Source organism: Pseudomonas brassicacearum (assembly GCF_003732225.1).
GTDB lineage: Bacteria > Pseudomonadota > Gammaproteobacteria > Pseudomonadales > Pseudomonadaceae > Aquipseudomonas > Aquipseudomonas brassicacearum_E.
The window spans coordinates 1-115,343 of the sequence record NZ_MOBJ01000010.1; the positions used below are offsets into that span (position 1 = coordinate 1).

Annotated in this window: 100 protein-coding genes and 2 pseudogenes (1 of these 102 running past the window's edge); 57 read left to right on the forward strand and 45 right to left on the reverse strand. The window is 59.9% G+C overall.

Translation table 11 applies throughout. From position 1 onward, the window contains the following. The 15 genes from BK659_RS16620 to tssA (BK659_RS16690) all read right to left on the reverse strand — a co-directional run. On the reverse strand, positions 1–206 hold a 206-nt coding region (locus BK659_RS16620), incomplete at its 3' end, for a hypothetical protein (RefSeq protein ID WP_148050440.1). A gap of 96 nt (positions 207–302) precedes the next feature. Next, positions 303–581 carry a hypothetical protein gene (locus tag BK659_RS16625; RefSeq protein ID WP_123426111.1) on the reverse strand — a complete coding sequence of 93 codons (279 nt, stop codon included), beginning with the start codon at positions 579–581 and terminating at the stop codon, positions 303–305. Between the two features lies 1 nt (position 582). After that, on the reverse strand, positions 583–5,034 hold the full coding sequence (locus tag BK659_RS16630; RefSeq protein ID WP_123426112.1) for an RHS repeat-associated core domain-containing protein: 4,452 nt from the start codon (positions 5,032–5,034) through the stop codon (positions 583–585). 12 nt (positions 5,035–5,046) lie between these two features. Next, a complete protein-coding gene (locus tag BK659_RS16635) occupies positions 5,047–5,481 on the reverse strand; it encodes a DcrB-related protein (protein ID WP_123426113.1) in 435 nt (144 codons plus the stop codon). An 18-nt stretch (positions 5,482–5,499) separates the two neighbouring features. After that, on the reverse strand, positions 5,500–7,437 hold the full coding sequence (locus tag BK659_RS16640; RefSeq protein ID WP_123426114.1) for a type VI secretion system Vgr family protein: 1,938 nt from the start codon (positions 7,435–7,437) through the stop codon (positions 5,500–5,502). A 119-nt stretch (positions 7,438–7,556) separates the two neighbouring features. Beyond that, positions 7,557–10,235, reverse strand: coding sequence for a type VI secretion system ATPase TssH (tssH, locus tag BK659_RS16645; RefSeq protein ID WP_123426115.1), 2,679 nt, complete (start codon positions 10,233–10,235; stop codon positions 7,557–7,559). Then, positions 10,228–11,280 (reverse strand): type VI secretion system baseplate subunit TssG, encoded by a 1,053-nt coding sequence (tssG, locus tag BK659_RS16650; protein WP_123426116.1) that lies wholly within the window; start codon positions 11,278–11,280, stop codon positions 10,228–10,230. Before tssG (BK659_RS16650) ends, tssH (BK659_RS16645) begins: the two co-directional genes overlap by 8 nt. After that, positions 11,244–13,103 carry a type VI secretion system baseplate subunit TssF gene (gene tssF / locus BK659_RS16655; protein ID WP_123426117.1) on the reverse strand — a complete coding sequence of 620 codons (1,860 nt, stop codon included), beginning with the start codon at positions 13,101–13,103 and terminating at the stop codon, positions 11,244–11,246. The genes tssG (BK659_RS16650) and tssF (BK659_RS16655) overlap by 37 nt, the downstream gene beginning before the upstream one ends. After that, positions 13,100–13,612 carry a type VI secretion system baseplate subunit TssE gene (tssE, locus tag BK659_RS16660; RefSeq protein ID WP_123426118.1) on the reverse strand — a complete coding sequence of 171 codons (513 nt, stop codon included), beginning with the start codon at positions 13,610–13,612 and terminating at the stop codon, positions 13,100–13,102. Before tssE (BK659_RS16660) ends, tssF (BK659_RS16655) begins: the two co-directional genes overlap by 4 nt. Then, positions 13,606–14,055 (reverse strand): hypothetical protein, encoded by a 450-nt coding sequence (locus tag BK659_RS16665; protein WP_123426119.1) that lies wholly within the window; start codon positions 14,053–14,055, stop codon positions 13,606–13,608. The genes tssE (BK659_RS16660) and BK659_RS16665 overlap by 7 nt, the downstream gene beginning before the upstream one ends. Then, complete coding sequence (locus BK659_RS16670; protein ID WP_123426120.1) at positions 14,052–14,510, reverse strand: type VI secretion system amidase effector protein Tae4; 459 nt, start codon at positions 14,508–14,510, stop codon at positions 14,052–14,054. Before BK659_RS16670 ends, BK659_RS16665 begins: the two co-directional genes overlap by 4 nt. A gap of 82 nt (positions 14,511–14,592) precedes the next feature. Beyond that, positions 14,593–15,081 carry an Hcp family type VI secretion system effector gene (locus BK659_RS16675; protein WP_123426121.1) on the reverse strand — a complete coding sequence of 163 codons (489 nt, stop codon included), beginning with the start codon at positions 15,079–15,081 and terminating at the stop codon, positions 14,593–14,595. A gap of 122 nt (positions 15,082–15,203) precedes the next feature. Then, the gene (gene tssC / locus BK659_RS16680; RefSeq protein ID WP_123426122.1) at positions 15,204–16,697 is read right to left on the reverse strand and encodes a type VI secretion system contractile sheath large subunit; all 1,494 of its coding nucleotides are present in this window, start codon (positions 16,695–16,697) and stop codon (positions 15,204–15,206) included. A gap of 15 nt (positions 16,698–16,712) precedes the next feature. Further along, complete coding sequence (gene tssB / locus BK659_RS16685; protein WP_007894500.1) at positions 16,713–17,222, reverse strand: type VI secretion system contractile sheath small subunit; 510 nt, start codon at positions 17,220–17,222, stop codon at positions 16,713–16,715. An 80-nt stretch (positions 17,223–17,302) separates the two neighbouring features. Next, positions 17,303–18,346 (reverse strand): type VI secretion system protein TssA, encoded by a 1,044-nt coding sequence (gene tssA / locus BK659_RS16690; protein WP_123426123.1) that lies wholly within the window; start codon positions 18,344–18,346, stop codon positions 17,303–17,305. A 404-nt stretch (positions 18,347–18,750) separates the two neighbouring features. Between tssA (BK659_RS16690) and tagH (BK659_RS16695) the strand changes: the two genes are divergently transcribed. From tagH (BK659_RS16695) to tagQ, 12 genes are all read left to right on the forward strand, one after another. After that, positions 18,751–20,148, forward strand: coding sequence for a type VI secretion system-associated FHA domain protein TagH (gene tagH / locus BK659_RS16695; protein WP_123426124.1), 1,398 nt, complete (start codon positions 18,751–18,753; stop codon positions 20,146–20,148). A 75-nt stretch (positions 20,149–20,223) separates the two neighbouring features. Further along, a complete protein-coding gene (gene tssJ, locus BK659_RS16700) occupies positions 20,224–20,730 on the forward strand; it encodes a type VI secretion system lipoprotein TssJ (RefSeq protein WP_123426125.1) in 507 nt (168 codons plus the stop codon). Positions 20,731–20,745: 15 nt separating this feature from the next. Next, positions 20,746–22,080, forward strand: a complete 1,335-nt coding sequence (gene tssK, locus BK659_RS16705) for a type VI secretion system baseplate subunit TssK (RefSeq protein WP_123426126.1) — start codon at positions 20,746–20,748, stop codon at positions 22,078–22,080. Between the two features lie 6 nt (positions 22,081–22,086). Further along, positions 22,087–23,385 carry a DotU family type VI secretion system protein gene (locus BK659_RS16710; protein WP_123426127.1) on the forward strand — a complete coding sequence of 433 codons (1,299 nt, stop codon included), beginning with the start codon at positions 22,087–22,089 and terminating at the stop codon, positions 23,383–23,385. Next, complete coding sequence (gene tssM / locus BK659_RS16715; RefSeq protein ID WP_123426128.1) at positions 23,382–26,882, forward strand: type VI secretion system membrane subunit TssM; 3,501 nt, start codon at positions 23,382–23,384, stop codon at positions 26,880–26,882. Before BK659_RS16710 ends, tssM (BK659_RS16715) begins: the two co-directional genes overlap by 4 nt. After that, positions 26,879–27,529, forward strand: coding sequence for a type VI secretion system-associated protein TagF (gene tagF, locus BK659_RS16720; RefSeq protein WP_123426129.1), 651 nt, complete (start codon positions 26,879–26,881; stop codon positions 27,527–27,529). The genes tssM (BK659_RS16715) and tagF overlap by 4 nt, the downstream gene beginning before the upstream one ends. Next, positions 27,530–28,261: a PP2C family protein-serine/threonine phosphatase gene (locus tag BK659_RS16725; RefSeq protein WP_185015403.1), complete on the forward strand. Its 732-nt coding sequence runs from the start codon at positions 27,530–27,532 to the stop codon at positions 28,259–28,261. Continuing rightward, entirely contained in the window at positions 28,258–31,293 is a 3,036-nt protein-coding gene (locus tag BK659_RS16730) for a serine/threonine-protein kinase (RefSeq protein WP_123426130.1), read from the forward strand. The genes BK659_RS16725 and BK659_RS16730 overlap by 4 nt, the downstream gene beginning before the upstream one ends. After that, complete coding sequence (locus BK659_RS16735; RefSeq protein WP_123426131.1) at positions 31,293–32,009, forward strand: ABC transporter ATP-binding protein; 717 nt, start codon at positions 31,293–31,295, stop codon at positions 32,007–32,009. Before BK659_RS16730 ends, BK659_RS16735 begins: the two co-directional genes overlap by 1 nt. Next, positions 32,009–33,205, forward strand: coding sequence for an ABC transporter permease (locus BK659_RS16740; protein WP_123426132.1), 1,197 nt, complete (start codon positions 32,009–32,011; stop codon positions 33,203–33,205). Before BK659_RS16735 ends, BK659_RS16740 begins: the two co-directional genes overlap by 1 nt. Then, positions 33,198–34,925, forward strand: coding sequence for a formylglycine-generating enzyme family protein (locus BK659_RS16745; protein WP_123426133.1), 1,728 nt, complete (start codon positions 33,198–33,200; stop codon positions 34,923–34,925). Before BK659_RS16740 ends, BK659_RS16745 begins: the two co-directional genes overlap by 8 nt. An 86-nt stretch (positions 34,926–35,011) precedes the next feature. Then, positions 35,012–35,941 (forward strand): type VI secretion system-associated lipoprotein TagQ, encoded by a 930-nt coding sequence (tagQ, locus tag BK659_RS16750; protein ID WP_123426134.1) that lies wholly within the window; start codon positions 35,012–35,014, stop codon positions 35,939–35,941. A 398-nt stretch (positions 35,942–36,339) separates the two neighbouring features. Here tagQ and BK659_RS27775 read toward each other — a convergent pair whose 3' ends face one another. Continuing rightward, complete coding sequence (locus BK659_RS27775; RefSeq protein WP_123426135.1) at positions 36,340–36,519, reverse strand: hypothetical protein; 180 nt, start codon at positions 36,517–36,519, stop codon at positions 36,340–36,342. Between the two features lie 400 nt (positions 36,520–36,919). Here BK659_RS27775 and tssA (BK659_RS16760) point away from each other — a divergent pair, with 400 nt between their 5' ends. The 24 genes from tssA (BK659_RS16760) to BK659_RS16875 all read left to right on the forward strand — a co-directional run bounded on the left by tssA (BK659_RS16760) (position 36,920) and on the right by BK659_RS16875 (position 66,096). Next, positions 36,920–38,476, forward strand: coding sequence for a type VI secretion system protein TssA (gene tssA / locus BK659_RS16760; RefSeq protein ID WP_123426136.1), 1,557 nt, complete (start codon positions 36,920–36,922; stop codon positions 38,474–38,476). A 32-nt stretch (positions 38,477–38,508) separates the two neighbouring features. Then, positions 38,509–39,027, forward strand: a complete 519-nt coding sequence (gene tssB / locus BK659_RS16765) for a type VI secretion system contractile sheath small subunit (RefSeq protein WP_123426137.1) — start codon at positions 38,509–38,511, stop codon at positions 39,025–39,027. Positions 39,028–39,056: 29 nt separating this feature from the next. After that, on the forward strand, positions 39,057–40,532 hold the full coding sequence (tssC, locus tag BK659_RS16770; protein WP_123426138.1) for a type VI secretion system contractile sheath large subunit: 1,476 nt from the start codon (positions 39,057–39,059) through the stop codon (positions 40,530–40,532). Positions 40,533–40,545: 13 nt separating this feature from the next. Beyond that, entirely contained in the window at positions 40,546–40,953 is a 408-nt protein-coding gene (gene tssE / locus BK659_RS16775) for a type VI secretion system baseplate subunit TssE (RefSeq protein WP_123426139.1), read from the forward strand. A 10-nt stretch (positions 40,954–40,963) separates the two neighbouring features. Beyond that, positions 40,964–41,488 (forward strand): PAAR domain-containing protein, encoded by a 525-nt coding sequence (locus BK659_RS16780; RefSeq protein ID WP_123426140.1) that lies wholly within the window; start codon positions 40,964–40,966, stop codon positions 41,486–41,488. A 69-nt stretch (positions 41,489–41,557) separates the two neighbouring features. Further along, a complete protein-coding gene (locus BK659_RS16785; RefSeq protein ID WP_123426141.1) occupies positions 41,558–42,490 on the forward strand; it encodes a DUF6402 family protein in 933 nt (310 codons plus the stop codon). 2 nt (positions 42,491–42,492) lie between these two features. Next, positions 42,493–42,918 (forward strand): hypothetical protein, encoded by a 426-nt coding sequence (locus tag BK659_RS16790; protein ID WP_123426142.1) that lies wholly within the window; start codon positions 42,493–42,495, stop codon positions 42,916–42,918. Positions 42,919–42,921: 3 nt separating this feature from the next. Next, a complete protein-coding gene (locus BK659_RS16795; protein ID WP_123426143.1) occupies positions 42,922–43,356 on the forward strand; it encodes a hypothetical protein in 435 nt (144 codons plus the stop codon). Between the two features lie 46 nt (positions 43,357–43,402). Next, on the forward strand, positions 43,403–45,190 hold the full coding sequence (gene tssF, locus BK659_RS16800) for a type VI secretion system baseplate subunit TssF (protein WP_123426144.1): 1,788 nt from the start codon (positions 43,403–43,405) through the stop codon (positions 45,188–45,190). Beyond that, a complete protein-coding gene (gene tssG, locus BK659_RS16805; RefSeq protein ID WP_123426145.1) occupies positions 45,154–46,161 on the forward strand; it encodes a type VI secretion system baseplate subunit TssG in 1,008 nt (335 codons plus the stop codon). Before tssF (BK659_RS16800) ends, tssG (BK659_RS16805) begins: the two co-directional genes overlap by 37 nt. A gap of 13 nt (positions 46,162–46,174) precedes the next feature. Further along, positions 46,175–48,829 (forward strand): type VI secretion system ATPase TssH, encoded by a 2,655-nt coding sequence (gene tssH, locus BK659_RS16810; RefSeq protein ID WP_123426146.1) that lies wholly within the window; start codon positions 46,175–46,177, stop codon positions 48,827–48,829. Between the two features lie 10 nt (positions 48,830–48,839). Next, positions 48,840–50,357, forward strand: coding sequence for a sigma-54 interaction domain-containing protein (locus tag BK659_RS16815; RefSeq protein ID WP_123426147.1), 1,518 nt, complete (start codon positions 48,840–48,842; stop codon positions 50,355–50,357). A gap of 93 nt (positions 50,358–50,450) precedes the next feature. After that, positions 50,451–50,591, forward strand: a complete 141-nt coding sequence (locus BK659_RS16820) for a hypothetical protein (RefSeq protein WP_008030659.1) — start codon at positions 50,451–50,453, stop codon at positions 50,589–50,591. A 17-nt stretch (positions 50,592–50,608) separates the two neighbouring features. Next, a complete protein-coding gene (gene tagH, locus BK659_RS16825; RefSeq protein WP_123426148.1) occupies positions 50,609–51,808 on the forward strand; it encodes a type VI secretion system-associated FHA domain protein TagH in 1,200 nt (399 codons plus the stop codon). A 5-nt stretch (positions 51,809–51,813) separates the two neighbouring features. Further along, a complete protein-coding gene (gene tssJ, locus BK659_RS16830; protein WP_123426149.1) occupies positions 51,814–52,314 on the forward strand; it encodes a type VI secretion system lipoprotein TssJ in 501 nt (166 codons plus the stop codon). A 2-nt stretch (positions 52,315–52,316) separates the two neighbouring features. Next, entirely contained in the window at positions 52,317–53,648 is a 1,332-nt protein-coding gene (tssK, locus tag BK659_RS16835; protein WP_071552761.1) for a type VI secretion system baseplate subunit TssK, read from the forward strand. 5 nt (positions 53,649–53,653) lie between these two features. Next, positions 53,654–54,529 carry a type IVB secretion system protein IcmH/DotU gene (icmH, locus tag BK659_RS16840; protein WP_123426150.1) on the forward strand — a complete coding sequence of 292 codons (876 nt, stop codon included), beginning with the start codon at positions 53,654–53,656 and terminating at the stop codon, positions 54,527–54,529. 14 nt (positions 54,530–54,543) lie between these two features. Next, positions 54,544–58,077, forward strand: coding sequence for a type VI secretion system membrane subunit TssM (tssM, locus tag BK659_RS16845; RefSeq protein WP_123426151.1), 3,534 nt, complete (start codon positions 54,544–54,546; stop codon positions 58,075–58,077). After that, positions 58,077–58,805, forward strand: a complete 729-nt coding sequence (locus BK659_RS16850; RefSeq protein ID WP_123426152.1) for a PP2C family protein-serine/threonine phosphatase — start codon at positions 58,077–58,079, stop codon at positions 58,803–58,805. The genes tssM (BK659_RS16845) and BK659_RS16850 overlap by 1 nt, the downstream gene beginning before the upstream one ends. After that, entirely contained in the window at positions 58,802–59,809 is a 1,008-nt protein-coding gene (locus tag BK659_RS16855; RefSeq protein WP_123426153.1) for a serine/threonine-protein kinase, read from the forward strand. The genes BK659_RS16850 and BK659_RS16855 overlap by 4 nt, the downstream gene beginning before the upstream one ends. A 21-nt stretch (positions 59,810–59,830) precedes the next feature. After that, entirely contained in the window at positions 59,831–61,873 is a 2,043-nt protein-coding gene (locus BK659_RS16860) for a type VI secretion system Vgr family protein (protein WP_123426154.1), read from the forward strand. Positions 61,874–61,926: 53 nt separating this feature from the next. Next, positions 61,927–64,599 carry a VgrG-related protein gene (locus tag BK659_RS16865; RefSeq protein WP_259740275.1) on the forward strand — a complete coding sequence of 891 codons (2,673 nt, stop codon included), beginning with the start codon at positions 61,927–61,929 and terminating at the stop codon, positions 64,597–64,599. Further along, complete coding sequence (locus BK659_RS16870) at positions 64,583–65,413, forward strand: tetratricopeptide repeat protein (RefSeq protein WP_123426155.1); 831 nt, start codon at positions 64,583–64,585, stop codon at positions 65,411–65,413. Before BK659_RS16865 ends, BK659_RS16870 begins: the two co-directional genes overlap by 17 nt. 113 nt (positions 65,414–65,526) lie before the next feature. Then, positions 65,527–66,096, forward strand: a complete 570-nt coding sequence (locus BK659_RS16875; protein WP_123426156.1) for a lysozyme inhibitor LprI family protein — start codon at positions 65,527–65,529, stop codon at positions 66,094–66,096. A gap of 235 nt (positions 66,097–66,331) precedes the next feature. On the opposite strand, the gene BK659_RS16880 is transcribed toward BK659_RS16875, so the two are convergent. Continuing rightward, entirely contained in the window at positions 66,332–66,721 is a 390-nt protein-coding gene (locus BK659_RS16880) for a DUF6124 family protein (RefSeq protein WP_123426157.1), read from the reverse strand. Between the two features lie 539 nt (positions 66,722–67,260). On the opposite strand from BK659_RS16880, the gene BK659_RS16885 reads away from it, so the two are divergent. Beyond that, on the forward strand, positions 67,261–67,644 hold the full coding sequence (locus BK659_RS16885) for an SCP2 sterol-binding domain-containing protein (protein ID WP_071552775.1): 384 nt from the start codon (positions 67,261–67,263) through the stop codon (positions 67,642–67,644). A 45-nt stretch (positions 67,645–67,689) separates the two neighbouring features. Here the strand turns inward: BK659_RS16885 and BK659_RS16890 are convergent, their stop codons facing one another. After that, positions 67,690–68,454: a Fic/DOC family protein gene (locus tag BK659_RS16890; protein ID WP_123426158.1), complete on the reverse strand. Its 765-nt coding sequence runs from the start codon at positions 68,452–68,454 to the stop codon at positions 67,690–67,692. Continuing rightward, positions 68,451–68,708 (reverse strand): hypothetical protein, encoded by a 258-nt coding sequence (locus BK659_RS16895; RefSeq protein WP_123426159.1) that lies wholly within the window; start codon positions 68,706–68,708, stop codon positions 68,451–68,453. Before BK659_RS16895 ends, BK659_RS16890 begins: the two co-directional genes overlap by 4 nt. Positions 68,709–68,829: 121 nt before the next feature. Between BK659_RS16895 and BK659_RS16900 the strand changes: the two are divergent. After that, a pseudogene (locus BK659_RS16900) lies at positions 68,830–69,081 on the forward strand (helicase); the annotation flags it as partial. A gap of 206 nt (positions 69,082–69,287) precedes the next feature. Then, complete coding sequence (locus tag BK659_RS16905) at positions 69,288–70,553, forward strand: NHL repeat-containing protein (RefSeq protein ID WP_123426160.1); 1,266 nt, start codon at positions 69,288–69,290, stop codon at positions 70,551–70,553. Between the two features lie 126 nt (positions 70,554–70,679). Here BK659_RS16905 and BK659_RS16910 read toward each other — a convergent pair whose 3' ends face one another. The 6 genes from BK659_RS16910 to exbB all read right to left on the reverse strand — a co-directional run bounded on the left by BK659_RS16910 (position 70,680) and on the right by exbB (position 77,647). Further along, positions 70,680–72,080 carry an aminoacyl-tRNA deacylase and HDOD domain-containing protein gene (locus BK659_RS16910; RefSeq protein WP_123426161.1) on the reverse strand — a complete coding sequence of 467 codons (1,401 nt, stop codon included), beginning with the start codon at positions 72,078–72,080 and terminating at the stop codon, positions 70,680–70,682. 78 nt (positions 72,081–72,158) lie between these two features. Continuing rightward, positions 72,159–74,234, reverse strand: coding sequence for an ATP-dependent DNA helicase RecG (gene recG, locus BK659_RS16915; RefSeq protein ID WP_123426162.1), 2,076 nt, complete (start codon positions 74,232–74,234; stop codon positions 72,159–72,161). Between the two features lie 9 nt (positions 74,235–74,243). Beyond that, positions 74,244–75,167: a hydrogen peroxide-inducible genes activator gene (locus tag BK659_RS16920; RefSeq protein WP_123426163.1), complete on the reverse strand. Its 924-nt coding sequence runs from the start codon at positions 75,165–75,167 to the stop codon at positions 74,244–74,246. Positions 75,168–75,482: 315 nt separating this feature from the next. Next, positions 75,483–76,232, reverse strand: coding sequence for an energy transducer TonB family protein (locus tag BK659_RS16925; protein ID WP_123426164.1), 750 nt, complete (start codon positions 76,230–76,232; stop codon positions 75,483–75,485). Then, entirely contained in the window at positions 76,229–76,657 is a 429-nt protein-coding gene (exbD, locus tag BK659_RS16930; RefSeq protein WP_054594656.1) for a TonB system transport protein ExbD, read from the reverse strand. The genes BK659_RS16925 and exbD overlap by 4 nt, the downstream gene beginning before the upstream one ends. Positions 76,658–76,663: 6 nt before the next feature. Then, positions 76,664–77,647, reverse strand: a complete 984-nt coding sequence (exbB, locus tag BK659_RS16935; protein WP_123426326.1) for a tonB-system energizer ExbB — start codon at positions 77,645–77,647, stop codon at positions 76,664–76,666. A 191-nt stretch (positions 77,648–77,838) separates the two neighbouring features. Between exbB and BK659_RS16940 the strand changes: the two genes are divergently transcribed. After that, entirely contained in the window at positions 77,839–78,696 is an 858-nt protein-coding gene (locus BK659_RS16940) for an SDR family oxidoreductase (RefSeq protein ID WP_123426165.1), read from the forward strand. 140 nt (positions 78,697–78,836) lie between these two features. On the opposite strand, the gene BK659_RS16945 is transcribed toward BK659_RS16940, so the two are convergent. The 6 genes from BK659_RS16945 to BK659_RS16970 form a co-directional block, all read right to left on the reverse strand. After that, on the reverse strand, positions 78,837–79,577 hold the full coding sequence (locus BK659_RS16945) for a hypothetical protein (protein WP_123426166.1): 741 nt from the start codon (positions 79,575–79,577) through the stop codon (positions 78,837–78,839). A 55-nt stretch (positions 79,578–79,632) separates the two neighbouring features. Beyond that, positions 79,633–80,013: a RidA family protein gene (locus BK659_RS16950; protein WP_003229509.1), complete on the reverse strand. Its 381-nt coding sequence runs from the start codon at positions 80,011–80,013 to the stop codon at positions 79,633–79,635. Positions 80,014–80,052: 39 nt separating this feature from the next. Next, positions 80,053–82,158 (reverse strand): bifunctional GTP diphosphokinase/guanosine-3',5'-bis pyrophosphate 3'-pyrophosphohydrolase, encoded by a 2,106-nt coding sequence (gene spoT, locus BK659_RS16955; protein WP_123426167.1) that lies wholly within the window; start codon positions 82,156–82,158, stop codon positions 80,053–80,055. 57 nt (positions 82,159–82,215) lie between these two features. After that, positions 82,216–82,479, reverse strand: a complete 264-nt coding sequence (gene rpoZ / locus BK659_RS16960; RefSeq protein ID WP_003177259.1) for a DNA-directed RNA polymerase subunit omega — start codon at positions 82,477–82,479, stop codon at positions 82,216–82,218. Between the two features lie 167 nt (positions 82,480–82,646). Then, a complete protein-coding gene (gene gmk, locus BK659_RS16965) occupies positions 82,647–83,267 on the reverse strand; it encodes a guanylate kinase (protein WP_123426168.1) in 621 nt (206 codons plus the stop codon). Positions 83,268–83,279: 12 nt separating this feature from the next. After that, positions 83,280–84,143 (reverse strand): YicC/YloC family endoribonuclease, encoded by an 864-nt coding sequence (locus BK659_RS16970; RefSeq protein WP_123426169.1) that lies wholly within the window; start codon positions 84,141–84,143, stop codon positions 83,280–83,282. A gap of 270 nt (positions 84,144–84,413) precedes the next feature. Between BK659_RS16970 and rph the strand changes: the two genes are divergently transcribed. From rph to gltS, 3 genes are all read left to right on the forward strand, one after another. Continuing rightward, the gene (rph, locus tag BK659_RS16975; protein WP_123426170.1) at positions 84,414–85,136 is read left to right on the forward strand and encodes a ribonuclease PH; all 723 of its coding nucleotides are present in this window, start codon (positions 84,414–84,416) and stop codon (positions 85,134–85,136) included. A gap of 43 nt (positions 85,137–85,179) precedes the next feature. After that, positions 85,180–85,548: a DUF4870 domain-containing protein gene (locus BK659_RS16980; protein WP_123426171.1), complete on the forward strand. Its 369-nt coding sequence runs from the start codon at positions 85,180–85,182 to the stop codon at positions 85,546–85,548. Positions 85,549–86,000: 452 nt separating this feature from the next. Continuing rightward, positions 86,001–87,206 carry a sodium/glutamate symporter gene (gene gltS, locus BK659_RS16985; protein WP_123426172.1) on the forward strand — a complete coding sequence of 402 codons (1,206 nt, stop codon included), beginning with the start codon at positions 86,001–86,003 and terminating at the stop codon, positions 87,204–87,206. Positions 87,207–87,321: 115 nt separating this feature from the next. Here the strand turns inward: gltS and BK659_RS16990 are convergent, their stop codons facing one another. Then, the gene (locus tag BK659_RS16990) at positions 87,322–88,101 is read right to left on the reverse strand and encodes an exodeoxyribonuclease III (protein ID WP_003176915.1); all 780 of its coding nucleotides are present in this window, start codon (positions 88,099–88,101) and stop codon (positions 87,322–87,324) included. 82 nt (positions 88,102–88,183) lie between these two features. On the opposite strand from BK659_RS16990, the gene pyrE reads away from it, so the two are divergent. Further along, the gene (gene pyrE / locus BK659_RS16995) at positions 88,184–88,828 is read left to right on the forward strand and encodes an orotate phosphoribosyltransferase (protein ID WP_123426173.1); all 645 of its coding nucleotides are present in this window, start codon (positions 88,184–88,186) and stop codon (positions 88,826–88,828) included. 185 nt (positions 88,829–89,013) lie between these two features. Here pyrE and argB read toward each other — a convergent pair whose 3' ends face one another. From argB to coaBC, 4 genes and pseudogenes are all read right to left on the reverse strand, one after another. Then, positions 89,014–89,919: an acetylglutamate kinase gene (gene argB, locus BK659_RS17005; protein ID WP_123426174.1), complete on the reverse strand. Its 906-nt coding sequence runs from the start codon at positions 89,917–89,919 to the stop codon at positions 89,014–89,016. A gap of 39 nt (positions 89,920–89,958) precedes the next feature. Beyond that, positions 89,959–91,362: pseudogene (locus BK659_RS17010) on the reverse strand (phosphomannomutase/phosphoglucomutase); the annotation flags it as partial. A 288-nt stretch (positions 91,363–91,650) separates the two neighbouring features. Then, positions 91,651–92,106, reverse strand: a complete 456-nt coding sequence (gene dut / locus BK659_RS17025; protein WP_123426176.1) for a dUTP diphosphatase — start codon at positions 92,104–92,106, stop codon at positions 91,651–91,653. Positions 92,107–92,111: 5 nt separating this feature from the next. Next, positions 92,112–93,320, reverse strand: a complete 1,209-nt coding sequence (gene coaBC, locus BK659_RS17030; protein ID WP_123426177.1) for a bifunctional phosphopantothenoylcysteine decarboxylase/phosphopantothenate--cysteine ligase CoaBC — start codon at positions 93,318–93,320, stop codon at positions 92,112–92,114. 134 nt (positions 93,321–93,454) lie between these two features. On the opposite strand from coaBC, the gene radC reads away from it, so the two are divergent. After that, on the forward strand, positions 93,455–94,129 hold the full coding sequence (gene radC, locus BK659_RS17035) for a RadC family protein (protein WP_123426178.1): 675 nt from the start codon (positions 93,455–93,457) through the stop codon (positions 94,127–94,129). A gap of 135 nt (positions 94,130–94,264) precedes the next feature. Here radC and BK659_RS17040 read toward each other — a convergent pair whose 3' ends face one another. Next, positions 94,265–95,851: an ABC transporter substrate-binding protein gene (locus BK659_RS17040; RefSeq protein ID WP_123426179.1), complete on the reverse strand. Its 1,587-nt coding sequence runs from the start codon at positions 95,849–95,851 to the stop codon at positions 94,265–94,267. A gap of 446 nt (positions 95,852–96,297) precedes the next feature. Here BK659_RS17040 and rpmB point away from each other — a divergent pair, with 446 nt between their 5' ends. Further along, entirely contained in the window at positions 96,298–96,531 is a 234-nt protein-coding gene (rpmB, locus tag BK659_RS17045) for a 50S ribosomal protein L28 (RefSeq protein WP_007894701.1), read from the forward strand. An 11-nt stretch (positions 96,532–96,542) separates the two neighbouring features. Beyond that, the gene (gene rpmG, locus BK659_RS17050) at positions 96,543–96,698 is read left to right on the forward strand and encodes a 50S ribosomal protein L33 (RefSeq protein ID WP_007894709.1); all 156 of its coding nucleotides are present in this window, start codon (positions 96,543–96,545) and stop codon (positions 96,696–96,698) included. A 192-nt stretch (positions 96,699–96,890) separates the two neighbouring features. Here rpmG and BK659_RS17055 read toward each other — a convergent pair whose 3' ends face one another. Beyond that, entirely contained in the window at positions 96,891–97,103 is a 213-nt protein-coding gene (locus tag BK659_RS17055; RefSeq protein ID WP_123426180.1) for a hypothetical protein, read from the reverse strand. A gap of 197 nt (positions 97,104–97,300) precedes the next feature. Next, positions 97,301–97,663, reverse strand: a complete 363-nt coding sequence (locus tag BK659_RS17060) for a cupin domain-containing protein (protein WP_123426181.1) — start codon at positions 97,661–97,663, stop codon at positions 97,301–97,303. 235 nt (positions 97,664–97,898) lie between these two features. Between BK659_RS17060 and BK659_RS17065 the strand changes: the two genes are divergently transcribed. Beyond that, positions 97,899–99,392 carry an aldehyde dehydrogenase gene (locus BK659_RS17065; RefSeq protein ID WP_123426182.1) on the forward strand — a complete coding sequence of 498 codons (1,494 nt, stop codon included), beginning with the start codon at positions 97,899–97,901 and terminating at the stop codon, positions 99,390–99,392. A 220-nt stretch (positions 99,393–99,612) separates the two neighbouring features. Here BK659_RS17065 and BK659_RS17075 read toward each other — a convergent pair whose 3' ends face one another. Beyond that, positions 99,613–101,055 (reverse strand): aminotransferase-like domain-containing protein, encoded by a 1,443-nt coding sequence (locus BK659_RS17075; protein WP_123426183.1) that lies wholly within the window; start codon positions 101,053–101,055, stop codon positions 99,613–99,615. 178 nt (positions 101,056–101,233) lie between these two features. Between BK659_RS17075 and BK659_RS17080 the strand changes: the two genes are divergently transcribed. Continuing rightward, the gene (locus BK659_RS17080) at positions 101,234–101,479 is read left to right on the forward strand and encodes a DUF1127 domain-containing protein (protein WP_123426184.1); all 246 of its coding nucleotides are present in this window, start codon (positions 101,234–101,236) and stop codon (positions 101,477–101,479) included. A gap of 123 nt (positions 101,480–101,602) precedes the next feature. Here BK659_RS17080 and BK659_RS17085 read toward each other — a convergent pair whose 3' ends face one another. Next, entirely contained in the window at positions 101,603–102,916 is a 1,314-nt protein-coding gene (locus BK659_RS17085; RefSeq protein ID WP_123426185.1) for an NAD(P)/FAD-dependent oxidoreductase, read from the reverse strand. A gap of 149 nt (positions 102,917–103,065) precedes the next feature. Between BK659_RS17085 and BK659_RS17090 the strand changes: the two genes are divergently transcribed. Further along, positions 103,066–103,419 carry a YkgJ family cysteine cluster protein gene (locus tag BK659_RS17090; protein WP_007947437.1) on the forward strand — a complete coding sequence of 118 codons (354 nt, stop codon included), beginning with the start codon at positions 103,066–103,068 and terminating at the stop codon, positions 103,417–103,419. A 163-nt stretch (positions 103,420–103,582) separates the two neighbouring features. On the opposite strand, the gene BK659_RS17095 is transcribed toward BK659_RS17090, so the two are convergent. Further along, positions 103,583–104,071: an Lrp/AsnC ligand binding domain-containing protein gene (locus BK659_RS17095; protein WP_123426186.1), complete on the reverse strand. Its 489-nt coding sequence runs from the start codon at positions 104,069–104,071 to the stop codon at positions 103,583–103,585. Between the two features lie 156 nt (positions 104,072–104,227). Here BK659_RS17095 and dadA point away from each other — a divergent pair, with 156 nt between their 5' ends. From dadA to BK659_RS17125, 6 genes are all read left to right on the forward strand, one after another. Continuing rightward, positions 104,228–105,532, forward strand: a complete 1,305-nt coding sequence (gene dadA, locus BK659_RS17100; RefSeq protein WP_123426327.1) for a D-amino acid dehydrogenase — start codon at positions 104,228–104,230, stop codon at positions 105,530–105,532. After that, positions 105,504–105,857 carry a RidA family protein gene (locus tag BK659_RS17105; RefSeq protein WP_123426187.1) on the forward strand — a complete coding sequence of 118 codons (354 nt, stop codon included), beginning with the start codon at positions 105,504–105,506 and terminating at the stop codon, positions 105,855–105,857. The genes dadA and BK659_RS17105 overlap by 29 nt, the downstream gene beginning before the upstream one ends. A gap of 102 nt (positions 105,858–105,959) precedes the next feature. Beyond that, positions 105,960–107,033: an alanine racemase gene (gene alr, locus BK659_RS17110; RefSeq protein ID WP_123426188.1), complete on the forward strand. Its 1,074-nt coding sequence runs from the start codon at positions 105,960–105,962 to the stop codon at positions 107,031–107,033. Positions 107,034–107,161: 128 nt separating this feature from the next. Beyond that, positions 107,162–107,710, forward strand: a complete 549-nt coding sequence (locus BK659_RS17115; protein ID WP_019694258.1) for a cupin domain-containing protein — start codon at positions 107,162–107,164, stop codon at positions 107,708–107,710. A gap of 182 nt (positions 107,711–107,892) precedes the next feature. Further along, positions 107,893–108,309 (forward strand): c-type cytochrome, encoded by a 417-nt coding sequence (locus BK659_RS17120; RefSeq protein ID WP_019694257.1) that lies wholly within the window; start codon positions 107,893–107,895, stop codon positions 108,307–108,309. A 134-nt stretch (positions 108,310–108,443) separates the two neighbouring features. After that, positions 108,444–110,366 (forward strand): acetyl-CoA hydrolase/transferase C-terminal domain-containing protein, encoded by a 1,923-nt coding sequence (locus tag BK659_RS17125; protein ID WP_123426189.1) that lies wholly within the window; start codon positions 108,444–108,446, stop codon positions 110,364–110,366. Positions 110,367–110,495: 129 nt separating this feature from the next. On the opposite strand, the gene BK659_RS17130 is transcribed toward BK659_RS17125, so the two are convergent. Together BK659_RS17130 and rep are read right to left on the reverse strand one after the other, a co-directional pair. Then, positions 110,496–111,068, reverse strand: coding sequence for a xanthine phosphoribosyltransferase (locus BK659_RS17130; protein ID WP_123426190.1), 573 nt, complete (start codon positions 111,066–111,068; stop codon positions 110,496–110,498). Between the two features lie 73 nt (positions 111,069–111,141). Next, positions 111,142–113,151: a DNA helicase Rep gene (gene rep / locus BK659_RS17135; protein WP_123426191.1), complete on the reverse strand. Its 2,010-nt coding sequence runs from the start codon at positions 113,149–113,151 to the stop codon at positions 111,142–111,144. Positions 113,152–113,415: 264 nt separating this feature from the next. Between rep and BK659_RS17140 the strand changes: the two genes are divergently transcribed. After that, complete coding sequence (locus tag BK659_RS17140; protein WP_123426192.1) at positions 113,416–115,086, forward strand: putative bifunctional diguanylate cyclase/phosphodiesterase; 1,671 nt, start codon at positions 113,416–113,418, stop codon at positions 115,084–115,086. Between the two features lie 147 nt (positions 115,087–115,233). Here BK659_RS17140 and BK659_RS17145 read toward each other — a convergent pair whose 3' ends face one another. Continuing rightward, on the reverse strand, positions 115,234–115,343 hold the 3' end of the coding sequence (locus BK659_RS17145; RefSeq protein WP_123426328.1) for a NorM family multidrug efflux MATE transporter. Its footprint extends 1,288 nt past the window's final position; only the last 110 of its 1,398 coding nucleotides appear in the window; its start codon lies off the right edge, out of view — the gene reads right to left on this strand; it ends in the stop codon at positions 115,234–115,236.

A 115,343-nucleotide genomic window follows, 5' to 3' on the forward strand; every position in this document is an offset into this window, starting at 1 on the left:
ATCGTGCCCACCACCGCGCCGAGCAGAAAACAACCGAGGCCGCCGGTGGCGACAGTGATGCCCGTGGCCGCTACCACGGCAGCCGTCGCCAGCGCAGTAATCGCGATGTTGGCCGCCACCTCCAGCACACCGCCGAGGATGTCGGCCATCATCGAGGTATGGTCGAGTGCATCGCCCAGCCGGGCGGCCCAGAATGCGTCAGACATGCAGGGGGCTCATCCGACGTAAGCGTCTGACGGCTGCGTAATCGTTGCGCTTGTGGCGCAATTCGATGCCTTCCATTGCACCTTTCTCCGTGTAGGTTACGGCATACTCATCAGCGCCATTCTCAGGCGTTTGATCAGCTTCGGATTCTTGAGGCAATCGGCCGGCCGTTTGTTACCGAGGGCGGGCACTTTCTGTTCGATCCACCACAACCCTTCCTCAAGCCCTCTTTTACCGTTGAGGACGACCGCCATATCGAGGTTGCCATCCAAGGCTTTCGCCAGCGTGCGGGCATCGTCGTCGAGATAGACTTTGTTATACAAATCCACGAAATCCTGCCAATCGGCATCGCCGGTGTATTCGTCTTCCAGTCCCATTCTAAAAACCTGCAAATGATATTAAGTTACTACCGGTCGGGTTTCGCGCCGACGGCGCCAGGATTCCATCATAACCATTGGCTTTCGCCCAGGCGCCAATCTGATGGGTTTGGGTGTATTTATCGCCGGTAATGCTTTTAAGGGAGACGCCTAATTGTTTGCGCACATCGGCCCGGGTCAAATCCAGGACGTTGTTGAGCTGCACTTTTTTGCTGACCAGTACCCGTTTAGACAGAGCAACCCCCCAGTGATTGACCTCTCCTAGTGCGGTCTTGCGTGAATTCGCGCCATAGACCCCACCCAAGCCCTTGGCCGTATAACGGTGTCTGGATGCAACGTTCCACATGTGAGCCTGCCAGGTCGTGCTGATTCGTCCAGGCTCTTCGAAACGGTAAACCGTTCGGCTGACTTTTCGGCCGTTTGGCGGGCTCGAGCATTTCATCAGCCCCAGGGGATCGATCCAGCTCACCGGATTTGGCGCGTATTGGTAGAGGTTCAGCCCACCGGCCAGCCCGATGGGGTCCGGTGTGGTGAAACGCCCGATGTCCGGGTCGTAGAAGCGCAACGTGTTGTAGTGCAGCCCGGTTTCCCGATCCAGGTATTGGCCCTGGAATCGCAGGTTCTGCTCTTCGATGTAATACGGCTCGCGCAACTCTTCGGCCGTGGTGCCCCAGACCTGGTAACGGGCTTGCCAGAGCGTGTGACCGTCGCTTTCCGAGAGTTGCTCAGGCAGGCCATTGAGGTCGTTGTGGTAGTAACGGACTTTCTGTTGCTCACCCAGCCCGTCGACCCGCGCCAGTGGTTCATGGCCCTCGTCGGCATAAATGTAGAGGCTGGTCTGGTTATTTCGATGCTCCTGCAACAGTTGCAACGCATCCCAGGTAAAGCGGGTTCGGCTCAGCAGGGTCGAGTGGCGGTCATACTCGGCTTTTTCGATGCGCCGGCCCATAGGGTCGTAGGTCATCTTCACGACCGAACCGTTGTTGTTGCGAACTTCCACCAGACGCTGCTCGGCGTCATAACTGAAGCGCTGGATACCGCGTTGGGCACTGCGTTTTTCAACCATACGGCCGAAGCCGTCATAACGGTAACGTTTGTCCTGAAAGGTCAGCAGTCGGTTATGCAGCACCAGACCTGCGCCCGTCGATAAACCATCGAGCAGGTTGGCGGCGGGGTCATAGGCAAACGCTTCGCGCTGGCCCTGGACGTTGTCCTGGCTGGCGAGGATGCGACCTGTGGCGTCGTAGTGCAGCAGTTGGCGGTGCTGGGCGTCGGGCTGGCTGTCGAAACGTTCGACCAGTTGATCGCTGGCGTCATAGCCAAACTGGCTTTTCGTTGCCGGTGGCAGCAGCACGGACTGGCTCTGGTGCCGACGTTGTCGGGTACGCAGGCGGCCGCTGCGGTCGTATTCGCTACGGGTATTGAGGCGTCCCTGGGTTCGTAGCACTTCGCGGTGCAGGCGATCGCGTTCGAAGTCGCTGATGACCTGACCGTCGAGGTTGATCTGATGCAGATGACCACTGCCGTAATGCAGGCGGTTCAGCCATCGGCCATCAGGCAGCAGCGTCTGGGTCAGGTTGCCCAGTTCGTCATAGCGATGTTCCAGGCGTCCGGCCCAGCTCTGTTCGGCGATCAGTTGTCCAAGGGGGTCGTAACTGAAGCCCAGGTTCTGTTGCTCGCCCGTGTGGCTGGTGAAGGTGATGTCGGTGACTTGATCCAGCGCGTCATAGCAGTACTCGGTGCGACCATCCTCGGTGACCTTGGCCACCAATCGACCCACCGCATCGCGTTCCAGGTCATGGACGACAGGCGCTTGCGGCGAAAGGTCCAGGTCCGTGCTACCGGGAGCGGTGAGTGCCTCCACGCGAGTGACGTTGTCCAGCGGGTCGTAGGCATAGCGTTTGAGGCTGCCGTCCAGGCTATGTTGCGCAATCAGCCGGTCGCTGGAATCCCAGGCAAACTTATAGCGTTCGCCGTTCTCATTGGTCAGGGTTTGCAGGCGACCATAGACGTCGTAGTTCAACTCCACCCGGCGGCCGTGGGCGTCGGTGCGCAGACGCAGGTGACCACTCAATGTGTGCTCGAAGTGAGTGGTGTGCCCGGCGGGGTCGCAGTAGCCGATCAACTGGCCGCTCGCGTCACGCTGATAATGTTCAGTGCGCCCGTCCGGCAGTTGCTTGCTGAGCAACCGGCCCTGGTCGTCGTAGGTGAAACGTGTGCGTTCGCCCAGCGTATCGGTACTGGTGAGCAGCAGCCCACGCTCGCAGTAACTCAACCGCGTGGTGAAACCGGAACAGTCGGTGTGTTCGCTGAGTTGGCCGAGTGCCGTCCAGCGTAACGTTTTGCGCTTGCCGCTGGCGTCGATGATCTCCACGACCTGGCCGTGGGCATCATGGCGATAGCGGGTAACGTGGCCCAACGGGTCGGTTTCGCGGATGCAGTTGCCGTGCGAGTCATAGCGATACAACCAGGTATTTCCAGCCGCATCGGTTTCTGCCAGCGGCAAGGCCCAGTGTTCCAGCCACAGGGTCGATTCGCTGCGCCCGAGCGGGTCGCGAGTCTCGCTGAGGTTGCCCGCTTCGTCGTAGCTGAATTGATGCTGCCCGCCCGCAGGATCGGTAGCCCCAAGTAACTGGCTTTCGTCATTCCACCGGAATGTCCAGGTACGTCCCAGCGCGTCGGTGGTTTCGATGATCTGGTACTGAGCATCCCAGTGGCGCGTGCTGACCCGATTCAGACCATCGGTGATGCGTGTGGTCCCGGCTGCCAGATCATAGTCGAAGGTGTATTGGTCGCCCGCGTCGGTCCAGTGGCGGACCACGCGCCATTCAAGGTCTTCAACCAACGCCCATTCGTAGAAGCAACGCAGCCCGGTCGGCAACTGATGCTCGACCATACGGCGTCCGGCGTCATAGGCAAACTGACGTTTCACCTGCCCGTTGGACTGGCGCACCTCGATTAGATCACCCTGGATATCGTAGCCGTAGTGCATCAGCACTTCGCGGCGCTGGTCTGCATACAATCGCTCGATCCGGCTGACCCGTTGGCGCCAGCGCGCATCGTAGATCAGCTCAATGCTGACCAGATTGAAGGTATCTCGGAGCTGCAGCAGGCGCCCGTCGTCGTCATAGTCGAGGTGGATGCGATTGTCGTTGCGGTCTCCGAGCTGACTCAGGCGCAGTAGCGATACATTTCCCGGCGTCGGGTCGAACAGCCGGTACAACCCGTCCGTACTTTCAATCAACAACTGCCCATTGCGATGCCGCCGAACACTGAGCCCTTCACCGGCACTGAACACCGCGCCACCCAAGGGGATCGAACCCATGTCGATGCGCCGGCCCTGTTCATCGGTATAAACCAGCGTTTCCCCGCCCTCCGGGTGAGGCAGGATTTCCACGCACACCTCGTAGGACACGCTCCAGCCCGCGCCGAACAAGCTGTCGCGGCGTTCGTCACGGCTGTTGTAGAAGCGCTGCCAATCGATCGGCAAGATGCCGGGCAACACGAAGTCCAGCTCTTCATCGCCCCCCAGTACCTTGGCCCCGGTCGCGGCGTGCACCGGGTTCGACGAGCCCATGGCGGCGTTGGCCATGGCGCCCATCGCGCTGCTGACGGCCATCGACGTCGCGCCGCCGATCAGCATGCACGGCAGTTTGCTGAAGAACTTGCCTTTGCCGCCCTTGAGCATCAGTAACGCGGTGACCGCCAGCCCCACGCCTGGGGTCTTGCCGCTGCGGATCTCGCGCACCACCGCCGAACCGCCGCCGATGGTGACGTTGGGTGAGATCAGCCCGGAACCCACCACCTTGGCGTCGCAGGTGGTGCGGTCGCCGCTGCGCACGGCGGGCTGGCCGTTGATGGTGACTTTGTCCGAGCCCTCGGCCAGAAATTGCGGCGGCATCGGCGGATGCTTCATGCAGGTGACCAGGTCCAGCGGTTTGGGCACGGCGCCGGGCGCCGGGGTGGCGACGGTGGGGCGCCACATCTGGGAGAAGAAGCTCTCGGCCATGTCCAGATAGCTGGGCTCGGCTTGTGGCTCGGGCGTTTCCAGTTCGGTACCGGCCGGCGCGACATGGGACGGGATCGCCCCGGCGGCGCGGGCGGCGGGAATGCTGTTGATCAGGGTGTTGGTGGAACCGGTGAGAATCGTCGCCTGCACCGTGGGCGGAAACAGCGAATTGCTGAAGCTCTCGCACAGGTTGCTTAAACCCTTGTCGGCGCCGGTCTTGCTCATGGCGAGACCGACGATCGTGCCCACCACCGCGCCGAGCAGAAAACAACCGAGGCCGCCGGTGGCGACGGTGATGCCCGTGGCCGCCACCACGGCAGCCGTCGCCAGCGCAGTAATCGCGATGTTGGCCGCCACCTCCAGCACACCGCCGAGGATGTCGGCCATCATCGAGGTATGGTCGAGTGCATCGCCCAGCCGGGCGGCCCAGAGTGCGTCAGACATGCGGGGTGCTCATCAGGCCTGAACGTCGAACAACAGCGAACTCTTGATGGTCGCCCAATGCGCGGCTTCGGCATCGCCGAGTTTTTCCGCCTTCACGTAGCTCAGGGCGAGCATTTTTCGGGTGCCGGGCAACACCAGCGCCAATTGGTACTGGAAGACTTTGTCGTTGCCCTTGTTGAACTGGCTGCGCAACTCGATGCCTTCGACTTCCTGGTTGGCACCCAGGCGCACGGCGACGCCCGGTTGAAAACGCAAGTCTTGCACTTGTTTTTCCAGGCGTTTGAGCTGGTCGTCGAAGTTGCTTTGCAGGGTTTCGCCGTCGGCCAGCAAGCTGCGGCTGACGATCAGCGAAGTGCCCAGTTCGGCGAACTTGAGGATGTTGATCGTCGCGTCTTGCAGCTCGCCTGCCGGCAGTTGGAACTGGAATTCATTGATGCGATAAGTCATGGCGCCTAAATCTCGTGGTTAACCCTTGGGCTTGGGGAACGCGGCATTGATATTGGCGTCAATGCTGGCCTTGACGCCCTGGCCGTCAGGCGTGGCGCCAGGGCCGCCACCGTTGTTCAGGTGCAGTACGCCGCCGGTGTTGATCTCGGCATCACCGCTGGCATAGAAGCTGATTTGCACGCCGGTCAGATTGATCTGGCCGCTGGCATTGAGCTCCAGGATGCTTTCGCCGCACACCAGCCGCAGGTTCTCGCCAACTTCGATGACGTAGCTCTGGCTAATGCTGTCGGTCTTGCGCTGGCCCACCGACAGAATGTCTTCCTGCTTGACGATGCGCAGACGGTTGTTACCGATGGTCACCGTCTCGTTATGCCCGATGCTCTTGTTGCGATCGTGGCCCACCGAGTGGCTTTCATCGACCTCGACCACGATGTCCTGGTTGCGCTCGGCATGGATGTACAGCTGCTCGGCGCCTTTTTTGTCTTCCATGCGGATTTCGTTGAAATTGGCCGGTGAGCCGCCCTTGCTCGAACGGCTTTTCATGCCGCTTTGGGTGGCGTTTTCCGGCAAGTCGTAGGGCACGGTCTGTTCGGCGTTATAGACGCGGCCGGTGATGATCGGCCGGTCCGGGTCGCCTTCGAGGAAGCTGACGATGACTTCCTGACCGATCCGCGGGATCTGCATCGAGCCCCAGTTTTTACCGGCCCAGGACTGCGACACGCGAATCCAGCACGAGCTGTTTTCGTTGGACTGATCATGCCGGTCCCAGTAAAAGTGCACCTTCACCCGGCCGAACTGGTCGGTCCAGATTTCCTCGCCTTTGGGGCCTACCACCAACGCGGTCTGCGGGCCTTTGACGATTGGGCGGTGGGTGTTGGGCAGCGGGCGGTAGCTTTGTTGGGCGTCGATGCAGGTCAGGCTGCTTTCGAACTGTGCCGAAGGCGCGCCACCACCGGTTTCCCCACTTTCCTGGGAAATGTAATAGCGGGCGCCAACGATCAGGTATTCGCGGTTCTGGTCCTGGCGGCTGAAGCCGGTGAGGTTGAACAAATGGCCCGAGCCCAGGCCTCGGGCGTTGCCGGCCAGCTCGACCTGTTCGTGCAGGGTCTGCAAGGCTTCGATGCGGGTGCGGGCGTAATGTTCGCCGTCTTCGCTTTGCACATAAGTGCCGGGGTAGTCGTACAGCGGATAATCGCCGGCGGTGTGCGGACGGGGCATGGCCGAGCGCACGTCGATACGCGCGCTGGGGCGCTGGAAATCATAGTCGTTGAGTTCCAGCGAACCCGGCTGGACTTCCTGGGCCAAGTGCCAATCGTGGATGTGATCGCGTTCGCGCTGCTGCTCATTCTTGGGGTAGTAGGGCACCGATGCATAGCCGGGCGCACTGGTGTGAGCGCCGTAGGCATCGGCCAACACCAACACATGACGACCCTGTTCATGGCGGAAGAAGTAGTAGATCCCTTCCTGCTCCATCAGGCGGCTGACAAAATCGAAACTGGTTTCGCGATACTGCACGCAGTATTCCCACTCGCGATAGGGCCGGCTCAGGGCGTCTTCGAAATCGGAAAAGCCCAGGTCGCGAAACACCTGCTTGATGATCTGCGGGATGGTCAGGTTCTGGAAAATCCGGCAATCGGAGGTGCGGGTCAGCAGCCAAAGCCAAGGCCGCAGCGTGACCTGGTAGCTGGCGAACTGGCCCTGGTCGACATTCTGGCTGCAGCGGGCAACGATGCCATGGAAATGACGTTCGCCACCGCCGTCCAGTTGCAGGCTCAGGGACATGGGTTTGCCGAGCAACTGGTTGAGGTCGATGGCATTGTCCAGTGAGTGCAGCTGCAACTCATAGTTGAACAGCCGCCCCAGCTCTTCGCCGCCGCCCATGTCTTTGAGCAACAGCACCTCCGGCCCCAGGGGGCTGGTGATTTTTGCCAGGCGTGAGAGTTGCTTGAATAGCATCAGTTATCCCTTGTTACTGCTGGATTCCTTCCGTAGGAGCTGCCAAAGGCTGCGATCTTTTGACTTTAAAAGATCAAGAGATCGCCGCCTTCGGCAGCTCCTACAGAGGGGGTCGCCGCTTAGGCGGCGTCGCTGAAGTCGTAGTGCAATTCGTTGTCCCGGGCGCTGATCCGTACCCCTGCCAGCGTCTTGCCTTCGAGCATGCGGGTGAGGAACTCGCGGCTCATGTCCGGTAGCAGGCTGTTGGTCAGGATGGTGTCGATCATCCGCCCACCACTTTCAGTTTCGGTGCAACGGGAGACGATCAGGTTGATCACCTCATCGTCGTAATCGAACGCCACTTTGTGGGTGTTCTCCACGCGCTTCTTGATGCGGTTGAGTTGCAGGCGGGTAATGGCCTTGAGCATCTCGTCGCTGAGCGGGTAGTACGGAATGGTCACCAGGCGGCCCAGCAAGGCCGGCGGGAAAATCTCCAGCAGCGGCTGGCGCAGGGCCTTGGCGATTTCTTCGGGCTCGGGCACGTTTTGCGGGTCTTTGCAGACTCGGGCGATCAGCTCGGTGCCAGCGTTGGTGGTCAGCAGAATCAAGGTGTTCTTGAAGTCGATCACGCGACCTTCGCCGTCCTCCATCACGCCTTTGTCGAAGACCTGGAAGAAGATCTCATGCACGTCCGGGTGGGCTTTTTCCACCTCGTCCAGCAGCACTACGCTGTAGGGTTTGCGCCGCACGGCTTCGGTCAGTACGCCGCCTTCGCCATAACCGATGTAGCCCGGTGGCGCGCCCTTGAGCGTGGACACCGTGTGGGCTTCCTGGAATTCGCTCATGTTGATGGTGATGACGTTCTGCTCGCCGCCGTACATGGCTTCGGCCAGGGCCAGGGCGGTTTCGGTCTTGCCCACGCCGGAGGTGCCGGCGAGCATGAACACGCCAATCGGTTTGCTCGGGTTGTCGAGGCCGGCGCGGGAGGTCTGGATGCGCTTGGCGATCATCTGCAAGGCGTGGTCCTGGCCGATGATGCGTTTCTTCAAGTGCTGGTCGAGGTTGAGCACGGTTTCCAGTTCGTTACGGGCCATGCGGCCCACCGGAATGCCGGTCCAGTCGGCGACCACCGAGGCCACGGCCTGGTAATCCACAGTCGGCAGGATCAACGGGGTTTCGCCTTGCAGGGCGCTGAGACGCTGTTGCAGGTCCACCAGTTTTTCGCGCAAGGCGTGGCTGGTCTCGCTGCCATCCTCGCTGTCCACCACACCGACGCGCTCGCGCAGGGTGGCGCGGGTGGCGAGCAATTCGTCTACCAGGCTTTTCTCTTCGGCCCAGCGACTTTCCAGTTCGGCGAGGCGTTCGCGCTCGGCGGCCAGCAGGTTTTCGCTGTTGCTCTGGCGGGCGCCGATGACGATGCCGATGGCGTGCTCGCGGGCGATGATCTGCAGCTCGGTTTCCAGCGCCTCGATGCGGCGACGGCTGTCGTCCACTTCGGCCGGCACGGCATGCAGGCTGATGGCGACCCGGGCGCAGGCGGTGTCCAGCAGGCTCACGGATTTGTCCGGCAACTGGCGCGCCGGGATGTAGCGGTGAGACAGCTTGACCGACGCTTCCAGGGCTTCGTCGAGGATCTGCACCTGATGGTGTTTTTCCATCGTCGAGGCCACGCCGCGCATCATCAGCAATGCCTTGTCTTCCGACGGCTCGGCCACTTGCACCACCTGGAAACGACGGGTCAGGGCCGGGTCTTTTTCAATGTGCTTCTTGTACTCGGCCCACGTCGTGGCGGCCACGGTGCGCAACGTGCCCCGGGCCAGAGCAGGTTTCAGCAGATTGGCCGCATCCCCGGTACCAGCGGCGCCACCGGCACCGACCAGGGTGTGGGCTTCGTCGATGAACAGGATGATCGGCTTGGGCGAGGCCTGGACCTCTTCGATGACCTGGCGCAGGCGCTGTTCGAATTCACCTTTCATGCTCGCGCCGGCCTGCAACAGGCCGACATCAAGGCTGCGCAGTTCCACGTCTTTGAGCGCCGGCGGCACGTCACCGGCGACGATGCGCAGGGCAAAGCCTTCGACCACGGCGGTTTTACCGACGCCGGCTTCACCGGTCAGAATCGGGTTGTTCTGCCGACGACGCATGAGGATGTCCACCAATTGGCGGATCTCTTCGTCACGGCCGACGATCGGGTCAAGCTTGCCATTGCGGGCCTGCTCGGTGAGGTCGACGGTAAAACGCTTGAGCGCTTCCTGCTTGCCCATGGCGCTGGGGGCCATGGCGCCGCTGGCTTCACCGGGCACGCTGCCGGCGTTGAAACCATCGCTGGCGCTGAGCGCATTTTCCGGCGAGTCGCCGACGTATTCGTCAAAACGCTCGCTCAGGGCCTCGACCTTGATCTTGTCAAACTCTGCCGACAGCCCCAGTAACCCATGGCGCAGGCTCGGCGTCTTGAGGATGCCCAGCACCAGATAACCGGTACGCACCTGGCTTTCGCCGAACATCAGGCTGCCGTAGACCCAGCCACGCTCCACGGCTTCTTCCACATGGGAGGACAAGTCAGTGATCGAAGTCGAGCCCCGTGGCAAACGGTCCAGGGCTTCGGTCAGGTCCCGGGCCAGGCGCGCCGGTTCGATATTGAACTGGCGGATAATGCGGTGCAGGTCCGAGTCCTGCAATTGCAGCAACTGATGAAACCAGTGGGCCAGTTCCACATAAGGGTTGCCACGCAACTTGCAAAACACGGTGGCGGCTTCGATGGCTTTGTAGGCCACGCTGTTGAGTTTGCCGAACAACGCGGCGCGACTGATTTCACCCATGCTCTTGGCTCCTTGAGATCTGTGAGGTGTTGGCTTGCTCGGCGTAATGCCGGGCCAGTATTAAGTCCTTGGCATCTTTTGCGGGCTTGCCCACCCAGGTATTGAACCCCAGGCGGAAGCGGCCATTGAGTTGCAGCGCCGGCACTTCGGGCTGTTTCAGAACCAGGTTCAGATCCCAGTCCAGTTCATGGCCCAGGTATTCGGCCACCCAGGCCACCAGCTCATTGAAGGATGGGCTGCCCGGCAACATGCTCATGTAGTCATCCAGCTTGAGCGGCCCCAGGCGAATGCGGAATTTGTGCTGGCGATCCCAGACGCAGCGGCCCAGGCAAAAATCCACGCCCAATTGATGGGCGCTCACGCCCACGCGGCTGCGCTCCGGCAGCACCAGCCATTGGCCGACGTACTCTTCGATCTCCACCGGCAGGCCGAAGTACTCGCCGATAATTGCCTTCAAACCGTCGGGGTAACGGGTTTGTGCCGACAGATGACCGCTGTAATGCAGCTTTGCAGTGTCGGGTATCAGCCCTTGTTTGAGCAGGCTCGGCATGCCTCGACCGCTCAGTGCTGCCAGACGTGCCGACCAGTAGTCATCGTCCGGGCGATCATGGCTGACTGTCGGCCGGGCTTCGGCCCAGGCCCGGTAAAACAGGCTCAGCAGGCGATGGTGGAACACATCCAGAAAGCGTTTGCTGGTGCTGTCGGCGTTGTTGCGCTGGCGTTCACGCACATATTCGGTGAGGTGCAGCGGCAATGGGCCATTGGGGCCGCCGAGGCCGAAAAAGAACTGCTCCAGACGCGCCGGCGAACCGTCGATGCCCGGCTGTACCGAGGCCAGGGTCGCGGGGGCGAAGGTGCAATCGGCCTGTTGCCCAAGGCGCAAGGGGTCATCGGCCAGGCGCAACGAATGGCCCAGGCGCGGCAACTCAGGCGATTCGCACTCGATGCGCCGTAATGCCTGGAAGAAGTCGTATTCCCAGGGCTCCTGGTGCATCGCGTCCAGCGTACTCACAGGGTCGGACGGCGTCCGGGTTTGGCTTTCCATCGCATGATCTCGCCGCGTTCGGTGGTACGGATCACCGTCTCGGTAAAACTGTTGATCGACACGTAACGTGCCAGGAAGCGCTCGAACACTGCACCGAGCAAAAAGACGCCAGTGCCACGAAACGCGTTCTCATCGAATTCCAGGGTGATTTCCATACCGCGGCCGAACACGATCGGTCCCGGCATCGGCAAGCGTCGGGTGCAGGCTTTGCTGCTGACTTCGCGCAGGCCTTCGATCTGCAACTGCAAGGCTGCATCATTGTCGTCGCCATACAGGCGCAGCAGCTCGCGCAGGGCGGCGGCGCCCTGGCCTTGCTCGCTGAGGGACAAGTAGTTGAGCGAAAGCTGGCTGATCAACCGCCAGGCTTTGGCGTCGTGGGCATGGCTGGCGCGCGGGCGGCTCGGGCCCGCCACGCAGCGCACTGCTGCTACCGGTGCGCTGTCGGCCAGGGTGAAGTCGGTCTTGCTGTTGCCCACGCTCATGAACAGCGGCAGGTCGCGGTTGGTGCACAACGCCGTTACGCCCAATTGGCGCAGGTCGTGGCGATAGGGCGCCTGCTGGCTGTCCACCAGACTGACGAAGGTTTCGCTGCCGATGTAAGTCGAACGTGGGCCGTTGCGCCGTTGGCCGCTGGACAGCATGCGGGGTTCGCGCCGCACCGTGTAATACGCCTGATCACGGCCGTAGCGAGACGGATCGCGGACGGCATAGAACGGCAAAAAAGGCTGTTCCGACCCGGTGCCATGGCCGGTGAGGGCGGTCAGGGAATGAATCTCGAAATCCATCGGCCGGGTACGGTCGGCGATCACGTGATGTTCATTCACCCGTTCCGACAAGTGGATGCGATCCAGGCGCTTGGGAAACAAGTTGATTGCCGGGGTGCAGAACGGCAGGAACTGCGCGGCACCGACGCTGCCTTCCAGGCTCGGATCATGACGGTCGAACAGCACGATCAATTCCAGTTCCTGACCCTCGCAGCGTTTGACTGCCCGGCTCAACCCGGTGAAGTCGACAAACAGAAAGCGGCGGGGCAGGGCGAAGTACTCCTGCAACAGGCGATAGCCCTGGAAGGCTCGCGAGACCACGGGCAGCGCGGCGTCGGTATCGTCGAATCCCACGGAACGCAGTGCATCCTGCGGCAGGCGTTCTACCCAATCGCCGCCAGGCTGACGGGCGAAGACGGCGCAGGCGTTGCCCAGCAACTGTTCGTAGAGGCGAAAGGGTTGTTCGTCGGCGCCGTTGAGGTACAACGGCAGGTTGTCCAGGGCCAGACTGTTGAACGGCAGTTCGGCACCGGTGCGCAGGGTCAGGCGCAGGCCGGCCTTGGCCTTGGGGGCGCTGGCGGCCAGCCGCCCAAGCACGGCGGACGGGTTGCCGAAGTACTCGGCCTGGCTGACCTGCAATGGCCACAACGTCACCGCATGGGCGGTGCGGTACTCGCAGCAGGTTTGGCTTTCGCGCCCCAGGGCTGCGCGCAGGACTGTGTCCCGGGGCAGCGGGAAGCCGCTGCTCAGCGAGCCTTCATCGGGGTCGGCCTGCAAGTGCACCACGGTCATCGACGGTGTCGGCGCCAGGTAATGGGGGTACGCGATTTCCAGCAGGTTGTGGGTGAAGGTCGGGTATTCGGCATCGAGCTTGAGCTGTACCCGCGCCGTCAGGTAGGCGAACCCTTCCAGTAAGCGCTCGACGTACGGATCGGCGCAGTCCATGCCGGACAACGTCAGCCGACTGGCGATTTTCGGGTACTCCTGGGCGAACTCCGCCGCGCTTTCGCGCACGTGGTGCAGTTCCTGGTTGTACAGCTCCAGCAGGCGCGGGTTCATGAGTGTCTCCGCTGGTCGGCGTTGACCACCCGTACATGACCGGATTCCAGGTCCAGGTCGGTTTGCAGCATCAGGCGCAGCGGCACTGGCTGGGCCCAGAGATCGCCTTCGATCTCGAAACTCAGGGCGTTGTGGTTCATCTCGGCAGATGCCCGGGCCCGCACGCGCAGGGTATGGCGCAGAATGCGCGGTTCGAACGTGGCAATGGCCTGGTGGATCAGCGCTTCAAGCGCCGCGATGTCGACGTTCGACGCACTGTTGCCGGCCAGGGCCGGCAGCCCGAAGTTGACCACCGAAGTACCGGCCGGGGTGTGCAACGTCTCATCGGCGCCGAGCAATGAAGTGGTGTTGAGCAGCCACGCCAGATCACGCAGCACCGAGGCTTTGAGTTGGGTCAGGGACAGCACGCGCTTGTCGGCGCTTTCCTTGAGATTGCTCGGGTCGTCGTCGGTCAGCCGATCCAGCAGGGACGGTTGCAGACGATCGCGGGTGGCGATGTCGGTTACCAAGTGAAAAGGCCCGTGTAATTCTTCTGGTCACCTACGCCGCGCATGCAGCTGGCGTTGCGAGCGATTATCGAGGGTTCGAGTTGTCCATTGATCTGGCGTATGGCGCGGTACTCGGAGCGACATTCCGGACTGTTCTCAGCCACCGTCGACAAATGAATAACGATGACAATGGGCACCTTGCCGAAGGTCTCGACATGCGATTTGCCTTGTCTGTCGACAGTGAATTGGCAGGGCCATGGCATGTCGAGTGGCAATAGTGTCTGGTCTGGTTTGCGTAGCGCGCAGCGTTGTTGGTCATTCACCAACGTCAACTGTTGCCCGCCCATCGAGACGACTTGCTCCACCGCTGCGGATGGCGTTGCCGGCGAGGCTTGTTGCTCGGCACAGGCAGTTAGACTTGATAACAGGCAGCCAATAAATACCGCGCAATGAGCCTTGATCATAAGAGCTCCCAGAACCAGATAGCCCTTGATCGATAGGCAGGGTCGTCATACCGGCTGGCGGTAAGGCCACGGTTCCAAAGATCGATGTGGTCACCGGTGCGACCGTCTGAAGACTCTCCCAGCTGTTGGAAACAGTCCTTGAAGAAAATAAGGCCTTTTTTGTCCATCAACTTGCGACGCTCTTGCGCGTCTCCGCCGAGAATCGTCGGACGGCCCAGATGATGTTTCCACAGCCAATTTGCCAATGACTCAGCCCCTCGTGCATGTCCATGGGCGCACTTGGGTTCGGTGTAGGTGGATTTGTTGACTTTGATGGTCAGCTCTGTGTTGAGCGTCATGCTCATGCGGATAGCACACTGGTTTTCCCAAGGGCCATCACAGGGCTTTGCGTCAGGATACGTAACCAGGAGATCGGAATACGCTTTCCACAAATTGACAAACGAAGGCTTGGCCATGACTCAGACACCGGATGGGGAAGGATTGGATTCGAGCAAGCACCAAAATGCCCCCGACGCATAACGACGGGGGCACGTTCGATTACACCTTGACGTTCTGGCGGATGTTCCAGCCGAACTTGATCGGCCCGCCTTCCTTGGTGCCGTCGGCTTTTTGCGGCTGGTAGTCCACCAGCACCTTGGCGAAGTTCAAGGTGACGTTTTCAGTCAGGCGATCATCGCTGCCCGAGCCGCCGGTGCTCAGGGAACTGATCAGAACTTCTTCCAGGTTGATGATCATGTACTCGACCTGGCTTTCGCCACCGGCCTTGCGCACGGTCAGCTTGACCTTGTCGATGTGCTTGCCGCTGGCGCAATGCATCATCAGGTTGGGTGAGGCCTTGTCGACGAACTTGGTCAGCGACAGGTCCTGGACGTTCACCTTGCCGGCACCGCCGCCGCCCCCCAGGTGCATATTGCCCGACTGAGACATGCCCCAGCTCCAGTTCAAGACGTCGATTTCGTCCTTGTGGGCCTTGTCCATGGACTCGCCCTTGATGTCGCCGATCTTGATGAAAATATCAACAGCCATGTTTTCTCCCTGTGTGGTCTCTACCACATTGTGTTTTTGCTGATCGTTCCCACGCTCTGCGTGGTCACGCATCGGGCGGCATTCCCACGCAGAGCGTGGGAACGATCACATCAAGAGCGGTGTTACGCGCCTTTGGCCGAAGGCAGCTTCGATACCAGGCGCAGGGACACAGTCAGACCTTCGAGCTGATAGTGCGGGCGCAGGTAGAACCTGGAGTTGTAGTACCCCGGGTTGCCTTCCACCTCTTCGACAATCACTTCGGCCGCCGCCAATGGGTGCTGGGCCTTGGTGGTTTCGGTGGAGTGCGCTGGGTCACCGTCGACGTAGTTGAGGATCCAGTCCTGCAACCAGCGCTGCATTTCGTCCTTCTCTTTGAAGGAGCCGATCTTGTCGCGCACGATGCACTTCAAGTAATGGGCGAAACGGCAGGTGGCGAACAGGTAGGGCAGGCGCGCGGCCAGGTTGGCGTTGGCGGTAGCATCCGGGTCGTCGTACTCGGCCGGCTTTTGCAATGACTGGGCGCCGATGAACGCGGCGAAGTCGGTGTTTTTCTTGTGCAGCAGCGGCATGAAACCGTTCTTCGCCAGTTCCGCTTCACGGCGGTCCGAAATGGCGATTTCAGTCGGGCACTTCATGTCCACGCCACCGTCGTCGGTCGGGAAAGTGTGCGCCGGCAGGTTCTCCACTTCACCACCAGACTCCACGCCACGAATGCGCGAGCACCAGCCAAAGTGTTTGAACGAGCGGTTGATGTTCACCGCCATCGCGTAAGCGGCGTTGGCCCATGTGTACTTGGAGCTGTCGGCGCCGTCGGTGTTTTCTTCGAAGGCGAAGGCTTCCACCGGGTCGGTCTTGGCACCGTACGGCAGGCGTGCCAGGAAGCGCGGCATGGTCAGGCCGATGTAACGCGAGTCTTCCGATTCACGCAGCGAGCGCCAGCCGGCATATTCCGGGGTGGTGAAGATTTTGGTCAGATCGCGCGGGTTCGACAGTTCCTGCCACGAGCCCATGCCCATCACGGTCGGCGATGCGGCGGCAATGAATGGCGCGTGCATGGCGGCGCAGACTTTCGACAGTTCGCCCAGCAATTCGACATCCGGCGGCGACTGGTCGAAGTAGTAATCGCCCACCAGGCAGCCGTAAGGTTCGCCGCCGAACTGGCCGTACTCTTCTTCGTACATCTTTTTGAAGATCGGGCTCTGGTCCCATGCGGTGCCCTTGAATTTCTTCAGGGTCTTGTGCAGGTCGGTCTTGGAGATGTTGAGCACGCGGATCTTCAGCTGCTCGTCGCTCTCGGTGTTGTTGACCAGGTAGTGCAAGCCACGCCAGGCGCTTTCCAGTTGCTGGAACTCCGGGTGATGGATGACCTGGTTGACCTGGGCGGTGAGCTTGGCGTCGATGGCGGCGATGATCGACTCGATCGACTTGATGGCGTCGTTGGACACCAGGTCGGTCTGCGCCAGGGCCTGTTCGGCCAGGGTGCGTACAGCAGCCTCGACGGCTTCGCGAGCGCGGTCGGTCTTGGGTTTGAATTCTTGCAGCAGCAGGGAGGCGAACTCGCTGGCTTCTTCGGTGGTGCCCAGTGTCTGGGCGTCTGCACGTACTGGATCGGTCATGATCATTCGTCCTGATTAAGCCTGAGGCTCGGCGGGCTTGGGCGCACTGGCAAGTGCCTGGAGCAGCGCCGGATCCTTGATGGCCTTCATGATGATTTCTTCGGCACCGGTCTTGCCGTCCATGTAGGTCAGCAGGTTGGCCAATTGAGTGCGCGCTTCGAGCAGTTTGTTCAGCGAGTCAACCTTGCGTGCCACGGCGGCCGGGCTGAAGTCGTCCATGCTTTCAAAGGTGATGTCCAGGCTCAGGTTGCCTTCGCCGGTCAGCTCGTTGGGCACGTGGAACGCGACGCGTGGCTGCATGGCCTTGAGGCGGGAGTCGAAGTTGTCCACATCCACTTCAAGGAACTTGCGATCGGCCACAGGAGCCAGGGGCTCGGCCGGCTTGCCGGCGAGGTCAGCCATAACCCCCATTACGAAGGGCAACTGGACCTTTTTTTCGGCGCCGTAGAGCTCGACGTCGTACTCGATCTGCACTCGAGGCGCGCGGTTGCGCGCGATGAATTTCTGAGAACTTTGCTTCGCCACGTTGCTGCTCCTGGTCGCTCAAGCGACGGTGTTGGCGTCATCGGCGGTGCCGGTGACGTGACTGCGTGATCCGTACGCTTTTATTCGCTGTCTGGTCCGCGCAGGTTTTCAAATTGGCTCATGCCGTCGGGAATCAGATTGCGCACGATCGCCGCAAAGTCGGCGTGCACCAGATTCTTTGCCCGGTTCAACAGCACCGGCAGAGGGCTGGAGGGTTCATGACGGGTGTAATAGGCAAGAATCCGGTCCAGGCTGCGCAGCACGTCGTCGCGGTTATTGATTTCGCCGCTGCTGGTACCGCTGTTGGTGCCGCTGCTGCGCGGTGCGCTCGGTGCGGTGGTGTATTCAACCGGCGCGGCGCTGTCGTGGCTGATGGAGTCGGGCAGGGGGCTATCGCCTTTCTGCGGGGCGAACTGGCCGAGAATCTGCAGGGCCATTTTGAGCGGTTGCTTCAACGGGCCAAGGTCAACGCCCTGGGCGGACCCGACCTGTTCGCTGACGTGTTGCTCGATGGCCTCGGCGACGTTGCGGGCCTCGTGCAAGGCGGCGCGGGTAATTTCCAGCTGCTCGGGATCGCTGTCGAGGAACGCCCCGGCCAGCTGCTCGGCGCCGAGGTTTTCGTCAGGGAAGCTTTGCAGGCCGCTGGCGTTGGCGGCCGCGCGCAGGCTGACAGCGCCAAAGGTTCGCGAACGGGCCAGGATACTTTCGCGCAGTAGTCGAATGGTGGCATCGGACGCCAGGCCGGCGAGGGCGTTGATGCGCACGGTGGGATCGTTGTCGTCTTCGGCATCCAGTCGTGGATGCAGGACGGCCCAGTATTGCTTGAGCAATTCGCTGATCAGCGTCAGGACGCGGGCCAGGCCGGTGACACCCTCCAGGGCAAGGGAGCTTTGCAAAAGGAAATGGGTGATACGCAGGTCTTTGCTACGTTGCAACAAATCCAGGCTTTGCTGCTGGATGCTGCGCCACTCAGGCGGTTCGGCAGGCAATATCGAATCGCCCATGCTGCGCTCGGGCTGGCCTTGGGAATCGCGTTCCAAGCGCAAAAAGTCCGCGTCGTATTCCAGATCTTCGCCACAAGGTGAAGTCGCGGAAACGGCGGTAAGCAGCGAAAGCACTTCCACTGAATTTGATCTCCCTATCGCCCGCGACAGAGTCGGGCAGTTCACACGTTAGTTCCAAGTGGAACTTCGCATGTTTCCTTGTGCGTAATGGCCCTTTGGATTCTCTGTGATCTTAAAGTGCCATCATTGTTATTCAAGAAAGTTGTTCATTTTTGGTGTAGTACTTATGGCTTGTCAAGGTAAGCTATTTCTCCTGTGTGACAGATGTGAGGTGCTTAACAACCCTCACGACCAGTAGGTCCAGGAAGGTGCTGACGCAGGTTTTTGTCACGTAAACCGGTTAAGATCAGCAAACATGCTGGTAAAAAGCCGTTTTTGAGGTTGTTTGCAAGGTTTGTCGGCGAGTTCCGCGGGGATTGATCCCCTCATTCGCCGGCGCGCAAAGTGTGCAGCAAGGAGGCAAGATGCCGCTGTGTTTGACTATCACTAGTTATCACAAAATTACCCCTGGTCAATGCTCTGAAAAATCCATGGATCAGGGCGTGATGGCAATTGGCCGTAATTCTGATAATGACTGGGTATTGCCCGATCCAGAGCGCTTGGTCTCCGGAAAACATTGCATTATTCAATACAAAGATGGCCGGTATTATTTAACCGATAACAGCACTAATGGGGTGGAGTTAGTCAAGGCCGGCATTCGTCTGCGCAAGGGAAACAGCGAGCCGTTGCAAGATGGGGAAGTTATCCGCATCGGTGATTATGAAATCCAGGCGCGCATCGATTTCAATCTGCCTGTGACTGACAGCAACCCGTTTGCCGATTCGTCCAGCAGCTTCGATGCCTTGATGGGACGCCAGGGCGCCGGCGTGAAGACACCGACCCCGTTGCCCGTGACACCCCCTGCACATTTTCAGGGCGTGTCGGCCATGGACACGCTGCCGGACTTGTTCGACTTTCTGGCACCGAGCAGCATCCCGCCGGCCACCCAGCCCGACCATGTCCCGGTCGAGCAACACGACTTCCGTCCACCGACCCCGATCCCTAAGCCGACGCCCATGACAGAGCCTGCGCCGCTGGCGTCGGCCCCACTGATTCCGGACGATTGGGACCTGTTCAGCGACCAGCCTGCGCCGCTGGCGGTTGCCCCCTTGCCTGTTGCAGAAGTTGCGCCGCCACCCGTACCTCAAATCAGCGTGCCGATCGAGCCGGCCCCCCTGCGCGAACCGCCCGTGGCTATCGTTGAGCCCCCGGTCAGTCCGGTCAGCCATTCTCAACCCGACCTGTTGCAAGCCTTTCTGCGCGGCGCCGGGCTGGATCAAGTGCGCCTGGAAAAGGCCCAGGCCGAAGCGCAGATGGAAAGCATCGGCCGCAGTTATCGGCTGATGGTCGAGGGCCTGATCGATGTCTTGCGCGCCCGCAGCAGCCTCAAGGGCGAGTTCCGCATTCAGCAGACGATGATTCAGCCGGTGGAAAACAACCCGCTGAAATTCGCTCCCAACGTCGATGAAGCCTTGCTGTTGCTGTTGCGCCACACCAATCAGGCGTTCATGGCGCCGGACCTGGCGGTGCGCGACAGCTTCGATGACTTGCGCGCCCACCAATTGGCGGTGATGGCGGGTGTGGAAGCTGCGATCAAGCACCTATTGGCGCGTTTCGAGCCGGCACAACTGGAAGAGCGCATGGGCAAGCCCGGTGGCCTGTCGAGCATTTTCAATGGCTCACGACAGGCCCAGTACTGGCAGCAGTTCACCGAGCTCTACAGCAATATTTCCCGTGAGGCCCAGGAGGATTTCCAGGACCTGTTCGGTCGGGAGTTCAGCCGCGCCTACGAAGAACACAGTGCAAGACAAGGTCGCCGCTGAGCGCCGCTGTCACATAACGCGATTCATAGCAAAGAACGGAACAACGGATAGCTGAAACGTCATTGAGGACGCAGGATGATTCCCAGGTTTTTACTCGCAGTTGCCACCGCGCTTCTGCTGACCGCGTGTGCCAAGGAGGCCACCAAACCCCAACCCGAAGAGGCTGAGGCCGACACGGCCGCCGTCGAGTTGCACTTTCACGCCATCGCCGGGCTCAACCCCGGAGCCACTGGCCAGCCGGCCCCGGTCCGGGTGCGCATTTTCGAATTGAAAAATGCCGCCACCTTCGGTCGTTCCGATTATTTCGCACTGGCCGAACGAGCCCAGGCGACGCTCGGTGCGGATCTGATTGACCAGGACGAAGTGCTGATCCAGCCCGGCCAGCAGTTGAGCCTGCAGCGCGACCTCGATCCGGCCACTCGCCATATCGGCGTGCTGGTGGGGTATCGCGAACTGGATCAGGCGCAGTGGCGCACGGTGATGAATGTTCCGCCGCGCCAATACACCGAATACCAGATCAGCCTCGATGTGCGCGCCGTGCGCAGCGCCGTCGTTGTTCCCCCATCCAGCCCTGCCCAATAAGCAATCGGAGCCCCCATGTCCTGGAACAATCGCGTGGTCTGGTCGGAAGGTATGTTCATTGGAACGCAGCACTTCCAGCAGCATGACCGTTACCTGGAGAACCTCATCGACGCCCGGAGTCGCCCATTGTCGGCTGGGGCCTGGGGATTTTCTGAATTGCTGATCGACCAGGGCCTGCTGGCCCAGGGCAAACTGGCGATCATCTCGGCGCGGGGCCTGTTGCCAGACGGCACGCCATTCAACATTCCCCAGGATGACCTGGCGCCGAGCCCGCTGAATGTCGATGACAACCTGCGCGATGGTTTGGTGTACCTGGCCTTGCCGCTCAAGCGCGCCGGCGCGCGTGACACCGTTGACGAGGGCGAGGCCCTGGGCGCTGCGCGCTATGTGAGTCAGGTGCGCGAAGTGCGGGACGACAACGCGCCGTTCGAAAACCAGGCCCCGGTGGCCGTGGGATCGAGGGCGCTGCGATTATTGATCGCCCGGGACGGCATCAGCGACTACGCGGCGATCGGCCTGGTGCGAATCAAGGAGAAACGCGCCGACCGTGCCTTGGTGCTCGACGACACTTACATCCCGCCGCTGCTGGATGTGGTCGCCTCCACGCCCTTGGCCGCGTTTCGCAACGAGCTACTGGGCCTGCTTCATCAGCGCGGCGAAGCGCTCGCCGGGCGGGTGGTGGCGTCCGGTGCCGGCGGTGCCTCGGAGATTGCCGATTTCATGCTGCTGCAACTGGTCAACCGTGCCCAGCCGCTGATCCAGCACTTGAGCCACTTGAGCCCGTTGCATCCCGAGCGGTTCTACAGCGAGTTGGTGAGCCTGGCCGGGGAATTCTCGACCTTTACCGCTTCCGGGCGGCGACCGCAGGAATTCCCGCAGTACCAGCATGATGACCTCGCGCTGAGTTTTGCGCCGGTGATGCAAGCCCTGCGTGAGGCGCTGTCAATGCTGATCGACAGCAAGGCCACGCCGATTCCGATTGTCGAAAAAGCCTACGGTATTCATGTGGCCATGCTGGCTGACAAAACCCTGCTCGACAGTGCCAGTTTTATCCTGGTGGTGCGCGCCGATGTGCCTGCCGAGACCCTGCGCAGCCGCTTCGGCCAGCAGAGCAAAATCGGCTCGGTGGAGCACATTCGCGATATGGTCAACCTGCAATTGCCGGGCATCGGCCTGCTGCCAATGCCTGTGGCGCCACGGCAGATTCCGTATCACGCCGGTTCCACCTATTACGAACTCGACCGGGGCAGCGAGCATTGGCAACAACTGGCCAACTCCGGCGGTTTTGCGTTCCACATCGCGGGTCAGTTCCCGGGGCTGAACCTGGCTTTCTGGGCGATCCGAGGATAAACCGCGATGAATAACGACGATCGTACCCAGTTCATGCCGACACCCGGTGGCCGTGGCGCCGAACCGGCCCGCCCGGACCCTGGTCGCGCCCAGCCCGCGCCGCTTTCGATGCCGGCCGCGCCGGTGTTGACCGGCAAAGCCGAAGGTCTCAACCCCCTGGAGAGCGCCGCGGGTCCGCTGCTGGCTTTGCTGACCCGCTTGCGCAACACCATTGCCCACCCGGCACCGGCGAGCCTGCGGGCGCAATTACTGGCCTACCTGCGCCAGTTCGAGGAACGCGCCGAGGCCGCCGGTGTGGTGCGCAACGATGTGTTGCTGGCCCGCTACGCATTGTGCACCGCCCTGGATGAAGCGGTGTTGAGTACGCCGTGGGGCGGCACCGGCGACTGGGGCAAGCAGAGCCTGCTGATCACCGTGCATAACGAGGCCTGGGGCGGCGAGAAGGTGTTCCAGCTATTGGAACATTGCCTGCAAAGCCCCCGCGAACGTTTGTATCTGTTGGAGCTGTTGTACCTGTGCATGTGCCTGGGTTTCGAAGGGCGTTATCGGGTCATAAATGACGGTCGCAGCCAACTGGATGCCTTGCGTGAGCGCACCAGTGCGGTCATCCGCAGCGCCCGTGGCGAATACGAGCGTGAACTGTCGCCCCATTGGCGCGGCGTTACCGTGGCGCGCGACCGGCTGGCGCAATTCATGCCGCCATGGATCGCGGTGGCCATCGGTGTGGCGTTGCTGCTGGCCCTGTTGTTCGGCCTGCGCTTGAAACTGGCCGCCGATGCCGAGCCGGTGTTTAAAAACATCCATGCGCTGGGCGAAATCCCGGTGCAGGCCATCGACCGTCCGGTGGTGCAACCGAAACTGATCGAGCGTCCTCGCCTGGCAGGCTTCCTTGCCGATGAAATCAAGGCCGGGCGGGTCTCGGTGGAAGACGCCGTTGACCGTTCAGTGGTGACCATCCGTGGCGATGAACTGTTCGCCTCGGGCAGCGCCAGCATCATCGACAACTTTCAGCCATTGATGCTGCGCATCGCCGATGCCCTGCGCAAGGTCAAGGGCCAGGTCCGCGTGACCGGCCACAGCGACAATCGCCCGATTGCCACCCTCAGGTTTCCATCGAACTGGGCTTTGTCCGAGGCGCGGGCCACTTCGGTGCTGCAAATCCTTTCGGCCAAGACCGGCCAGCCCGAGCGCTTCAGCGCCGAAGGCCGCAGTGACACCGAGCCGTTGGCCTCGAACGCTACGACCGAGGGGCGCGCACGCAATCGTCGGGTCGAAATCACAGTGTTGGCGGAGGGAGTCGAGTGAAGGCGTTTTTCAGTTTTATCACCCGCTGGGTCATTCCGTTGCTGGGGCTGATCGCCCTGAGCCTGATCATCTGGTTTGTCGGGCCGCTGCTCGAATTCCTGGTGCCCGAAGGCCGGCGCTGGGCGCTGATCATTCTGCTGTTCGCGGTGTGGATCGCCTACCGGCTGTTTCGCATCATCCAGGCCCGCCGTCAGGCCGCCGAAGTCATGCGTAGCCTGGCGGCGCAAACCCCGCCGGACCCGACCAGCATCGCTACGGCCGAAGAGCTCGAAATCCTGCGTCAACGTATGGACGAAGCCCTGGCGCTATTGAAGAAAGCCAAGCTGGGCGGCGACGAGCGACGCAATCTCTACGAATTGCCGTGGTACGTGATCATCGGCCCGCCGGGTTCGGGCAAGACCACGGCGCTGGTCAACTCCGGTCTGCATTTTCCGTTGGCTGCGCAGTTGGGCGCAGGTGCGGTGCGCGGCGTCGGCGGTACGCGCAATTGTGATTGGTGGTTTACCGACCAGGCCGTGATGCTCGACACCGCAGGCCGCTACACCACTCAGGACAGCGACGCGACAGTCGACAAGGCCGCCTGGCTGGGCTTTCTGGGTCTGTTGAAAAAACAGCGGGCCCGTCGCCCGATCGATGGTGCATTTATCGCTATCAGCCTCTCCGACCTGTTGCTGGGCAGCGACGCCGAACGCGCCGCCCATGCCGCTGCGATACGCCTGCGCATTCAGGAGCTGTATACCCAATTGGGCGTGCGCTTCCCGATCTACCTGATGCTGACCAAACTCGATCTGGTGCCTGGGTTCATGGAGTATTTCGACACCCTGAGCAAAGAAGAGCGAGCCCAGGTCTGGGGCATGACCTTCGCTCTGGATGACGGCAAAAGCAATGACAGCCCGCTGGCCCATCTGCAAAGCGAATTCGCCGGTTTGGAGCAACGCTTGAACGATCGACTGGTGGAGCGTTTGCAGCAGGAACGCGACCCGGCGCGACGCGATCTGATCTACGGTTTTCCACAGCAGTTCGGCGCGTTGAAGGATTGCCTGCAAAGCTTCCTTGAGGGTGTGTTTAAACCCAACGCCTTTGAAGAGCGAGTGCTGTTGCGCGGGGTGTATTTCACCAGCGGCACTCAGGAAGGCAGTCCGATTGACCGGCTGATCGGCTCTATGGCCCAGAGCATGAACCTGGACCGCCAGCACCTGGCGCGCCAGACCGGCACCGGGCGCAGTTACTTCATCGAAAGACTCTTCACTGCCGTGGCCTTTGCCGAGCGAGGGCTGGTGGGGGTCAACCCGAAAGTCGAACGCCGACGCAAGTGGATCGCCCAGGGCGTGCTGGCCTCGACCGTGGCCTTGGTGCTGGTGGTCGGGACCTTGTGGTGGGTCAGCTACCGCGCTAATCAGGCGTATATCGCGCAAGTCGATCAGAAAGTCGTGCCCCTGGGCCAGGCCGTGCAGAACCTCAGCCCGGCACAGAGGGACGTGCTCGCAGTGTTGCCCTTGCTCAACGCAGTGAAGCACTTGGCCGATGATGCGCCGAACTGGGCCGAAGGCCTGGGTCTGTATCAGGGCTACATGCTTGAAGCCGAGTCCGGCAGTGTCTATCGAAAGCTGTTGATCGCGGTCTTCGCGCCGCGCTTGCTCACGCGTATCGAAGAGCAACTGCACGGCGGCGGCAATTCGGACTTCCTTTACGAAGGCTTGAAGGCCTACCTAATGCTCGCCGACAGCGAGCATTACGATGCTGACTTCATCAAGGCATGGATCGCCCTGGACTGGGACCGCAGCCTGCCGCGCGACTTGCCGGCCGAGCAGCGCGTAGCCCTCGGGGAACACTTGCAGGCGCTGTTCGAACGCCATCCACCCACCGCACGTCTCGACCCAAGCCTGATCGACGATTTGCGCCGGCAGTTGCAACAACTGCCGGTGGCCCAGCGTGTCTACGACCGGATCAAACGGCAGCAACTGCCGGACGGCATCCCGGACTTTCGTCTCAACGAAGCGGCCGGACGCGATGCGGCGCTGGTGTTCAGCCGCAAGAGCGGCAAGCCGTTGGGCGACCCCTTGAGCGGCTTCTTCACCGCCAAGGGTTATCGCCAAGGGTTTTTGCTCACCAGCCTGAACCAGACCGGCACCCTGGCTGAGGAGCAGTGGGTGCTCGGTCACGACCAGGCAGAACAGCAGAACGTCGCCAGCCTGGCCGCCGACGTGCGTCGCCTGTATTTCCAGGATTACCAGCGCCAGTGGGACGCCTTGCTGGCTGATATCGACTTCGTGCCGATTACCGGCGTGGCCCAGGCCGCCGATGTGCTGCGGGTGATTTCCGGGCCGACTTCACCGTTGAAAAAACTGCTGGTGGCGGTGGCGAAGGAAACCGACCTGCAACAGGAAGAACGCCTGCTGGCCGCCAAGGGCGCGCCGGTGGAGGGCGGGGTCGACAAGCTCAAGGAGCGCCTGGGCACCTTGCTCGGCCAGGAGCAGGCGACGCAAAACACACCTGAGGCCAGTGACGATCCAATCACCGCGCATTTTGCCGAACTCAACCGCATCGTCAGCAAGAACGAAGGCGAGCCGGCGGCCATCGATGGCCTGTTGGCCGACATGAACGCCCTGTATGTGCAGGTCAGCGCCATGGTCGGCGCCAGCGGCGACGCCTTGCTTGGCGAAGCCAAGAACCAGGCCGCAGCGGCCGCGACACGGGTCAGCCTCAACGCCGAGCGTCAACCGGCGTTGGTGCAGGGCCTGGTCAAGTCGGTGGTCAACTCCACCACCAATAGCATGATGGGCGGGGTACGCAATCAACTGAACGCGGCCTGGACCAGCGAAGTGGTGAACATCTATCGTCAGTCCCTGGCCGGGCGTTATCCGATGTCGCCAGGCAGTGCGCGAGACGCGACTCTCGACGACTTCGGCCAGTTCTTCGGCGTGGGCGGGGTGATGGACAACTACTTCCGCAAGTACCTGCAGCCGTATGTGGATACCTCGACCCAGGCCTGGCGCTGGCAACCGGGCGCCGCGCAGAAGCTCGGCATCGCCCCGGGCGTGCTGCAGACCTTCCAGCGGGCAGCGACCATCCGGGATGCATTTTTCCGTTCCGGCGGCACCCAGCCGATGGTGCGCTTCGAACTCAAACCAGTGGCGATGGACGCCAGCATCACCCAGTTTTTACTTGACCTCGATGGTCAGCAATTGAGCTACGACCACGGCCCGAGCCGTCCGACCGCCATGCAATGGCCCAACGCTGGCAGCATCGGCGTGGTGCGGATCTCGATCATGCCGCCCACGGCCAGTGGTCGATCCGGCATCACCCTGGACGGTCCCTGGGCCTGGTTCCGCCTGCTCGAGCAATCGGACCTGACCGCCGGCAACTCGCCGGATCGCTTCAACCTGCGGCTGCGGGTCGACGGCGCCAGCGCCTCTTACGAGCTGCGGGCCAACAGCGCCTTCAACCCGTTCAAGAGCCGTGTGCTCAGTGGTTTCAGCCTGCCGGAGCGGTTATGAGCACTCCGGGTTTCTATGGAAAGTTGGCCAGTCGCGGGGACTTTGTCAGCCGTGGCTTGCCGCAGAGTTTTATCGGCCCCTGGGATTCATGGCTTGCGGCGGGTTTGCTCGCCAGCCAAAGCCTCGGCGACCGTTGGCTGAATGCCTATCTGGTCAGTCCGTTGTGGCGTTTTATGGTCGCGCCCGGTGTGTGTGGGCCGCAGGCCGTCGTGGGGGTGGTGATGCCGAGTGTCGATCGGGTTGGCCGATATTTTCCGCTGACCGTCGCGGTGCTGCTGGAACACGACGCCGATCCGGCATCGGTGGTCGGCGGTTCGGATGCCTGGTTTGAACAGGTCGAGCAATTGATGTTGAGCACCTTGAGCGTGGAGGCGAGCTTCGAAGCCTTCGGTGCAGGGCTGGAGACGCTGGGTAGCCCGGCGTACCTGCGGCGCACCCCGAGCAGCCGTTTTGCCGGTCTGCACCGCTTTGATGTCACCGATCCGCAGGCGCGAATGACCGCCCTCGCCGAACAGGCCTGCGAAGGGGCCAGTGTGTGGTGGGGCCAGGGTTCGGAGCGCATCGCGCCCGGTTTATTGCGGTGCCAGGGCTTGCCGGCCGCCGCTGATTTTGCGCAATTTTTGCTCGGCCAAGAAGGTGTTGTGTAGATGTGTGCAAGCGTTGGAAAGATCTTCAAGTCTGCAAGCAAAAGTCATGTCGGCATGGTCCGCCAGGTTAACGAAGACGCTTGCCTGGACATGCCGCAAAAAGGCCTGTGGGTGGTCGCCGATGGCATGGGCGGGCACGCGGCGGGCGACTACGTCAGCAGTCTGATTGTCGACAGTCTGCGTAGCATTGCCGTGGGCCGTTCGCTGGATGAGTACGCCGCGGCGCTGAAAACCGATCTGCTGCGGGTCAACGCCGCCGTGCGTGAAGAAACTGCCAACCGCAGCGTGACCATGATGGGCAGCACGGTGGCGGTGCTGGCGGCTCGTGATTTGCGCGGGGTGTGCCTGTGGGCGGGCGACAGCCGCTTGTATCGCCTGCGTGACGGCCGGCTCAAACGCATCTCGCGAGACCACAGTTACGTCCAGGATCTGCAAGACAGCGGCTTGCTCAGTGAAGCCGAAGCCCGGGTACACCCGCGGTCCAATATTGTCACCCGCGCCATCGGGGTACAGGCACAGCTGGAGCTGGCGATGGTCGAGCTGCTGTTGAAGCCCGGCGACAGTTACCTGTTGTGCAGCGACGGGCTGAACAAGACCGTTGAAGATCATGAGATCCGCGAGGTGCTGAGCCACGACGAGCCTGGGGAAATCGCCAGCAGCCTGGTGTCTCTGGGCCTGATGCGCGGCGCTCCGGACAACATCACGATCATCGTCGTGAAGGTGCCTGCATGAACCTCACTGCGAACATGTTGATCCCTGGCTACGACATCGACGGTGAAATCGGCGAAGGCGCCATGGCCAGTGTTTACCTGGCGACCCAGCGCTCGCTGGAGCGCAAGGTGGCGTTGAAGGTCATGGCCGCCGCGCTGGCAGCCGACCCGAGTTTCTGCGAGCGTTTCCTGCGCGAAGGCAAGACTCTGGCGCGCCTGTCTCACCCGCATACGGTCACCATCCATGACATCGGCAATGTCGGTGAGCTGTATTACATGGCCATGGAGTACCTGCCCAACGGTACGCTCAAGGAGCGCATCGCCGCCGGCCTGACGCCGGAGCAGGGCCTGATCTACATCCGCCAGATCGCCTCGGCCCTGGGTTATGCCCATGGGCTGGGGCTGGTTCATCGCGATGTCAAACCGGCGAACATTCTGTTCCGCGCCGATGGCACGGCGGTGCTCTCGGACTTCGGCATCGCCAAGTCCCTGGACGACCGCACCCAATTCACCCAGGCCGGTTTCGCCGTCGGCACGCCCAGCTACATGAGCCCGGAACAGGCGCGCGGCCAGGACATTGACGGTCGGGCCGATCTGTATGCCCTGGGCGTGGTGCTCTACGAAATCCTTGTCGGCAAACTGCCGTATACCGGCAACGACGCGCTCTCCACGGCCCTGGCGCATTTGACCGAACCGTTGCCGGAGCTGCCGGTGCACCACGGCCGTTATCAAGAGGTGCTGCGCAAGCTGTTGGCCAAGGATCCGGCCGAGCGTTTCCCGAATGCAAAAGCGCTGTTGCAGGCGCTGGATAATCTGCCGCGCGAATCGGTTGAAGCGACAACGATCCGGCCGTTGCCAATTCCAGCGGGCAATGACCTGGCGGGACTGACGCCGGTGTCCATCAATATACCGACCAGCCCCGAGCAACAATCTCGATCCAGGCCTGTTGCGCCGGCTATGAAGCCGACGCCGCAATCCACGCTCCCGGAACAACGAAAGGGGCCGGTATTCGCACTCGCCGCCGTCGCGGTAGCCGTAGTACTGGCCTTGGGCGGCGTGGGTTATTGGTGGTTGTCTGGTGACGTTGAAGCGGATGCCAGGACGCCGGTTGTTTCAGTGCCACCGGTCAACACGACACCGGCAGTGGTTGCACCAGAGCCACCCGTAAAGACCCCTGTGGTGACACAAGTCGATGACGGTCAGCGTCCGCTTTTGATGGCCGGCAAAAAAACTTTGTTCCAGCGAGTGCTCAGCAAGCCGGGGGCCAAACTCGCCGGTGAACCGGGGGCCACACCTGGCAAGGCTTTGCCGGCGTTTTCCGTGCTTTACGTCTATCAGCGCAAAGAGGTTGCCGGCAGCCCGTGGCTGCGCGTTGGCACCGCCACCGACGGGCGCAGTGATGGCTGGTTGTCGGCCGAGCAAGTCAGCGACTGGAAGCAAAGCCTGGTGCTCAAATTCACCGAGCGTTCTGGCCGTGCGCCGGTGATGTTCCTGCGTCAGCCCGGTGAAGTAGAGCGGTTGCTGGCCGATCCGCAGGCTGCAAAAAACCTGTTGCTCAAGGCCCAGCAGAATCGCGAAGACAATCAGCAAGTGCTGGCCCTGGAACCGGCCGCCAGCGCGGTGCCGCAAAACCAGTTCTACCTGTTGCCGATCTTCGATTCGCGCGAGAGCTTCGATGAAAACGGCCAGCCGGTGCAGTTGCTGAACGTGGCGTCCATCGACCCCGGCAATGCACCGAAGACCACTGCCGGCAACACCCCGATCAGTGCCGCCAATGCCGACGCGTTTCGCACCGCCGTGGTGTTGGTCGTCGACACCACCGTGTCCATGCAGCCCTACATCGATCAGGTCCGCGACGTGGTACACCAACTGCAAACCCACATCGCCGAGCGCGGCGAGCTGGACAGTGTCAGCTTCGGCCTGGTGGGGTTTCGCAACAGCATCAAGAAAACCCCGGGCCTGGAATACGTCGCTAAAACCTTGATCACCCTGGAACAGGGTCGCGACCCACAGCGCTTCATGGACTTGGCGCGGCAGGTCAAGGCGACCACGGTCTCGAGCCATTCGTTCAACGAAGATGCGTTTGCCGGTGTGATGGAAGCGGTCGAGGGCATGGATTGGTCCGGTTATGGTGGGCGCTTGATTCTGTTGGTCACCGATGCTGGCGCCCTGCGCAAGAACGACCCGTATGCCTCCACACAAATGAACGAGGCCGAAGTACGTCAGGCTGCGCTAGGCAAGCAGATCAAAATCTACGCCTTGCACTTGCTCAGCGACGCTGGCAAGAAAACCCACGCCGGTGCGCAAAGCCAATATCGCACCCTGACGGCCGACGCCAACCCGCAGATCGGCGATCTGTACATTCCGGTACCGGGCGCCGATGTGCGCAAGTTGGGTGAGCGGGTGGACGAGATCGGTTCGGTGTTTGCCGACCTGGTGCATCAGGTGCGCAATAACACGCCGCAAACCGTGCCGCTGCTGAGCGCCGCGCCGAGCCTGACCGACAAATCGGCAGCCGTCGGCTACGCGATGCACATGGACTTCCTGGGGCGTAAAGCCGCCAGCCAGGCGCCACAACTGGTCAGCGCCTGGACCGCCGATCGTGACCTGACCAACCCGGCACTGCCGGCGTTCCAGGTGTGCGTGATGCTGACCAAGCTGCAGCTCAACGACTTGCAGCAATCGCTGAAACTGATCGTCGACGCCGCCCGCAAGACCCAGACCTCGCCGAAGAATTTCTTCCAGGAAATCGCCAGCGCCAGTGCCTACATGAGCCGCGACCCCTCAGCCTTGCGCAAGGGTGGCAACCTGGCCGACGGCGGGGTTCTGGGTGAGTACCTGGAAGGGCTGCCCTACCGCAGCAAGTCGTTGAACATGACCCAGGATTTGTGGCTTTCCCTGAGCGTGGCCGAGCAGGAGGACTTTATCGACGAACTGGACTCGAAAATCCGCCTCTACGAAACCTTCCATAACGACTTGGCCAACTGGGTGCGTTTCGGCGATGCCGAACCGGGTGATGCCTTGTACCGCGTTCCGTTGTCGACGCTGCCGTGATGCTGAACATGAGCGCGGTGCACAAAAGCCGGGGCGCCGGCAGCCAGCGCTACAGCCTGGTGATTCCACGGCTGCAACTGCGTGCCGGTGAACAACTGGCGGTGGTCGGTCCCAGTGGTTGCGGCAAAAGCACGTTGCTCGATTTGTTGGCGCTGGTGCTGGCTCCGGACCAGGCCGGGCAGTTTGATTTTGCGTCCGGCCAAACCACGACGGACATTGCCGGGCTGTGGCGCGCAGATGCGCAAAGCGCCTTGGCGGACCTGCGCAGCCGGCACTTGGGCTACGTGCTGCAAACCGGTGGCCTGCTGGATTTTCTGGACGTGCGCGGCAACATCGACCTGTCGCGCCAACTGCTCGGCTTGAAAGACGACGGCAGCGTGGATCGTCTGGCCGGGGCGTTGGATATCACTGATCAATTGGGCAAAAGACCGTGCGACTTGTCCGTTGGCCAACGGCAGCGGGTGAGTTGCGCCCGCGCCCTGGCACATGGGCCGCGCCTGTTGTTGGCCGATGAACCGACCGCTGCCCTCGATCCGCTCAACGCGGAACGTGTGATGCAGTTACTGGTGACCCAGGCTCGTGAACACAGCGTGTGCTGCGTCGTTGCCACCCACGACGAGGCACTGGCCCGCGCCAGCGGTTTGCAGGTGCGACGCATCAGTTGTCATCGCGACGTCGATGGCGGCGTCACCGCCACCCTTGGGGAGGCTTGCTGATGCGTGGCGCGCTGATGGCTTCCCTGGCTTGGCAGGATTACCGCAACAATGCGTGGCTGTCGGCCTGTTCGGTACTGGCGCTGGTGGCGGTGGTCGCGCCGCTGCTGGTGCTGTTCGGCTTGAAATTCGGCCTGGTCAGCAGTTTGACCGAGCGCCTGGAAAACGACCCGGCCACCCGGGAAATCATTCCCTTGGGTGGCGGCCGATTCAGTGCCGTGTTTATCGAACAGTTGAGCCGGCGCAGTGACGTGGCGTTCGCCTTGCCACGCACCCGGCAGATTGCCGCGACGGCGGATCTGACCGCTGACGTTTCGACGGTGACCGTCGAAATGATCCCCACCGCCGCCAACGATCCCTTGCTTGGCAGTCTGCCGATGCCTCAAGGGCTGGATCAGGTGCTGCTGAGCCAGACCGCCGCCGAAAAACTCGGGGTCAAGGCTGGTGATTGGCTGCAGGCCAGTTTCGGTCGGCAGGTGGCCGGGCGTGGCGAGGCGCAGCGCATTCGTGTCCAGGTGCTGCACGTGCTGCCGCTGGAAGCCTTCGCCCGGGAAGGGTTGTTCGCGCCATTGACGTTACTGGAAGCGGCTGAAGATTACCGGGACGGCCGCGCCGTGCCTGTGTTTGGTTGGCCAGGTGTTGCGGTGGGCGTGACGGAGCAGCGGGTGTATCCGGCGTTTCGCCTGTACGCCCGCAACCTCAATGATGTCGAGACGTTGCGCCAGTATTTCGCTGCGCAGAACCTGCTGGTTTCGACCCAGGCCCAGGCCATCGCCCAGGTGCAATCGCTGAGCCGCAACCTGTCGATCGTGTTCTGGATCATCGCCGGATTGGCCTTGGCGGGAGCGTTCGCGGCGATTTTTGCCGGGGCGCTGGCGGCGGTCGAGCGTAAGCGTCGAGAGTTGTCGGTGTTGCGTCTGCTGGGATTTTCCACGGCGGCGTTGCTGTTATTTGTGGTGATACAGGCACTGTACAGCGCCGGCTTTGCCGCCCTGTTGAGCGCCGGGCTGTATGGCCTGGCGCAATCGGGCCTGAACCATCTATTTGTGCAGATGCCGGGTGAGTACGCCAGCCATCTGCTGGCGCGTCACTACGCGTTGGCCCTGGCGGCAGTATTCGGCGTCAGCGCCGTGGCGGCGGTCTGTGGTGGCTGGCGAGTAGCGCGTATCCAGGCGTGTGAAGGAATCCGAGATGTATAAGTTACTGGGCGCCGCCATGGCGCTGAGTCTGGCCGGCATGGTCTGGGCTGATGAAGGCACCGACAAACTGGACAACCCCAAGCCGTTGCCCGATGACGTCAGCCTGCCGCTGCCGTGCGAAGGGCAGATGGTGTTCCGTTACGTCTACATCCTGGCCCAGGGCAGTCTGGACGATCGCGAGATCAGCCTCGGCTACCCGTTCAGCGAAGGCGAGGCCGGTTATCAGCAGTCGTTCATATCCGGCTATCGCCGGGACTTCATCAATGGCCAGTTCACCCTTAAAGATCTGCCCAAGGACTGGAGCAAAAGCATCACCCCATTGATGCCCAAGACCGACGCCAACACTCCGCTCAAACCGATGTTCTATTTCATCGGCAAATACGAAGTCACCGCTCGCCAATACGCGCAGGTCATGGCCCAGGCACAATCGTTGGCTAGCGGCGAGCCGGCGCCGGCCTGCGAAGCCCTGCAAGCCGAGCTTCCCCAAGGAATGGCCGGGCGTTTGCCCAAGGTGAAACTGTCGCGATTCGAGGCCGAACGCTTCTCGGCGGTGTACAGCGCCTGGCTGATGAAATACCACAAGGACCTGCTGCCGGTGAGCGGTCGCGGCACCTCGGCAGAAGAGGGCGGGCTGGGTTTTGTGCGCTTGCCAACCGAGGTCGAATGGGAATTCGCTGCCCGTGGCGGGCAAGCCGTCAGCCGTCAGGACCTGGAAGGGCGTCTGTTTCCCCGGCGTCTGGACGGCAGCGAAAGCGATGGGCCACTGGCGGACTGGGCGGTCTTCAATCAGGTTGCCGGAGGCACCGGCCAGGCTGCGCGGCTGATGCCGATCGGTACCAAACTGCCCAACCCCATCGGCTTGTTCGATGTGATCGGCAACGCCGCCGAGATGGTCCAGGAGTCCTTCCAGCTCGTGCATGCCGGACGCCGCCAGGGCACCTATGGCGGCTTCGTGGTCAAGGGCGGCAATTACCTGGAAGGCGAGGGCACCTTGTTCACCGGGATGCGTCGCGAGTATCCGCTGTTCGCCGCCGACGGCACCGAGCAAAACAACGAAACCACCGGCTTCCGGGTCGCGATTGGCGCGTTGTCGGCGCCCCGTTCGCGCTACAAGGAACTGTTTGCCCAATGGCAGAAAGAAGGCCGGCTGGCTTCGCTGACCGATGCCATCGACGACGCCCAGGACCCGACCAAACGCCTGGACAGCATCATTGCCGCCAGCGTCGATCCGCGTCTGCAAGCCGAGTTGGGGTTGGTCAACGAAGAGCTCAAGCGCAACGTCTCGCTCATCGCCCAACAGCGCGAAGAGGCGGCCGGCAACCTGATCCAGTCGGCGGCCCTGGTGGCCGAGACCATCAACAACTACAACATTCGCCTGACCAATCTGCACAAGAGTCGTCAGCAGGCCGTGGACGCCAAGGACGAGGCCAGCGCCAAGCTGTTCGCTATGGCTATCGACAACGGCCGCAGCGCGCTGGATGGCGCGGTGGCGATCTACATCGACAACCTGGCGACTGGCACGCGTTACACCGATGTCGTGATCCAGGCGCAGTTTCAACGCATCAAGGAAGAGTTGGAGCGCAAGCCGGTACTGGGCAAAAGCCTGGTGGCGCGCGCGACGTTATTCGTTCGCCATGTCGGTGATTATCGTCAGCAACGACGAGCCGACCCGGCGGCGATATTGAAGGAATTGCTCGCATCGAACGATCAGCGGTCTTGATCGTTTGTAGTACAGCGAGCTTTGGAAGGGACTCAGACGGCGGTGGGCTGTGCTGAGCGGGTCAAACCTTAAAAGAGAACATCACTATGCTTTCCTCTCGTAAACCTTTTGCCTCAGTTTCCAAGCGTCATTTGCTGCTGATTGCCGTCGGCTTCAGCACTGTACTGACTGGATGCGCCACGTCACCGACTTCCAAGGTTGCCTCGAGCACCAAGGTCGAGTACTACCCGAACTGCTACCAGCCGGTGCAGCACCTGCGCGCCACCGATTCGAACATGACCAAGTCGGTGGTTACCGGCGCGGCTGTCGGCGCTGTCGGCGGTGCACTGTTGGGCGCCCTGACCGATTCCGAGAACCGTGGCCGCAATGCCGCCATCGGTGCAGCGGGCGGTGCCCTGGCGGGCGGCGCGGTCGGTTACTACAACGAGCGCCAGAAGCAGATCGCCGATGACAACCAGCGCATCGCGTCCTACGCCTCCGACGTCAACAAAAGCGCCGCCGACATCGACCGCAGCACCGCGTACGCCAAGGCGTCCCAGCAGTGCTATCAGAGCGCGTTCACCAAACTGGTCGCTGACCGCAAAGCCAAAACCGTCAACGATATCGAGGGCCGCAAGCGCCTGGCAGAAATTGTTTCTGGCCTCAAAGAGTCCAACGACCTGATCGTCGCGGTGAACGGTAAAGCCAGCGAAGACCTGAACAACTACACCCAGGCCTACGAAAAAGACCTGCAGCAAGTCGGCGTGCAGCGCACCGACGTGGTCACCGTGGCGACCGCCGATACCACACCGGTCGTGACCCCGACCAAGGGCAAAAAAGCAGTGAAAGCGGCGAAAAAACCGGTGCTGCCAACCGTGCCGAAAGAAGCAGTCACCACCGAGAAAACCCTGCAGACCGCACAAGCCAAACAGGCCGAAAGCAAGCAAGTCGCCAGCGCAGGCGCCACTCAGGTCAACAGCATGTGCAAAAACCCTGACCTGGGCGACTGGGCACCGGTACCTTGCCCGAACGTTTGATTGAGTTTTTGTAGGGCTTTGATCATTCCCACGTGTTGCGTGGGAATGATCTGTACTTGGCGCCATGCGCCGCCATCTCCTGCGCTTGCAAGTGATTCAGCGCTCGTTTCCTCTGGCAACTGCACGTCATCTGCCATTCTGCTTCCATAACGTCGGCCAGGTTCCGCGGCGTATCGGCTGAACAAATGCTCCGCCTTGAAATCAGGGTATTCGCTATCCAGTTCAACCCCTGGATCGAATACAAAATGCTGATGGCTTCAATTCCTTCAAAGGCTCGCCCTTTAAAATCGTGTGAATAAACGGGATCAAAGTTCGAAACCTTGGCCGGCGAACATGTGCTTATCCTCAGCAAAAGGATTGGTGTCGGAAGGGGGGCTGACGCGTGGTCCGAAGTTTGATTATTTCAGTTTTTTTTGCGGCGGCGATGTGCGAAGGACTTTCGACATTTTTTGTTCAGGGGTGAGGTAATGAAGTTTTGGGCCGAGCCAAGTACACATCCGGGGATTGGTGACATATGAAGGTGCCATCATTTTGATGGCATTTTTAATATGCTTTTTTTCAGTCATCGCTTTGTTCATGGATGGCTGTAACTTTCAGAATACTCCTACATTTTTCATTTTCTATTTTTGTCATGCTGGCGTCAGCGTCAGGATATGAATTCCTCAGTGATGATAATCATGGTTGATTGACCGCTCTGGCTCAATGGTTTCGGGGGATTCTGGTCGAAGGTGGAAAGGTCAAGTCTGGTGTCAGGGAATCCCCTGTCGCATATAGGGTGATTGCCTACACGTTACGTGGAACACTTCGTCTTGTTGTTTAATTCGATGCTTGCTAGTGGCCATCATCGTGAGTAGGATGCGCACCACTTGAAAGAGCACGGTACTCAATTGGATGAGTCTTACGCGATGCTCTTGATACTGTCCAACGCCCCGAAACTCCGGAAGGCGTACAGACCGTAATACTATCTAAAGGCCAGGGATGTCCTACTCAAGCAAACTTTCTGCTCATTACCTTGAACTCGCCAAAAGCTCTGTTTCCAAAGAGAATTTTGCGGGCGAGGATGTTCGCTTTTCGAGCGAATATGAGGCATTGGAAAGCGAGTTGGGCAAAGCCCAATCCATGCATGAAAGCGGTCAGATCGACTGGCTGAAAATCCGCGAAAACAGTGAAGCGCTGCTGCGAACCCAATCCAAGGATTTGCGGGTCGGCGCCTGGCTGACCTGGGCGTTGTATCAGCGCGAATCCTTTCAGGGCCTGCTCGCCGGCCTCGGCCTGCTGCACCATCTGTGTGAAAACCACTGGGCCGAGATTCACCCGAACAAGGCCCGTACACGCTCCGCCGCCATCAGTTGGTTGGTGCCGCGTCTCGAGCAGGTGCTGAACGAAAACGTTGCGATCAAAGAGCAACTGCCGCTATTCCGCCGTTTGGTTGAGCACCTCGAAGGCCTCGATGCCGCCTGCACCGCGCACTTGGGCGACGACGCGCCGCTGCTGCTGCCGATCTCCCGCCGCCTGAAAAACATGGTCCAGCGCGCCGCCGACAACCAGCCGGAGCCCGGCGCTGTCGGCGCGGTGGTGGCTCAGGTCAAACAGGCCGCGACCCAGTTGTTCACCCCCGGCGCGCCGATCGACAACGAAAAAGAAGCCCACAAGGCCCTGCGCGCGCAGCAGGAAAATGCGCGTCCGCTGTGCGCCTGGTGGCTGAAACAGAAAGCCACCGACCTGCGTGCCCTGCGCCTGAATCGCACGCTGTTGTGGTTGCCGATCGACGCCGTCCCCGAACGCAACGCCGAGCAAATCACCGCGTTGCGTGGGCTGCCAGCCGACAAACTGAAAATCTACCAGGACCGTTTCGACCAGGGGCAATTCGCCGACTTGTTGGTGGAGCTTGAAGCCAGCCTGGCCAAGGCGCCGTTCTGGTTCGATGGCCAGCGGCTGGTCTGGGAATGTTTGCAGGGGTTGCACGCCGACCTGGCCATGCGCGAAGTGGAAATCCACTTCGCGTTGTTGATTCAGCGCCTGCCGGGCATCGTCGAATTGCGTTACCACGATGGCGCGCCGTTCGCTGATCCGGCCACTCGCGCCTGGATCAGCGCCAACGTGATGCCCCATCTGCAAACCGCCAGCGCGCCGCGCAAGGTCGAAGTCAGCAGCAGCCAACCGGCCTGGGAACTGGCGCTCGAAGAAGTCTTGCCGGTGCTGCGCAAGGACGGCCTCAAGGCCGCGGTGCAGATTCTCAAGCAAGGCCTGCAAGCTGCCCACGGTGGGCGCGTGCGGTTCTTCTGGCAGTTCAGCCTGGCGCGGCTGTGCTTCCTGGCCAAGAAATACGAACTGGCCAAGACCCAACTCGAAACCCTCGATTCAGAATTACAGAACTCAGGCTTGCACGCCTGGGAGCCTGATCTTGCGCTGGAAGTGCTGCACCTCCTGCATAGCTGCTGTGAGTTGTTGCCGCAGAACCACGCAGTGCGAGAACGCAAGGAAGAGATTTATCGCAGGCTGTGCCACCTCGATCTCGAAGTGGTACTCGAATAGGCCCCAGGGCCACAACCGCAAGGAGAAAAGCCATGGCCAAAGAAGGCTCGGTAGCCCCCAAGGAACGCATCAACGTCACCTTCAAACCCGCCACCGGCGGTGCTCAGGAAGAGATTGAACTGCCGCTGAAACTACTGGCAATCGGTGACTACACCCACCGCGCGGACGAGCGCAAAGTTGAAGATCGCAAGCCGATCAGCATCGACAAGATGACCTTCGACGAAGTCCTCGCCAAGCAAGAACTGCAGCTGACGCTGAGCGTGCCGAACCGTCTTCAGGAAGAGGGCGACACCGAAGAGCTGGCGGTGAAACTGCGCGTCAATTCGATGAAGGACTTCAACCCGGCCAGCCTGGTCGAGCAAGTGCCTGAGCTGAAAAAACTGATGGAACTGCGTGACGCACTGGTGGCCCTCAAAGGCCCGCTGGGTAACGCACCTGCCTTCCGCAAAGCCATCGAAGGCGTTCTCGCCGACGACGAATCGCGCGGTCGCGTACTGGGTGAGCTGGGCCTGAACGCCGCAGCCCAGGACGCCGCGCCCCAAGACGTCTGAGCCCCCATCAGCCAAGGAAGCCAACACATATGAGCACCAGTGCAGCGCAGCAGAAAAGTAACGAGAACGGCGAATACAGCATTCTCGACAGCATCATCGCCGAAACCCGTCTGACCCCGGACGACGAAGCCTACGACATCGCCAAGCGTGGCGTGTCGGCGTTCATCGAAGAACTGCTCAAGCCGCAGAATAGCGGTGAGCCGGTCAAGAAGGCCATGGTCGACCGCATGATCGCCGAGATCGATGCCAAGCTCAGCCGTCAGATGGACGAAATCCTCCACCACCCGGACTTCCAGTCGCTGGAATCGGCGTGGCGTGGTCTGCAGTTGCTGGTCGACCGCACCAACTTCCGCGAAAACATCAAGATCGAAATCCTCAACGTCTCCAAGCAAGACCTGCTGGACGACTTCGAAGATTCGCCGGAAGTGATGCAGGCTGGCCTGTACAAGCACATCTACACCGCTGAATACGGCCAGTTCGGTGGTCAGCCGGTAGGCGCGATCATCGCCAACTACTTCATGTCGCCAAGCTCGCCAGACGTGAAGCTGATGCAGTACGTGTCGAGCGTTGCGTGCATGTCCCACGCGCCGTTCATCGCGGCTGCCGGCCCGAAATTCTTCGGCCTGGAAAGCTTCACCGGCCTGCCGGACCTGAAGGATCTGAAAGATCACTTCGAAGGCCCGCAATTCGCCAAATGGCAGAGCTTCCGTCAGTCCGAAGACTCGCGTTACATCGGCCTGACCGTTCCGCGTTTCCTGCTGCGCAACCCGTACGATCCGGAAGAAAACCCGGTGAAATCGTTTGTGTACAAAGAAACCGTCGCCAACAGCCACGAGCACTACCTGTGGGGCAACACCGCCTACGCGTTCGGCACCAAGCTGACCGACAGCTTCGCCAAATTCCGCTGGTGCCCGAACATCATCGGCCCGCAAAGCGGTGGCGCGGTTGAAGACCTGCCGTTGCACCACTTCGAAAGCATGGGCGAAATCGAAACCAAGATTCCGACCGAAGTGCTGGTGTCCGACCGTCGCGAATACGAGCTGGCCGAGGAAGGCTTCATCTCCCTGACCATGCGCAAAGGCAGCGACAACGCCGCGTTCTTCTCCGCAAGCTCGGTGCAGAAGCCGAAGTTCTTCGGCATCAGCGCTGAAGGCAAGGCTGCAGAACTGAACTACAAGCTCGGCACCCAACTGCCGTACATGATGATCGTCAACCGCCTGGCTCACTACTTGAAAGTGCTGCAGCGCGAGCAACTCGGTTCGTGGAAAGAACGCACCGACCTCGAGCTGGAACTCAACAAGTGGATCCGCCAGTACGTCGCCGACCAGGAAAACCCGAGCGCCGAAGTCCGTGGCCGTCGTCCGCTGCGTGCTGCCCAGATCATCGTCAGCGATGTTGAAGGCGAGCCTGGCTGGTACCGCGTCAGCCTGAACGTGCGTCCGCACTTCAAGTACATGGGTGCCGATTTCACCCTGTCGCTGGTTGGCAAGCTGGACAAAGAGTAAGCGGAGCTAACTCATGACTGGATACGGCAGCCTTTTCGAACGCCTGGGTGGCGACGCGGATAAACGCGTCGGCTGGAGCCGCGAGGTCTCCGCCGTGGCGTCGGTGGCTGCCCATCTGGCCAAGATGCTCAGCACCCGTGCGGGCAGCGTGCAAACGCTGTCCGATTACGGGCTACCCGATCTCAACGACATGCGCCTGAGCCTGCATGACTCCCTGAGTCAGGCCCGCCTGGCCATCGAACGCTTCATCGAAGCCTACGAGCCACGCCTCACCAACGTGCGTGTCGTTTCCCTGCCGCGAGACAACGATCAACTCAGGCTGACCTTCAGCATCGAAGGCCTGCTGGAAGTTGAAGGTTTCAAGCGTCAGGTCAGTTTTGCCGCGCGCCTGGATGGCAGCGGTCAAGTCAAGGTCAACTAAGGAGACGACGATGTCCGGTAAACCTGCAGCCCGCGTCACCGACCCTACTGCTTGCCCGCTCCCCGGCCACGGCACCAACCCGATCGTCTCGGCTTCCGGCGACGTGTTCTTCGACGGCCTCGCGGCCGCCCGCCTGGACGATGTCTCGGCCTGTGGCAGCGCGATCTCCGGCGGGGTGGCGAGTACCGTTTTGATCAACGGCAAACCGGCGGCGACCGTGGACTCCGTAGGGACCCATGGCAATAAAGTTACTGCTGGGTCTTCGACGGTGATTATCGGGAACTCGCATACGCCGGCGCCGTTTATTCCGCCATTGCCGGTGGAGATTCAGTGGCCGTTTAACGAGCATTTTGTGATCAATTGTCATGACACCGGGAAGCCTTTGGCTGGCGTGGAGTACACGCTGAAAACCGCCTCAGGAAAGATCGTCAATGGCGTCACAGACAAGGATGGAAAGACTCAGCGCGTCTTCTCCGCTACAGCGGAAGCCATTGAGTTGGTGATTGAGCAACAAACGAAGGTCGCGATTGCGTAAGCACCGCATTGATGCCCAGGTAGTCGGCATGCCTAAGGGATGTCGGAATTATTTTCCAAGGATGTTGAGATGACGAACACTGCAGTGACTGCAAACATGACTCCGGCGAGTAACAAGGCTGGCCAGTGTGCGATTGCTAAGCGCAAATTCGGTATCTCAGACATCCCGGCGGCTATGGACAAGATGAAATGGCCGACATCTGCCGCACTGATGCGTCGATGGTTCAATGGCAACCCTTGGCCTACCCCGGACGGTGGCATGGATGAGGTTACCAAGAATCATGGTAAGGAAATTCCCCAAGAGTACGTCGACGACTCGATAGTCAAGATGAGCTGGCTGTTAACTTTTGAGCGCGTAAAAAAAGACTATGACTATTTAAAGTCAATGTGGAATAGCCCAAATGGGCAGAAGCAGATACGCGCAGCGGTACTTAAGAAGTTCAAAGATCAGCCCGATGGTAAGCATCCACTGGCATTTGGTAGTGCGCGCGAAGCTGAGGATTTTGGCTACAGTAATACTGTGTCGGTCACGATGGGGCAGTGGAGGATTGACGTACTCGACGATTTAAGAGGGGCGCTCGCTAACTTTAATTTAAGAGTTATATCAGAAGGTGACGTTGTTATTGTCTCAAAAAAAATTGAGTTTCAGGTTAAGAGGCTTGGTTTTTATGTTGAAGATAGCTATGACTTTGGAGATGGCTCTGACTTCATTAGTCAGCCGCTCGGCTTCTGGAACTTTGATGGTACCGTAATCCCACCTGAAGCCGTTGCGCGCAATATTAGTATCAATTCCAACCAAACAGCAATGATGGAAACGGGAGCGTTGAACCCAGCTGACGTGGCAGAGGTGTTCAAGGAGTTGGAGGGCGCTCGTTTCTATTTGATTCAAAATAGTGATTTTGTGGAGTATCGGCAATGCCATGGCAAGGGTGGAGACTTCCGGGTGCTGTCTGATATTAAGTACGAGACCATTGCGCCAACCACTATTGTGATATCGAGCTGATCATGCGTTTAAAAATGATTTGCTTTGCTATTTTTGTATTTTTACTTTCAGCTGGGATAGCTCCCTACATTTTCGTAGATGGGCTATCCCAGCGTTCACCTGACGTAGTCAAGATAAGTGCCACGCGCCAGTATGTCGTAGAGAGGGTTCCGCTTCGGCTGTTTCCCTTCGATGAAAATTTGGCGTTTCTGCGGGTGACCGATTTGAATGAGCCAAGAAAAATATACCGAAGCCCGTTGTTTGAAATTGAAGAAGCAGATATGAGAAAAACCTTCGATTCGGGCCGGATCGGAACATCTTTTCTCGAGTTTAGTATAGAAAGGAAGTCTTTTATTTTTCACTCTGAATACCTGAGGGAGTACTGGCTAAATCGCTTCGTCGCTAACGCTCCGTATAGTGTTGAACCGATTATTGAGAGTGGTAAATAAGTTATGTTTGTAAATGGTGATGCTTTTGCAAAGCACAAGAGTGCAATGTTTCGTGGCGCAATGGTGCTGGTTGTTCTGGTTGCTCTGCTAGTTGTTGTTGTTAATAAAATTTGCAACTTTCCAGCGAATGTTACAAGTATCGACACTTCCGGCCGCTACATTTTACAGAATGTACCGGTTGGTGGGATTTTGGGCTTGGGGGGGATGGCTTACCTTAGGGTTATTGATAGAGAGCGCCCAGAAAAAGCGTATCGGACGCCGCTCTATTCGACCCAGTTGCTGGATATGCGCTTATTTGAAGACGATAAGTCTGTCGGTGTCTATTGGTTGTACTTCAACAAAAAAGAAGAAACATTTGATATTGCTATGCCTCAGTGGGAGTGGCATTGGCTAAATATTTTTATCAGCAACACGCCATATGTACATCTGGAAAATTGATGAGCATTCGTGATGCATAGTGAATCCACAACCAGGCAGCTAACCCATGTCCTTTAACCACTACTACCAAAGCGAACTCACCGCACTTCGCCAGTTAGGTCGTCGATTCGCCGAGCGTAGCCCGGCATTAGCACCTTTCCTCGGCCAAGCCGGGCGTGACCCAGACGTGGAGCGGTTGCTGGAAGGCTTTGCGTTCCTCACCGGGCGCCTGCGGCAGAAGCTCGATGACGAGTTGCCGGAGCTCAGCCATTCGCTGATGCATTTGCTGTGGCCGAACTACATGCGGCCGTTGCCGGCGTTCAGCATTTTGCAGTTCGATCCGTTGAAGCGTTCCGGGCCGGCGTTGCAGGTCGAGCGTGATACGCCGATCGAGAGTGTGCCGATCGATGATGTGCGTTGCCGGTTTCGTACCTGCTACCCGACTGAAGTCCTGCCGCTGGACCTGACCGCGCTGACGTACTCGGTGAAGGGCGACGGTTCGCTGTTGAGCCTGCGCCTGGAGATGAGTTGCGACGGGCATATCGGCGAGCTGGACCTGAGTCGTCTGCGTCTGCACCTGGCCGGTGAGCGTTACATCAGCCAGATGCTTTACCTGAGCCTGTTGCGCAACCTGGAAGGTATCGAGCTGATTCCGCTGGACGCAGCCGGCAAGCCGCTCAATGGTGCCAACGGCACGCCGATGGCGTTCAAGATGCCTGGCGACCGCGTGCAGCCGGTGGGTTTTGCCGAAGAAGAAGCGTTGATCCCGTATCCGCTGAACACCTTCCGTGGCTATCGCTACTTGCAGGAATATTTCGCCTTCCAGGACAAGTTCCTGTTCGTCGATTTGAACGGTCTGGATCTGCTCAAGTCACTGCCCGAAGACACCCTCAAGCAGATGCGCGGTCTGGAGTTGCGCTTCGACATTCGCAAGAGCGGCATCCAGCGTCTGCGCCCGACCCTGGACAACGTGAAGCTCTACTGCACGCCCATCGTCAACCTGTTCAAGCACGACGCCTTGCCGATTCGCCTCGACGGTAAACAGGATGAATACCTGTTGCTGCCGGCCGAATACGACCTGGAAAACTGCGGGGTGTTTTCGGTTGAAGGCGTCACCGGCTGGAAGCCCGGTGGTCTGGGTTATCAGGAGTACGTGCCGTTCGAGTCCTTCGAGCACGACCCGAGTTTCGACGTACCGCAAAGCCGTCCGCATTACAGCATTCGCCAGCGCACTTCGTTGCTGCATGACGGCCTCGACACCTACCTGAGCTTCGGTATCCGCCACACCGAAGCCCATGAAACGCTGTCGATCGAGCTGATGTGCACCAACCAGAACCTGCCACGCCGGCTCAAGCTCGGCGACATCTGCATGGCCTGTGAAGAGACTCCTGAGTTCCTCAGTTTCCGCAACATCACCCCGGCCACGTCGAGCTTCGCTCCGCCGCTGAGCCGCGACTTCCTGTGGAAGCTGATCAGCAACATGTCGCTCAACTACCTGTCGCTGGCCAACGTCGACGCGCTCAAGGTGATTCTCGAAACCTACGACCTGCCGCGTTACTACGACCAGCACGCGGAGAAGGTCAGCAAACGCCTGCTGGGCGGGCTCAAGTCGATCAAGCACCAGCACGTCGACCGACTGCACCGCGGGTTGCCGCTGCGCGGGTTGCGCACCGAGCTGACCATCGACCCGGAAGGCTATATCGGTGAAGGCGACCTGTTCGTCTTCGCTTCGGTTCTTAACGAGTTTTTCGCGCTTTACGCCAGTCTCAATTCGTACCACGAGCTGCGGGTAAAAAGCACACAGGGAGAGGTGTACCAATGGACACCACGTATGGGCCTTCAGCCTCTGCTTTAAGCGGGCTGACCCGAGGAATACGCGAGTACTCGCTGTTTCAGGCCGTGCTGCTGGTCGTCGATCGGCTGCGCGATGCCCACCCGTACCTGAGCGAAGAGGACTTGTACGACCAGCTGGAATTCCAGGCCAACCCGAGCCTGGGTTTCCCTGGCAGCGACGTCGATCGCGTGGAGTTTTTCCACGAGCACGGGCAGCTGCGCGCGCGCCTGCGTTTCAACCTGATCGGCCTGGTCGGTTCCGGTTCGCCGCTGCCGGCGTTCTATGGTGAGCAAGCCCTGGGCGACAGCGAAGACGGCAACCCGACGCGCAACTTCCTTGACCTGTTCCACCATCGCCTGCAACGGCTGATGCTGCCGATCTGGCGCAAGTACCGCTACCGCGCCAGCTTCGAGAGCGGCGCCCTCGACCCGTTCTCCTCGCAGCTGTTTGCGCTGATCGGCCTGGGTGGCGAAGACATCCGCAAGGCCCAGGAACTGAACTGGAAACGCCTGCTGCCGTACCTCGGCCTGTTGAGCTTGCGGGCGCACTCGGCGGCGTTGATCGAAGCCGTGCTGCGTTACTACTTCAAACATGCCGAACTGACCATCGAGCAGTGCATCGAGCGTCGCGTTGAAATCCTCGACGAGCAGCGTAACCGCCTGGGCCGCGCCAACAGCGCGCTCGGTGAAGACCTGGTGCTGGGCGAGAGCGTGCGCGACCGCAGCGGCAAGTTCCGGATTCACATCCGCGAACTCGACTGGCAACGCTTCCACGAATTCCTGCCGATCGGTTTCGGCTACCAGCCGCTGTGCGCGCTGGTGCGGTTCACCCTGCGTGACCCGCTCGATTACGACATTCGCCTGGTCCTGCGCCAGGAAGAAATCCGCGAACTGCGCATCGGTGAGCAGAACGCCTGTCGCCTTGGGTGGACCAGTTGGCTGGGCCGCGAACACGCGGACGGCGTGGTGACCCTGGGTAGCAAAATTCATTAAGGATGGATGACCAATGATCAACGTAGACCTGCAACAACTTATCCAGGCGCTGGACGCCGAAACCCGTCGTGACCTGGAAAGTTCGGCCGAACGCTGTGTTGCCCGTGGCGGCAGCAAAATCCTCGTCGAAGACTTGCTGCTGGGCCTGCTGGAGCGCCCGCAAGGCTTGCTCGCACGCGCGTTGCAAGACGCCGAAGTCGACGCTGGTGAACTCAGCGCTGCGTTGCAATCGCGGGTCGAGCACAGCGCCTCGCGCAACCCGGTGTTCGCCCCGGAACTGGTGCAGTGGCTGCAAGATGCGTTGCTGGTGGCCAACCTCGAACTGGGTCAGAGCCAGGTCGAACAGGCCGCGTTGATCCTCGCGCTGCTGCGCAATCCGATGCGCTATGCCGGCAGCCGCTACCAGCCATTGCTGGCGAAATTGAACATTGATCGCCTGAAGGATTTTGCCCTGTCGCAGAAGGAACAACCGGCCACCGGCAAACCGGCCGTACCGGGCGAATCGCTGCTGCAACGTTTTACCCACAACCTGACCCAGCAAGCCCGCGACGGCAAACTCGACCCGGTGCTGTGCCGCGATGGCGCGATTCGGCAGATGGTCGACATCCTCGCGCGTCGCCGCAAAAACAACCCGATTGTGGTCGGTGAAGCCGGCGTCGGTAAAACCGCGATCGTCGAAGGCCTCGCCTCGCGCATCGCTGCCGGTGAAGTGCCGCAAGTGCTCAAGGGTGTTGAACTGCTGTCGCTGGACATGGGCCTGCTGCAAGCCGGCGCCAGCGTCAAAGGTGAGTTCGAACGACGCCTCAAAGGCGTGATCGACGAAGTCAAAGCCTCGCCGAAACCGATCATCCTGTTCATCGACGAAGCTCACACCCTGATCGGCGCGGGCGGCAATGCCGGTGGTTCGGACGCGGCCAACCTGCTCAAACCTGCCTTGGCTCGTGGCGAGTTGCGCACCATCGCTGCCACCACCTGGGCCGAGTACAAAAAATACTTCGAGAAAGACCCGGCCTTGGCCCGTCGCTTCCAGCCGGTGCAGTTGCACGAGCCGACCGTCAGCGAAGCGGTGACTATCCTCCGTGGCCTGGCTCAGGTTTATGAGAAGAGCCACGGCATCTACCTGCGCGATGACGCGGTGGTTGCGGCGGCGGAATTGTCGGCACGTTACCTGGCCGGTCGGCAGCTGCCGGACAAAGCCGTCGATGTACTCGACACCGCTTGCGCCCGTGTGCGCATTAGCCTCGCCGCCGCGCCGGAGAGCCTCGAGCGTCTGCGTGGTGAACTGGCCGAAGGTGGGCGTCAGCGTCAGGCCCTGCGCCGCGATGCCGAAGCCGGTTTGCTGATCGACCACGAAGCGCTCGACGCTCTGGAGGATCGCCTGGACGCCGCCGAAGACGAAATGGTCGCCCTGGAATCCCTCTGGACCGAGCAGAAGGAACTGGCCGAGCGCTTGCTGGAGCTGCGTCAGCAACTGGCAAAAGCTCGCGAAGCCGCTGCCGTCGAGCCGACCGTCACGGTTGAAGAAGACGCCGAAGGCACGGTGATCGAAACCCTTGAAGCGGCCGTGGACGAAGCGCAAAGCGTCGAAGCCCTGGAAGCCGCGCTGAACGAAACCCACCGCGCCCTGACCGATGCCCAGGTCAAAGAACGGCTGGTGAGTTTTGAAGTGTGCCCGCGTCTGGTGGCTGAAGTGATCAGCGCCTGGACCGGCGTGCCGTTGGCGCAACTGGCCCGTGAGCACAACGCCAAGGTCGCGAGCTTCGCCACCGACCTGCGCACCCGGATTCGCGGTCAGGAGCAAGCTGTGCACGCGCTGGATCGCTCGATGCGCGCCACCGCCGCCGGCCTGAACAAACCCGATGCGCCGGTGGGCGTGTTCCTGCTGGTCGGCCCGAGCGGTGTCGGCAAGACCGAAACCGCGCTGGCGCTGGCCGACTTGCTGTACGGCGGTGATCGTTTCATCACCACCATCAACATGTCCGAGTTCCAGGAGAAGCACACCGTCTCGCGGCTGATCGGCGCGCCGCCGGGCTACGTCGGTTACGGCGAAGGCGGCATGCTCACCGAAGCCGTGCGGCAGAAACCGTACTCGGTGGTACTGCTCGACGAAGTCGAAAAAGCCGACCCGGACGTGCTCAACCTGTTCTACCAAATCTTCGACAAAGGCGTGGCCAACGACGGGGAAGGGCGTGAAATCGACTTCCGCAACACGCTGATCCTGATGACCTCGAACCTGGGCAGCGAGCGCATCAGCGAACTCTGCGAGAACGGTGCGCGGCCGACCGCTGAAGTCCTCGAAGAAACCATCCGCCCGGTGCTCAGCAAACACTTCAAACCGGCGTTGCTGGCGCGTATGCGCGTGGTGCCGTACTACCCGGTCGGCGGCCCGGTGCTGCGCGAGCTGATCGAAATCAAACTGGGTCGCCTGGGCGAACGTTTGAACCGTCGTCAGCTGGAGTTCACTTACTGTCAGAACCTCGTCGATCACCTGGCCGAGCGTTGCACCCAAAGCGACAGCGGTGCGCGGCTGATCGACCACTTGCTCGACCTGCACGTGTTGCCGCTGGTGGCGGATCGTCTGCTCGATGCGATGGCTACCGGTGAAAGCCTCAAGCGCGTTCATGCAACGCTCGATGGCGACGCTAGCGTGACCTGCGAGTTCGCCTGAGGTGGGTGTGATGTTCACTCGAGTGCCGCAACCGCTCAAGTATGCCGAGGCCTTGCTGGCGCAGTTCGCCAGCTTGTCGCGCGCGGCTGACGGCGCGGCGCTGCTGGGTGATTTCGTGCGGGCGGTGGCCGAACTCAGTGGCTGTGAGCTGAGCCAGCTGTACCTGCTCGACGCCACCCACACCAGCCTCGGGCTGAACGCCGAGTGTTTGCAGGGCATCCTGCAACCACGGGAAACCGCGAGCCTGCCGGCCGACTACAACGGTGAGCAACTGCTGCAGTTTTCCCTGTGCCAGAACCGTGTGTTGAGCCTCACGGGGCTCAGTGGCAGTCTGCACGAAACCAGTTTCCTGCCGGCTCAGGCAGTGCCGTGGCAGTCGCTGCTCTGTATGCCGCTGGTCAGTCCGCAAAAAGCGGTGGTCGGCCTGCTGCTGTGCGCTAGCCGCGAACAGGTTGAATTGCAGGGATTCGCCGATTCGCTCGGGCAACTGGGGTCGTTCGTACTCGGGCAATTGCACCTGCTGCAACGCTTGCGTCGGCCGGTGGGCGATGTGTCGCCAATGCCCAGCAGCGTGCCCAGCGCCAGCGGTTACGGGTTGATCGGCAAGAGCTCGGCGATGCGCCAGACCTACCAGTTGATCAGCAAGGTACTGCACAGCCCGTACACCGTGTTGCTGCGCGGCGAAACCGGCACCGGCAAGGAAGTGGTGGCGCGGGCCATTCACGATTGCGGGCCGCGCCGTTCCCAGGCGTTCATCGTGCAGAACTGCGCGGCGTTCCCTGAAAACCTGCTGGAAAGTGAGCTGTTCGGCTACCGCAAAGGCGCCTTCACCGGCGCCGACCGTGACCGCGCCGGGCTGTTCGATGCGGCCAACGGCGGGACTTTGTTGCTGGACGAAATTGGCGACATGCCGTTGTCCCTGCAATCCAAGCTATTGCGAGTCTTGCAGGAAGGCGAGATTCGTCCGCTGGGCTCCAACGACACCCACAAAATCGACGTGCGCATCATCGCCGCGACTCACCGGGACCTGGCGGTACTGGTCAGCGAAGGCAAATTCCGCGAAGACCTGTATTACCGCCTCGCGCAGTTTCCGATTGAGCTGCCGGCCTTGCGCCAGCGTGAAGGCGACATCCTCGACCTGGCCCGACACTTTGCCGACAAGGCCTGCGCCTTCCTGCAACGCGATGCGGTGCGCTGGTCCGACGCGGCGCTCGATCACCTGTCGAGCTACGCCTTCCCCGGCAACGTTCGTGAGCTCAAAGGTCTGGTCGAACGCGCTGTGTTGCTCTGCGAAGGCGGCGAGTTGCTGGCCGAACATTTCTCGCTGCGCATCGACGTCGCGCCGCAGGAATGCAGCCTGAACCTGCGCGAACGTCTGGAGCAGGTCGAGCGCAGTCTGTTGCTTGATTGCCTGCGCAAAAACGACGGCAACCAAACCCTCGCCGCCCGCGAACTCGGCCTGCCACGGCGCACGCTGCTGTACCGCCTCGGGCGCCTGAACATCAATCTCGGCGATTTCGATGGATAGGCCCATGACGCGTCATCTCACCCATTTTGCTTCTGTCAGCGCCGCCCTCAAGGGTCGGCGCTTTGTGCATTGTTTAGCCCTGGAGACCCTCTGATGTCTGTTCGTCACTGGCAAGCCGTCCTGCTGACCCTCGTCGTTCTATGCGGCCTCGGCGGCTGTAGCGGCAATTACAAATTCAACGACAACACCTATCGCCCACTGGGTGATCCGCAGGCGGTCAATCGCGGCAAGTGACCGCAAGGAGCGACATCATGGAACTGGTTTTCGAAATGCTGAACACCAAGCAGTTCGTGCCCACGGATTTGTGCCAAAAGACCTTCAAGCAGGCTGGCGGCGTGATCGGGCGGGGCGAGGATTGCGACTGGATCATTCCGGACCGCAAGCGTCACCTGTCCAACCACCACGCGCTGATCAGCTACCGCGACGGCACGTTTTTCCTGACCGACACCAGCAGCAACGGTATCCAGGCCAGCGAAAGCGGCGCGCGTCTGCGCAAGGGTGAAGCACAGCGTATCGAACACGGCAGCGTCTACGTGCTGGGGGATTTCGAAATCCGTGCGCGGCTGGTGCGCGATCCGGCCACCTTCGATACCGAAGTCGGCCGCCCGCAAGCGGCCGGCAGCATCATTCCAGACGATGCGTTTCTCGACCTTGATCCGCTCATGGCGCTTGATCAGCAGGAACGGGTCTACTCGGAAATCGACGAACTGAGCGCCCTCAACGCACCGCGTCAGGAGCCACGCCAGCGTGCCGACTATGCGCGCATCGACATGGAAAGCCTGCTGGTGCCGGAACTGGTGGCCGCGCCTGCCGCGCCAGAACCTGCGCCGGCGCCGAAGGCGGTTGAGCGCCAAAGCGAAGGCTTCTGGGAGCATTTCGGCGATGCGCTGGGCGTCGACCTCAAAGGCCTCGATCACGACAGCCGTGAAGCCCTGGCGATCAACGCCGCGCGTTTGCTCAAGCAAAGCGTCGGCGGTTTGCAGCAGAGCCTGCGCACCCGTTCTGAGCTGAAAAACGAACTGCGTCTGGCGCAGACCACGGTGCAAGGCACTGGCAAAAACCCGCTGAAATTTGCCGTCGATGCCGGTGAAGCGCTGGGCATTCTGTTGCAGGGCGACAAACCCGGCCAGTTGCCGGCCGGGCAGGCGATTTCGCGGGCGTTCCGTGATTTGCAGGCGCACCAGGTGGCCTTGCTCACCGCCAGCCGTGCGGCAGTACGCGGCACCCTCGAACACTTCTCGCCACAGCAACTGACCCTGCGTTTCGAGCGCGACGGCAACAAGCCGCTGCTCGCCACCTCGGGCAGCCGCTGGAGAGCCTACGGCCGTTATCACCAGGCGCTGCGTCAGGACGATGACTGGAGCGAACGCCTGCTGGCGCGGGATTTCGCCCAGGCCTACGAAGAACAGATCCGCCTGATTTCCACCCTACACACCGACCACCAAGGATGATGCGCATGTCTCGCTGCAAGGCCGTAATAATCAAAATGCTGACAGCGCTCACCGCCCTGGTGTGGCTGGCCGGTTGCTCGTCGATTTCGCCGTATTCCACCGTTACCAAGCTCAACCTCAAGCTGACCGCCAGCGATCAGGTCAACCCGGACCTTAACGGCCGACCGTCGCCGATTGTCGTGCGGCTGATTGAGCTCAAACACCCGGTGGCCTTCGAAAACGCTGACTTCTTCAGCCTGTACGAGCGCGCCAAGGAATCCCTGTCGCCAGACCTGGTGGCCAGCGAAGAGCTGGAGTTGCGTCCGGGTGAAACCGTCGAGTTCAAGCTCAGCGTCGAAAGCGGCAGCCGTTACGTCGGTGTGCTCGCGGCGTATCGCGACCTGCGCGAAACCCAATGGCGCTACGTGGTTCAAGTCACACCAGCGGATCTGACCGTGGCCGAATTGACCCTCGATCAGACCGGCATCCATGACAAAAACCAAAAGCTCGCCAAGGCGGATGACTGAACATGAACGTGCATAAAGTCATTTGGCAGGAAGGCATGTTGCTGCGCCCGCAGCACTTCCAGCACAACGATCGCTACTACGACAACCAGATGAAAACCCGCACCCAGTTGCTGGGCAGTTACACCTGGGGGTTTCTGGGGCTCGAGATCGATTTGCAGTTTCTCAACATGGGCAAACTGGTGATCAGCCAGGCTTCGGGGATTCTCCCGGACGGCAGCCTGTTCGAACTCGGTGGCAACACCGAACCGCTGGCCCTCGACGTTCCGCCGAACACCGGCAACACACCGATCTACTTGGCTTTGCCGCTGGTCACCGGTAACCACATCGAGTCCCGTCGCCCGGAGCAATCCGACGTGCTGGCGCGTTACACCGCGTACGAAGCGGAAGTCGCCGACTCCAACGCCGGCGATGATTCCAGCAGCCAGGTCAGCTGCGCGCGCCCGGACTTCCGTTTGTTGCTCGGCGAGCAGCAGAGCGACCAGGCTTACGTGAAGCTGAAGATCTGCGAAGTCCTCGACACAACGCCCGACGGGGTGATCAGCCTCGACCCGGACTTCGTCCCGACGTTCATCCACGCTCACGCGTCCGGCTACCTGCTGTCGTGCCTCAAAGAAGTCATCAGCATGCTCGGCCACCGTGGCGACACCATTGCCGACCGAATTCGTTCCAACGGCAAGGTCGGTGGCGCGGAAGTCGGCGACTTCATGATGCTGCAACTGATCAATCGCACCGAACTGGTTCTGCGCCATTACCTGGGCCTGGAACAGGTTCACCCGGAAGAGTTGTACCGCACGCTGCTGTCGATGCTCGGCGATCTGTCGACCTTTGCCAGCGACAGCAAACGCCCGCGTCTGGACAGCCGCTATCAGCACAGCGACCAGGGCGCGAGCTTCCGCAAACTGATGGAAGCGATTCGTCAGGTGCTGTCGATGGTGCTCGAACAGCACGCCATCGAACTGGTGCTGCAAGCGCGTCAATACGGGATCACCGTGTCGCCGCTGCACGACCACAAACTGCTGGGCACGGCGTCGTTCGTGCTGGCGGCCAGCGCCAACTGCGACTCCGAAGAGCTGCGGCATCGCCTGCCGGCACACCTCAAGGTCGGCCCGGTGGAGCGCATCCGTCAGCTGGTCAACCTGCACCTGCCGGGCATCAAGGTCAAACCCTTGCCGGTTGCGCCGCGGCAGATTCCGTTCCACTCGAACAAAACCTACTTCATCCTCGAACTCAGTTCCGAAGACCTGGCACAACTGGAGCGCTCCGGCGGCTTCGCGTTCCACGTGTCCGGCGAATTTGCCGAGCTTGAACTGAAATTCTGGGCCATCAGGAACTGACCGATATGATCAAGGAAATGGAGCACAACCAGGATGACAAAACCGTCCTGCTCGATCGCCAGGGCCATGGCCCGGCACAGAGTCCGCTGACCGATTTCGCCGCACCGCCGCGTTTCGAGCAACTGGAAGAACGGATGATCTACGCCGCGCGCCTGCGTCCGGCGGAAGCGTTCAACATCAGCCTCAACTCGCTGGTGGCGGCGTCGTCCGACCTGCTGTCGGAAGTGGTGCGGCTCAAGCACAGCGACACCCGCGAAGACATGCACGCGCTCAACGAGCGGCTGACGGCTGCGCTGAAACTCTTCGAAGTCCGTGCGCTGCACAACGGCGCCGAGAGCAGCCAGGTGATGGCTGCGCGCTATGTGCTGTGCACCGTGGTCGACGAAGCGGTGGTCACCACCCCGTGGGGCAATGAAAGCGAGTGGTCGCAAATGAGCCTGCTCAGCAGCTTCCACAACGAGACTTTTGGCGGCGAGAAATTCTTCCAACTGCTCGATCGTCTGTCAAAGAACCCGGTCAAACACCTGCCGATGCTGGAACTGATGTACCTGTGCCTGTCGCTCGGTTTCGAGGGCAAGTACCGGGTGCAGGCGCGCGGCATGCTGGAACTCGACGGCATCCGCGATGCGCTGTATCGGCAGATTCGTCAGTTGCGTGGCGACGTGCCGCGTGAACTGTCGCCGCACTGGGAAGGCCTCAACGACAAGCGTCGCAGCCTGGTGCGCATCGTGCCGTGGTGGATGGTGGCGCTGTTTACGCTGGTGTGCCTGGTGGTGATGTATTCGGGTTTTGCCTGGGTGCTCGGCGAGCAGCGCGACACCGTTCTGCAACCTTATCAGCCGCTTGATCCAGCCGCGGTTCAGCAGCTGTCGAAGCCGTAAAACAGGGACGTGAGATGAAAAAGTTTTTCAAAAAAGTCGGCGCGTTCCTGCGCAAGACCTGGGTCTGGACCCTGCTGCTGGTGTTGTTCGTCGCGCTGCTGGTGTGGTTCGTCGGACCACTGCTGGCCGTCGATGATTACAAATTTTGGGAAGGCTCGACCTCGCGCCTGCTGACCATCAGCGTGCTGTTCCTGATCTGGGGCCTGACCATGGTCTTCGTCAGCTGGCGCGCCGGTGTGCGCAAAAAAGCCGTTGAAGAAACCGAAGACGGCCAGGACCGTATTCGCCGCGAAGAGCTGATCGACGAGGAACAAAAGGAGCTGCGTGCGCGTTTCAAAGACGCGCTGCGCACCTTGAAAACCTCCAGCCTCTATCGCGGCCGCAGCGAACGCTGGCGCAATGATCTGCCGTGGTACCTGCTGATCGGTCCACAGGGCAGCGGCAAAACCAGCCTGCTGGACTTCTCGGGCCTTGAGTTTCCGATCAACAAGATCGACCGCAAACTTACCCGCGACACCATCGGCACCCGCCATTGCGACTGGTACTTCGCCGATCACGGCGTACTGATCGATACCGCCGGACGTTACCTGACCCAGCCGGACGTGGATGTCGACGGCAGCGCCTGGACCACCTTGCTCGACCTGCTGCGCAAGCGTCGTCGCAACCGTCCGTTGAACGGCGTGCTGGTGACCATTCCCGTTGAATTGCTGCTGAGCGGCACCGAGCAAGACCTCGACACCCTGGCGCGTCAGGTGCGTGCGCGTCTGCAAGACGTGCATCAAAAACTCCACGTCGACCTGCCGATCTATCTGGTGCTGAGCAAGGCCGACCAGTTGCTGGGCTTCGACGAGTTCTTCGATCAGCTGACCCGCGAAGAAAGCGATCAGGTGCTCGGCACCAGCTTCCGCAAAGAGCAAAGCGGCACCGACGTGGCCGTGCTGCGCTCGGAGTTCGAAGAGCTGCTGCGTCGTCTCAACAGCCAGGTGATCATGCGCATGCACCAGGAGCGCGACACCCAGCGCCGTGGTCGCATCCTCGACTTCCCGCATCAACTGGGGCAGATCGGCGAGCGTCTGTGCCTGTTTGTCGACATGGCGTTCACCGGCAACCGCTACCAGCGCGTCAGCCAGTTGCGCGGTTTCTACCTGACCAGCGCGCCGCACCTGAAGCAACAGATGGACCAAAGCACCGCCGGCATCGGCGCCAGCCTGGGCATCAACAGCGGCGTATTGCCGACCTTGCGCAGTGGTCGCTCGCGGTTCATCCACCACTTGCTCAGCCGGGTGATTTTCCCCGAGGCCGATCTGGCCGGTCTGGACAAGCGCGAGCGCAGCCGCATCCATTGGGGCCAGCGTGCGTTGTACGTCGGCGCACTCGCAGCACTGGGTCTGTTTGGCTTGCTCTGGGCCACCGGTTTCTCGGCCAACTACGAACGCCTGGAACACCTGCGTTCGCTGGCGCAAACCTGGAGCCAGCAGCGCTCGGCACTGACCGCTCGCGATGACGCGATGGGCGTGCTCAAAACCCTCGACACCAGCTATGAAGCGACCAAGGTATTCCCGCCTAAAGGCGATGTGTCGATGTTCGAGCGCGGAGGTCTGTATCAGGGCAACGAGAGCAACCCGGTGGTCAAGGACGCGTATCAGCGTGAACTTGAAACCCAGCTGCTGCCACGCGTAGCGCAACTGCTCGAAGGGCAGATCCGCAACAACATGAAGGACCGCGATCGCCTGCTCAACAGCCTGCGCGCCTACCTGATGCTGAACATGAAGGACCGTCGCGATCCGGCGTGGCTGCAAGATTGGCTGGCGCAGGACTGGTCCGTCCGTTACGCCGGCAACACCGCAGTGCAGAACGGTCTGAACGGGCACTTCGAACGCCTGCTCAAGCAGCCGTTTATCTACCCGCTCAACGATGCGTTGGTTGCCCAGGCGCGTCAGGTTCTGCGCAGCGAATCGCTGGCCACCGTGGTCTACCGGATGCTCCGCGAGCAGGCTCGCAATCTGCCGGAATACCGCTTCAGCCAACACCTCGGTCCGCAGGGCGCGTTGTTCGTCGGCACCGATTACGCGATTCCGGGGTTCTACACCCAACAGGGTTATCAGCAGTACTTCTCGGTCCAGGGCTCGGCACTGGTCACCGATATCCTGCGTGACAACTGGGTGCTGGGCGAAGGCTCGGGCATGAGCGGCATGGACTTGCGCCGCCTGATGGTCGAACTGGAGCAACTGTACTTCCGCGACTACGCCAACTTCTGGAGCGAAGCGGTCGGTCAGGTGGCGTTGCAGCCGATCAACAGTGCCGGTGAAGGTGCTGAACAACTGGCCGGGCTGACGTCCGCCAACTCGCCGATCCTGCAGATGCTGGTGGAAGTGCGTGAGAACACGCGTTTCCCGGCCGCCGTCGACAACACTGAAGATGCGACGGACGCGGCGGAAAAACTGCTCGCCAAGAAGGGCGGCGCGTTGGGTAAGGTCGCCGCAGCCGCGGCTGGCAAGGCGGGCGATGCATTGGCCGCCAAAAACCTGCCAGACACCGCGAAGAAATCCCTGCAACGGCGCTTCGAACCGCTGCACCGTTTGCTCGATGACAACAACGGCCCGGCCGCCGACCTGACCCCGGCTCTGCAAGCGCTGAACGACCTGCAACTGCAACTGGCCAGCCTGGCACGCGCCAGTGCCCCGGATCAGGCGGCGTTTGAAATGGCCAAGACCCGCATGAGCGGCCAGCGCGATGCGTTGAGCAACTTGCGCAACGCTTCGGGCCGCCTGCCGCGTCCGGTCAGCGTGTGGTTCAACGTCCTGGCCGAAGACACCTGGCGTCTGGTGCTCAACGATTCCTACCAGTACCTCAACCAGCGCTACCAGAGCGAGCTGTACAGCTTCTATGGCAAGGCGATCAACAAGCGTTATCCGTTCAACGCCCACAGCACCAGCGACGTCGCCATCAGCGACTTCCGCGAGTTCTTCAAGGCGCAGGGCATCGCCGATCGCTTCTTCGAAAACTACATGCGGCCTTTCGTCAGCGGTGATCCGGGCAACTACCGCCTGCGCAGCATCGACGGTCACAGCTTGCCGATGTCCAAGGTCTACCTCGACCAAATGGCCGCGGCCCAAGTGATCCGCCAAAGCTTCTTTGCCGAAAACCCAGCCGAGCCGCAGGTGCAGTTCAAACTGGAGCCATACACCCTCGACCCGGCCGTCAGCCGTTCCGAGTTCCGCTTTGGTGACAAGACCATGGAATACCGCCATGGCCCGATCGTGCCGGTGGCCTTCAAATGGCCAACCGACGCGGAAGACGGCCGCACCAGTCTGGTCCTCGAAAAAATGGCCGGCCGCCCGATTGGCATCGAGAAAAACACCGGCCCATGGTCGTTGTTCCGTCTGTTCGATTTGATGCAGACCGAATACCTGACCGGTCGCGACGTGCTGGTGCTCAAGGCTGATGTGGGTGGCCTGCGCGCCAACTACCTGCTGATGAGCCAGCGCACGCCGAACCCGTTCGACATGGGCGTGTTGCGCACGTTCCGTATGCCGGTGCAGCTCTGATGCTGGTTGCCAGCCCCTGGCGTAGCGCGGCGCGTACCGATCCGGGCAAGGTTCGGGCGCGCAACGAAGATGCTTTCCTCGACAGCCCAGAGCATGGTCTGTGGGTGGTCGCGGACGGCATGGGCGGTCATCAGGGTGGCGACATCGCCAGCCAGTTGATCGTCGCCAGCCTGGCGGAATTGCCCGTCGAAGACAGCTTCGACGAGCGGCTCAAAGGCGTGCGCCAGTGCCTGCACTGGCTCAACCGCCGCTTGGGCCAGGAATTGACCGTCACCGCCGGGCGCCATGACAGCATCATGGGCAGCACGGTGGTGGCGTTGTTGGTGGACGGCAATCGCGCAGCCTGCATCTGGGCCGGCGACAGCCGTTGTTATCTGTGGCGTGGACAGCGCTTGTATCAGCTGTCCAAGGACCATTCGCTGATGCAGCAACTGATTGACGAACAACAGATGAGCATCGAGCAAGCCAAGGCTCATCCGGCCGCCAGTGCCTTGACCCGTGCGGTCGGGGCCAGCGAGCAATTGACCCTGGACGTGCTCGAACTCGAGGTCTATCCCGGTGATGCGTTCCTGCTGTGCAGCGACGGTTTGTATCAAGGCTTGAGCAGCGACGCGCTGGGCAACGCCTTGAGCCTGACCGCGCCGCACGTGGCGCTGGAGCGCTTGTTCGACGGCGCGTTGCGCGGGTCGGCGCGGGACAACCTGACTGCCGTGGTGATCCGCCAATGAGTGAACTCAAACCGGTGCTCGACGAGCTGCTGGTTGGCGACATCGATGCCGCCAACCTGACCTACTTTGCCTTCGCCAAACCCCATGCAGCGCCGCGTGCCGTGGCGCCGACCCGGGCCAGCGTTGGCGCGTTGCCGGACGTGCTGGCGGGGCGTTACCGCATCGAGCGTTTGCTCGGTGCCGGTGGCATGGGCGCGGTGTATCGCGCACGGGACCTGCTGCACGAACAGTTCGGTGACCCCGACCCGTATATAGCGCTGAAAATCCTCAGCGAAGAATTTGCCGAATCGCCGGACGCCAGTGCCTTGCTCTACAGCGAGTTCGCCCTGACCCGGCGCCTGCGCCACTCCAACGTGCTGCGTTTGCACACCTTTGAAGTGGACACCGAGTGCCAGCGCGCCTTTATCACCATGGAACTGATGCGCGGGCTGACCCTGGACAAACTGCTCTGCGAGCGGCCCTTGGGCCTGCAGTGGCGAGAATTGCGTGACATCGCGCTGCCGCTGCTCGACGCGTTGGCGTATGCCCACGGTCGCGGCGTGCTGCACGGTGATTTGAAACCGAGCAACGTGATGCTCAGCGAGGAGGGCGTGCGCTTGTTCGACTTCGGCCTCGGCCAGGCCGAGGAGGGCGTATTGCCCGGCCTGCCGCACTTGAGCCGCAGCCGTTTCAACGCCTGGACCCCGGGCTACGCCGCGCCGGAATTGCTGGAAGGCGCACCGCTGACCGCCAGCGCCGACCTCTTCGCCGTGGCCTGCGTGATCTATGAATTGGCGGGCGGTAAACACCCGTTCCGCCGCTTGCCGTCGACCGAGGCCCGCGACGGCGACCTCGAACGCGAGCTGCATGCACCGAGAAATCTACCGAAACACTGCTGGCCGGCGCTGCGAACGGCGCTGGCTTTCGATGCGGCGCAACGCACCGTGACTGCCGCACAACTGCGTGACGCCCTAGGCGCCACTTCCTCCTGGCTGCAACGCCGGCTGCATCGGCGCAACGGATGACTACCGAACAGGGAGCAAGCAATGTTCAACCCTTCTAACGAAACCCATTTCAGCCTGACCGTGGCTGACTTCCAGGGTGACCTGCAAGTGCTGTCGTTCACCGGCACCGAAGGCATCAGCCAGACCTTTCGTTTTGACTTGGAACTGGTCAGCGAAAACCCCGATCTGGACCTCGAGACGCTGCTGCACAAGCAGGCGTTTCTGGCGTTCGATCCCAAAGGCAGTGGCATTCACGGGCAGATCTACCGCGTTGCCCAAGGCGATGCCGGCAAGCGCCTGACCCGCTACAAAGTGTCGCTGGTGCCGCAACTCGAATACCTGCGCCACCGCACCAACCAGCGCATTTACCAGCAGATGTCGGCGCCGAAAATCATCGCGCTGATCCTCGAAGAACACGGCATCAAGGGCAACGCCTACAGCTTCCAGCTGAGCCAACCGTGCCCGGATCGCGACTACTGCGTGCAGTACGACGAAACCGACCTGCATTTCGTCCAGCGGCTGTGCGAGGAAGAGGGCATTCACTACCACTTTCAGCACGACGCCAAGGGCCACAAACTGGTGTTCGGCGACGACCAGACCGTGTTCCCGAAACTCGGCCAGCCCACCGCCTACGTGCAGGGCAGCGGCATGGTCGCCGACGAGCCGGTGATCAAAGGCTTCACCCTGCGCCTGGAAACCCGCACCAACCGCACCACGCGCCGCGACTACGATTTCGAGAAGCCGCGCCTGCAACTGGAGGCGGCCTACAAACCCGATGGCAAAAGCGACGAGCCGGACCTGGAAGACTACGACTATCCGGGCCGTTTCACCGAGCGCGCACGCGGCAAGTTCCTCAGCCAGCGGGCGCTGGAACGCCACCGCGCCGACTACCAGCAAGCCGAAGGCCATGGCGACCAGACCACCCTGGTTAGCGGCCACTTCCTGGAAATCTCCGATCACCCACGCACCGAGTGGAACGACCTCTGGCTGCTGACCGAAGTCATCCACGAAGGCAAGCAACCGCAAGTCCTCGAAGAGTCGGTGACCAGCGACACCACCGCCAACAAGGACGACTTCCACCAGGGCTACCGCAACCGCTTCCTCGCCACCCCGTGGGACGTGTTCTACCGCCCGGCGTTGCTGCACCCAAAACCCCGAGTGCTCGGCAGCCAGACCGCGCAAGTCACCGGCCCCAAAGGTGAAGAAATCCACTGCGACCAGTATGGCCGCGTAAAAGTGCAATTCCACTGGGACCGCGAAGGCCTGGCCGACGACAAAACCAGCTGCTGGCTGCGCGTCTCCAGCAGCTGGGCCGGCGACCGCTACGGCGCCATCGCCATCCCGCGCATCGGCATGGAAGTGCTCGTCACCTTCCTCGAAGGCGACCCCGACCAACCGCTGGTGACCGGCTGCCTGTACCACACCGAAAACCAGGTGCCGTACGCCTTGCCGGCGAACAAAACCCGCACCGTCTTCAAAACCCTCAGCTCCCCCGGCGGTGGCGGCTACAACGAACTGCGCATCGAAGACAAAAAAGGCGCCGAACAAATCTTCATCCACGCCCAGCGCGACTGGGATGAAAACATCGAACACGACCAGAAAATCCGCGTCGGCAACGAACGCCACGACACCGTCGAAAAGAACACCTACACCGAACTCAAAGCCGAAGAACACCGCACCACCATTGCCGACCGCAAAGTCGAAACGCGGATGGACGACCACCTGACCATCGGCCAGAACCAACACATCAAACTCGGCACCGCGCAGCTCACCAGCGTCGGAAGAGAAATCCACCTCAAGGCCGGCGACAAAATGGTCATCGAGGCAGACTCGGAACTGACCATCAAGGGCGGTGGGAGTTTTATCAAGCTGGATGCCGGTGGCGTGACGGTCGTTGGGCCTGTTGTGAAGATTAATGCTGGGGGCTCGGCGGGGAGTGGGACGGGGATTGGTATTAAGCCGCCGGTGCTGCCGGGGGCGGCGGATAAGGATAAGGCGGGGAGTTTGATGGATCAGGCGTTGGGGAATGCGCCTGAGGAACAGATCAAACGCAAACCGAAACGAATGCTCAATTTTTCCGGCTAACAGACACCGACGGCACTCCAAGCCACCAGGGATCAGGATTCAGGTAATTGGTAATGACTGAAACAACCAGCAAAGTAGAGAGATGGTCGTACCCCTTCAAAGTAGAGGGGGCAGAAGCGAAGGATCCGCAGCAGTATTACAAGGCATTGGCGAAAGCCAAGGATGGTTACTACCCATTGGGTTCCAACGGCCTTTGGCACGGTGGTGTTCACTTCGACGAGGCCACTGGTCTGGTGGTGGGGGACAAGGCTGAGGTCCGCTGCATTGCGGATGGCGAGGTGGTTGCCTATCGCATTGATGAGGTTTATCCAAAATCAGATTTCGGCTCGACGCACTCAGTCTTTTCAACAGGTTTCGTGTTGGTTAAACACCGTTTGGAGGTTCCCGTGCCTCCTGCGCCAGCACCTGCCCCTGGTGCGCAACCTGCGGCAGCGGCGCCTGGGCCAAGTCTGACCTTTTTTAGTCTGTATATGCATTTGCTGGATTGGGACAGTTATCGTTTAACCCCCGATTTAGGACGGCCCGCGTTCTGGAGTGGTGGTACATGTCAGGTCAAGGCATCAGCTAATGACAAAATTCTAGGACTGAGGGTTCGACAGGGGCCGAAGAATTCACCTGGTTACGGCAATGTGTTAACCGTATTGCCTCGCGGCACACTCGTAGAGACGGGTGAAGAGGATCACGGCTGGCTCAAGGTGGTGAGTGTCACTCCTGCTGATGCCAGTCTCCCCCCAGGAACTGGGTGGGTCTACAAAAGAGAAATGACGGCTGGTGCAACACCTAACAGCTACGTCATAGGCGTTGCAGCGAAAGACGAAATGACCCCGCCCCAAAAAGGCCTTGCCGTTCATGCAAGTGCTAACCGGACAAGCGCCACAACGGCCATTTTGCCGATTGGGACTCAAGTAAAAATCGGGAATGACGGGGCAAATGCTGAATACCAGAAACTGATAGAAATTGTCAGCGGTAGCTCTATTCCCGCTCTGACCGCTAGCAGCGGGATACTCGGTTACATCCGGAAGAGTTTGCTTGAAACGAAAGTTGAGCCAGCTGAGAAGAATACGGTTCATCTGTTGGAGCGACCATTTCCTATAAAAGCTGGCAGCCTGATTGGTCATGTAGGGAAATATCAGAATCACTCGGACTCCGCACCGAAGAATTTACTGCATTTGGAAGTGTTCAGTTGCGAAGACGTCAAGGCGTTTACTGAACAAAGCAAACCCAAGGCCATCAGTCTGCCTGACACTGGCAAAACGATGGTCAAAGTCCCCAAAAACACCATGCTGATAACCCATGTGCAAGGCATGAGCGCCACGAATCCCCCCAAGGTGTCCGACGCAGGCACGAAGACTGGTTATGATTTGTTTATTCCGGTGGGTGTATTGGAAGCTCTCCCGGCAGATAAAAAAATCAAGGTACCTGTTGTGATGGGTAGTTCTACGACCACCACACTTTGGTGGCGCTTGGACGGCTTGCTTGCCGACGAGCATGGCAACGGTATCAGCGGTTGGTTTTCAGAGCCGGATATCAAGCTGTCGCGCCACTCACCCTTTGAGTGGGAAGGCTTTACCTTCATCGAAGAAACCGTCAGTAATGTGGACCACTTAGCTGCATTTCTTCATGCGCAGGAAAGTCTGAATGAAGAGGAACGTGCTGCTTACCTGCCAAACGTCGGAAACGCTGACGATAGTCTTGCGAAGAAGCAGTTGTATAAAATTCTCGATAAAAATGGTGATAGCAAACTCAAGCCTGAAGAAATAACAGAGGCTCTCGGCAAGGCTTGGTTCTCTCAACCAATTTCTCAGATGGTTACGCGCTACGAGAGCGAGTGGCAATACAAGTCAGAAAAGTGGGATGCCCTAGATGAGTTGATGGGGCATAACGACTCGGATCCGCATAAGGGATGGGTTGAAGAGAAGGCACGGATTGAGCGTTTGAGTTGGTGGGATAAGCTGGTTGGGAAGCATGGAATTACAGGTGATGTAAATGTGCAGCACATTCATCCAGTAGGTCTCTTGGGTAATTTCTACATATCGCGTATAAGGCGAGACTTTGATCTGGGTGGGTTATCAAGTACTTATGAAACCGGTGGTCGAGGCTCAAGAACTATATCCGGCGGGGCGGGGGATGCCGGTGGCGTGTCCTACGGGTCTTACCAAATGACCAGCCAAGTAAAATTGGCTGACGGTACAATAATAAATGGAGGGACAGTAAAAAAATTCGTGAATTGGAGTGGTATGCCGTGGACAAGCGAATTCACCGGATTAACACCCGGTTCCAGCGCATTTTCTGATAAGTGGAGAGAGCTTGTTGACACTAAAGGTCAAGAGTTTATAGATATAGAGCATGAGTTCATAAAAGTAACGCACTTCGATGTCCAGATACAAAAAGTTATTACTGATTCGGGTATTGATCTGCGATACCACTCTCACACTATAAATGATGTGGTGTGGTCGACTGCGGTTCAACAGGGGCCGGGCGCCTCAATAATAGTAAATGCAATTAGTAATATTGGAATACCTCATGAGGAAACAAAACTCTACGATACCAAGTTGATCGATGCCATCTACAATGAGCGGGGTAGAAAAATTGTCGGCGGTGAAAAAAATGGTCAGCTGTATTATTTTTCGAAGAATTCGATTGCGGTACAAGAAGGTGTAGCTAGTAGGTTTGTTTCAGAAAAAGCCAAAGCACAGGAGCGTTTGACAAATGAAAGTGGTTACTAATTTTCTGGTATTGGCTTTTGCTCTACTTTTTGCCAGTTTTTCGATGGCACAAAATAATTTATCGCTATACATCTCTTCATTAGGGAGTGCAGCAATAACACAAACTGATGGAAAAATTTCCTTGCTCGTTCTGGCGGGTGGTAATGACCAAGGTGAGGCGACGGCAGGAAGTTGTGTAATTGGGGCGAATTTGACAAAGACAGAGGGTGGATTCAGTGGTGCACTCTCGCCTATTAGTACTGGAATTAATAGCTACAACGATGAGCAGGCACAAGGGAAAAAAGTTTCAATTGAGCAACGTATAGGGTCGATAGTCATTAGTGATGTGGACTACATCGGGATATGTAGTTTGGATACTGGCTTGATAAATATTTATAAAGAAGTTCATAGGGATGATGAGGGTTATAAGTCTTTGTACGCGGAGATGATTAATCTTGCTCACGAGGATTCGCTATTTTTGTATAAGAAAGGAATGAAGTCGGAGGCTGTGGCTGAACTGGCTCCTTATGCAGGTTACTATCAGAGTAATTGGCTGGCGGATAAAAATTTAGCAGGTGTGGTAATCCCAGCGTTAAACGACTATGCCTATTTTTTACAAGAAAATAATCAGGCGGCAGACTCTATACCTATTTTGAACGATATTGTCGGGGCTGCCCCGAAAAGAGCGGTGGCTTGGCTCAATCTCGCGGATTCTAATTGGGCTGTCGGTAAGCAAGAAGAGGCCAAGGCGCAATATAAAGTGTATGGAGATCTCATGGCGAAGAGCAATCAAAAGTCCAAAGTCCCCAAGAGGGCAATAGAGCGAATTAACTAACCACCAAAAGAAGGTGGAGTTGTTTGTAGAAATGTTAGGGGCCTGCCACGATTTTGGTTGAGGGGAAACGTGGTCTGCTCCTCGATTTCTGATAATTAAGAGAAGTCATCATATTGCGCCTGATCGTTCATAGCCTTATTGCCGGGTTGTTTGCTGTGTTAATAGCCAATAGCGCAGTAGCATCGAGTACGTGCAACCCTGACAGCTTGACCAACCCGGACATCATTACCTGCTCTCAGCAGGCGCTCGATCGGTTGGACCGTATGCTTAACGAACAATACAAGGTGCTGGTTGGCGAGTCTTCCAGCCCTCAGAAAACTGATTTGCTGTCGGTCCAGAGAAGTTGGCTGACCTTCAGGGATCAGTACTGTGAAGACGTTTATCAAAGCAGTTTTCCTGGGCAGGAGGCGCCCATCGACAGGATTGCCTGTTTGAAGCAACTCACCAGTGCGCGGGTCAATGAGCTGGTGTACCTGCGGAGCGGTTTTGTCGGGGATGGTTTTTACAAGGTTATCGCCGTGCTCGGGGCACAGAGTGGTCAGCCATTCCAGGTGCTGGCGGCCGGTGTAAATCCTCAGTGGGACGAGTACGCCAACAAACACTGCGCGATGACTCGAACCCTGTTGCGTGAAGACACGTCGCGGTGCCTCGCCAGAATGCAATTTCATCTGCCAATCAACTGATGGTCTGGCCTTGGGGAGCGATACCTATGAAGAGTGAACCCTAAGGGCGGGTTACGAATTTTTGAAGATAAACGTGGGCCGCTTCTTTCTGCTTCGTGCGGGAATGATATTCCGTCCCCACCGACGCCATCGCAGGCAAGCCTTGCTCCTACAATGGATTCGCGTCGACCACATCAACTGTGACCGACCCACAACCTGAAGAAGCAAGGCTTGCCCGCGATGGCGTTTTTAGTTGTTAACTCTTAACCCGATACTCCACCGGATTCGGTGGATCGAGGTTGTCCATGGCGCGGTCAATCAGCAGTTGTGCGCCTTCGGCCATACGGTAGATGGCGAGGGCGACGTTGCGGCGGGAGCCTTCGATTTCGAAGGCGAGGTCGCCAGCGATGGCTTTGATGGAGGCGATGTCTTCGGAGGCGTTGGCCAGGAGGCTGTCGGTGTCGACGTCTGGGGCGACGATGAAGAGTTGGCCTTTGCGGGCGTCGGCCAGGTGGATTTTGTGGCGTGGTGGGATCAGGTGGTGGTCGAGGGCGCGTTCGGCGGCTTCGTGGAGTTTTTTCGAATCGAGGGATTCGTAGGGGGAGGTGGTTGGGTCTTCTGGTGGATTTGGTGTTGGCTTGATCATTAGGTGTCTTCCGGTAATTGGAGCTGACACCGTTTCGCTTGCGCTTCGAAAGTGGTGGCAACTGTGCATAGGTGTGCAAGACCGGCCCGGAGATACCAGCAGACCCGAAGGTCTCCCATACACAGTCGCCATAACGATTCGCGAGCATAAGAAAATGCTCGGTCATTAGCCATAACCAATTGTGTTCCAGGGCGGACTTGCACGTCCGTGTCACCGTTTTTTGGTGACAGGGTGAGACTAGCCCTGACTCGCAGGCCGGGATAGTTACCGAACACCGCTACAACTTGAAGGAAATGTCCGAGGCCAATGGGGCGGGGATTGGGTCGGGACCGGGTTGTCTGGTTTTACGACCGCTTCGCGGCCGAACGCAGCCTTCGGCAGCTGCTACAGGGGGGAGGTTTTGGGGCTTTTGGAAGTGTGACTTGGTGGTCATCGTGCGTAAAAAGCGCTTCATCTTCTGCTAACGCTGCGCAACGGTGGCGTTCTGGTTTTAAGCGGCTACACTGCGCCAGCGTTCATTTTTCTTTTGGGGCTTGAGCATGAAATTTCGTTTTCTTCTGTGGATGATGGGCTTGCTGATGCGCAAGGCCAGTCGGACTAATCCGGCGTTTCAGCAGCAGTTGGGTGATAAAGAATTGGTGTTCCAGTTGCAGACGCTGGACGGCAAGGTGGCGCGGCACTTCGTGGTGAAGGATCAGCGCATTAGCAGCAAGGCCGGGGTGTATGCCGAGCCGGCGTTTGCGATTGCCTTTAAAGATGCGGCTTACGGCTTTGCCACGATGCAGGCGAAGAACAAGCAGTTGGCGTTCATGACCGGGATTCAGGACAAGTCGATTCAGATCAAGGGCAACCCGGCGCTGGTGATGTGGTTCCAGGGGCTGACCAAGTATTTGAAGCCGAGGAAGGCCAAGCCTAAGGCGTGAGGTCTTTCAGGTAGGCGGAGATTCTCCGCGAGCACGTTCGCCTCTTCAGTCATCCGATTCAGGAGGCTCCTGGGTGTCGAGTGGCTGTGCTCTGTATGTTTTGTAGATCTGCTGGACTTCCGGGTTGTCCAGGCTCGCGTAGGTGATGCCTTCCTTGTCCAGGCCATCGAGGCCCCTGATGCCACTGATGGTCGCTGGCCACTCGTCGCGACTGGATATGTCGACTATGAACGGTTTCAGGTAGTTATCGAGATGCCTCTCGCGAGGCTCTCGGATCTCGTCGCTGAGTGCCCGCAGGTAGTCGTCCTTGCTTGTCCTTGACCAGTCGATGGCGAACCTGGCCCGATAGGAGAGCTCCATGAAGACTAATAGAATCGTGCGCCCGTTGCCGTCCAGGAAGGGGTGTGCGAAAGCCAGCTGGCCCATGACCCCGCCAGGGTGGCCTCTGAAATGTTTTTTGTCTGCTGCCAGCTCAAGTGCATAGTCGACAGACATCTTGATGGAGTTCGGGTGCTCGAAGACGGTGCTTCTGGGGTCGTCGTGTGAGCCTTTGAAGACTGCCAGGTGAGGCACGAGCTCATTCCGGTCTTTTCCTGCCCAAGGATAGAAGCCGGAGAACAGGATTTTGTGAACGCTGAGTACTGTCTTGTAGTCGACGGGCTTCTTCTTGGCCAAATAGGCAAGTGCCTCTTCGATACTCAATTCGAACGAAAAATGCTCTGACTCTTTTACTTCAGTGGGATCCTTCAGCTGCAGCGAATTTTGAAGGTATCCAGCCGTTTCGAAATCGCCGAACGGATCAAAAGTCATGCGCTACGTTTCTGGGAACGCCTTTCCTGAAGGTAGCGTCCCTGGAGCGCCAGGGTCTCGGATTTGCTCAGAACGCCTTTTTTCTTGAGATTGACGAGCAACTGTTCAACGCCATCCAACTCGACGACGTCGCCAGCCAAACGGGTAATGGTCATGGCCATACGACTCATGCCGTCACGTTCAGCAGTGACCTTGTGATCTTTTGCAAGCTCGCGGACTTGACTTGCAACACTGACAGCGGCTGTTTGGGTCATCGGAAAGCCCTCTATTTGCCGTCAAATCATAGCAGGGCGCTTGTTTTTTGTCTTCGTGGGCGCATAGGCCGAGATCGATGGAAAGAGCCCTTCAAGTACCCTTCAAAGAGGTATTTTCCGTAGCCGAGAATTTCGGGTGAAAGATCCGCACATCACTAGCAAGGCTGGGGAGCATGCCGCCCCGGCGTTTGCGATTGCCTTTAAAGATGCGGCTTACGGTTTTGCCACGATGCAGGCGAAGAACAAGCAGTTGGCGTTCATGACCGGGATTCAGGACAAGTCGATTCAGATCAAGGGCAACCCGGCGCTGGTGATGTGGTTCCAGGTGTTGGCCAAGTATTTGAGGCCTAGGAAGGTCAAGCCTAAGACTTGAGGTCTTTCAGGTAGACCGGGGTGGATTCATCGCGAGCAGGCTCGCTCCCACAAAAGGCCCATACGGTGGCTCACTGCGTCAGTGATCAGGCTCGCGAAGACATTCTAACTGTCATTTCTGACAGGTTATGGCTGCTGTGCCTACGTGCTCAACTGTGGTCGAGATGCCCTACTGGACATCCTTTCAATCACTCAGGGAGCACAGTCATGAATCAGATGGCAGGAACGAAAGCAGCAGGCACTCTTGATCCGTCCTTTGGTAACGGTGGTGTTGTGGCAGCGCCGGGGGGGACGAAATCAATTGCCGTCCTACCGAATAACAAGCTAATCGTTCTTACAGGCGCCAGCCTCCGTGAGCCGCTTACGGTGGCACGATTAACTGAGGCGGGAGAGCTTGATCCATCGTTTGGGAACGGTGGTGTGGTTGAAATCCCTATTACTGGATATTCCATGCTGGCAAGTCACATTATTGCGCTGGAAAATGGCAATTACCTGATCTCGGGTTACGAATCTGGTACGGCTCCCACCAGAAAGTATGTATGTCGGCTATTGGAAAACGGTCAACTGGATGCCTCCTTTGGAGAGGCAGGTATGGCCACGATTCAAATTACGGATATTGCAGGTGTCGATATTGGAGAGGGCGCCAGGTTTATTAATAGCGGTGAAGAGGAAGTGGCTGGTAATGCGGTTTTTTTTAGCAGCGACCGGATAGTCGTCTCCGAGCAGAACGCCAAAATCTATTTGAGCGCTCATATTTATACCGAAAAAAGAGGCTTTGAAGGGATTGTGTTTCGTCTTAACGAAAATGGTTCTCGGGACACAAGCTTTAATGGCGGTTATGTATTGATTCCGACTCCAGATTTGGCTTCTAACATTTACCTCATATCTTTAACACTCCAAAGGGACGGTGTGCTGGTTGCTGGAGCGTTCGCGACTGCGGGTCCCCGCGGAAATGCTTTTCTGAGCCGCTATGACCAAAGTGGAAATCTCGATGTTTCGTTCGGTGAGCGGGGAATGGTGATCATCCCCAATGGCACCGATGGCCGAACGTCTAAGATTACCTCCGTGGTGGTAAGTGGTAATGGTCTGATTGTAGCGTCTGGTGAATCAGGCAAAGGTGGTGAAAAGGAAGGTTTGATAGCTGTTCTTAATCCTAATGGTGGTTTCAATCTTATCTTCAACAAAGGGCAACCCTTGTACGCCGCTTTCTTGCCCGATTTGGTTTTCTCGACGATTGTTTTGCAGCAGGACAGAAAGATCATAGTGACTGGATCGGGCGACGGGGGCTATCTGGTGGCCGCGCGTTATGAGCTTGACGGCTCTCTCGATCTGACGTTTGGAGGCGAAGGCTGGGTCGTCTTCCACCATAGTGGGACCCTGGCTGCTGTAAGCAGCGAGTTAACGCCAGATAACAAAGTTGTTGTTCTTGGGACGAGGACTTTTGAGAGGTATGCGGTGCGATACCTGGGATGATATTGAGGTGTGAAGTTGGGGTCAGTTAGACCGGGGTGGATTCATCGCGAGCAAGCCCGCTCCCACAGGGATCACCTAAACCCTGTGGGAGCGGGCTTGCTTCGGGCGGCGATCCGACGAATGCTTTTAGGCCTGGGTGAATTGCGAGGCGAGTTCGCGCAGCAGGACTTCGGCTTCGAGGACTTTGCTGACGACGTCTTCGGCTTTGTCGCGCGTCAGGCCGAGGCGGTCGAGCAGGGTGTCGGGGATTTCTTCGTCGGGGCCGGAGCCGATGCCGCGGCTGCGCAGCAGGCGCACGGCCAGGCAGACGAGGTTCGGGTATTCGGCGTAGTCGCGGTCGTAGCTTGGGTCGTGCTGGAAGCGCAGCGCGGTGGCCAGTTCGTCGGGCATGTCCCAGTAGCGCATCAGCCACGCGCCGATCTGTTCACGGCTAATGCCCAGCAGGTGTTGTTCGACAAAGCTGTGGCACAGGTGCGGGTTGACCTCCAGGTGGCGGCAGATCAGCGAGAAGTGCGGCGGGAAGACGTGGGCCAGCAGCAAGTAGCCGAAGTTGTGCAGCAGGCCGGCGAGGTAGGTCAGGCCGGCTTCCGGGCGCTGGGCGCGCGGCATGGCGCGGGTCAGGCCTTCGATGACGGCGGCGGTGTAGATCGATTGCTGCCAGTACGGCGTGGTGTGTTGCGGGTGGTCCTTGGGCAGGCTCAGGGTTTTGCCCAGGGCCAGGCCCAGCGCCAGGTTGATCACCAGATCGAAACCCAGCACGCGGACGATTGCGTCTTCCACTGAACGAATCTTGCCCGGCGAGGCGTAGTACGGCGACGCCGCCCAGCTCACCACTTGCGCGGCCAGCGCCGGGTCGGTTTCGACGACGCCGGTGATGTCGTCGATGGTGGCGTTGGGGTCGACCCGCAGCTTGATGATTTTTTGTGCAGTTTCAGCGAGCGGCGGAATCTCGATGGTCGCTTCCAGGCGTTGCTGGATACGCCGTGCCGTGAACGCTTGCACCGCTTGGGTGATTTCCTCGCGGTCATCGTCGGGGCGGTCGAGGTTCGGGCGGATGCTGCTCAGGGCTTCGCCGAAGTTCGCGGCGCTGGCCTTGGTCAGCATGCTCTTGAAGTCTTCGCTGGCGATTTCCAGCAGCACGCCCGTCTCACCCGAGTTGATCAGCAACTGCGGTTCGCGGAGCAGGCTTTCTTCGTACAGGCACGGCGAGCTGGTGAGCGCCGGCAGGCCGGGCAAAAAGCTCAGGTTGTGTTTGCCGAGCATGCGCTCCAGGCGTTCGGTCGGCACGGCGGTGAGCCGGCGGCCGGTGAGTTCTGCGAGGCGGTTGAGGTCCAGCAACTGGCTCTGCGGGAACAGCACCATGAGCGCGCCGACGGCGTCGTCGAGCAACACCGCTTGCACCTTGCGGGCGGGGTTGAGGCCCGGGCGATCGAGCACTTCGGCGTAGCTGATGCCCAGCTTGCCGAGCAGCATCCGGATAACAGACGGGGCGTGCGGGGCTTCGGGTGCGAGGGCAACTTCGGTCATGGTGTGTGTCCGTTTTCAAACAATTGCAGGAGTATAACCAGCTTGTTTAAAACCATCGCCCAGAAACTGAGACACTGCTCACACTTGGCCGTATTGCTGCCCATGTCGTAGCCAGCGGTCGAGCAACGGGCTGACGTGATGCGGCCAACGCTCCAGCAATGCCTGGGCCGCGTCGCGCACTGCCGGCAGCAGGTCGGCGTCGCGCATCAGGTCGGCGACCTTGAATTGCAGCAGGCCGGTTTGCCGGGTGCCGAGCATCTCGCCGGGGCCGCGCAGCTCGAGGTCTTTCTCGGCGATCACGAAGCCGTCGTTGGTCTCGCGCATGATGCCGAGGCGTTGACGACCGATCTGCGACAGCGGCGGATGGTAGAGCAGCACGCAGTGACTGGCGGCGCTGCCCCGGCCCACGCGACCGCGTAACTGGTGCAGTTGCGCCAGGCCGAGGCGTTCCGGGTTTTCGATGATCATCAGGCTGGCGTTGGGCACGTCGACGCCGACTTCGATCACCGTGGTCGCCACCAGCAACTGCAGCGCGCCAGCCTTGAATTGCGCCATGACTTCGGCTTTTTCCGCCGGTTTCATGCGGCCGTGGATCAAGCCGACCTTCAGCTCGCCAAGGGCGGCGGTGAGGTCTTCATAGGTGGTTTCGGCGGCCTGGCAGGTGAGCTCTTCCGACTCTTCGATCAGTGTGCACACCCAGTACGCCTGACGCCCTTCGGCGCAGGCGGCGCGCACTCGTTCGATGACTTCGACGCGGCGCGTGTCGGTGACCAGCACGGTGTTCACCGGGGTTCGGCCGGGCGGCAGCTCGTCGAGGATCGAGGTGTCGAGGTCGGCGTAGGCGCTCATGGCCAGGGTTCGTGGAATCGGCGTGGCGGTCATGATCAGTTGATGCGGGCACATCCGCCCGCCCACGCCTTTTTGCCGCAGCGCCAGCCGTTGCTGTACGCCGAAGCGGTGTTGTTCGTCGATGATCACCAGTGCGAGGTTCTTGAACTGCACTTCGTCCTGGAACAAGGCGTGAGTGCCGACCACCATCGGCGTGCCGCTGGCGATTTGTTCCAGTGCCGCGACACGGTTTTTGCCTTTGAGCTTGCCGGCCAGCCAGGCGACTTCCAGGCCCAGCGGTTCGAGCCAGCGCTTGAAGGTGATGAAGTGCTGTTCGGCGAGGATTTCGGTGGGCGCCATCAGCGCCACTTGATAACCGGCCTCCAGCGCCTGCAAGGCAGCGAGGGCGGCGACCACGGTTTTGCCGGCGCCGACGTCGCCCTGAATCAGCCGCAGCATGGGCTCGTGCTGGCTCATGTCGTAGGCGATTTCATTGCCGACCCGATGCTGCGCGCCGGTCGGCGGGAAGCCCAGGTTGGCCAGGTATTGGGCCGGCAGCCGGGTGGCTTTGGGCATGGCCGGCGCCCGCAGTGCGCGCATGCTTTCGCGCAGGCGTTGCTGCGACAGCTGATGGGTCAGCAGTTCTTCGAAGGCCAAACGGTGCTGCGCCCAGTGATGACCGAGGGCGAGTTCATCGACATCGGCATCGGCGGGCGGGTGATGCAAATAGCGGATCGCGTCGGCCAGCGGCGCCAGTTGGTAGTCCCGCGCCAGCTCTTGTGGCAGCCAGTCAGGCAGGCTGCTGGGGCCGAGCAGGGTCAGGGTTTGCATGCACAGTTGGCGCAGACGCTGTTGGGTCAGGCCTTCGGTGAGCGGGTAGACCGGCGTCAGGGTTTCATCCACCGGCGGCGGTTCGTCGCCGGTGATGGCGCGGTATTCCGGGTGGTAGATTTCCAGCCCCGACGCACCGGGCCGGGCTTCGCCGTAGCAGCGCACGCGGGTGCCGCGTTTCAGGCCTTCCTTTTGCGCGTTGCTGAAATGGTAGAAGCGCAGGCTGAGCCCGCCGGTGCCATCCTGCAGGCGCACGACCAGGCTGCGGCGTCGGCCCATGACCACGTCGGCGCCGCTGACGGTGCCTTCGATCACCGCATCCTGACCCGGCCGCAAGTGGCCGATCGGCACCACGCGGGTGCGATCCTGGTAGCGCAGCGGCAGGTGGAACAGCACGTCCTGAAGGTTTTCCAGGCCAACCTTGGCGAGTTTTTCGGCCATGGCTTCGCCGACACCCTTGAGTGCCGTGACCGACACTTGCGACAGCTCAGCCATTGCTAACGTTTAACCCGCAACCGCTGGCTGCTTGGCCACCGAGCACAGGCGGATCGAGTCAGCGAGGATTTCAATTGCTTTCGGCCGTGGGAAGCTGGCGCGCCAGGCGATGGCCACGGTGCGGAACGGCACCGGCGGTGCCAGAGGGCGCACTTCGAGCACACCGGGGGCGTAGTGGTGGCTGTCGACAGCCGAGAGCGGCAGGATCGAGATGCCCAGACCGGAGGCGACCATGTGCCGAATGGTTTCCAGGGAGCTGGATTCGACGGTGGTGTGCTTGGCGCCGTCGTTGCCCTTGGCGAGGGTCGGGCAGGCTTCGAGCACCTGGTCGCGGAAGCAGTGGCCTTCGCCGAGCAGCAGCAGGCTCTTGTCGTTGAGCAGGCTGGCGTCGATGGATTCTTTCTCGGTCCACGGGTGCTGGGCCGGCATCAGGACGTAGAACGGCTCGTCGTAGAGTTGCAGGGTCAGCACGTCGGCTTCGTTGAACGGCAGGGCGATGATGATCGCGTCCAGCTCGCCGTTGCGCAGTTTGTCGCGCAGCACGTGGGTGAAGTTTTCTTCGATGTACAACGGCATCTGCGGAGCGACCCGGTGCAGTTGTGGAATCAGGTGCGGGAACAGGTAAGGGCCGACGGTGTAGATCGCGCCGACTTTCAGCGGGGCGGTCAGCTGGTTTTTGCCGGCCTGGGCCAGTTCACGAATGCCTTGGGCCTGTTCGAGGACTTTCTGGGCCTGGGCGACGATGCCTTCGCCAACCGGGGTCAGGCGCACCGCGCTTTTGCTGCGCTCGAAAATCAGCACACCGAGTTCGTCTTCAAGCTTTTTCACGCCCACCGACAGGGTCGGCTGACTGACGTGGCAACGCTCGGCCGCGTGGCCGAAGTGCTGCTCTTGGGCGAGGGTAACGATGTAGCGTAATTCTGTGAGGGTCATAGCGGGCGTCCATGATGATGCGGCCAAGCATACCGGCTGCAATCGATAGACGCACGTTATCAGACTGGGGCAGGAGCGCGACACTGGGCAATGCATGTTTGGCGCTGGCAGATATGCAAAAGGCACCTTTCGGTGCCTTTTTTGAAGATCGCAGATATTTCTGCAAATGCTGGAGAACCTGTGGGAGCGAGCTTGCTCCGGGCGGCGTTCCGACGATTAGGCGATAACATTCAACATCTTCGCTGACTGTTACACCGCTATCGCGAGCAAGCTCGCTCCCACAGGGGAGTCTTCCACATTGGAATCTGTTGCGTCTTAGCGTCGGCGTTTTTCCAGGGAATAAACAAACGGCGCAACGATTTCGATCGAGCCGTTTTTCAGCATGTCGGCCGGTGGCTTGGGCAGTGGCTGGGCGCGGCGGATCATTTCCAGGGTGGCCCGGTCCAGATCGGCGTTGCCGGAACGACCGACCAGTTCGTACGACAGCACCTGACCTTGAGCATCGACCACGAAGCGCAGACGGTTCAAACCTTCCTTGCCACGCGATTGAGCGGCTGGCGGGTACTTTTTGTACTTCTGCAAGTGCGCCAACAGCGTGCCTTGCCAGCTTTCCTTGGCGGCAGTCTGCGCCAGCGACGGGCCGGGGGCAGGTTGCGCGGATTTCTCCGTCGGAGCGTTGGTCGGCGGTGTGTCGCTCGGTTTCTCCTCAGCCGGCTTTTCCTTCGGCGGCTCAGGCTTTTTTTCCACAGGCTTGGGCGGTTGAGGCTTGGGCTTGGGTTTGACCGGCTTGGGCACCGAGATCGTCGGTTTTGGCGCTTCCGCGAGTTTTGGTAATGGCAGCTCTTCCACCGGAGCCGTTGGCTGCGGCGGCGTGACGACCTTGGGCGGTGCCGGTGGCGGGGGGGCCGGAAGCGGCGCCAACTCGACCATCATCGCCATCGGCGGCAGCTCGACAGGCGGCGAGGACTTCCAGTTGAGCGCGAGCAGAATCGCGACCGCATGGACGCCCAGCACCACGGCCAGGCTACCGCCGTAACGCGTCAGCTTTTGGCGCGTCGTGATCATTTCTTGGCTGCCGTCTCAAGTCCGACCAGGCCGACTTTCAGGTAGCCGGCGGCCCGCAGGGCATCCATCACGTGCATCAGGTCGCCGTAGTCCACGCCTTTGTCGGCCTGGAAGAAGATGGTCGTGTCCTTCTTGCCGTGGGTTCGCGCATCGAGGGTTGCGCCAAGGGTTTCGGCGTTGACTTCGTCTTCGCCCAGGTACAGGCGTTGGTCGGCCTTGACGCTGAGGAACACCGGTTTCTCTGGCCGCGGCGCCGGTTTGGCGGTCGAGGCGGGGAGGTCAACCTTGATGTCCACGGTGGCCAGCGGGGCGGCCACCATGAAGATGATCAGCAGCACCAGCATCACGTCGATGAACGGCGTGACGTTGATTTCGTGGTTCTCGGCGAGATCGTCGTCCGCGCCTTCCTTTAAATGCAAGCCCATGGCGGATTACCCTACTTTGACCATGTGCGGTTGCGAGGCGGTGCGCTCGGCCGGCTGGTGATCGAGGTCGCGGCTGACCAGCAGCAGGACTTCTGCCGAAGCATCGGAAACCTGGGCTTTGTAACCGGCGATGGAGCGTGCGAAGACGTTGTAGATCACGACCGCAGGAATCGCGGCCACCAGGCCCAGTGCGGTGGCCAGCAGGGCTTCGGCGATGCCGGGAGCAACGACGGCGAGGTTGGTGGTCTGGGTTTTGGCGATGCCGATGAAGCTGTTCATGATGCCCCAGACGGTGCCGAACAGGCCGACGAACGGTGCAGTGGAGCCGATGGTGGCCAGCACGCCGGTGCCGCTGCTCATGTTGCGACCACAGGCTGCCACCAGACGCTCAAGACGGAAGCTGACGCGTTCCTTGATGCCTTCCTTTTCGCGGCTGTTGGCCGACAGGCGCATTTCTTCCAGGGCATCGTGGACCAGCAGGTTGGCGAGGGTGCCTTCCTTGGCCGCGCTGGCGCTGGCTTCTTTAAGGGTGGTGGCTTTTTTCAGGTGGGCGATTTCGCCGCGCAGACGACGTTTGGCACCCAGCAACTCAAGGCCCTTGGCGATCCAGATAGTCCAGGTGATGATCGAGGCAATAGCCAGGCCGATCATCACGATTTTCACGATGATGTCGGCGTTCTGGTACATGCCCCACGGCGACAGGTCATGGGCCATGCCCAAAGTGTTGTCGGCTTCGAGGACTTCAGGTGCGTCAGCGGCAGCGTCTTCGGCGGCGACGGGCGTCACGGCCGGGGCAGCGTGGTCGGCGTTTGCATGAGCGGCTGGCGCGGAGGCTGCTGTTACAGCCGGTGCGGTGGCGGTAGTCGGCTCATCGGCGAATGCGGTGGTCGGGGCCAGCAGCAGGCTGAACAACAGCGCGGCGACCGCGCTCAGGGCGCGAGTTGGACGAGCAAGCGTGGTTGGCGAAGCGGAGAGAGGATTACGTGTCATGCTGGCCGGACCTGAGAGAAAAAAAGAGGGTTTGATGTCCTTCCAGGCCTCGTAGGCCGAGAACAAAAGTGGCTGGCATTATTGCAAGTAATTCTTGTTAACAAAAGTAATAGAGTCTCTTTTTTTCTTTGATTGCTAGCCGCACATCCAATTCCGGGGCTAGCCTGTACCTTTCTGATGGGAGAATTTTGATGTCCGCGCCTTCTGTTTTGATCGCCGGTTGTGGTGATGTCGGCGGCCGTCTGGCCGTCCAATTGCTGGCTTCGGGGTGGGAGGTTCATGGCTTGCGGCGTGACATCTCGCGCCTGCCCGAGGGCGTTATTGGCGTTGCCGGCGACTTGTTCAATGAAGACTGCCCGGCAACCTGGCCCGTCGGTGCGGTGGATTACCTGGTGTATTGCGCGACCGCCACCGATCACGATGAAGCCGGCTACCGCGCCGCTTATGTCCAGGGCTTGCAGCATGTGCTGGGTTGGCTGAACGACTACGGTCAGGCGCCCAAGCACCTGCTGTTCGTTTCCAGCAGTAGCGTTTATGGGCAGCAGGATGGTGAATGGGTCGATGAAACTTCGCCGACTCAAGCAGACGGCTATTCCGGGCGAGTGATGCTGGAAGCTGAGCAGGTCGCTTTAAACAGCGGCATTCCTGCCAGTCTGGTGCGCTTGACCGGGATTTACGGTCCGGGTCGTGAGCGGTTACTGACGCAGGTGCGCGGGGGGTATCGCGTGGCCATCGACCCGCCTCTGTATGCCAATCGTATTCATGCCGACGACGCCGCAGGCTTGCTGGCCTTCTTGCTCAAGGCGGATCACCAGGGTGCCGTACTGGATGACTGCTATATCGGCGTCGACGACGCGCCCGCGCCGTTGGCAGAGGTGGTGGGCTGGTTGCGCGAGTACCTTGGGGTGACCGAATGGGCCGACAACGCCAGCGTGCGCCGCACCGGCAGCAAGCGTTGCAGCAATGCCCGCGCCAGGGCGCTGGGCTGGACACCGCGCTATCCGAGCTTTCGCGAAGGGTATGCAGCGATTCTTGAAGGCCGCAGCTGAATTTCAAGCGCCACAAAACAACTGTGGGAGCGAGCTTGCTCGCGATTAGGCCATAACATTCAACATTAATGTTGACTGTTACACCGCCATCGCGAGCAAGCTCGCTCCCACATTGGTTCTTTGGTGACTCTAAGGCTGGATCACTGTTTTTCCAGTGTCCATTGGCGATTGCCAGGGGCGAACGAAGGCACTTCGTCCGCCTGGGATCCGTTGACCGCCTGGAAGATCTCCATCTGTTTACCGTTGCGGGTAAAGATCCACGGGTTGCCCTGGCCGCTCTGTTGCAGCCAGACGGTGTCGTGGCCGCCGCTCATCGAGGCGCAGTCGCCCGCCAGGCACAGCGCGTAACGGTCGGCGCCGGGCAGTCCCTGAACGGCACCATCGGCCTGGAATTGAACGGTGCTGCCTTCGCCTGGACCGTTGACGATCTTCCAGCTGCCGCCCAGATAGGCTGAATACAGCGCGCGCTCGAAGCTGGCGCCCAGTGGCGCGCCTTCAGGAGCGGCATCTATGGCGCGGTCAAACAGTTGCCCTGGCTCGTTGTCGTTGGCCACTTGCTGCAGTTGTTTGCCGTCGCGCTTCAATACGGTGGCAGGGCTGCCATAAATTTCGACGTTCCAGGCGCCGGACTGCTCGCCCAGTACCTTGCCTTCGATTTTCTCGAAGCCATTGCTGTAGCGCGCCTGGCCAGCCTTGGTGTTGACGTCCCACTCCAGGTTCGGGCCATAGGCTTGCAGTGCTTCACGCAACGGGCCGCCCTTGGACGCCGCATCGATTGCTGACTGGTTGATCCAGGTGCCACTGATGTCACGGTCGGCAGGGTTGCTGGCACAGCCACCGAGAAACACCGCGAGCAACGAGAGAGCTAGCGCTTTGCGCATGAGGAGATCCTTACAGAACGAAGTCGGCGCAGCCTTGGAGGCCGCGCCGTGCGTATTACTCGATGACCAGAATGGCATCCATTTCAACCTGCGAACCCTTTGGCAGGGCCGCCACGCCGATGGCGGCGCGCGCCGGGTAAGGCTGGTCGAAGTACTTGCCCATGATCTCGTTGACCTTGGCGAAGTGGCTCAGGTCGGTGAGGAAGATGTTCAGTTTGACGATGTCCTTGAACGAACCGCCAGCGGCTTCAGCCACGGCTTTGAGGTTCTCGAACACCTGGACGGTCTGGGCTTCGAAGCCTTCGACCAGTTCCATGGTTTTTGGGTCAAGCGGGATCTGACCGGACATGTAGACGGTGTTGCCAGCCTTGATCGCCTGGGAGTAAGTACCGATGGCGGCCGGGGCCTTGTCGCTGGTGATTACAGTCTTTGTCATGAATGACTCCTTGTAATGTGGCGGGGCTATATGGACGAGCTATGCGCGCATGCGGGTGATGCGAATCACCCCGGTCAAGGCGCGCAGTTTCTTGATCACGCGGGCCAGGTGTACACGGTCGTGCACGCTGACCACCAGTTGGACCACGCTGATACGACCGTCGCGTTCGTCCATGCTGATTTTTTCGATGTTGCCGTCGGCGGCGTTGACGCTGCTGGCCAGCAAGGCAATCAGGCCGCGCTGGTGTTCCAGCTCGACGCGCAGTTCGACATTGAATTCGCCGGTGACATCCTTGGCCCACGAGAGCTGGATGCATTTTTCCGGGTTGTGCCGGATTTCGCTGATGTTGCGGCAGTTGTCCAGGTGCACGACCATGCCTTTGCCGGCGGACAGGTGGCCGACAATCGGGTCGCCCGGGATCGGCGTGCAACACTTGGCGTAACTGAGCACCAGGCCTTCGGTCCCGCGAATCGCCAGCGGACCTTCCGGGCTTGGCAGCTGTTCGCCTTCACCGAGTAGACGACGAGCGACGACATAAGCCATGCGATTGCCCAGGCCGATGTCTTCGAGCAGGTCTTCGATCAGTTCGAGGCGGTATTCGTTGAGCATCACCTTGATGCGCTCGGCCGGGACTTTTTCCAGCGAGCTGTCAAAACCGTTCAGCACCTTGTTCAGCAGGCGTTCGCCCAGGCTGATGGACTCGGAGCGGCGTTGCAATTTCAGCGCGTGACGAATGTGCGTGCGGGCCTTGCCGGTGACTACGAAGTTGAGCCAGGCCGGGTTCGGCCGTGCGCCCGGAGCGCTGACGATCTCGACCGTCGAGCCGCTTTGCAGCGGTTCGGACAGCGGCGCCAGGCGACGGTTGATCCGGCAGGCGATGCAGCTGTTGCCGACGTCGGTGTGTACCGCGTAAGCGAAGTCGACCGCCGTGGAGCCTTTTGGCAGCTCCATGATCCGGCCTTTGGGCGTGAACACGTAGACCTCGTCCGGGAACAGGTCGATCTTCACGCTTTCAATGAATTCCAGCGAGTTGCCGGCACGTTGCTGCATTTCCAGCACGCCTTTGACCCACTGGCGGGCGCGGGCGTGAGTGCCTTTTGGCTGCTCGTCGCCGCTGGATTTGTACAGCCAATGGGCGGCGATGCCGTTGTTGGCCATCTCTTCCATTTCACGGGTGCGGATCTGGATTTCGATCGGTACGCCGTGCATGCCGAAGAGCGTGGTGTGCAGCGACTGATAGCCGTTGGCCTTGGGAATTGCGATGTAATCCTTGAAGCGCCCCGGCAACGGTTTGTACAAATTATGCACAGCCCCCAACACGCGGTAGCAGGTATCGACCTTGTCGACGATGATCCGGAACGCGTAGACGTCCATGATCTCGTTGAAAGCCCGACGCTTGCCGCGCATTTTCGTGTAGATGCCGTAGAGGTGTTTCTGGCGACCGCTGACCTCGCCCTGAATGCCATCGATGGCCAGGCAGTGGCTGAGGGATTCTTCGATCTTGTTGACGATTTCCTTGCGGTTGCCCCGGGCGCGTTTGACCGCCTGGTAGATCCGCGCGGAACGCATCGGGTGCATGGCCTTGAAGCCCAGGTCTTCGAATTCTACGCGGATGGCGTGCATGCCCAGCCGGTTGGCGATGGGCGCATAGATTTCCAGGGTTTCCTTGGCGATCCGTCGGCGTTTTTCACCGGACAGGACTTCCAGCGTGCGCATGTTGTGCAGGCGGTCGGCCAGTTTGACCAGGATCACGCGAATATCGCGCGCCATGGCCATGGCCATTTTCTGGAAGTTTTCGGCTTGGGCTTCGGCTTTGGTCTCGAAGTTCATCTGGGTCAGTTTGCTGACCCCGTCGACCAGTTCGGCCACGGTTTCGCCAAACTGCGCAGAGAGCGCTTCCTTGGCAATGCCGGTGTCTTCGATCACGTCATGCAGCATCGCGGCCATCAGGCTCTGATGGTCCATGTGCATGTCGGCAAGAATGTTCGCGACCGCTAACGGGTGCGTGACGTACGCCTCGCCGCTGCGACGGCGTTGGCCGTCGTGTGCTTGTTCGGCGTAGAAGTACGCTCGGCGGACCAGGTTGACCTGGTCAGTGCCGAGGTAGGTCGATAAGCGATCGGCGAGGGCGTCTATGCTCGGCATGATGACTCCTGCCGATGGCTGTGACCCCGCGCCGTGCTACGTCGACCAGGCATGGACTTAGACGGCCTCGTTGGACTCGTCCTCGAACGCTGCGAACAGCGGTTCGTCTTCGACGATTTCAGCATTGGCGATGAACTCGTAGCTCATCAGGCCTTCAGCGATTTCACGCAGGGCTACAACGGTAGGCTTGTCGTTTTCCCACTGTACCAGCGGCTCTTTGCCACCGGTGGCCAGTTGACGGGCACGCTTGGTAGAGAGCATGACCAGCTCAAAGCGGTTTTCCACGTGTTCTAGGCAGTCTTCAACGGTTACGCGGGCCATGGTATTCCTCGGAGCGAATGCAAAATGCGCGCTGCCCGGTTGGGCGAGCGGACTCAACAGTTTAAAAAATCACCAGCGATTAGGGAAGCGCTGATTTTTTAACCAAGCCCTTCAACGCGCTGCAAGTACCAATGTAAAGCCCTTGCAGCGGTTTTGGGAAGAGCTGTTTAGCCGAGCAATTCGGCCAAAAGTTTTCCGTGAAGCTGCTGCTGACGCTTCTGGTGCAGCTGATTGGCACGGAAAATCGCCTTCAAATCGTGCAGCGCATGGGCGAAATCGTCGTTGATGATCAGGTAGTCGTAGTCGACGTAATGGCTCATCTCGCTGACGGCTTCACGCATACGACCTTCAATGATCTCGTCGCTGTCCTGGCCGCGATTGGTCAGGCGCTGGTGCAAGGCCTGCAGGGACGGCGGCAGAATGAAGATCGAGCGGGCCTTGGGCATCAGTTGACGCACTTGCTCGGCACCCTGCCAGTCGATTTCCAGAATCAGGTCGTGGCCTTCGTCCAGGGTTTGCTGCAGGTGGCTTTGCGAGGTGCCGTAGAGATTGCCGAACACTTCGGCGCGCTCGAGGAAATCCCCGTGCTCGATCATCTTCACGAACTCGCTGCGTTCGACGAAGTGATAGTTCACACCGTTCACTTCACCGGGGCGCATGGCACGGGTGGTGTGGGAGACCGAGACGCGGATCTTTTGATCAGCGTCGGTCAGAGCCTTGACCAGGCTGCTCTTGCCCGCGCCCGAAGGGGCGGAAATGATGTACAGGGTGCCGGTGCTGTGGGTCATGTCGGGGTAGCCTTACTCAATGTTCTGCACTTGTTCGCGCATCTGCTCGATCAACACTTTGAGGTTGACCGCAGCCTGGGTGCTGCGCGGGTCGAAGGCTTTGGAGCCCAGTGTATTGGCTTCGCGGTTGAGCTCCTGCATCAGGAAGTCGAGGCGCCGACCGGCAGCGCCGCCGGACTTGAGCACGCGGCGAACTTCAATGATGTGGGTGCTCAGGCGGTCCAGTTCTTCGGCGACGTCGCTCTTTTGCGCGAGGATGACCATTTCCTGTTCCAGGCGCTGCGGGTCGAGCTCGGCCTTCATGTCGGCGAAGCGATCGAGCACCTTCTGGCGCTGGGTGGCGAGCATCTGCGGAACCAGTTCGCGCAGGGTCACCACGTCTTCTTCAATCGACGTCAGGCGTTCGTTGATCAACCGGGCCAGCTCCGCACCTTCGCGCTCGCGGCCAGCCTTGAGCTCTTTGAGGCCTTCATTGAACAGTGCCAGCGCTTCGGCGTTGAGCGCTTGCGGGTCGCTCGCGTCGGCGACCAGCACGCCAGGCCAGGCCAGCACTTCCAGCGGGTTGAGGGCTGCCGGGTTCTTGATCAGGCTGGCGACGGTTTCAGCGGCAGCGACCAGTTGCGCGGCGCGTTCACGATCGACTTGCAGCGGTTTGCCGGTGGTTTCTTCGGTGAAGCGCAGGGTGCATTCGAGCTTGCCACGCGAAAGGCCCTGACGCAGCGCTTCGCGCACATTGCCTTCGAGGTCGCGAAAGGACTCTGGCAGGCGCAGGTGCGGTTCCAGGTAGCGGCTGTTGACCGAACGCAGCTCCCAGCTCAGGGTGCCCTGGCTGCCGGCTTTTTCGACGCGGGCGAAGGCGGTCATGCTGTGCACCATGGAGGTACCTCGCGATTCAAGCCGGCGCCGAACCCTGCGGGCTCAACGGACCTGATTAGATGAATTAAAGCCCACAGGCTGCAAAGGCGCAGGATTGTAGCGCAGTGCGGCGGATGCTCCCAAATGGCGCGTGTGACAAAGCGCAGCAGGCCGTCGCAGAGCGCGGTTCAGAGCCCTCGCTCGTCGCCCGGGTTTTTTAGAAGTGCCCAGGCGCGTCCGGTCGCCCTATAATGCTCGGCAGATTTCCGTCCTCCGTACAGGTGTTCCTCTATGAAACGTCCAAGTGGTCGCGCTGCCGATCAGCTCCGCTCGATCCGCATCACCCGCAACTACACCAAACACGCCGAGGGATCTGTACTGGTCGAGTTCGGTGATACCAAGGTGATTTGCACTGTCAGCGTCGAAAACGGTGTGCCGCGCTTCCTCAAAGGTCAGGGCCAAGGCTGGCTGACCGCTGAATATGGCATGTTGCCGCGCGCCACTGGCGAGCGTAACCAGCGTGAAGCGAGCCGTGGCAAGCAAGGCGGCCGTACGCTGGAGATCCAGCGTCTGATCGGTCGTTCCCTGCGCGCTGCGCTGGACATGTCCAAGCTGGGCGACATCACCCTGTACGTCGACTGCGACGTGATTCAAGCCGACGGCGGTACGCGTACTGCCTCGATCACCGGTGCCATGGTTGCGCTGGTCGATGCCTTGAAAGTGATCAAGAAGCGCGGCGGCCTGAAAGGCGGTGACCCGCTCAAGCAAATGATTGCCGCCGTTTCGGTGGGCATGTACCAGGGCGAGCCAGTGCTGGATCTGGACTACCTGGAAGACTCGGCTGCCGAGACCGACCTGAACGTAGTGATGACCAGCACCGGTGGTTTCATCGAGGTTCAGGGCACCGCTGAAGGCGCGCCGTTCCAGCCTGAAGAGCTGAACGCGATGCTGGAGCTGGCGAAAAAAGGCATGAACGAAATTTTCGACCTGCAAAAAGCGGCGTTGGCTGACTGATTGTTCTGAAGTCCAGGTTCCGATGTTCAGCAAGGAGAGCGTCATGAGTGATGAGCAACTACCGCAGCCAGTGCCTAGCCGTGAGGTTCGTCAGTGGGCCATGTTCTGCCATCTCTCGGCCTTGCTGGGGATCTGGGTGCCGTTCGGTTCGTTGATCGGGCCGCTGATCCTCTGGCAACTGAAGCGCGAGATGGATCCGTTCATCGATGACCAGGGCAAGGAGGCGCTGAACTTTCAGATCAGCGTGGCCATTGCTACGGCGATCTGCCTGTTGCTGATGGTGGTGGTGATCGGCTTCTTCCTGTTTGGCCTGGTGGCCATCGGCGCGTTGGTGCTGACGATCATCGCCGGGGTAAAAGCCAATGAAGGGCAGCTGTATCGCTACCCGTTCACCTGGCGGTTGATCAAATAACGGTCAACGCTGCTCCCACATTGGAAAATCAGCGTGCACAAAAACCGACAGCAATCAGGCTATGTGAATACGCAGTTCGCCGCAATTTAAAGTAAATGCCCCAACTTGTCGGGGCATTTGTTTTTTTGAAATCACATAAATGTTTTCAGTCGTGTACAACGGTCGCCATCTACGGAATTCAGGCGCTACAGGTATATGTTATGCACGTATACGTATCGTTCTTACACTTTTAGTCACAACTGCAAGCCTTCAACACTGCCTATGTGCTTGGCAATGAGACTTCGCGGTTGATAAGGTTACCCCAAGTAATATTCATCAAGAAATATTTCGATATATTCAGACCATTGACGGTCCTTGAATCTAAAAAAACAAGTGTTGAGACGATCAACCTGTTCAAGAGGCGTGTCCAGGTAAAAAGTTCGCCCCTGAATATATATCCAAGAATAATCTCAATGGTTCAGCTCGATTTTTATGGAACACTTGTAGCCGCCTCTTTAGTGCTTTTGCTGGGGCGCGGACTTGTCACACGTGTCGGTTTTTTACGTGCCTACAATATCCCTGAGCCTGTAGCAGGTGGCCTGGTGGTTGCCCTGGTTCTCTTGGCCTTGCGGGGCCTGGATATTGAAGTCAGATTCGATACCTCACTGCAGACTCCCTTGATGTTGGCGTTTTTTGCCACCATTGGCTTGAGTGCAGATTTCGCCAGCCTGAAGAAAGGCGGACGCGTAGTGGGGATTTTTCTGCTGGCGGTCACCGGGCTTTTGGTGGTCCAAAATGCCATGGGCATCGGGCTCGCAAAAGCGTTGGGGCTCGATCCTTTGATGGGCCTGCTGACAGGCTCAATTACCTTGGCGGGCGGTCACGGTACAGGCGCCGCTTGGGGAACGATGTTCAGTGAGAAATTCGGTCTGGCTTCCGCTTCTGAGCTTGCGATGGCCTCTGCGACATTTGGCTTGGTGTTGGGCGGCTTGATTGGTGGTCCGGTCGCTCGCCTGCTCATCAAGCGTGTCCAGGTACCCGGCTTCGAGCAAGAAATGCCGCGGCTGCCAAAGGGTTTTGAGCAGCCGAACAAAGAACGCTCGATCACGCCATTTTCGTTTATCGAGACACTCGCTCTGATCGCGGTTAGCTTACTGGCAGGCTCTCTCCTGAATGGCCTGCTCCGCGAAACCGCATTTGAGTTGCCAACGTTCGTTTGCGTCTTGTTCGTGGGTGTGGTTTTACGGAACGGGCTTTCAGCGCTTGGTTTGTATCAGGTGTTCGAGCGTGAAGTCTCGGTGCTGGGGAATGTCAGCTTGTCGCTGTTTCTGGCGATCGCTCTGATGTCGCTCAAACTGTGGGATCTGGCTTCACTGGCTTTGCCGTTCTTCATCATCCTGGCTGCGCAAACGTTGGTCATGGCGCTGTTTGCGATTTTCGTGACGTTTAGACTAATGGGTAGTAACTACGATGCGGCAGTACTGGCGGCAGGGCACTGCGGTTTTGGACTGGGTGCCACGCCAACGGCTATCGCTAACATGCAAGCGGTGACACAGCGCTACGGACCTTCGCAGATAGCGTTCCTGGTGGTGCCGATGGTGGGGGCTTTTTTCATCGACATCATCAATGTCATCGTGATCAAGTTGTACCTTGCGCTGCCGTTTTTCGCCGCGGCTTGAAGTTCAGGCGCGCTTTGGGAGCGGTTTTCGCCCTGGACATAGCGCATAAGGAAAATGCCCGTATCTTGCGATATGGGCATTTTTTTTACCGACCAGTTTTTTGTCAGCGAAAAACTTAAATGGTCAGCGTCCAGTCGTAGTCCACGATCAGCGGCGCGTGTTGCGAGAACCGTGGTTGACGTGGCAAACGTGCGCTGCGAACGAAACGACGCAGGCCTGGAGTCAGCAACTGGTAGTCGAAACGCCAGCCCAGGTTGAGCATCTCAGCCTGTTCGTTGTCTGGCCACCAGCTGTACTGATCGCCTTCGCGGCTGACTTCACGCAGGGCATCGACATAACCCATGTTGCCGACAATCTCGTCCATCCAGGCACGCTCTGGCGCCAGGAAGCCCGGGGATTGCTGGCTGTCGCGCCAGTTTTTGATATCCAGCTTCTGTTGCGCCACGTACAGCGAGCCACAATAAATGTACTCGCGACGTTTGCGCCGCTGTTTATCCAGATAACGGGCGAAATCGTCCATTAGCTTGAACTTCTGGTTCAAGTCTTCATCGCCGTTCTGCCCCGAAGGGAGCAGCAAGGTCGCGATGCTGACCTTGTCGAAATCGGCTTGCAGGTAGCGCCCGTAGCGGTCGGCTGTCTCGAAGCCGAGACCACTGATGACAGCCTTCGGTTGCAACCGCGAATACAAAGCCACACCACCTTGGGCGGGGACTTCGGCATCGCAGGCATAAAGGAAGTAGCCATCCAGTTGGAAGGCTGGATCGTCCAGTTCAAAGGCGGAGGCGCGGGTGTCCTGCAGGCAGATGACGTCGGCATTCTGTGCTTGCAGCCAACTGAGCAAACCACGCTCGACTGCAGCCTGAATACCATTGACGTTCACACTGATGATCCGCATAAATGGCCCCAAAAATCGCGTGCGTGTATGATACACGGCGTCTACCTAATTAGCTAAATCCGTGGTATTTGGGGTTTTTTTCATGCAAGCGTATCAGCGCGACTTCATTCGTTTTGCCATCGATCGCGGCGTTTTGCGCTTCGGTGAGTTCACCCTGAAGTCCGGGCGTACCAGTCCTTACTTCTTCAATGCCGGCCTTTTCAACTCAGGTTCTGCACTGGCGCAGCTGGGTCGTTTCTACGCGGCAGCCATCGTCGAGAGCGGCATTGCGTTCGACGTGCTCTTCGGCCCTGCGTACAAAGGCATTCCTTTGGCGGCGACCACTGCGGTGGCGCTGGCTGAGCACCATAACCGCGATCTGCCATGGTGCTTCAACCGCAAGGAAGCCAAGGCTCACGGCGAAGGCGGCAGCCTGGTCGGTGCGCCGCTGACTGGCGAAGTGCTGATCATCGACGACGTGATCACCGCCGGTACCGCGATCCGTGAAGTGATGCAGATCATCGCTTCCCAGGACGGCGCCAAGGCAGCCGGCGTGCTGATCGCCCTGAATCGCCAGGAACGCGGCAACGGTGAGCTGTCGGCGATCCAGGAAGTGGAGCGTGACTTCGGTATCCCGGTGGTCAGCATCGTTTCGCTGAATCAGGTGCTGGAATTCCTCGCCGACGATCCGCAGCTCAAGCAACACCTGCCGGCGGTAGAAGCCTACCGCGCCCAGTTCGGCGTTTGATGGTTTTGTAAAAACTGTGGGAGCGAGCTTGCTCGCGATGAGGCCATGACATCCAACATCTGTGTTGACTGTCAGGCCGCCATCGCGAGCAAGCTCGCTCCCACAAGGGTGGCTCCGCTTCGGAGCGTCGTATAAAAAAAGACCCCGCTCAGTCAAGCTGAGCGGGGTCTTTTTATGTGTGTTGCTTACGGACGCTTGCGATTACTGATCAAGGTACCCACACCAGTGTCGGTGAAGATTTCCAGCAGAATCGCGTTCGGCACCCGGCCATCGATGATCAGCGAGCTTCCCACGCCGCCTTGCACCGCTTCCAGCGCGCAACGGATCTTCGGCAGCATGCCGCCGTAGATGGTGCCGTCGGCGATCAGTTCGTCGACCTGCTGGGTGCTCAGACCAGTGAGAACCTTGCCTGTTTTGTCCATCAGGCCGGCAATATTGGTCAGCAGCATCAGCTTTTCGGCTTTCAGGGCTTCAGCGACTTTGCCGGCCACCAGATCGGCGTTGATGTTGTAGGACTCGCCGTTGGCACCGACACCGATGGGCGCGATCACCGGGATGAAGTCGCCTTTGACCAGCAGGTTCAGCAGGTCGGTGTTGATGCCAACCACTTCGCCCACCTGGCCGATGTCGATGATTTCCGGTTGGGTCATCTCTGGCGTCTGGCGGGTCACGGTGAGTTTTTTCGCACGAATCAGCTCGGCGTCTTTGCCGGTCAGGCCGATGGCGCTGCCGCCATGGCGGTTGATCAGGTTGACGATGTCCTTGTTCACCTGGCCGCCGAGAACCATCTCCACCACGTCCATGGTCTGGGCGTCAGTGACGCGCATGCCGTCGATGAAGTGGCTCTCGATCGACAGGCGCTTGAGCAGGTCGCCGATTTGCGGGCCGCCGCCGTGAACCACCACCGGGTTGATGCCGACGGCCTTCATCAGCACGATGTCGCGGGCGAAGCCGGTTTTCAGCTCCTCGCTTTCCATCGCGTTGCCGCCGTATTTGATCACCAGCGTCTTGCCGACATAGCGGCGAATGTAAGGCAGCGCTTCGGACAGGACCTTGGCGGTGTTGGCGGCGGCTTCGCGTTCGAGGGTCATTCGGGGCTCCGGCACTTCAATAAAAGGCGTTTCAAAAAATCAAAATGGTAGTTGGAGATCAGGTGCAACACGTTTCAGCTGGGCGTGGAATACGTCCTTGATGCGCTGCAGTTCGGCGTCGTTATCGGCCTCGAAACGCAGGACCAGCACCGGTGTGGTGTTGGACGCGCGAACCAGGCCCCAGCCTTTGGCGTAGTCGACTCGCACACCGTCGATGGTGGTCAATTCGGCACCGATGCCCCAGCGGGCATCGTGCAGTGCATCAATGATGCTGAATTTGCTCTCTTCGGTCACATGGATATTGATCTCTGGCGTAGAAATATCGTTCGGGAAGGTCTCGAACAGCTCCTGCGCGGAGGATTTTTCCTTGCTGAGGATCTCCAGCAGCCGTGCGGCGCTGTAAATGCCGTCGTCGAAACCGAACCAGCGCTCCTTGAAGAAGATGTGCCCGCTCATTTCGCCTGCGAGCAGGGCGCCGGTTTGCTTCATCTTCTTTTTGATCAACGAATGACCGGTTTTCCACATCAGTGGGCGACCACCGTATTCCTTGATCAGCGGCGTCAGGCGGCGGGTGCATTTGACGTCGAAGATGATCTCCGCGTCCGGGTTGCGCGCTACCACGTCTTTGGCGAACAGCATCAGCAGGCGGTCCGGGAAGACGATATCGCCGGTATTGGTCACCACACCCACGCGGTCACCGTCACCGTCGAAGGCCAGGCCCAGGTCGGCGTTGGTTTCCTTGACCTTGGCGATCAGGTCCACCAGGTTCTCGGGTTTGCCCGGATCCGGGTGGTGGTTCGGGAAGTTGCCATCGACTTCGCAGAACAGCGGGATGACTTCGCAGTTCAGGGCTTCGATCAGCTGAGGTGCGATAACACCCGCGGCGCCGTTACCGCAATCGACTACGACTTTCAGGCGCCGGGCGAGTTTGATGTCCTGGACGATTTCGGTAGTGTAGCGGTCGAGGATTTCGACCTTGGTGATGCTGCCCTTGCCGCTGCTCAGGTTGTTGGTTTTCAGGCGGTCATGCAGGGCCTGGATCTGTTCGTTGGCCAGAGTGTCGCCAGCGATGACGATTTTGAAGCCGTTGTAGTTCGACGGGTTGTGGCTGCCGGTGAGCATCACACCGGACTTGCCGGCCAGCACGTTGGCCGCATAGTAGAGCGCCGGGGTTGGCACCAGTCCGACATCGCTGACGTGGCAGCCGCTGTCGTGCAGGCCCTGAATCAGTTGCTCGACCAGCTCCGGGCCGGATAAACGACCGTCACGGCCAACGGAGATGTTCGGTTCGTCCTGGGCCAGGGTCTGGGAGCCGATGGCGCGACCGATCCAGTAAGCGGTTTCAGCCGTCAGGGTTTCCGGGACGACGCCACGAATGTCGTAGGCGCGAAAGATGCTGTCGGGGAACGTGGGTGCGACTCGGGCTGCGTTGCTCATCACTGGGGCTGCTCCAACTCAAAGGTTGCTGGACGGGCCGGCGAACGGGTCGTCGGCGGGCTCAAACTGAAGGGTATGACGGCGTTTTTGGCAGAGAGTTCGTGGTGCGTAAAGGCCATGCCACCGAAGTCAGCAAGTAACTAGCCAGCCAATGCCTTGATTCCCGAAGCTAAAACTGTCGCTGAAATTGGCTCAATTTCCCTGTAGGAGCTGCCGAAGGCTGCGATCTTTTGATCTTGAAAACGAGAATCAAAAGATCGCAGCCTTCGGCAGCTCCTACAGGCCTTCAGCGGATCAATGGCTGCCCGAATGACCGAAACCACCGGTGCCGCGTTGGGTTTCGTCGAACTCTGCGACGAGTTCGAAGTGCGCCTGGACCACCGGCACCAGCACCAATTGGGCAAGACGTTCGCCGACCACGATGTTGAAGTCGGTCTGGCCGCGGTTCCAGCAGGAGACCATCAGCGGCCCCTGATAATCGGAGTCGATCAGGCCGACCAGGTTGCCTAGCACGATACCGTGCTTATGGCCCAGGCCCGAACGCGGCAGGATCAGCGCGGCGAGGCCCGGATCGCCGATGTACACCGACAGACCGGTGGGGATCAGCAGGGTTTCACCCGGCTTGATGACGGTGTCCTGTTCCAGCATCGCCCGCAGGTCGAGGCCGGCGGAGCCTGGCGTGGCGTACTGCGGCAGCGGGAATTCGCGGCCAATGCGTGGGTCGAGGATCTTGGCTTGTAAAGCGTGCATGCGAGTTAAACCTGGTTCAGACGTTCGGCGATAAAAGTGATCAGCTGACGGGCGATTTTGCCCTTGCTGGTCTGGGCGAAGAGCGTTGCGTGCAACTCACGGTCGATCACGCTGCAAGCGTTTTCCTCGCTGTTGAAGCCAATGCTCGGGTTGGCGACGTCGTTGGCGACGATCAGGTCGAGGTTTTTGTCTTTCAGTTTGCGTGCAGCGTAGTCGAGCAGGTGTTCGGTTTCGGCGGCGAAACCGACACTGAACGGACGGTCGGGGCGAGTGGCAATGGTCGCCAGAATGTCTGGGTTACGGACCATTTGCAGCAACAAGCCGTCGCCGTTCGTAGGGTCTTTCTTGAGTTTTTGTGGGGCGACGACTTCCGGGCGATAGTCCGCGACCGCAGCAGAAGCGATGAACAGGTCGCAAGGGATCGCGGCTTCGCAGGCGGCGAGCATGTCGCGGGCACTGACTACGTCGATCCGGGTGACGCGATCCGGGGTCGGCAGGTGCACGGGGCCGGTGATCAAAGTCACCCGGGCGCCGGCTTCGACCGCGGCTTCGGCCAGGGCAAAGCCCATTTTCCCGGAGCTGTGGTTGGTGATGTAGCGCACCGGGTCGATGTTTTCCTGGGTCGGACCGGCCGTGATCAGCACGTGCTTGCCAGTCAGCGCCTGGCGCTGGAAGCAATCGGCGGTGCACTGCGCCAGATCGTTGGCTTCGAGCATGCGGCCCATGCCGACGTCGCCGCAGGCCTGGCTGCCGGATGCCGGGCCGAAGACCTTGAAGCCACGGCTTTCGAGCAGTTGGGTGTTGGCCTGGGTGGCCGGGTCGCGCCACATGGCCTGGTTCATTGCCGGGGCCAGCGCGACGGTTGCGTCGGTGGCCAGCACCAGGGTGGTCAGCAGGTCGTTGGCGATGCCTTGGGCCAGGCGCGCGATCAGGTCGGCGGTGGCTGGGGCGATCAGCACCAGATCAGCCCACTTGGCCAGTTCGATGTGGCCCATCGCGGCTTCGGCCGCCGGGTCCAGCAGGTCCAGGTGAACCGGGTGCCCGGAGAGTGCCTGCATGGTCAGCGGGGTGATGAACTCGCTGCCGCCGCGGGTCATGACCACGCGCACTTCGGCGCCCTGGTCGATGAGTCGGCGAACCAGCTCGGCGCTCTTGTAGGCGGCAATGCCACCGCCGACGCCGAGAACGATGCGTTTCCGATACAGCCGCTGCATAGGCCTGCCTTTCAATTCATTGATGACTACGTGGCGAAACCCCCTCCCCAGGGATAAATCGCCCGCAAAAAAGATGAACTACGATATCACAGCGACCGCTACGGAACAGCGGCGCCCACACACATGGAGGTGCTATGAGCATTCGCGATTGGCCGGCGGCGGAGCGCCCGCGGGAGAAGTTACTGGAGCAGGGTTCGGCGAGTCTTTCGGATGCCGAATTGCTGGCCATCTTTCTGCGCACCGGGGTGACCGGCAAAAGCGCGGTAGATCTGGCGCGACACCTGTTGCATCAATTCGGCAGCCTGCGCACGTTGCTGGAGGCGGACCAGCAGACATTCGCCAGTCAGCTTGGGCTGGGGCCGGCGAAGTTCGCCCAGTTGCAAGCCGTGCTGGAGATGGCGCGGCGGCATCTGGCGGAACGCTTGCGTCGCGATTCGGTGCTCAAAAGCCCGATCGAAGTGCGCAATTACCTGAAGGCGATGTTGCGCCATGAGCCGCATGAGGTGTTCGGCTGTCTGTTTCTGGACTCCCGGCATCGGGTGCTGGCGTTCGAGATACTGTTTCGCGGCTCGATCGACAGCGCTAGCGTCTACCCGCGTCAGGTGGTCAAGCGTGCCCTGGCGCACAACGCCGCGGCGCTGATCCTCTGCCACAACCATCCGTCAGGGAGTACCGAGCCGAGTCAGGCGGATCGAGCGCTGACCAAGCGCCTGCAAGAGGCGCTGGATTTGATCGATGTGCGGGTACTCGACCATTTCATCGTCGGCGACGGCGATCCGCTATCGATGGCCGAGTACGGGTGGATGTGAGCGGGGTAGCGGCGCCAGGTAAATCCATGTGGGAGCGAGCTTGCTCGCGATAGCGGTTTGACATTCAACAATGATGTTGGCTGAAAGTCCGTCATCGCGAGCAAGCTCGCTCCCACAGGTTTTGCGGTGACGCTATTACTTGAAACTGACTTTGGAATAGTCCTGGCGGCCGAATGGGCTGACCTGGTAGCCCTGAACTTCCTTGCGCGTCAGTGCGTAGGCGGTCGGGTGCGCCAGTGGTAGCCACAGTGCCTGTTGCTGGATCTGCGCCTGGGCCTGTTCGTAGAGCTTGCTGCGCACGCCTTGTTCGGTGGTGGTCTTGCCGGCGCTGATGACCTTGTCCAGGCCCTGGTCGCAGTAGCGGGCGAAGTTGGTCCCGGACTTGACTGCCGCGCAGGAGAACTGCGGCGTGAGGAAGTTATCGGGGTCGCCGTTGTCGCCGGCCCAGCCCATGAACAGCAGATCGTGTTCGCCGGCCTTGGCGCGGCGGATCAGCTCGCCCCATTCAATCACGCGGATTTCCGCCTGAATCCCGACTTCAGCCAGGTCAGCCTGCAGCAGCTGGGCGCCAAGGCTTGGGTTTGGATTGAGCAGGCTGCCGGAAGGGCGGGTCCAGATTGTGGTTTTAAAGCCTTCCTTGAGCCCGACCTTGGCCAGCAGTGCGCGAGCCTTGGCGGTGTCTTTTGGATAGCCTGGCAGGTCCTTGGCGTAGCTCCAGGTGGTGGGCGGGTACGGACCGTTGGCGGCTTGCGCGGTGTCTTCGAAAACGGCCTTGAGGTAGCTGGCCTTGTCGAAGGCGAGGTTGATCGCCTGGCGCACTTCGGGTTTATCCAGCGGCGGATGCTGACTGTTGATGGCCACGAACGCGGTCATGAACGCCGGTGTGCTCTCGATCTTCAGGGTCGGTTCCTGGGCGGCGGCCTGCACGTCCAGTGGTTTGGGCGACAGGGCGATCTGGCACTCGTTGCGCCGTAGTTTTTGCAAGCGCACGTTGGCGTCCGGAGTGATGGCGAACACCAGGCTGTCCACCGCCGGTTTGCCGGCAAAATAATCGCGGTTGGCCTTGTAGCGAATCGACGCATCTTTCTGGAAGCGCCCGAAGATGAACGGGCCGCTGCCGATTGGCTGGCTGTTGAGCTTCTCGGGTGTGCCGGCCTTGAGCAACTGGTCGGCATACTCCGCCGAGTAGATCGAGGCAAAACCCATGGTCAGGGTGGCAAGGAAGGTCGAGTCGGGGTGGTCCAGGGTGAAACGCACGGTCAGCGGATCCAGCGCATCGATCTTCTTGATCAGCGCGGGCAACTGCATCGATTGAGCGTGCGGGAAGCCGCTTTGGGCAACCTGGTGCCACGGGTGGGCCGGGTCGAGCATACGGTCGAAGCTGAACTTCACGTCTTCTGCACTCAGGTCGCGAGTGGGGCTGAAGTACTCGGTGTGGTGAAATTTTACCTGCGGGTGCAGTTTGAAGACGTAAGTCAGGCCGTCGGTCGAGACTTCCCAGCTGTCGGCCAGGCTGGCGACCACTTTGCCACTGGCGGTGTCGAAGTCCACCAGGCGGTTCATCAGCACGTCGGCCGAAGCGTTGGTGGTGGTCAGCGAGTTGTATTGAACGACATCGAACCCTTCCGGGCTGGCCTCGGTGCAGACGCTTAAAGCGGCAGCCTGGGCCAATGGGCTCAGCAAAAGTGGGGCGAGCAACAACGGTAGGGCAGCGAGGCGCATGTGTGGATTCCTGTGCAGATCGAAGGCCCATCTGCGAGTGCAGTCTGGAAAAGGCCTACCCTAGTGGGCTCTTTTACAAATGACTATCCCCTTTTTCATTTTAAGGGGACTATGTGCGATTGTTTTCGGTGAGTGCTGCCCGAGGAAACCCTGGATTGGCCTGTTGGCCGATTCTCTGCGACGAGCGGTCGCCATCGACGACAGCCTTTGTCCAAGGCGCTCGGAGCCAGAAAATCAGGGGTTTTGTTAATTCAATGCACACCGATTGTTGTTGCTCTCTAGTCTTTCTGGTATAAAGCAGCGCTCTTTTCTAGGGGCCCGGTTCCTTCGTTTGTAGGTGTAGCCGGTAAGACCCCTAAAGAAACGCGGCGCCTGGCGCCAAATGACTGAGAGATTAAGCGGCCAACCCATGCCGGGTTGGGCATGTGGTTTTAGAGGGCTGAGGCATGTCGAGAGTCTGTCAAGTTACCGGTAAGGGTCCGGTGACTGGGAATAACATTTCCCACGCAAACAACAAAACCCGTCGTCGTTTCCTGCCGAACCTGCAGCATCACCGCTTCTGGGTTGAAGAAGAGAAACGTTTCGTGCGTCTGCGCGTATCTGCCAAAGGCATGCGTATCATCGACAAGCGTGGCATCACTGTCGTGCTGGCCGAAATCCGCAAAGCTGGCAAGATCTAAGGGAGCTAATCATGCGTGAATTGATTCGTTTGATTTCGAGCGCCGGTACTGGTCACTTCTACACTACCGACAAGAACAAGCGCACTACTCCGGACAAAATCGAGATCAAGAAATTTGATCCGGTTGTTCGCAAGCACGTGATCTACAAAGAAGGCAAAATCAAGTAATTGATTTTTCCCTCTTGAGAAAAAGGCCCGTATCGCAAGATACGGGCCTTTTTTGTTGTGCCTGCCGGGCGGGCCGACTTGTCGGTTTGCAATGCAAAACGCCCGATGCAGGGCATCGGGCGTTTCGCGTTGCTAAGTGCGTTGAGCTGCATCAGCCTGTTTCAAGGCCATGCGCTCCTGTCATGGGATCAATCAGTTCCCCATGGCCGCGCTGGTGATGATTTCATTTTCAACCAGCAGATTGATGCGTTGAGGGTCGTAGTCCTTGGTCATGATGAAGCCGATACCAATCGGTCGCACGTGCAGGCCGGTTTTATCGGCCAATTCTGCGCGCAGAGCCTCGGAGTATTGTTTGCCTACGTACTCGTTTGCGGTTTCCAGGTGTTGATCCAGTTCGTGAGTCATTTGTAGCTTCCTTGCGATAAGTTTTTGATTGAGCCTGTTTGCTCTCGCCTTCCTTCATGGAGGGAGTGGAAAAATTCTGGAGGAACTTCAGTTATTTAGCATCCTCTGGAGTGTGTCCCGATATTTGCCCATATTGAGTGGCGCAATAAAAAGCCCGTCTCGCTGGACGGGCTCAAAGTGTGCTCAAGAGGCCGTTTTCAGGGCTGTTGCTCAAACGCCACGTAGATCTTGCGGCACGGTTCCAGCACTTCCCAGGTTCCTCTGAAACCTGCCGGGATTACAAAACGATCTCCCGCTCGGAGTGTCTTCGCGTTTCCGTTTCCGTCACGCAGAACGGAAACACCCTGCACGATTTCGCAGTATTCGTGTTCGGTGAAGTTCACCATCCATTGCCCGACTTCACCTTCCCACACGCCGGCGTTCAGCTGGCCGCACGGGCTGTTGTAGTGGTTGTAGACGGTTTGCTCGGGGTCGCCTTTGAGGATCTTTGTAGCGTCCGGGCGGTAGCGCTCGGCGGGTGTGGTGGCCTGGCTGAAGTCGACGATGTCCTGGATGCTCATTCTTGTAATCCCCCGTGATTGCGGCGCGAGTGGCTGAAAAGCAAAGTCTATGTTTATTAAAATGAACATCGCAAGGCCGTTTACCGGTCTTATGTCAAATATATTGAAACATGAGGGGTCGCTGGTTTAGGGTGGCAGTTGCCTTGGGCCGATTTGAAGGCTGGCCGGGCAGAATTCCTGTAGGTGCCTGCGTAGCTCGCGTGGCGCTCGTATTCAATAAGAGGAGGACACTCGTATGACCACCCTGACTCGTACTGACTGGGAACAACGCGCCCGCGATCTGAAAATCGAAGGCCGTGCCTACATCAATGGCGAATACACCGATGCCGTCTCCGGCGCGACCTTTGAATGCATCAGCCCTGTCGATGGCCGTCTGCTGGGCGAGATTGCCAGCTGTGACGCCGCCGACGCCCAGCGCGCCGTAGAAAACGCCCGCAGCACCTTCAGCTCGGGCGTCTGGTCGCGTCTGGCACCGGCCAAGCGCAAGGCCACCATGATTCGTTTCGCCGGCCTGCTCAAGCAGCACGCCGAAGAGCTGGCGCTGCTTGAAACCCTGGACATGGGCAAGCCGATCAGCGACTCCCTGTACATCGACGTTCCGGGCGCGGCGCAAGCGCTGAGCTGGAGCGGTGAAGCCATCGACAAGATCTACGACGAAGTGGCCGCTACCCCGCACGACCAACTGGGTCTGGTGACCCGTGAGCCAGTGGGTGTGGTTGGCGCTATCGTGCCGTGGAACTTCCCGCTGATGATGGCGTGCTGGAAGCTCGGCCCGGCGCTCTCCACCGGTAACTCGGTGATCCTCAAGCCGTCTGAAAAATCCCCGCTGACCGCCATCCGCATCGCGGCACTGGCCGTTGAAGCCGGTATCCCGAAAGGCGTGCTGAACGTGCTGCCAGGCTACGGTCACACCGTTGGCAAGGCGCTGGCCCTGCACATGGATGTCGACACGCTGGTGTTCACCGGCTCGACCAAAATCGCCAAGCAACTGATGATTTATTCCGGCGAATCGAACATGAAACGTGTCTGGCTCGAAGCCGGCGGCAAGAGCCCGAACATCGTGTTTGCCGATGCGCCGGACCTGCAAGCGGCGGCCGAATCGGCTGCCAGTGCCATCGCGTTCAACCAGGGCGAAGTGTGTACCGCAGGTTCCCGTCTGCTGGTCGAGCGCTCGATCAAGGACACGTTCCTGCCGCTGGTGATCGAAGCCCTGAAAGCCTGGAAGCCGGGCAATCCGCTGGATCCGGCCACCAACGTCGGGGCGCTGGTCGACACGCAGCAGATGAACACCGTGCTGTCCTACATCGAATCCGGTCACACCGATGGCGCCAAACTGGTGGCTGGCGGTAAGCGCATCCTCCAGGAAACCGGTGGCACCTACGTTGAACCGACGATTTTCGACGGCGTGAGCAACGCGATGAAGATCGCCCAGGAAGAGATTTTTGGCCCGGTACTGTCGGTTATCACCTTCGACAGCGTCGAGGAAGCGATTCAGATCGCCAACGATACGCCATATGGCCTGGCCGCTGCAGTCTGGACCTCGGATATCTCCAAGGGCCACCTGACCGCCAAGGCCTTGCGCGCCGGTAGCGTGTGGGTCAATCAGTACGATGGCGGCGATATGACCGCACCGTTTGGTGGTTTCAAACAGTCGGGCAACGGTCGCGACAAGTCGCTGCACGCGTTCGACAAGTACACCGAGCTGAAGGCGACCTGGATCAAGCTGTAAATTGTTACGGGCCCCGGTCGCATCTGGGGCTCAAGACAACGTAGAACCCTTGTGGGAGCGAGCTTGCTCGCGATAGCGGTATGACAGTCGACGTTAATGTTGAATGTTGGTCCGTCATCGCGAGCAAGCTCGCTCCCACAGTGCTTTGTGCTGTGCCTGAAAAATAATTATCCACAGAAGCGTGGAAATGCGTTGGGCGACTTGTTTCGCCGTGTTGGCGTCATTTGTCCCATTCAGCACTGTCGTTGTGCTCGGCCAGCAGCTTGATCGCCGCCGCGCCAACCTTGCGTACAGCCTCTTCAATCTGCGGTGTCGGTTTGGCCGAGTAGTTCATGCGCAGGCAATTGCGGTATTTGCCCGAGGCGGAAAAAATGCTGCCGACGGCAATCTGTACGCCGTGGTCGTTCAGCGCACGATTCAGTTTCAAGGTATCGAAACCTTCCGGCAGTTCGACCCAAAGCATGAAGCTGCCTTGCGGGCGGCTGGCGCGGGTGCCGGCGGGAAAGTAGCGGCTGACCCAGTCGAGCATCAGGTCGCGATTACGCTGGTATTGCGTGCGCATCCGCCGCAAATGTGGCTCGAAGTGACCGCCTTTGAGAAAATCGGCGATGGCGATTTGTGGTTGCGGCGCCGTGGAGCCGGTGCTGATGTATTTCATGTGCAACACCCGCTCCAGATACCGTCCCGGCGCGACCCAGCCGATGCGCAGCCCCGGCGCCAGGGTTTTCGAAAACGAGCTGCAGAGCAGGACGCGACCGTCTTCGTCGAAGGATTTGATCGTGCGGGGGCGCGGGTAGGTGTAGGCCAGTTCGCCATACACATCGTCTTCGATGATTGCCACGTCGAAGCGCTGTGCCAGGGTCAGCAGCGCCCGTTTGCGCGCCTCCGGCATGATGTAGCCCAGTGGATTGTTGCAGTTGGGGGTCAACTGTATGGCTTTGATCGGCCACTGTTCCAGGGCCAGTTCCAGCGCATCGAGGCTGATCCCGGTAATCGGGTCGGTGGGAATCTCCAGGGCTTTCATTCCCAGCCCTTTGAGGGTCTGCATGGCGCCGTGAAAGCTCGGTGAGTCGACGGCAACGATGTCGCCCGGTTCGCAGATCGCGCGAATGCTGGTGGACAGCGCTTCGTGGCAACCGGTGGTGATCACCAGGTCGTTGGCGCTCAGCTGACAGCCGGAATCGAGCATCAATCGGGCAATTTGTTCGCGCAGCTCGAGGACGCCGTAGATGTTGTCGTAATACAGGCCGCGCAAGTCCTGCTGCCGGCTGATCCGCGCCAGCCCGCGCAGCAGAGGCTTCATGGTCGGTGTGGTGACGTCTGGCATACCGCGACCGAGTTGCACGACGTCTTTACGCGGGACGGCGCGAATCAGTTCCAGCACCTGATCCCACTGAGAAATATCCACTGGACGCTGGGCCGGGCGGCCAACGACCGGCAACTCCGGTAACTCGCGCCCGACCGGAACGAAGTAACCGGATTTAGGTTTCGGCATCGCCAGCCCGCTGTCTTCCAGCACCCGATAAGCCTGCTGCACCGTGCTCAGACTGACCCCATGCTCGACGCTTAATGCCCGCACCGACGGCAGTCGGTCACCGGGTCGGTAGAAGCCCTGCTCGATGCGTGTGCCGAGCAATTCGGCGAGGTTGACGTAAAGGGTCATGGTGCAGCCTCGGTGAGGAGATTCAGGTAACCAGTACAGATTGAGAAAAAATACAGGATTCAGTCGGTAAAACGGAAAATCTGTATGGGAGTAATACAGCTCTGTTGGATCTGTAACGGTTTCGCTCGCCCGCGCATCATGGAATCTCTGGCTACCCAAGTAAACAGGAGCAATCAAAATGAACGGCTTGAGCGATGTGCGGCTGACGTTACACAGTCAGGAACTGGTGGCAGGGCAGGAGAAGGGCATGCGCGCGGCAAAAAACCGCAATGCCCCGTCCGGTCTCGGTCGCTGGGGTCTGCTCTGGCATCGTCTGCACACGCGCAAGGCCTTGCTTGAGCTGTCGCCTGAGCAGTTGCGCGATGTGGGCTTGAGTCGCGAACAGGCGCGGGAGGAGGGGCTCAAACCCTTCTGGCGGTTGTAACCCGCAATGCGGTCCCCCGTAGGAGCTGCCGCAGGCTGCGATCTTTTGATCTGGGCTGCGTGGTGCTGCGAAAAAGATCGCAGCCTGCGGCAGCTCCTACGGGGGGCGGATTCGGATTAGGGTTCAGACCAGCTCTTTCATTCGATGCCACAACATCCCCAACGCCAACAACGGCGAACGCAGGTACTTCCCGCCGGGGAAGGTAATGTGCGGCACCTTGGCGAACAGGTCGAAACCGCCGCTTTGCTGACCGCTGATGGCTTCGGCCAGCAGTTTGCCGGCCAAGTGAGTGGCGTTCACCCCATGACCGGAATAGGCCTGGGCGTAATACACATTCGGCTGGTCCTTGAGTCGGCCAATCTGCGGCAGGCGGTTGGCGCCGATGCCAATCATCCCGCCCCATTGATAGTCGATCCTCACCCCGGCCAGTTGCGGGAAGACGTTGAGCATCTTCGGTCGCATATACGCGGCGATGTCCGACGGATCACGGCCGGAATAGTGACAGGCACCGCCGAACAGCAAGCGCCGATCCGCCGAGAGCCGGTAGTAGTCCAGCGCCACTCGCTGATCGCAGACCGCCATGTTCTGCGGCAGCAATGCGTGGGCCTGTGCTTCGCTCAAGGGTTCGGTGGCGATGATGTAACTGCCGGCGGGCAATACTTTGCCGCCGAGCTCGGGGTTCAGGTTGTTGAGGTAGGCGTTGCAGCCCAGCACCAGGGTCTTGGCGCGAACCGAGCCTTGCGCGGTGTGGACCTTGACCTCACTGCCATAGTCGATGCGGATCACCGCCGATTGTTCGAACAGCTTCACGCCCAGTTGCTGCGCTGCCGCTGCTTCGCCCAAGGCCAGGTTCAGCGGGTGCAGGTGCCCGGAACCCATGTCGATCAAACCACCAACGTAGCGGTCGGAGCCGACCACGCTGTGCATTTCATTGGCTTGCAGTAACCGGGTTTCGTAGCGATAGCCGAGGCTGCGCAGTTCGGCCGCGTCTTCGGCAAAACCGTCGAGGTCGCGAGGTTTGTTGGCCAGGTCGCAGTAACCCCAGGTCAGGTCGCAGGCGATCTGAAAACGCTCGATCCGTTGCCGGACGATTTCCACCGCTTCCAGCCCCATCAGCTTCATCTGCCGGACGCCGTCCGCACCGATTACATTGGCGAACTGATCGAGGCCATGACCGACCCCGCGAATCAGTTGCCCGCCATTGCGTCCACTGGCACCCCAGCCAATCTTGTGCGCTTCGAGCAGCACCACACGGAGCCCGCGTTCGGCCAGTTCGATGGCGGTGTTCAGCCCCGAGAACCCGCCACCCACTATGCACACGTCCGCCAGCAGTTCGCCTTTGAGCACCGGATGATCGGGCTGCGGCAGGCTGCTGGCGGCGTAGTAAGACGCGGCGTGCAGATGGCTCGGGACAGGTTGCTGAACACGGGGGTGCATGTGCGTCATCCTGATCTCGTGTGTTGAGTAAATTTTACGGAGCATAAGCCGGACCTTTCGGCCTGGGCAACACTGGTCGGCTGGTGCTGTCTGGAGCGAGGCTTTTAGGGCAAAATCCCATTCCGTTCACTATCCCGGTACGCGCTTCGATGAGCTGCAACAGCCAGAAAATCCGCACTCTTCGACAGCAAATCCCGTCATTCGAGTGTGTGCCCGGCTGCCATGACTGCTGTGGTCCGGTGACCACTTCGCCAGAAGAAATGTCCCGCCTGCCGCGCAAGACCAGGGCTGAGCAGGACGCCGCAATGGATGAACTGAACTGTGTGCACCTGGGGCCCAATGGCTGCACCGTGTATGACGAGCGGCCGTTGATCTGTCGGCTGTTCGGCACCACGAAGACCTTGCCATGCCCCAACGGCCGCGGCCCGGTGGAGTTGATCCATCCACGGGTCGAAAAGCAGATTCATGAATACATGGCCAGCACCCGGCAAGTCCTGGTTTAGAGGTTCCGTTGCTTCAGGTAGACCGAGTCGCTTCAATCGCGAGCAAGCTCGCTCCCACAGTAGATTTTCAGTGGGCACAGTTTTGTGTACGGCAGGACCCCATGTGGGAGCGAGCTTGCTCGCGATGGCGCCCGCTCAGGCAACCATTTCCTCAGAGCTGACTTCAATCCGGAATCGGCAGGCTCAGGCTCTCTTTCACTTCTTCCATCACGATATAGCTCTTGGACTCACGCACGTGGGGCAGCTTGAGCAGGATGTCGCCCAGCAGTTTGCGGTACGAGGCCATCTCGGAAATCCGCGCCTTCACCAGGTAGTCGAAATCCCCTGACACCAGGTGGCATTCCAGTACGTGCGGCAGTTTCAACACGGCGCGCCGGAATTCTTCAAAGGTATCGCCAGACTTGTAGTCGAGGCTGATTTCGACGAACACCAGCAGGCTACCCCTGAGGTGCTGCGGGTTGAGGCGGGCGTTGTAGCCCATGATGATTCCTTCGCGCTCCAGGCGTCGCACCCGCTCAGTACAGGGCGTGGTCGACAACCCGACTTTCTCCCCAAGCTCGGTGAACGAAATCCGCCCGTCTGCTTGCAGAATGCGCAGGATATTACGGTCGATCTTGTCCAGCTCGCGTTTGGTCTGAGTATTGGTCCGCATAGGGGATGCGCCTCCGTAAAAAGCCATTTCGCCGAGAATTGTCGCCAAATATAGGCGCTTATATAGTGAAAAGCACTGGCAATTGTTTTTTACACTGCCCACATCTGTGTTCTGAACAACAAACGTCAGCGGTAAGCCGCGATGAGGGATATGAAAATGCGCGTTCTGGTCTTGGGTAGCGGCGTCATTGGTACCGCCAGTGCCTATTATCTGGCTCGGGCCGGCTTTGAAGTAACGGTCGTCGACCGTCAACCGGCTGCTGCCATGGAAACCAGTTTCGCCAACGCCGGGCAAGTCTCGCCGGGCTATGCCTCGCCGTGGGCCGCGCCGGGCGTGCCGCTCAAAGCCATCAAATGGCTGCTGCAGCGCCACGCACCGCTGGCGATCAAGGCCACCGCTGATATCGACCAATACCTGTGGATGGCGCAGATGCTGCGCAACTGCACCGCCAGCCGTTATGCGGTGAACAAAGAGCGCATGGTCCGCCTGTCCGAGTACAGCCGTGACTGCCTCGATGAACTGCGTGCTGAAACCGGCATTGCCTATGAAGGCCGCAGCCTGGGGACTACTCAACTGTTCCGAACTCAGGCGCAGCTGGATGGCGCGGCAAAAGACATCGCCGTCCTGCAAGAGTCCGGCGTGCCCTTTGAACTGCTCGACCGCGCCGGCATTGCCCGCGTCGAACCAGCGCTGGCCAGTGTTACCGATATCCTCGCCGGCGCCCTGCGCCTGCCGAACGACCAGACTGGCGACTGCCAGATCTTCACCACGCGCCTGGCCGAAATGGCCGTGAAACTGGGCGTGGAATTCCGCTTTGGCCAGGACATTCAGCGCCTCGACTACGCCGGTGACCGGATCAACGGCGTGTGGATCGACGGCAAGCTGGAAACCGCTGACCGTTACGTATTGGCGCTCGGCAGCTACTCGCCGCAGTTGCTCAAGCCGCTGGGCATCAAGGCCCCGGTGTATCCGCTCAAGGGCTACTCGCTGACCGTGCCGATCACCAATCCGGCGATGGCCCCGACGTCGACTATTCTCGATGAAACCTACAAGGTTGCGATTACCCGTTTCGACAACCGCATTCGTGTCGGCGGCATGGCTGAGATCGCCGGTTTTGACCTGTCGCTGAACCCGCGTCGGCGCGAAACGCTGGAGATGATCGTCAACGATCTTTATCCTCAGGGCGGCGACCTGGCCCAGGCGAGTTTCTGGACCGGTCTGCGTCCGACCACGCCGGACGGCACGCCGATTGTCGGCGCCACACCGTTCAAGAACCTGTTCCTGAACACCGGTCACGGCACACTCGGCTGGACGATGGCGTGCGGCTCCGGTCGCTTGCTGGCTGACCTGATGGCGAAGAAAGCGCCGCAGATCAGTGCCGAAGGCCTCGATATTTCCCGTTATGACAAGACCAATCAGGAGTCCGCAAAAAATGTCAATCCAGCGCCAGCTCACCAATGAGCGCATGAGCCAGATCGTTGTCCACAACGGTACCGTGTATCTGGCAGGGCAAGTCGGCGACGATATGAGTGCCGGGATTGAACAGCAGACCCGTGAAACCCTCGCCAACATCGAGCGCTTGCTGGATCTGGCCGGTACCGACAAAACCAGGTTGCTGTCGGTGACGATTTACCTGAAAGACATTGATGCCCATTTCGAGGGTATGAACAGTGTCTGGGACACTTGGCTGCCAAAGAACGTCGCGCCAGCCCGTGCGACGGTTGAAGCCAAACTGTGCGAACCGGAAATCCTGGTTGAGCTGTCGGTAGTGGCTGCTCTGCCGTAGGGTCTGTTTAAGCAAAGATCCCTCTCCCGGCGCTACTGGCGGTTCACGCCACTGGTCAGCGCCGGTTTTTTCTTCCCCATGACCGCCTAGAAGTCTGCCGCCATGCGTCCTGCCCGTGCCCTGATCGATCTTCAAGCCCTGCGTCATAACTACCAACTGGCCCGAGAAGTCTCGGGGGCTCGCGCCCTCGCGGTGATCAAGGCCGATGCCTATGGTCATGGCGCGGTGCGTTGTGCCCAGGCCCTGGAGGCTGAGGCGGACGGTTTTGCCGTAGCCTGCATCGAAGAAGCTTTGGAGCTGCGCGCCGCCGGCATTCGTGCGCCGGTCCTGCTACTCGAAGGCTTTTTCGAAGCCGATGAGCTATCGCTGATCGTTGAGCATGACTTCTGGTGCGTGGTGCATTCGCTGTGGCAGCTCGAAGCCATCGAGAAAGCCGCGTTGAGCAAGCCAATCACGGTCTGGCTCAAGCTTGATTCGGGCATGCACCGGGTCGGCCTGCATCCAGCAGATTATCAGGCGGCCTACCAACGTCTGCTGGCCAGCGGCAAAGTTTCGAAGATCGTGCTGATGAGCCACTTTGCGCGTGCCGATGAGCTGCATAGCAGTAGCGCGGCGGAGCAGGTTGCGGTGTTTGAAGCGGCGCGTCAGGGCTTGTCGGCACAGGTCAGCTTGCGTAACTCGCCAGCGGTGCTGGGCTGGCCGCAGGTGCCGAGCGATTGGGTGCGCCCGGGCATCATGCTCTATGGTGCGACACCTTTTGAAGAAGCCAACGCTGTGGCCGCGCGCTTGCAACCGGTGATGACCCTGGAATCGAAAGTCATCAGCGTGCGCGAATTGCCGGCCGGTGAGCCGGTAGGCTACGGTGCCAAGTTCATCACCCAAAAGCCGATGCGCATCGGCGTGGTCGCTATGGGCTATGCCGACGGTTATCCGCGTCAGGCACCTACCGGCACACCGGTGTTGGTGGCCGGGCAGCGCAGCCAGCTGCTGGGACGAGTGTCGATGGACATGCTCTGTATCGATTTGACCGACGTACCGCAGGCCGGCCTCGGTTCTACCGTCGAATTGTGGGGTAAAAACATCCTGGCCAGCGACGTAGCCATGGCTGCCGGGACCATTCCCTACCAGATATTCTGCAACCTGCGTCGCGTGCCACGGCTCTATTCCGGGAGCTGAGGCTGGCGGTCGATACCAGAAGTCAGCTTTGCTGAACGGGATTCAGACCCAAGTGTTGTAAATACTGAACGCTGTCGCCATGATAACGCTCACTATCCACACAATCTGAATCCTGGGAGGCTAATGCATTGGACGTCGGTGAACGACTGCAATCGATCCGTAAACTGAAAGGTCTATCCCAGCGAGAGCTCGCCAAGCGGGCAGGCGTTACCAATAGCACCATTTCGATGATCGAGAAAAACAGCGTCAGCCCCTCGATCAGTTCGCTGAGGAAGGTACTTGGCGGCATCCCCATGTCCATGGTCGAGTTCTTTTCCGAAGAAATTCTCCAGGAAAAACCGACGCAGATCGTCTACAAAGCCAACGAGCTGATCGATATCTCCGATGGTGCCGTGACCATGAAACTGGTCGGCAAGGCGCATCCGAGCCGTGCTATCGCGTTCCTCAACGAGATCTACCCGCCTGGCGCCGATACCGGTGAAGAGATGCTCACCCATGAGGGCGAGGAAACCGGGATTCTGCTCGAAGGTCGGCTGGAACTGGTGGTCGGGCTTGAAACATTCGTGCTCGAGGCCGGTGACAGCTACTATTTCGAAAGCACCAAACCGCACCGTTTCCGAAATCCGTTCGATGCGCCAGCGCGACTAATCAGCGCAGCAACACCGGCGAATTTCTAAGAAAAGCGGCGTCCGGCAAGGTTTTGCGAGTCGCCCAAGCTGCATTTCGCCACGACTTAATACCCCTTGGACTTTAGGGTTGTTTCAGTGTGGCGGGCTAACCGCTATACTTGCGCCCGCCTGCGAAACCGTGGCCGTGGGCGTGACTAGCCACCATTGAGGGTGTACGCGTGAACCTAATTATGAAAATGCTGGCCGCACCAGCAACCGTATTGGCCCTTTGGGCAGTCAGCGCTCAAGCGTCGACCACTGACGACATCGCCAAGCGCCTTGAGCCCGTCGGCCAGGTCTGTGTACAAGGTCAAGAGTGCAAGGGGATGGAAGTCGCCGCTTCGGTAGGCGGCGGTGCAGCGAAAACCCCCGATGAAATCATTGCCAAACATTGCAATGCTTGCCATGGCACTGGTCTGCTGGGCGCACCGAAAATCGGTGATGCTGCAGACTGGAAAAAACGCGCCGACAAAGAAGGCGGCACTGCTGCTGGCCTGGCGAAAGTAGCGTTGACAGGTCTCAACGCGATGCCGCCAAAAGGCACGTGCAGCGACTGCGAAGTGAAAGACCTTGAAGGCGCCATCCAGAAGATGTCCGGCCTGAAATAAGCCCCCTCTTCAGCGAAAAAGCCGCTTGTTAGCGGCTTTTTTGTGCCTGAGATTTGAGCGCAAGACTGGTCATGACGATCAGGACGCGGCAAGCTCGGACCCACCTCAATTCATGGACAGGTCGGGAGGGTCTGATGGTGCAGTCGGTATCAATCGAACAGGCAGTCGATGACGTGCTCGCACGTTTGCCTGCGCATATTCACCTCGGCCTGCCGCTGGGGCTGGGCAAACCCAACCGTTTCGTCAACGCGCTCTATCAGCGCATTGCCCAACTGCCCGAGCGGCAGTTGACGGTGTACACCGCGTTGAGTCTTGGACGTCCGGAATTGGGCGACGGTTTGCAGCGGCGCTTTCTGGAACCCTTCATCGAGCGAGTGTTTGGCGACTATCCCGAGCTGGATTTTCTCGCTGACCTGCACCGTGACAGCCTCCCGCCGAACATTCGCATCGAACAGTTCTTCATGCAGCCTGGCAGCTTGCTGCACAGCGCCTCGGCGCAGCAGGACTACGTCAGCAGCAACTACAGCCACGCCGCCCGCGACATCAACGCCGCCGGGTTGAACCTGGTGGCGCAATTGGTGGCCCATGACCTGCAGCAGCCTGATCGGCTGAGCCTGAGCTGCAACCCGGACATCACCCTCGACCTGTTGCCGATGATCGCCAAGCGTCGCGCTGCCGGAGAAACCATTCTGCTGCTCGGCCAGGTTCACCGGGATCTGCCGTACATGCCGGGAGACTCGGAAGTCGAGCGCGAGGCGTTCGATCTGCTGATCGACGAGGAGGAGGGCAGCACGCTGTTTTCCACACCGAACATGCCGGTGGGCGTTCAGGATCACTTCATCGGCCTGCACGCCAGTACTCTGGTGCGGGACGGCGGAACCCTGCAAATCGGCATCGGTGCCATGGGCGACGCACTGACCGCCGCGCTTTTGGCCCGGCAGGCGGATAACGACGGTTATCGTGCACTGCTGACGGACCTTGATGCGCATTACTGGACGCCACTGATCAGCCGTGAAGGCGGCGTGGAGCCCTTCGCCAAGGGGCTTTATGGTTGCAGCGAGATGTTCGTCAACGGTCTGCTGGCGTTGTCCGACGCCGGAATCGTGCGGCGTAAGGTTTATCCGAGCGTCGCCCTGCAACAGCAAGCCAATGCCGGCACTCTGGATGAGTCGGCTCAGGTAGGCGGCATCTCGATACACGGCGGATTTTTCCTCGGACCGCGCAGCTTTTATCAGCGGTTGCGGGATTTACCCCACAGCAAGCTCGCAGAATTCGACATGACCGCCATCAGCTACATCAACGAGCTGTACGGTCATGAAGAACTCAAACGCTTGCAGCGTCTGGATGCACGTTTCATCAACAGCGCCTTCACCATGACCTTGCTCGGCGCTGGCGTGGCGGATCAGCTGGAGGACGGGCGGGTGCTCAGCGGTGTCGGCGGGCAATACAACTTCGTCGTCCAGGGCCACGCGCTGGAAGGTGCACGCTCGATTCTGATCCTGCGCAGCTGGCGTGAGTCGGGCGGTGAAGTGAGCTCGAACATGGTCTGGGCGTATGGCCACTGCACGATTCCACGGCACTTGCGCGACATTGTGATCACCGAATATGGCATTGCCGATTTGCGCGGCAAGACCGACGCGAAGGTGATCGAAGCGCTGCTCAACATCAGCGATTCACGCTTCCAGCCAGGCTTGATCGACCTGGCGCAGAAGGCCGGCAAGCTGCCGAAGGATTTTCGCCTCGATCCGCGTTTCACCGACAACAGCCCACAGCGCTTGCAGGCGATTGCCGCACGGCACCCTCGATTGTTTCCGGAGTATCCGTTGGGCAGTGATTTCAGCAGCGAAGAGCGGGATTTGCTGCGGGCGCTGAACTGGCTCAAGAGCAAGTTCAAACTCACCGAGATTCTGGAGCTGGGCAAAGCCGCACTGGATGCGCCGGAGCCGTCGGAGTATCCGGCTCACCTGGAGCGAATGCAGCTGACGAAGCCGGAAGGCTTGAAGGAGGATGTGTATCAGCGGTTGTTGCTGGCAGGCCTGAAGGCCACCGCGCAGTAACAGTTCACACATAACAACTGTGGGAGCGAGCCTGCTCGCGATGACGGCAGTCCATTCAACATCAACGTTGACTGACCCACCGCTATCGCGAGCAGGCTCGCTCCCACAAGGGATAGGCGGTGTGGCGGGTTACTCGATAAAGGTCACGACGCCGCCGGCCAGGGATTTTACCCGGGCCAGGGATTCGACGCGGTAGCCTTGCGAGTCCAGTTCGGCGCGGCCGCCCTGGAACGACTTCTCGATCACGATACCCAGACCTGCCACGGTGGCGCCGGCCTGTTTGATGATCGAGATCAGTGCCTGCGACGCCTTACCGTTGGCCAGGAAGTCGTCGATGATCAGCACGCGGTCGCTGCTGGTCAGGTGACGTGGGGAAATGGCCACAGTGCTTTCGGTCTGCTTGGTGAACGAGTACACCGTCGCCGACAGCAGGTTCTCGGTCAGGGTCAGTGACTGGTGCTTGCGGGCGAAGATCACCGGCACACCCAGGTTCAGACCGGTCATGATCGCCGGCGCAATGCCCGATGCTTCGATGGTGACGATCTTGGTGACGCCCGAGTCCTTGAACAGCGTGGCGAATTCGTCGCCGATCAGCTTCATCAATTGCGGGTCGATCTGGTGGTTCAGAAAGGCGTCGACTTTCAGGACCTGGTCGGAAAGCACGATGCCTTCTTCGCGAATTTTCTTGTGCAGTGCTTCCATGAAGCTTTCCTCTTTTGGCGCCTTGTGCGCCCCTAAGCTCTGTTAAAAGTATTCGGTTAAAAAATAATCGATTCTAGCGCTTTAACATCGCGCGGATATCCGCCAATGCGGTGTTGCCACGCACGGCTTTGACTTCGGTCGGAGTGTCGTCGTTGCCTTCCCAGGCCAGGTCGTCCGGCGGTAACTCATCGAGGAAACGGCTCGGCGAGCAGTCGATGATTTCGCCATATTGTTTGCGCTTGGCAGCAAAGGTGAAGGCCAGGGTCTGACGTGCGCGGGTAATCCCGACGTAGGCCAATCGGCGTTCTTCTTCGATGGTGTCGGCTTCGATACTGGAGCGGTGCGGGAGGATTTCTTCCTCCATGCCCATGATGAACACGTAGGGGAATTCCAGTCCCTTGGAGGCGTGCAAGGTCATCATCTGCACGCCTTCGGCGCCGTCTTCCTCTTCCTGCTGACGTTCGAGCATGTCGCGCAAGACCAGCTTGCCGATCGCGTCTTCGACGGTCATTTCGCCGTCTTCGTCTTTTTCCAGAGTGTTTTTCAGCGCCTCGATCAGGAACCAGACGTTACCCATGCGGTAGTCGGCGGCCTTGTCGCTGGAGCTGTTGGTGCGCAGCCAGTTTTCGTAGTCGATGTCCATGACCATGCTGCGCAGGGCAGAGATCGGGTCTTCGCCGGCGCACTGCTCACGCACGCGGTCCATGAAACGCTTGAAACGCGCCAGACGATCGGTGAAGCGGTTGTCCAGGTGTTCGCCCAGGCCGATTTCATCGGTGGCGGCATACATCGAGATCTTGCGTTCGGTCGCGTAGTTGCCGAGCTTCTCCAGCGTGGTCGAACCGATTTCCCGGCGTGGGACGTTGATCACCCGCAGGAAGGCGTTGTCGTCATCCGGGTTCACGATCAGGCGGAAGTAGGCCATCAGGTCTTTGACTTCCTGGCGTCCGAAAAAGCTGTTGCCACCGGAAAGGCGATAAGGAACCTGGTGATGTTGCAGCTTCAGCTCAATCAGCTTGGCCTGGTAGTTACCGCGATAGAGGATTGCGAAATCGCTGTACGGGCGGTCGGTGCGCAGGTGCAGGCTGAGGATTTCCACGGCCACGCGCTCGGCTTCGGCGTCTTCGTTGCGGCAGCGGATCACGCGGATCTCGTCGCCGTGGCCCATCTCGCTCCACAGCTGTTTTTCAAACTCGTGGGGGTTGTTCGAGATCAGCACGTTGGCGCAGCGCAGGATGCGGCTGGTGGAGCGGTAGTTTTGCTCCAGCATCACCACTTTCAAGGACGGGTAGTCGTCCTTGAGCAGCATCAGGTTTTCCGGACGCGCGCCGCGCCAGGCGTAGATCGACTGGTCGTCGTCGCCGACCACGGTGAACTGGTTGCGCGTGCCGATCAGCAATTTCACCAGCAGGTACTGGCTGGCGTTGGTGTCCTGGTATTCGTCCACCAACAGGTAGCGGACTTTGTTCTGCCACTTTTCGAGGATGTCGGCGTGTTCCTGGAACAGTTTCACCGGTAGCAGGATCAGGTCGTCGAAGTCCACCGCGTTGAACGCCTTGAGCGTGCGCTGATAGTGGGTGTAGACGATGGCGGCGGTCTGTTCCTTGGGGTTGCGCGCGTTTTCCAGGGCTTCGGGCGGCAGGATCAGGTCGTTCTTCCACGCGCCGATCATGTTCTTGATTTCGTCGACGCCGTCGTCGCCCGAGTATTCCTTTTGCATGATGTCGGTCATCAGGGCTTTGACGTCGGCCTCGTCGAAAATCGAGAAACCGGGTTTGTAGCCCAACCGCACATGCTCCTTGCGGATGATGTTCAGCCCAAGGTTGTGGAACGTGCACACCGTCAGGCCGCGCCCTTCGCCACCCTTGAGCAAGGTGCCGACCCGTTCCTTCATCTCGCGCGCGGCCTTGTTGGTAAAGGTCATGGCGACGATGTACTGCGCGCGAATGCCGCAGCTCTGGATCAGGTGGGCGATCTTGCGGGTGATTACACTGGTCTTGCCGGAGCCAGCACCGGCGAGCACCAAAAGAGGGCCGCCGACGTAGCTCACGGCTTCTTGCTGCCGGGGATTGAGTCGGGACATGACGGAAAAGGGAGTCGTTTGCGAAAAGGGCGGGCATTTTAACAGGATGCACAGATTCTGCCCCTCTCTCCGACTTGTGACGTACCACGCTATCTAAATTTGCCGGTTTTGTTACTTTCCCGCAGGATGCGCGCTGAATTGGCGACTAATGTTCAATTCACAGCGGTACAAAAGAGTGTTTGATAATCAATATCATTGGCCGTTGTTTATCTGCGCGTCATAATGCCCGCCGCCAACATCTTTTGCAGAGTCTAGGGAGCTAGCTTGTCTACGCCTGTCGAACCCTTGCGTTTGCTGCTACTGGCCAAAGAGCCAGCGTGGGCAGCGTTGTTACGCGAGTGTCTGGCTCCTATGGGGAGCTCGGCTGTGCTGATCAGTGCACCGACCTGGGAGTCGGTGAGCAGTCTATTTGCTGACAATCGCAGTGCGGTCCTGTTGACCATTCCAGCGCTTCAACCGGAGCCGGGCCGTTGCAGCCTGCCGACGGTACTGTTGCTCGAACATGAACCGTCCACCCCACCGGACGGTGTCAGCGACTGGCTGGTTCGCGATGCACTGGATGTGGATACATTGCGCCGCTGCCTGCGCCATGTGCGCGAGCGCGGCGTGCTCGAAAACACCTTGCAGCGTCTCGCCGAGCAGGACCCGCTGACCGGCATTGCCAATCGCCAGGGGTTTCAGACCCTGCTGGCGGCGCGTCTGGCGGAGAACGACGGCCGTGGCCTGGCGCTCGGGCACCTCGACCTCGACAACTTCCGACACGCCAACGACGCCCTCGGCCACCAGGCCGGTGACCGGTTGATCCTGCAAGTGGTCTCGCGGCTCAAGAGCCAGCTTGAGGCCGGCGATCAACTGGCGCGTCTGGGCAGCGACGAGTTCGCCTTACTCATCGACACCCGCCGCGCACCACAACGCGCCGAGTGGATGGCCGAGCGCATTACCGAAGTCATGGCCGAGCCCTACTGGGTCGACGGCGAAAGCCTGTTGATCGGTTGCAGCCTGGGCATTGCCCACGCCCGCGCACAGGCTGGCGCCGACCCGCTGATGTGGCACGCACACATCGCCATGCAGCAAGCCAAAAGCACTCAGGGCTGCACCTTTCACATTTTCAATGAACGCATCAACCGCAATGCGCGCAGCCTCGCCGATCTTGAAAGCGAACTGCGCCGGGCCTTGCGTCGCGATGAGCTGGAACTGCATTACCAGCCGCGACTGAACCTGGACGATGGGCAGATTGTCGGCCTCGAAGCGCTGGTGCGCTGGCGCCATGGCGAGCGCGGGTTGTTGCCGCCGAGCGAGTTCGTGCCGCTGGCCGAGCAGAGCGGTTTGATCGTGCCGTTGGGGTACTGGGTAATTTCCCGCGCCTTGCGTGACATGCAGGCGTTACGCGAGCGCGGTCTGCCACCATTACACATGGCCGTGAACCTGTCGTTCCGGCAGTTTCAGGACAGTCAGCTACTGTCGACCTTGAGTCGGCTGATTGCCGAGCGTGGCGTCGAAGCGCAGTGGCTGGAATTCGAACTGACGGAAACCGCAGTGATGCGCCGCAGCGATCTGGTCAAACAGACCATGGACGCTTTGGGGCGTCTGGGTGTGCGTTTCTCCCTGGACGACTTCGGTACCGGTTTTTCATCGTTCGTGCACCTCAACAGCCTGCCGATTGCCTTGCTGAAGATCGACAAGAGCTTCGTCGGTGGGATGGAGATGCGGGAGGAAAACCGCAAGCTGGTCCACGCAATGATCAACCTGGCCCACAACCTCAACCTGGAAGTGGTCGCCGAGGGCGTTGAAACCCCTGAACAGCTTGAGCTGCTGCGCGGCTTTGGTTGTGATCAGGTGCAGGGTTACCTGATCAGCAAGCCGTTACCGTTGGCGGAGTTGGTCGAGTACCTGACGTTTGGTTCCAGCCAACAGGCGCTGGAAGTCGTGGTTTAACCCTTTCTACTGACATAGCTAACCCATGTGGGAGCAGCCGGTCGACGCTCGATTGCTCGCGATAGCGGTATGACAGTCACTGCATAGGTGTCTGATCTATCGTCATCGCGAGCAATCGAGCGTCGACCGGCTGCTCCCACAGGGATCTCATTCTGTCTGGGGAATCTCGAAGCTCGGCTGTGAAGCAGGCTCACGCCGGATCATCCGCTTCATCTTCCATTCGAACGCCAGCGTCAGACTCACGGCCGAGCAGGCCA

Excerpts from the sequence above, each read along its gene's own strand:
- BK659_RS16790 (WP_123426142.1), top strand. The coding sequence starts at position 42,493 with ATGCGTTTAAAAATGATTTGCTTTGCTATTTTTGTATTTTTACTTTCA.
- tssC (WP_123426122.1), bottom strand. The coding sequence starts at position 16,697 with ATGACCGATCCAGTACGTGCAGACGCCCAGACACTGGGCACCACCGAA.
- recG (WP_123426162.1), bottom strand. The coding sequence starts at position 74,234 with ATGGCTGAGCTGTCGCAAGTGTCGGTCACGGCACTCAAGGGTGTCGGC.
- BK659_RS16785 (WP_123426141.1), top strand. The coding sequence starts at position 41,558 with ATGACGAACACTGCAGTGACTGCAAACATGACTCCGGCGAGTAACAAG.
- BK659_RS16625 (WP_123426111.1), bottom strand. The coding sequence starts at position 581 with ATGGGACTGGAAGACGAATACACCGGCGATGCCGATTGGCAGGATTTC.
- BK659_RS16890 (WP_123426158.1), bottom strand. The coding sequence starts at position 68,454 with ATGACTTTTGATCCGTTCGGCGATTTCGAAACGGCTGGATACCTTCAA.
- tssK (WP_123426126.1), top strand. The coding sequence starts at position 20,746 with ATGTCCTGGAACAATCGCGTGGTCTGGTCGGAAGGTATGTTCATTGGA.
- BK659_RS17105 (WP_123426187.1), top strand. The coding sequence starts at position 105,504 with ATGTCAATCCAGCGCCAGCTCACCAATGAGCGCATGAGCCAGATCGTT.
- spoT (WP_123426167.1), bottom strand. The coding sequence starts at position 82,158 with ATGCCGAGCATAGACGCCCTCGCCGATCGCTTATCGACCTACCTCGGC.
- tssF (WP_123426144.1), top strand. The coding sequence starts at position 43,403 with ATGTCCTTTAACCACTACTACCAAAGCGAACTCACCGCACTTCGCCAG.
- tssJ (WP_123426125.1), top strand. The coding sequence starts at position 20,224 with ATGATTCCCAGGTTTTTACTCGCAGTTGCCACCGCGCTTCTGCTGACC.
- BK659_RS16795 (WP_123426143.1), top strand. The coding sequence starts at position 42,922 with ATGTTTGTAAATGGTGATGCTTTTGCAAAGCACAAGAGTGCAATGTTT.
- BK659_RS16710 (WP_123426127.1), top strand. The coding sequence starts at position 22,087 with ATGAATAACGACGATCGTACCCAGTTCATGCCGACACCCGGTGGCCGT.
- BK659_RS16850 (WP_123426152.1), top strand. The coding sequence starts at position 58,077 with ATGCTGGTTGCCAGCCCCTGGCGTAGCGCGGCGCGTACCGATCCGGGC.
- BK659_RS16815 (WP_123426147.1), top strand. The coding sequence starts at position 48,840 with ATGTTCACTCGAGTGCCGCAACCGCTCAAGTATGCCGAGGCCTTGCTG.
- tssJ (WP_123426149.1), top strand. The coding sequence starts at position 51,814 with ATGTCTCGCTGCAAGGCCGTAATAATCAAAATGCTGACAGCGCTCACC.
- BK659_RS16820 (WP_008030659.1), top strand. The coding sequence starts at position 50,451 with ATGTCTGTTCGTCACTGGCAAGCCGTCCTGCTGACCCTCGTCGTTCTA.
- BK659_RS16950 (WP_003229509.1), bottom strand. The coding sequence starts at position 80,013 with ATGACAAAGACTGTAATCACCAGCGACAAGGCCCCGGCCGCCATCGGT.
- BK659_RS16945 (WP_123426166.1), bottom strand. The coding sequence starts at position 79,577 with ATGCGCAAAGCGCTAGCTCTCTCGTTGCTCGCGGTGTTTCTCGGTGGC.
- tagH (WP_123426124.1), top strand. The coding sequence starts at position 18,751 with ATGCCGCTGTGTTTGACTATCACTAGTTATCACAAAATTACCCCTGGT.
- BK659_RS17075 (WP_123426183.1), bottom strand. The coding sequence starts at position 101,055 with ATGACCCTTTACGTCAACCTCGCCGAATTGCTCGGCACACGCATCGAG.
- tssE (WP_123426139.1), top strand. The coding sequence starts at position 40,546 with ATGACTGGATACGGCAGCCTTTTCGAACGCCTGGGTGGCGACGCGGAT.
- BK659_RS16860 (WP_123426154.1), top strand. The coding sequence starts at position 59,831 with ATGTTCAACCCTTCTAACGAAACCCATTTCAGCCTGACCGTGGCTGAC.
- BK659_RS16940 (WP_123426165.1), top strand. The coding sequence starts at position 77,839 with ATGTCCGCGCCTTCTGTTTTGATCGCCGGTTGTGGTGATGTCGGCGGC.
- rpmG (WP_007894709.1), top strand. The coding sequence starts at position 96,543 with ATGCGTGAATTGATTCGTTTGATTTCGAGCGCCGGTACTGGTCACTTC.
- BK659_RS16725 (WP_185015403.1), top strand. The coding sequence starts at position 27,530 with ATGTGTGCAAGCGTTGGAAAGATCTTCAAGTCTGCAAGCAAAAGTCAT.
- radC (WP_123426178.1), top strand. The coding sequence starts at position 93,455 with ATGAGCATTCGCGATTGGCCGGCGGCGGAGCGCCCGCGGGAGAAGTTA.
- tssA (WP_123426136.1), top strand. The coding sequence starts at position 36,920 with ATGTCCTACTCAAGCAAACTTTCTGCTCATTACCTTGAACTCGCCAAA.
- BK659_RS17090 (WP_007947437.1), top strand. The coding sequence starts at position 103,066 with ATGAGCTGCAACAGCCAGAAAATCCGCACTCTTCGACAGCAAATCCCG.
- BK659_RS17095 (WP_123426186.1), bottom strand. The coding sequence starts at position 104,071 with ATGCGGACCAATACTCAGACCAAACGCGAGCTGGACAAGATCGACCGT.
- BK659_RS16925 (WP_123426164.1), bottom strand. The coding sequence starts at position 76,232 with ATGATCACGACGCGCCAAAAGCTGACGCGTTACGGCGGTAGCCTGGCC.
- BK659_RS16640 (WP_123426114.1), bottom strand. The coding sequence starts at position 7,437 with ATGCTATTCAAGCAACTCTCACGCCTGGCAAAAATCACCAGCCCCCTG.
- exbB (WP_123426326.1), bottom strand. The coding sequence starts at position 77,647 with ATGACACGTAATCCTCTCTCCGCTTCGCCAACCACGCTTGCTCGTCCA.
- tssK (WP_071552761.1), top strand. The coding sequence starts at position 52,317 with ATGAACGTGCATAAAGTCATTTGGCAGGAAGGCATGTTGCTGCGCCCG.
- BK659_RS17085 (WP_123426185.1), bottom strand. The coding sequence starts at position 102,916 with ATGCACCCCCGTGTTCAGCAACCTGTCCCGAGCCATCTGCACGCCGCG.
- BK659_RS17120 (WP_019694257.1), top strand. The coding sequence starts at position 107,893 with ATGAAAATGCTGGCCGCACCAGCAACCGTATTGGCCCTTTGGGCAGTC.
- BK659_RS16920 (WP_123426163.1), bottom strand. The coding sequence starts at position 75,167 with ATGACCCTCACAGAATTACGCTACATCGTTACCCTCGCCCAAGAGCAG.
- gmk (WP_123426168.1), bottom strand. The coding sequence starts at position 83,267 with ATGACCCACAGCACCGGCACCCTGTACATCATTTCCGCCCCTTCGGGC.
- BK659_RS16980 (WP_123426171.1), top strand. The coding sequence starts at position 85,180 with ATGAGTGATGAGCAACTACCGCAGCCAGTGCCTAGCCGTGAGGTTCGT.
- BK659_RS16910 (WP_123426161.1), bottom strand. The coding sequence starts at position 72,080 with ATGACCGAAGTTGCCCTCGCACCCGAAGCCCCGCACGCCCCGTCTGTT.
- BK659_RS16745 (WP_123426133.1), top strand. The coding sequence starts at position 33,198 with ATGTATAAGTTACTGGGCGCCGCCATGGCGCTGAGTCTGGCCGGCATG.
- tssB (WP_123426137.1), top strand. The coding sequence starts at position 38,509 with ATGGCCAAAGAAGGCTCGGTAGCCCCCAAGGAACGCATCAACGTCACC.
- BK659_RS16735 (WP_123426131.1), top strand. The coding sequence starts at position 31,293 with ATGCTGAACATGAGCGCGGTGCACAAAAGCCGGGGCGCCGGCAGCCAG.
- tagQ (WP_123426134.1), top strand. The coding sequence starts at position 35,012 with ATGCTTTCCTCTCGTAAACCTTTTGCCTCAGTTTCCAAGCGTCATTTG.
- BK659_RS16635 (WP_123426113.1), bottom strand. The coding sequence starts at position 5,481 with ATGACTTATCGCATCAATGAATTCCAGTTCCAACTGCCGGCAGGCGAG.
- BK659_RS17060 (WP_123426181.1), bottom strand. The coding sequence starts at position 97,663 with ATGAGCATCCAGGACATCGTCGACTTCAGCCAGGCCACCACACCCGCC.
- BK659_RS16730 (WP_123426130.1), top strand. The coding sequence starts at position 28,258 with ATGAACCTCACTGCGAACATGTTGATCCCTGGCTACGACATCGACGGT.
- BK659_RS27775 (WP_123426135.1), bottom strand. The coding sequence starts at position 36,519 with ATGAACAAAGCGATGACTGAAAAAAAGCATATTAAAAATGCCATCAAA.
- alr (WP_123426188.1), top strand. The coding sequence starts at position 105,960 with ATGCGTCCTGCCCGTGCCCTGATCGATCTTCAAGCCCTGCGTCATAAC.
- BK659_RS17080 (WP_123426184.1), top strand. The coding sequence starts at position 101,234 with ATGAACGGCTTGAGCGATGTGCGGCTGACGTTACACAGTCAGGAACTG.
- tagH (WP_123426148.1), top strand. The coding sequence starts at position 50,609 with ATGGAACTGGTTTTCGAAATGCTGAACACCAAGCAGTTCGTGCCCACG.
- argB (WP_123426174.1), bottom strand. The coding sequence starts at position 89,919 with ATGACCCTCGAACGCGAAGCCGCCGCCAACACCGCCAAGGTCCTGTCC.
- BK659_RS16855 (WP_123426153.1), top strand. The coding sequence starts at position 58,802 with ATGAGTGAACTCAAACCGGTGCTCGACGAGCTGCTGGTTGGCGACATC.
- tssC (WP_123426138.1), top strand. The coding sequence starts at position 39,057 with ATGAGCACCAGTGCAGCGCAGCAGAAAAGTAACGAGAACGGCGAATAC.
- BK659_RS16675 (WP_123426121.1), bottom strand. The coding sequence starts at position 15,081 with ATGGCTGTTGATATTTTCATCAAGATCGGCGACATCAAGGGCGAGTCC.
- BK659_RS16870 (WP_123426155.1), top strand. The coding sequence starts at position 64,583 with ATGAAAGTGGTTACTAATTTTCTGGTATTGGCTTTTGCTCTACTTTTT.
- BK659_RS16880 (WP_123426157.1), bottom strand. The coding sequence starts at position 66,721 with ATGATCAAGCCAACACCAAATCCACCAGAAGACCCAACCACCTCCCCC.
- BK659_RS16780 (WP_123426140.1), top strand. The coding sequence starts at position 40,964 with ATGTCCGGTAAACCTGCAGCCCGCGTCACCGACCCTACTGCTTGCCCG.
- exbD (WP_054594656.1), bottom strand. The coding sequence starts at position 76,657 with ATGGGCTTGCATTTAAAGGAAGGCGCGGACGACGATCTCGCCGAGAAC.
- BK659_RS17125 (WP_123426189.1), top strand. The coding sequence starts at position 108,444 with ATGGTGCAGTCGGTATCAATCGAACAGGCAGTCGATGACGTGCTCGCA.
- rph (WP_123426170.1), top strand. The coding sequence starts at position 84,414 with ATGAAACGTCCAAGTGGTCGCGCTGCCGATCAGCTCCGCTCGATCCGC.
- coaBC (WP_123426177.1), bottom strand. The coding sequence starts at position 93,320 with ATGCAGCGGCTGTATCGGAAACGCATCGTTCTCGGCGTCGGCGGTGGC.
- BK659_RS17065 (WP_123426182.1), top strand. The coding sequence starts at position 97,899 with ATGACCACCCTGACTCGTACTGACTGGGAACAACGCGCCCGCGATCTG.
- tssH (WP_123426146.1), top strand. The coding sequence starts at position 46,175 with ATGATCAACGTAGACCTGCAACAACTTATCCAGGCGCTGGACGCCGAA.
- rep (WP_123426191.1), bottom strand. The coding sequence starts at position 113,151 with ATGTCCCGACTCAATCCCCGGCAGCAAGAAGCCGTGAGCTACGTCGGC.
- pyrE (WP_123426173.1), top strand. The coding sequence starts at position 88,184 with ATGCAAGCGTATCAGCGCGACTTCATTCGTTTTGCCATCGATCGCGGC.
- tssH (WP_123426115.1), bottom strand. The coding sequence starts at position 10,235 with ATGGGTGAAATCAGTCGCGCCGCGTTGTTCGGCAAACTCAACAGCGTG.
- icmH (WP_123426150.1), top strand. The coding sequence starts at position 53,654 with ATGATCAAGGAAATGGAGCACAACCAGGATGACAAAACCGTCCTGCTC.
- BK659_RS17130 (WP_123426190.1), bottom strand. The coding sequence starts at position 111,068 with ATGGAAGCACTGCACAAGAAAATTCGCGAAGAAGGCATCGTGCTTTCC.
- BK659_RS17055 (WP_123426180.1), bottom strand. The coding sequence starts at position 97,103 with ATGACTCACGAACTGGATCAACACCTGGAAACCGCAAACGAGTACGTA.
- tagF (WP_123426129.1), top strand. The coding sequence starts at position 26,879 with ATGAGCACTCCGGGTTTCTATGGAAAGTTGGCCAGTCGCGGGGACTTT.
- BK659_RS16990 (WP_003176915.1), bottom strand. The coding sequence starts at position 88,101 with ATGCGGATCATCAGTGTGAACGTCAATGGTATTCAGGCTGCAGTCGAG.
- gltS (WP_123426172.1), top strand. The coding sequence starts at position 86,001 with ATGGTTCAGCTCGATTTTTATGGAACACTTGTAGCCGCCTCTTTAGTG.
- BK659_RS16740 (WP_123426132.1), top strand. The coding sequence starts at position 32,009 with ATGCGTGGCGCGCTGATGGCTTCCCTGGCTTGGCAGGATTACCGCAAC.
- BK659_RS16885 (WP_071552775.1), top strand. The coding sequence starts at position 67,261 with ATGAAATTTCGTTTTCTTCTGTGGATGATGGGCTTGCTGATGCGCAAG.
- tssG (WP_123426145.1), top strand. The coding sequence starts at position 45,154 with ATGGACACCACGTATGGGCCTTCAGCCTCTGCTTTAAGCGGGCTGACC.
- BK659_RS16630 (WP_123426112.1), bottom strand. The coding sequence starts at position 5,034 with ATGTCTGACGCACTCTGGGCCGCCCGGCTGGGCGATGCACTCGACCAT.
- dadA (WP_123426327.1), top strand. The coding sequence starts at position 104,228 with ATGCGCGTTCTGGTCTTGGGTAGCGGCGTCATTGGTACCGCCAGTGCC.
- rpoZ (WP_003177259.1), bottom strand. The coding sequence starts at position 82,479 with ATGGCCCGCGTAACCGTTGAAGACTGCCTAGAACACGTGGAAAACCGC.
- BK659_RS16895 (WP_123426159.1), bottom strand. The coding sequence starts at position 68,708 with ATGACCCAAACAGCCGCTGTCAGTGTTGCAAGTCAAGTCCGCGAGCTT.
- BK659_RS17040 (WP_123426179.1), bottom strand. The coding sequence starts at position 95,851 with ATGCGCCTCGCTGCCCTACCGTTGTTGCTCGCCCCACTTTTGCTGAGC.
- tssF (WP_123426117.1), bottom strand. The coding sequence starts at position 13,103 with ATGAACCCGCGCCTGCTGGAGCTGTACAACCAGGAACTGCACCACGTG.
- dut (WP_123426176.1), bottom strand. The coding sequence starts at position 92,106 with ATGCACGCTTTACAAGCCAAGATCCTCGACCCACGCATTGGCCGCGAA.
- BK659_RS16865 (WP_259740275.1), top strand. The coding sequence starts at position 61,927 with ATGACTGAAACAACCAGCAAAGTAGAGAGATGGTCGTACCCCTTCAAA.
- BK659_RS16970 (WP_123426169.1), bottom strand. The coding sequence starts at position 84,143 with ATGGTGCACAGCATGACCGCCTTCGCCCGCGTCGAAAAAGCCGGCAGC.
- BK659_RS16905 (WP_123426160.1), top strand. The coding sequence starts at position 69,288 with ATGAATCAGATGGCAGGAACGAAAGCAGCAGGCACTCTTGATCCGTCC.
- BK659_RS16670 (WP_123426120.1), bottom strand. The coding sequence starts at position 14,510 with ATGGCCAAGCCTTCGTTTGTCAATTTGTGGAAAGCGTATTCCGATCTC.
- BK659_RS16665 (WP_123426119.1), bottom strand. The coding sequence starts at position 14,055 with ATGATCAAGGCTCATTGCGCGGTATTTATTGGCTGCCTGTTATCAAGT.
- tssM (WP_123426151.1), top strand. The coding sequence starts at position 54,544 with ATGAAAAAGTTTTTCAAAAAAGTCGGCGCGTTCCTGCGCAAGACCTGG.
- tssG (WP_123426116.1), bottom strand. The coding sequence starts at position 11,280 with ATGGAAAGCCAAACCCGGACGCCGTCCGACCCTGTGAGTACGCTGGAC.
- rpmB (WP_007894701.1), top strand. The coding sequence starts at position 96,298 with ATGTCGAGAGTCTGTCAAGTTACCGGTAAGGGTCCGGTGACTGGGAAT.